The organism is Klebsiella sp. K4 (assembly GCF_014596785.2).
Classification (GTDB): Bacteria; Pseudomonadota; Gammaproteobacteria; order Enterobacterales; family Enterobacteriaceae; genus Klebsiella; species Klebsiella pneumoniae.
On record NZ_CP115021.1, the window covers coordinates 1 to 112,785 of the forward strand.

General features: G+C 58.3%; 108 protein-coding genes, 1 tRNA gene, 3 pseudogenes and 1 other annotated feature (1 of these 113 only partly in view). Of the genes and pseudogenes, 64 read left to right on the top strand and 48 right to left on the bottom strand.

Features of this window, described 5'->3' with window-relative positions; genetic code table 11:
- The 13 genes from dnaA to IB144_RS00065 all read left to right on the top strand — a co-directional run bounded on the left by dnaA (position 1) and on the right by IB144_RS00065 (position 15,881).
- Positions 1–1,404 (top strand): chromosomal replication initiator protein DnaA, encoded by a 1,404-nt coding sequence (gene dnaA, locus IB144_RS00005; protein ID WP_004151534.1) that lies wholly within the window; start codon positions 1–3, stop codon positions 1,402–1,404.
- Between the two features lie 4 nt (positions 1,405–1,408).
- Positions 1,409–2,509, top strand: coding sequence for a DNA polymerase III subunit beta (dnaN, locus tag IB144_RS00010; protein ID WP_004145090.1), 1,101 nt, complete (start codon positions 1,409–1,411; stop codon positions 2,507–2,509).
- Positions 2,510–2,655: 146 nt separating this feature from the next.
- Complete coding sequence (recF, locus tag IB144_RS00015) at positions 2,656–3,729, top strand: DNA replication/repair protein RecF (RefSeq protein ID WP_004151532.1); 1,074 nt, start codon at positions 2,656–2,658, stop codon at positions 3,727–3,729.
- Between the two features lie 28 nt (positions 3,730–3,757).
- The gene (gyrB, locus tag IB144_RS00020; RefSeq protein WP_004173845.1) at positions 3,758–6,172 is read left to right on the top strand and encodes a DNA topoisomerase (ATP-hydrolyzing) subunit B; all 2,415 of its coding nucleotides are present in this window, start codon (positions 3,758–3,760) and stop codon (positions 6,170–6,172) included.
- A gap of 201 nt (positions 6,173–6,373) precedes the next feature.
- Complete coding sequence (yidA, locus tag IB144_RS00025) at positions 6,374–7,186, top strand: sugar-phosphatase (protein ID WP_004151530.1); 813 nt, start codon at positions 6,374–6,376, stop codon at positions 7,184–7,186.
- Positions 7,187–7,335: 149 nt separating this feature from the next.
- On the top strand, positions 7,336–8,418 hold the full coding sequence (locus IB144_RS00030; RefSeq protein ID WP_074424970.1) for a hypothetical protein: 1,083 nt from the start codon (positions 7,336–7,338) through the stop codon (positions 8,416–8,418).
- Complete coding sequence (locus IB144_RS00035; protein ID WP_023280681.1) at positions 8,415–9,548, top strand: BamA/TamA family outer membrane protein; 1,134 nt, start codon at positions 8,415–8,417, stop codon at positions 9,546–9,548. The genes IB144_RS00030 and IB144_RS00035 overlap by 4 nt, the downstream gene beginning before the upstream one ends.
- A 229-nt stretch (positions 9,549–9,777) precedes the next feature.
- On the top strand, positions 9,778–10,467 hold the full coding sequence (gene dgoR, locus IB144_RS00040) for a D-galactonate utilization transcriptional regulator DgoR (RefSeq protein ID WP_004145084.1): 690 nt from the start codon (positions 9,778–9,780) through the stop codon (positions 10,465–10,467).
- The gene (locus IB144_RS00045; RefSeq protein WP_004145083.1) at positions 10,464–11,342 is read left to right on the top strand and encodes a 2-dehydro-3-deoxygalactonokinase; all 879 of its coding nucleotides are present in this window, start codon (positions 10,464–10,466) and stop codon (positions 11,340–11,342) included. Before dgoR ends, IB144_RS00045 begins: the two co-directional genes overlap by 4 nt.
- On the top strand, positions 11,326–11,943 hold the full coding sequence (locus tag IB144_RS00050; RefSeq protein WP_004181595.1) for a 2-dehydro-3-deoxy-6-phosphogalactonate aldolase: 618 nt from the start codon (positions 11,326–11,328) through the stop codon (positions 11,941–11,943). Before IB144_RS00045 ends, IB144_RS00050 begins: the two co-directional genes overlap by 17 nt.
- Entirely contained in the window at positions 11,940–13,088 is a 1,149-nt protein-coding gene (gene dgoD / locus IB144_RS00055; protein WP_004150286.1) for a galactonate dehydratase, read from the top strand. The genes IB144_RS00050 and dgoD overlap by 4 nt, the downstream gene beginning before the upstream one ends.
- 177 nt (positions 13,089–13,265) lie before the next feature.
- Positions 13,266–14,603 (top strand): MFS transporter, encoded by a 1,338-nt coding sequence (locus tag IB144_RS00060; protein ID WP_004150285.1) that lies wholly within the window; start codon positions 13,266–13,268, stop codon positions 14,601–14,603.
- Between the two features lie 51 nt (positions 14,604–14,654).
- Complete coding sequence (locus tag IB144_RS00065; protein WP_004150284.1) at positions 14,655–15,881, top strand: DUF3748 domain-containing protein; 1,227 nt, start codon at positions 14,655–14,657, stop codon at positions 15,879–15,881.
- Position 15,882: 1 nt separating this feature from the next.
- On the opposite strand, the gene IB144_RS00070 is transcribed toward IB144_RS00065, so the two are convergent.
- The gene (locus IB144_RS00070; RefSeq protein ID WP_004151524.1) at positions 15,883–16,215 is read right to left on the bottom strand and encodes a YceK/YidQ family lipoprotein; all 333 of its coding nucleotides are present in this window, start codon (positions 16,213–16,215) and stop codon (positions 15,883–15,885) included.
- Positions 16,216–16,460: 245 nt separating this feature from the next.
- Positions 16,461–16,536, top strand: a sequence feature (ROSE (Repression Of Heat Shock gene Expression) occurs in the 5'-region of heat shock genes and acts as an RNA thermometer to modulate expression.).
- Here IB144_RS00070 and ibpA point away from each other — a divergent pair.
- The 4 genes from ibpA to IB144_RS00090 all read left to right on the top strand — a co-directional run bounded on the left by ibpA (position 16,530) and on the right by IB144_RS00090 (position 20,212).
- Positions 16,530–16,943 carry a small heat shock chaperone IbpA gene (ibpA, locus tag IB144_RS00075; RefSeq protein WP_004151523.1) on the top strand — a complete coding sequence of 138 codons (414 nt, stop codon included), beginning with the start codon at positions 16,530–16,532 and terminating at the stop codon, positions 16,941–16,943. It overlaps the preceding feature by 7 nt.
- 116 nt (positions 16,944–17,059) lie before the next feature.
- Positions 17,060–17,488 (top strand): small heat shock chaperone IbpB, encoded by a 429-nt coding sequence (ibpB, locus tag IB144_RS00080; RefSeq protein ID WP_004145074.1) that lies wholly within the window; start codon positions 17,060–17,062, stop codon positions 17,486–17,488.
- Positions 17,489–17,624: 136 nt separating this feature from the next.
- On the top strand, positions 17,625–18,449 hold the full coding sequence (gene dinD / locus IB144_RS00085) for a DNA damage-inducible protein D (RefSeq protein WP_009308837.1): 825 nt from the start codon (positions 17,625–17,627) through the stop codon (positions 18,447–18,449).
- A gap of 101 nt (positions 18,450–18,550) precedes the next feature.
- Positions 18,551–20,212 (top strand): putative transporter, encoded by a 1,662-nt coding sequence (locus IB144_RS00090; RefSeq protein ID WP_009485050.1) that lies wholly within the window; start codon positions 18,551–18,553, stop codon positions 20,210–20,212.
- On the opposite strand, the gene IB144_RS00095 is transcribed toward IB144_RS00090, so the two are convergent.
- Positions 20,204–20,926 carry a GntR family transcriptional regulator gene (locus tag IB144_RS00095; RefSeq protein WP_004151520.1) on the bottom strand — a complete coding sequence of 241 codons (723 nt, stop codon included), beginning with the start codon at positions 20,924–20,926 and terminating at the stop codon, positions 20,204–20,206. The two genes, IB144_RS00090 and IB144_RS00095, sit on opposite strands and share 9 nt — an antisense overlap.
- 298 nt (positions 20,927–21,224) lie before the next feature.
- Between IB144_RS00095 and IB144_RS00100 the strand changes: the two genes are divergently transcribed.
- The 5 genes from IB144_RS00100 to IB144_RS00120 all read left to right on the top strand — a co-directional run bounded on the left by IB144_RS00100 (position 21,225) and on the right by IB144_RS00120 (position 25,464).
- Positions 21,225–22,847 (top strand): alpha-glucoside-specific PTS transporter subunit IIBC, encoded by a 1,623-nt coding sequence (locus tag IB144_RS00100; protein ID WP_065888787.1) that lies wholly within the window; start codon positions 21,225–21,227, stop codon positions 22,845–22,847.
- Positions 22,844–24,166 (top strand): 6-phospho-alpha-glucosidase, encoded by a 1,323-nt coding sequence (locus IB144_RS00105; RefSeq protein WP_002923306.1) that lies wholly within the window; start codon positions 22,844–22,846, stop codon positions 24,164–24,166. Before IB144_RS00100 ends, IB144_RS00105 begins: the two co-directional genes overlap by 4 nt.
- A gap of 101 nt (positions 24,167–24,267) precedes the next feature.
- Positions 24,268–24,615 carry a DUF202 domain-containing protein gene (locus tag IB144_RS00110; RefSeq protein ID WP_002923305.1) on the top strand — a complete coding sequence of 116 codons (348 nt, stop codon included), beginning with the start codon at positions 24,268–24,270 and terminating at the stop codon, positions 24,613–24,615.
- Positions 24,605–24,967, top strand: a complete 363-nt coding sequence (locus IB144_RS00115) for a DUF202 domain-containing protein (protein ID WP_065888786.1) — start codon at positions 24,605–24,607, stop codon at positions 24,965–24,967. The genes IB144_RS00110 and IB144_RS00115 overlap by 11 nt, the downstream gene beginning before the upstream one ends.
- A 74-nt stretch (positions 24,968–25,041) precedes the next feature.
- Positions 25,042–25,464 carry a hypothetical protein gene (locus IB144_RS00120; RefSeq protein WP_004889115.1) on the top strand — a complete coding sequence of 141 codons (423 nt, stop codon included), beginning with the start codon at positions 25,042–25,044 and terminating at the stop codon, positions 25,462–25,464.
- Positions 25,465–25,467: 3 nt separating this feature from the next.
- Here the strand turns inward: IB144_RS00120 and dsdA are convergent, their stop codons facing one another.
- Positions 25,468–26,796, bottom strand: coding sequence for a D-serine ammonia-lyase (dsdA, locus tag IB144_RS00125; protein WP_065888785.1), 1,329 nt, complete (start codon positions 26,794–26,796; stop codon positions 25,468–25,470).
- 17 nt (positions 26,797–26,813) lie between these two features.
- Complete coding sequence (gene dsdX, locus IB144_RS00130; protein ID WP_004173855.1) at positions 26,814–28,151, bottom strand: D-serine transporter DsdX; 1,338 nt, start codon at positions 28,149–28,151, stop codon at positions 26,814–26,816.
- A gap of 91 nt (positions 28,152–28,242) precedes the next feature.
- On the opposite strand from dsdX, the gene IB144_RS00135 reads away from it, so the two are divergent.
- Together IB144_RS00135 and dsdC are read left to right on the top strand one after the other, a co-directional pair.
- A complete protein-coding gene (locus IB144_RS00135; RefSeq protein WP_032414305.1) occupies positions 28,243–28,389 on the top strand; it encodes a hypothetical protein in 147 nt (48 codons plus the stop codon).
- Positions 28,377–29,300: a DNA-binding transcriptional regulator DsdC gene (gene dsdC / locus IB144_RS00140; RefSeq protein ID WP_004150274.1), complete on the top strand. Its 924-nt coding sequence runs from the start codon at positions 28,377–28,379 to the stop codon at positions 29,298–29,300. Before IB144_RS00135 ends, dsdC begins: the two co-directional genes overlap by 13 nt.
- Before the next feature lie 159 nt (positions 29,301–29,459).
- Here the strand turns inward: dsdC and emrD are convergent, their stop codons facing one another.
- The 5 genes from emrD to IB144_RS00165 all read right to left on the bottom strand — a co-directional run bounded on the left by emrD (position 29,460) and on the right by IB144_RS00165 (position 32,926).
- A complete protein-coding gene (emrD, locus tag IB144_RS00145) occupies positions 29,460–30,644 on the bottom strand; it encodes a multidrug efflux MFS transporter EmrD (protein WP_004181587.1) in 1,185 nt (394 codons plus the stop codon).
- Positions 30,645–30,819: 175 nt separating this feature from the next.
- A complete protein-coding gene (locus IB144_RS00150; RefSeq protein ID WP_040215430.1) occupies positions 30,820–31,581 on the bottom strand; it encodes a DMT family transporter in 762 nt (253 codons plus the stop codon).
- A gap of 68 nt (positions 31,582–31,649) precedes the next feature.
- The gene (locus tag IB144_RS00155; RefSeq protein ID WP_002923294.1) at positions 31,650–32,096 is read right to left on the bottom strand and encodes a GNAT family N-acetyltransferase; all 447 of its coding nucleotides are present in this window, start codon (positions 32,094–32,096) and stop codon (positions 31,650–31,652) included.
- Positions 32,097–32,186: 90 nt separating this feature from the next.
- Positions 32,187–32,306: a type I toxin-antitoxin system toxin TisB gene (gene tisB, locus IB144_RS00160; protein WP_004145059.1), complete on the bottom strand. Its 120-nt coding sequence runs from the start codon at positions 32,304–32,306 to the stop codon at positions 32,187–32,189.
- 452 nt (positions 32,307–32,758) lie between these two features.
- Entirely contained in the window at positions 32,759–32,926 is a 168-nt protein-coding gene (locus tag IB144_RS00165; protein ID WP_004150272.1) for a hypothetical protein, read from the bottom strand.
- A 12-nt stretch (positions 32,927–32,938) separates the two neighbouring features.
- Here IB144_RS00165 and ivbL point away from each other — a divergent pair, with 12 nt between their 5' ends.
- The 8 genes from ivbL to IB144_RS00205 all read left to right on the top strand — a co-directional run bounded on the left by ivbL (position 32,939) and on the right by IB144_RS00205 (position 40,827).
- Positions 32,939–33,034, top strand: a complete 96-nt coding sequence (gene ivbL / locus IB144_RS00170) for an ilvB operon leader peptide IvbL (RefSeq protein WP_002923286.1) — start codon at positions 32,939–32,941, stop codon at positions 33,032–33,034.
- 104 nt (positions 33,035–33,138) lie between these two features.
- Entirely contained in the window at positions 33,139–34,827 is a 1,689-nt protein-coding gene (gene ilvB, locus IB144_RS00175) for an acetolactate synthase large subunit (protein ID WP_004181586.1), read from the top strand.
- 3 nt (positions 34,828–34,830) lie between these two features.
- Positions 34,831–35,118 carry an acetolactate synthase small subunit gene (ilvN, locus tag IB144_RS00180; RefSeq protein WP_002923283.1) on the top strand — a complete coding sequence of 96 codons (288 nt, stop codon included), beginning with the start codon at positions 34,831–34,833 and terminating at the stop codon, positions 35,116–35,118.
- A gap of 150 nt (positions 35,119–35,268) precedes the next feature.
- Complete coding sequence (gene uhpA, locus IB144_RS00185) at positions 35,269–35,862, top strand: transcriptional regulator UhpA (RefSeq protein ID WP_002923282.1); 594 nt, start codon at positions 35,269–35,271, stop codon at positions 35,860–35,862.
- Positions 35,863–35,879: 17 nt separating this feature from the next.
- Positions 35,880–37,361 carry a signal transduction histidine-protein kinase/phosphatase UhpB gene (gene uhpB / locus IB144_RS00190; RefSeq protein WP_072198268.1) on the top strand — a complete coding sequence of 494 codons (1,482 nt, stop codon included), beginning with the start codon at positions 35,880–35,882 and terminating at the stop codon, positions 37,359–37,361.
- 11 nt (positions 37,362–37,372) lie between these two features.
- Positions 37,373–38,701: an MFS transporter gene (locus IB144_RS00195; protein WP_004145056.1), complete on the top strand. Its 1,329-nt coding sequence runs from the start codon at positions 37,373–37,375 to the stop codon at positions 38,699–38,701.
- 145 nt (positions 38,702–38,846) lie between these two features.
- Entirely contained in the window at positions 38,847–40,238 is a 1,392-nt protein-coding gene (uhpT, locus tag IB144_RS00200; protein ID WP_065888784.1) for a hexose-6-phosphate:phosphate antiporter, read from the top strand.
- A 136-nt stretch (positions 40,239–40,374) separates the two neighbouring features.
- Positions 40,375–40,827: a DUF1198 family protein gene (locus IB144_RS00205; RefSeq protein ID WP_004901545.1), complete on the top strand. Its 453-nt coding sequence runs from the start codon at positions 40,375–40,377 to the stop codon at positions 40,825–40,827.
- 128 nt (positions 40,828–40,955) lie between these two features.
- On the opposite strand, the gene IB144_RS00210 is transcribed toward IB144_RS00205, so the two are convergent.
- Positions 40,956–41,279: a DNA-binding transcriptional regulator gene (locus IB144_RS00210; RefSeq protein ID WP_004173862.1), complete on the bottom strand. Its 324-nt coding sequence runs from the start codon at positions 41,277–41,279 to the stop codon at positions 40,956–40,958.
- Positions 41,263–41,624 (bottom strand): annotated as a pseudogene (locus IB144_RS00215) (type II toxin-antitoxin system RelE/ParE family toxin). The gene IB144_RS00210 and the pseudogene IB144_RS00215 overlap by 17 nt, the downstream one beginning before the upstream one ends.
- A gap of 211 nt (positions 41,625–41,835) precedes the next feature.
- Here IB144_RS00215 and nepI point away from each other — a divergent pair.
- On the top strand, positions 41,836–43,029 hold the full coding sequence (gene nepI, locus IB144_RS00220; protein ID WP_002923205.1) for a purine ribonucleoside efflux pump NepI: 1,194 nt from the start codon (positions 41,836–41,838) through the stop codon (positions 43,027–43,029).
- Here nepI and phnX read toward each other — a convergent pair.
- Positions 43,026–43,835, bottom strand: a complete 810-nt coding sequence (gene phnX, locus IB144_RS00225) for a phosphonoacetaldehyde hydrolase (protein WP_062920368.1) — start codon at positions 43,833–43,835, stop codon at positions 43,026–43,028. The two genes, nepI and phnX, sit on opposite strands and share 4 nt — an antisense overlap.
- 9 nt (positions 43,836–43,844) lie before the next feature.
- On the bottom strand, positions 43,845–44,948 hold the full coding sequence (gene phnW / locus IB144_RS00230) for a 2-aminoethylphosphonate--pyruvate transaminase (protein WP_004181579.1): 1,104 nt from the start codon (positions 44,946–44,948) through the stop codon (positions 43,845–43,847).
- A gap of 141 nt (positions 44,949–45,089) precedes the next feature.
- On the opposite strand from phnW, the gene phnR reads away from it, so the two are divergent.
- The 5 genes from phnR (at position 45,090) to phnV (ending at position 49,779) form a co-directional block, all read left to right on the top strand.
- Positions 45,090–45,809 (top strand): phosphonate utilization transcriptional regulator PhnR, encoded by a 720-nt coding sequence (phnR, locus tag IB144_RS00235; RefSeq protein WP_004145049.1) that lies wholly within the window; start codon positions 45,090–45,092, stop codon positions 45,807–45,809.
- 178 nt (positions 45,810–45,987) lie between these two features.
- A complete protein-coding gene (gene phnS / locus IB144_RS00240; protein WP_065888783.1) occupies positions 45,988–47,001 on the top strand; it encodes a 2-aminoethylphosphonate ABC transporter substrate-binding protein in 1,014 nt (337 codons plus the stop codon).
- 5 nt (positions 47,002–47,006) lie between these two features.
- The gene (phnT, locus tag IB144_RS00245) at positions 47,007–48,119 is read left to right on the top strand and encodes a 2-aminoethylphosphonate ABC transport system ATP-binding subunit PhnT (RefSeq protein WP_065888782.1); all 1,113 of its coding nucleotides are present in this window, start codon (positions 47,007–47,009) and stop codon (positions 48,117–48,119) included.
- Positions 48,119–48,979, top strand: coding sequence for a 2-aminoethylphosphonate ABC transporter permease subunit (phnU, locus tag IB144_RS00250; protein WP_002923191.1), 861 nt, complete (start codon positions 48,119–48,121; stop codon positions 48,977–48,979). Before phnT ends, phnU begins: the two co-directional genes overlap by 1 nt.
- A 2-nt stretch (positions 48,980–48,981) precedes the next feature.
- Positions 48,982–49,779, top strand: coding sequence for a 2-aminoethylphosphonate ABC transport system, membrane component PhnV (gene phnV, locus IB144_RS00255; RefSeq protein WP_004145044.1), 798 nt, complete (start codon positions 48,982–48,984; stop codon positions 49,777–49,779).
- Between the two features lie 199 nt (positions 49,780–49,978).
- Here phnV and IB144_RS00260 read toward each other — a convergent pair whose 3' ends face one another.
- The 4 genes from IB144_RS00260 to IB144_RS00275 all read right to left on the bottom strand — a co-directional run bounded on the left by IB144_RS00260 (position 49,979) and on the right by IB144_RS00275 (position 53,551).
- Complete coding sequence (locus IB144_RS00260; RefSeq protein WP_032422633.1) at positions 49,979–51,358, bottom strand: carbohydrate porin; 1,380 nt, start codon at positions 51,356–51,358, stop codon at positions 49,979–49,981.
- A gap of 144 nt (positions 51,359–51,502) precedes the next feature.
- The gene (locus IB144_RS00265; protein ID WP_002923158.1) at positions 51,503–51,805 is read right to left on the bottom strand and encodes a PTS lactose/cellobiose transporter subunit IIA; all 303 of its coding nucleotides are present in this window, start codon (positions 51,803–51,805) and stop codon (positions 51,503–51,505) included.
- Positions 51,806–51,902: 97 nt separating this feature from the next.
- Positions 51,903–53,225: a PTS cellobiose transporter subunit IIC gene (locus tag IB144_RS00270; RefSeq protein ID WP_002923156.1), complete on the bottom strand. Its 1,323-nt coding sequence runs from the start codon at positions 53,223–53,225 to the stop codon at positions 51,903–51,905.
- A gap of 11 nt (positions 53,226–53,236) precedes the next feature.
- Positions 53,237–53,551 (bottom strand): PTS sugar transporter subunit IIB, encoded by a 315-nt coding sequence (locus tag IB144_RS00275; RefSeq protein WP_004145041.1) that lies wholly within the window; start codon positions 53,549–53,551, stop codon positions 53,237–53,239.
- Positions 53,552–53,844: 293 nt separating this feature from the next.
- Between IB144_RS00275 and IB144_RS00280 the strand changes: the two genes are divergently transcribed.
- The 3 genes from IB144_RS00280 to IB144_RS00290 all read left to right on the top strand — a co-directional run bounded on the left by IB144_RS00280 (position 53,845) and on the right by IB144_RS00290 (position 57,644).
- Complete coding sequence (locus tag IB144_RS00280) at positions 53,845–54,786, top strand: LacI family DNA-binding transcriptional regulator (RefSeq protein ID WP_002923154.1); 942 nt, start codon at positions 53,845–53,847, stop codon at positions 54,784–54,786.
- Between the two features lie 211 nt (positions 54,787–54,997).
- Entirely contained in the window at positions 54,998–56,368 is a 1,371-nt protein-coding gene (locus IB144_RS00285) for an aromatic acid/H+ symport family MFS transporter (protein WP_065888728.1), read from the top strand.
- 13 nt (positions 56,369–56,381) lie between these two features.
- On the top strand, positions 56,382–57,644 hold the full coding sequence (locus IB144_RS00290) for a gallate dioxygenase (protein WP_065888727.1): 1,263 nt from the start codon (positions 56,382–56,384) through the stop codon (positions 57,642–57,644).
- Here IB144_RS00290 and IB144_RS00295 read toward each other — a convergent pair.
- A complete protein-coding gene (locus tag IB144_RS00295) occupies positions 57,641–58,867 on the bottom strand; it encodes a LysR family transcriptional regulator (protein ID WP_065888726.1) in 1,227 nt (408 codons plus the stop codon). The two genes, IB144_RS00290 and IB144_RS00295, sit on opposite strands and share 4 nt — an antisense overlap.
- Before the next feature lie 127 nt (positions 58,868–58,994).
- Here IB144_RS00295 and galB point away from each other — a divergent pair, with 127 nt between their 5' ends.
- The 4 genes from galB to IB144_RS00315 are packed head-to-tail and all read left to right on the top strand — an operon-like array spanning position 58,995 to position 62,397.
- Entirely contained in the window at positions 58,995–59,735 is a 741-nt protein-coding gene (gene galB, locus IB144_RS00300; RefSeq protein WP_002923146.1) for a 4-oxalmesaconate hydratase, read from the top strand.
- Positions 59,732–60,445, top strand: coding sequence for a 4-carboxy-4-hydroxy-2-oxoadipate aldolase/oxaloacetate decarboxylase (locus tag IB144_RS00305; protein WP_004145036.1), 714 nt, complete (start codon positions 59,732–59,734; stop codon positions 60,443–60,445). Before galB ends, IB144_RS00305 begins: the two co-directional genes overlap by 4 nt.
- Positions 60,446–61,531 carry a 4-oxalomesaconate tautomerase gene (locus IB144_RS00310; RefSeq protein WP_004186236.1) on the top strand — a complete coding sequence of 362 codons (1,086 nt, stop codon included), beginning with the start codon at positions 60,446–60,448 and terminating at the stop codon, positions 61,529–61,531.
- A 2-nt stretch (positions 61,532–61,533) separates the two neighbouring features.
- Complete coding sequence (locus tag IB144_RS00315; protein WP_029602569.1) at positions 61,534–62,397, top strand: NAD(P)-dependent oxidoreductase; 864 nt, start codon at positions 61,534–61,536, stop codon at positions 62,395–62,397.
- A gap of 3 nt (positions 62,398–62,400) precedes the next feature.
- Here the strand turns inward: IB144_RS00315 and IB144_RS00320 are convergent, their stop codons facing one another.
- The 8 genes from IB144_RS00320 to eefA all read right to left on the bottom strand — a co-directional run bounded on the left by IB144_RS00320 (position 62,401) and on the right by eefA (position 73,183).
- Complete coding sequence (locus tag IB144_RS00320) at positions 62,401–62,691, bottom strand: YicS family protein (protein WP_002923120.1); 291 nt, start codon at positions 62,689–62,691, stop codon at positions 62,401–62,403.
- A gap of 106 nt (positions 62,692–62,797) precedes the next feature.
- A complete protein-coding gene (locus tag IB144_RS00325) occupies positions 62,798–63,700 on the bottom strand; it encodes a DMT family transporter (protein WP_002923118.1) in 903 nt (300 codons plus the stop codon).
- Between the two features lie 151 nt (positions 63,701–63,851).
- Positions 63,852–65,285, bottom strand: a complete 1,434-nt coding sequence (murP, locus tag IB144_RS00330) for a PTS N-acetylmuramic acid transporter subunit IIBC (RefSeq protein ID WP_004150245.1) — start codon at positions 65,283–65,285, stop codon at positions 63,852–63,854.
- Between the two features lie 24 nt (positions 65,286–65,309).
- The gene (gene murQ / locus IB144_RS00335) at positions 65,310–66,212 is read right to left on the bottom strand and encodes an N-acetylmuramic acid 6-phosphate etherase (protein ID WP_002923109.1); all 903 of its coding nucleotides are present in this window, start codon (positions 66,210–66,212) and stop codon (positions 65,310–65,312) included.
- 162 nt (positions 66,213–66,374) lie between these two features.
- Positions 66,375–67,538 (bottom strand): multidrug effflux MFS transporter, encoded by a 1,164-nt coding sequence (locus IB144_RS00340; protein ID WP_065888724.1) that lies wholly within the window; start codon positions 67,536–67,538, stop codon positions 66,375–66,377.
- Between the two features lie 45 nt (positions 67,539–67,583).
- Entirely contained in the window at positions 67,584–68,948 is a 1,365-nt protein-coding gene (gene eefC / locus IB144_RS00345) for a multidrug efflux RND transporter outer membrane subunit EefC (RefSeq protein WP_004186228.1), read from the bottom strand.
- 3 nt (positions 68,949–68,951) lie between these two features.
- Complete coding sequence (gene eefB, locus IB144_RS00350) at positions 68,952–72,059, bottom strand: multidrug efflux RND transporter permease subunit EefB (protein WP_023283082.1); 3,108 nt, start codon at positions 72,057–72,059, stop codon at positions 68,952–68,954.
- Positions 72,059–73,183, bottom strand: a complete 1,125-nt coding sequence (gene eefA / locus IB144_RS00355) for a multidrug efflux RND transporter periplasmic adaptor subunit EefA (RefSeq protein WP_065888723.1) — start codon at positions 73,181–73,183, stop codon at positions 72,059–72,061. The genes eefB and eefA overlap by 1 nt, the downstream gene beginning before the upstream one ends.
- A gap of 206 nt (positions 73,184–73,389) precedes the next feature.
- Between eefA and IB144_RS00360 the strand changes: the two genes are divergently transcribed.
- Positions 73,390–73,512, top strand: coding sequence for a hypothetical protein (locus IB144_RS00360; protein ID WP_004150240.1), 123 nt, complete (start codon positions 73,390–73,392; stop codon positions 73,510–73,512).
- On the opposite strand, the gene IB144_RS00365 is transcribed toward IB144_RS00360, so the two are convergent.
- Positions 73,472–73,588, bottom strand: coding sequence for a hypothetical protein (locus tag IB144_RS00365; protein ID WP_014343452.1), 117 nt, complete (start codon positions 73,586–73,588; stop codon positions 73,472–73,474). The genes IB144_RS00360 and IB144_RS00365 overlap by 41 nt on opposite strands.
- Here IB144_RS00365 and IB144_RS00370 point away from each other — a divergent pair.
- Positions 73,563–73,979 (top strand): GNAT family N-acetyltransferase, encoded by a 417-nt coding sequence (locus IB144_RS00370; RefSeq protein ID WP_009485154.1) that lies wholly within the window; start codon positions 73,563–73,565, stop codon positions 73,977–73,979. The two genes, IB144_RS00365 and IB144_RS00370, sit on opposite strands and share 26 nt — an antisense overlap.
- A 378-nt stretch (positions 73,980–74,357) precedes the next feature.
- On the opposite strand, the gene IB144_RS00375 is transcribed toward IB144_RS00370, so the two are convergent.
- Positions 74,358–75,005, bottom strand: a complete 648-nt coding sequence (locus tag IB144_RS00375; protein WP_004186218.1) for a TetR/AcrR family transcriptional regulator — start codon at positions 75,003–75,005, stop codon at positions 74,358–74,360.
- Positions 75,006–75,085: 80 nt separating this feature from the next.
- Here IB144_RS00375 and IB144_RS00380 point away from each other — a divergent pair, with 80 nt between their 5' ends.
- The gene (locus IB144_RS00380; RefSeq protein WP_032432367.1) at positions 75,086–76,579 is read left to right on the top strand and encodes an MDR family MFS transporter; all 1,494 of its coding nucleotides are present in this window, start codon (positions 75,086–75,088) and stop codon (positions 76,577–76,579) included.
- On the opposite strand, the gene IB144_RS00385 is transcribed toward IB144_RS00380, so the two are convergent.
- A complete protein-coding gene (locus IB144_RS00385) occupies positions 76,576–77,547 on the bottom strand; it encodes a LysR family transcriptional regulator (protein WP_074440780.1) in 972 nt (323 codons plus the stop codon). The genes IB144_RS00380 and IB144_RS00385 overlap by 4 nt on opposite strands.
- Before the next feature lie 38 nt (positions 77,548–77,585).
- Between IB144_RS00385 and IB144_RS00390 the strand changes: the two genes are divergently transcribed.
- Both IB144_RS00390 and IB144_RS00395 read left to right on the top strand, forming a co-directional pair.
- Positions 77,586–78,212: a pyridoxamine 5'-phosphate oxidase family protein gene (locus IB144_RS00390; RefSeq protein WP_032417681.1), complete on the top strand. Its 627-nt coding sequence runs from the start codon at positions 77,586–77,588 to the stop codon at positions 78,210–78,212.
- 2 nt (positions 78,213–78,214) lie between these two features.
- Positions 78,215–78,685 (top strand): nuclear transport factor 2 family protein, encoded by a 471-nt coding sequence (locus tag IB144_RS00395; RefSeq protein WP_002923016.1) that lies wholly within the window; start codon positions 78,215–78,217, stop codon positions 78,683–78,685.
- Between the two features lie 20 nt (positions 78,686–78,705).
- Here IB144_RS00395 and IB144_RS00400 read toward each other — a convergent pair whose 3' ends face one another.
- Positions 78,706–79,242, bottom strand: coding sequence for a peroxidase-related enzyme (locus IB144_RS00400; protein WP_065888721.1), 537 nt, complete (start codon positions 79,240–79,242; stop codon positions 78,706–78,708).
- 116 nt (positions 79,243–79,358) lie between these two features.
- On the opposite strand from IB144_RS00400, the gene IB144_RS00405 reads away from it, so the two are divergent.
- The 3 genes from IB144_RS00405 to IB144_RS00415 all read left to right on the top strand — a co-directional run bounded on the left by IB144_RS00405 (position 79,359) and on the right by IB144_RS00415 (position 82,082).
- The gene (locus IB144_RS00405; RefSeq protein ID WP_038432403.1) at positions 79,359–80,264 is read left to right on the top strand and encodes an AraC family transcriptional regulator; all 906 of its coding nucleotides are present in this window, start codon (positions 79,359–79,361) and stop codon (positions 80,262–80,264) included.
- Between the two features lie 129 nt (positions 80,265–80,393).
- On the top strand, positions 80,394–81,203 hold the full coding sequence (gene nlpA, locus IB144_RS00410) for a lipoprotein NlpA (RefSeq protein WP_040211260.1): 810 nt from the start codon (positions 80,394–80,396) through the stop codon (positions 81,201–81,203).
- A gap of 24 nt (positions 81,204–81,227) precedes the next feature.
- Entirely contained in the window at positions 81,228–82,082 is an 855-nt protein-coding gene (locus IB144_RS00415) for a DMT family transporter (protein WP_002922972.1), read from the top strand.
- Here IB144_RS00415 and IB144_RS00420 read toward each other — a convergent pair.
- Positions 82,072–82,632, bottom strand: coding sequence for an NUDIX hydrolase (locus tag IB144_RS00420; RefSeq protein WP_002922970.1), 561 nt, complete (start codon positions 82,630–82,632; stop codon positions 82,072–82,074). The genes IB144_RS00415 and IB144_RS00420 overlap by 11 nt on opposite strands.
- Positions 82,633–82,797: 165 nt before the next feature.
- Here IB144_RS00420 and IB144_RS00425 point away from each other — a divergent pair, with 165 nt between their 5' ends.
- Positions 82,798–83,577, top strand: coding sequence for an MBL fold metallo-hydrolase (locus tag IB144_RS00425; RefSeq protein WP_014906753.1), 780 nt, complete (start codon positions 82,798–82,800; stop codon positions 83,575–83,577).
- A 21-nt stretch (positions 83,578–83,598) separates the two neighbouring features.
- The gene (locus IB144_RS00430) at positions 83,599–84,552 is read left to right on the top strand and encodes a helix-turn-helix domain-containing protein (protein WP_014906754.1); all 954 of its coding nucleotides are present in this window, start codon (positions 83,599–83,601) and stop codon (positions 84,550–84,552) included.
- Here IB144_RS00430 and IB144_RS00435 read toward each other — a convergent pair.
- On the bottom strand, positions 84,549–85,598 hold the full coding sequence (locus IB144_RS00435) for an NAD(P)-dependent alcohol dehydrogenase (protein ID WP_004901462.1): 1,050 nt from the start codon (positions 85,596–85,598) through the stop codon (positions 84,549–84,551). The two genes, IB144_RS00430 and IB144_RS00435, sit on opposite strands and share 4 nt — an antisense overlap.
- Positions 85,599–85,970: 372 nt before the next feature.
- Between IB144_RS00435 and IB144_RS00440 the strand changes: the two genes are divergently transcribed.
- The gene (locus IB144_RS00440) at positions 85,971–86,669 is read left to right on the top strand and encodes a winged helix-turn-helix transcriptional regulator (RefSeq protein WP_065888720.1); all 699 of its coding nucleotides are present in this window, start codon (positions 85,971–85,973) and stop codon (positions 86,667–86,669) included.
- Between the two features lie 50 nt (positions 86,670–86,719).
- Here the strand turns inward: IB144_RS00440 and IB144_RS00445 are convergent, their stop codons facing one another.
- The 9 genes and pseudogenes from IB144_RS00445 to IB144_RS00485 all read right to left on the bottom strand — a co-directional run bounded on the left by IB144_RS00445 (position 86,720) and on the right by IB144_RS00485 (position 93,135).
- Positions 86,720–87,010 carry a putative quinol monooxygenase gene (locus tag IB144_RS00445; RefSeq protein WP_002922965.1) on the bottom strand — a complete coding sequence of 97 codons (291 nt, stop codon included), beginning with the start codon at positions 87,008–87,010 and terminating at the stop codon, positions 86,720–86,722.
- 1 nt (position 87,011) lies between these two features.
- Positions 87,012–88,019: a zinc-binding alcohol dehydrogenase family protein gene (locus tag IB144_RS00450; protein WP_032440427.1), complete on the bottom strand. Its 1,008-nt coding sequence runs from the start codon at positions 88,017–88,019 to the stop codon at positions 87,012–87,014.
- Positions 88,020–88,131: 112 nt separating this feature from the next.
- On the bottom strand, positions 88,132–88,599 hold the full coding sequence (locus tag IB144_RS00455; protein WP_002922963.1) for a DUF3237 domain-containing protein: 468 nt from the start codon (positions 88,597–88,599) through the stop codon (positions 88,132–88,134).
- A 254-nt stretch (positions 88,600–88,853) separates the two neighbouring features.
- Positions 88,854–89,108: pseudogene (locus tag IB144_RS00460) on the bottom strand (DNA-binding protein); the annotation flags it as partial.
- Between the two features lie 241 nt (positions 89,109–89,349).
- Positions 89,350–89,637 (bottom strand): SymE family type I addiction module toxin, encoded by a 288-nt coding sequence (locus tag IB144_RS00465; RefSeq protein WP_032412610.1) that lies wholly within the window; start codon positions 89,635–89,637, stop codon positions 89,350–89,352.
- 313 nt (positions 89,638–89,950) lie between these two features.
- On the bottom strand, positions 89,951–90,409 hold the full coding sequence (locus tag IB144_RS00470) for a hypothetical protein (protein WP_016161981.1): 459 nt from the start codon (positions 90,407–90,409) through the stop codon (positions 89,951–89,953).
- Positions 90,410–90,644: 235 nt separating this feature from the next.
- Entirely contained in the window at positions 90,645–91,595 is a 951-nt protein-coding gene (locus IB144_RS00475) for a retron St85 family RNA-directed DNA polymerase (RefSeq protein ID WP_016161980.1), read from the bottom strand.
- Positions 91,582–92,532 carry a retron St85 family effector protein gene (locus tag IB144_RS00480; RefSeq protein WP_023319350.1) on the bottom strand — a complete coding sequence of 317 codons (951 nt, stop codon included), beginning with the start codon at positions 92,530–92,532 and terminating at the stop codon, positions 91,582–91,584. Before IB144_RS00480 ends, IB144_RS00475 begins: the two co-directional genes overlap by 14 nt.
- Positions 92,533–93,040: 508 nt before the next feature.
- A tRNA-Sec gene (locus IB144_RS00485) sits at positions 93,041–93,135 on the bottom strand.
- 292 nt (positions 93,136–93,427) lie between these two features.
- Here IB144_RS00485 and IB144_RS00490 point away from each other — a divergent pair.
- From IB144_RS00490 to IB144_RS00500, 3 genes are all read left to right on the top strand, one after another.
- Positions 93,428–94,822, top strand: a complete 1,395-nt coding sequence (locus IB144_RS00490; RefSeq protein WP_149358929.1) for a glycoside-pentoside-hexuronide family transporter — start codon at positions 93,428–93,430, stop codon at positions 94,820–94,822.
- A 12-nt stretch (positions 94,823–94,834) separates the two neighbouring features.
- Complete coding sequence (yicI, locus tag IB144_RS00495) at positions 94,835–97,153, top strand: alpha-xylosidase (RefSeq protein WP_062920390.1); 2,319 nt, start codon at positions 94,835–94,837, stop codon at positions 97,151–97,153.
- A 155-nt stretch (positions 97,154–97,308) separates the two neighbouring features.
- Entirely contained in the window at positions 97,309–98,031 is a 723-nt protein-coding gene (locus tag IB144_RS00500; protein WP_004173889.1) for an SIS domain-containing protein, read from the top strand.
- A gap of 46 nt (positions 98,032–98,077) precedes the next feature.
- Here the strand turns inward: IB144_RS00500 and IB144_RS00505 are convergent, their stop codons facing one another.
- The 4 genes and pseudogenes from IB144_RS00505 to IB144_RS00520 form a co-directional block, all read right to left on the bottom strand.
- Complete coding sequence (locus tag IB144_RS00505) at positions 98,078–99,457, bottom strand: glycoside hydrolase (protein WP_002922956.1); 1,380 nt, start codon at positions 99,455–99,457, stop codon at positions 98,078–98,080.
- 12 nt (positions 99,458–99,469) lie between these two features.
- Positions 99,470–101,030 (bottom strand): annotated as a pseudogene (locus IB144_RS00510) (PTS transporter subunit EIIC).
- 245 nt (positions 101,031–101,275) lie between these two features.
- Positions 101,276–102,991: an AsmA family protein gene (locus IB144_RS00515; RefSeq protein WP_004186173.1), complete on the bottom strand. Its 1,716-nt coding sequence runs from the start codon at positions 102,989–102,991 to the stop codon at positions 101,276–101,278.
- A gap of 140 nt (positions 102,992–103,131) precedes the next feature.
- The gene (locus IB144_RS00520) at positions 103,132–104,523 is read right to left on the bottom strand and encodes a uracil-xanthine permease family protein (protein WP_002922950.1); all 1,392 of its coding nucleotides are present in this window, start codon (positions 104,521–104,523) and stop codon (positions 103,132–103,134) included.
- A gap of 284 nt (positions 104,524–104,807) precedes the next feature.
- Between IB144_RS00520 and gltS the strand changes: the two genes are divergently transcribed.
- Entirely contained in the window at positions 104,808–106,010 is a 1,203-nt protein-coding gene (gene gltS, locus IB144_RS00525; RefSeq protein ID WP_002922948.1) for a sodium/glutamate symporter, read from the top strand.
- Positions 106,011–106,124: 114 nt separating this feature from the next.
- Here the strand turns inward: gltS and glpK are convergent, their stop codons facing one another.
- Entirely contained in the window at positions 106,125–107,636 is a 1,512-nt protein-coding gene (glpK, locus tag IB144_RS00530; protein WP_002922944.1) for a glycerol kinase GlpK, read from the bottom strand.
- Positions 107,637–107,657: 21 nt separating this feature from the next.
- Entirely contained in the window at positions 107,658–108,509 is an 852-nt protein-coding gene (locus tag IB144_RS00535) for an MIP/aquaporin family protein (protein WP_002922941.1), read from the bottom strand.
- A gap of 442 nt (positions 108,510–108,951) precedes the next feature.
- Here IB144_RS00535 and zapB point away from each other — a divergent pair, with 442 nt between their 5' ends.
- The 4 genes from zapB (at position 108,952) to IB144_RS00555 (ending at position 112,640) form a co-directional block, all read left to right on the top strand.
- Positions 108,952–109,197 carry a septal ring assembly protein ZapB gene (gene zapB / locus IB144_RS00540; protein ID WP_004150222.1) on the top strand — a complete coding sequence of 82 codons (246 nt, stop codon included), beginning with the start codon at positions 108,952–108,954 and terminating at the stop codon, positions 109,195–109,197.
- Between the two features lie 151 nt (positions 109,198–109,348).
- A complete protein-coding gene (locus IB144_RS00545) occupies positions 109,349–110,338 on the top strand; it encodes a sulfate ABC transporter substrate-binding protein (protein WP_002922936.1) in 990 nt (329 codons plus the stop codon).
- A gap of 162 nt (positions 110,339–110,500) precedes the next feature.
- Positions 110,501–111,271, top strand: coding sequence for a CDP-diacylglycerol diphosphatase (locus tag IB144_RS00550; RefSeq protein WP_072159806.1), 771 nt, complete (start codon positions 110,501–110,503; stop codon positions 111,269–111,271).
- Positions 111,272–111,335: 64 nt separating this feature from the next.
- Complete coding sequence (locus IB144_RS00555; protein WP_032437403.1) at positions 111,336–112,640, top strand: SLC13 family permease; 1,305 nt, start codon at positions 111,336–111,338, stop codon at positions 112,638–112,640.
- A gap of 92 nt (positions 112,641–112,732) precedes the next feature.
- Here IB144_RS00555 and tpiA read toward each other — a convergent pair whose 3' ends face one another.
- Positions 112,733–112,785: the final stretch of a triose-phosphate isomerase gene (gene tpiA, locus IB144_RS00560; protein ID WP_002922909.1), read on the bottom strand. It continues 715 nt past the right edge of the window; the window shows 53 of its 768 coding nt (coding positions 716–768); the start codon falls outside the window, past its right edge; it ends in the stop codon at positions 112,733–112,735.

Consider the following 112,785-nt stretch of genomic DNA (forward strand, 5'->3'; position numbering starts at 1 on the left):
GTGTCACTTTCGCTTTGGCAGCAGTGTCTTGCCCGATTGCAGGATGAGTTACCAGCCACAGAATTCAGCATGTGGATCCGCCCATTGCAGGCGGAACTGAGCGATAACACGCTGGCACTGTATGCGCCAAACCGTTTTGTGCTCGACTGGGTAAGGGACAAATACCTCAATAATATCAATGGACTCCTCAATGATTTTTGCGGTGCGGACGCCCCGCAGCTGCGTTTTGAGGTGGGCGCTAAGCCCGCCAGCTCGCTGCAGAAAGGGGCGGTAAGCCCGGCTGCGGCGGCCATTCCGGCGGCGCAGGTGCAGACCGCGCGCGCGGCGCCGACGATCGTGCGCCCTGGCTGGGATAATGTCCCGGCGCCGGCGGAGCCGACCTACCGCTCTAACGTTAACGTGAAACACACGTTTGATAACTTCGTCGAAGGTAAATCTAACCAGCTGGCCCGCGCGGCGGCGCGTCAGGTGGCGGATAACCCGGGCGGCGCCTACAACCCCCTGTTCCTCTATGGCGGGACGGGTCTGGGTAAAACTCACCTGCTGCACGCGGTGGGCAACGGCATTGTGGCGCGTAAGCCGAACGCGAAAGTGGTCTATATGCACTCCGAGCGTTTCGTTCAGGACATGGTTAAAGCGCTGCAGAACAACGCCATCGAAGAGTTTAAGCGTTACTACCGCTCCGTTGACGCCCTGCTGATCGATGACATTCAGTTCTTTGCCAATAAAGAACGATCCCAGGAAGAGTTTTTCCACACCTTCAATGCGCTTCTGGAAGGTAATCAGCAGATCATCCTGACGTCGGATCGTTATCCAAAAGAGATCAACGGCGTTGAGGATCGTCTAAAATCCCGCTTCGGCTGGGGGCTGACGGTGGCGATCGAGCCGCCGGAGCTGGAAACCCGCGTCGCGATCCTGATGAAAAAAGCCGACGAGAACGACATCCGCCTGCCGGGCGAAGTGGCGTTCTTTATTGCCAAGCGTCTGCGCTCGAACGTGCGTGAGCTGGAGGGGGCGCTGAACCGCGTTATCGCCAACGCCAACTTCACCGGCCGGGCGATCACCATCGATTTCGTGCGCGAAGCGCTGCGCGATCTGCTGGCGCTGCAGGAAAAACTGGTCACCATCGACAATATTCAAAAGACGGTGGCGGAGTACTACAAGATTAAGGTAGCGGATCTGCTGTCCAAACGCCGCTCCCGTTCGGTGGCGCGTCCTCGCCAGATGGCGATGGCGCTGGCCAAAGAGCTGACCAACCACAGCCTGCCGGAAATCGGCGATGCGTTTGGCGGTCGCGACCATACCACCGTGCTGCACGCCTGCCGTAAGATTGAGCAGCTGCGTGAAGAAAGCCACGACATTAAAGAAGATTTTTCCAATTTAATCAGAACATTATCCTCGTGACGCTATGAAATTTACCGTAGAACGTGAACATTTATTAAAACCGCTGCAACAGGTGAGCGGTCCGTTAGGTGGTCGTCCGACGCTGCCCATTCTCGGTAACCTGCTGCTTCAGGTCGCGGACGGCGCGCTGTCGCTGACCGGTACCGATCTTGAAATGGAGATGGTGGCGCGCGTGGCGCTGGTTCAGCCGCACGAAGCGGGCGCAACGACCGTTCCGGCACGGAAATTCTTTGATATCTGCCGCGGCCTGCCGGAAGGCGCGGAGATCGCGGTTCAGTTGGAAGGCGATCGCATGCTGGTGCGTTCCGGCCGCAGCCGCTTCTCGCTGTCGACCCTGCCCGCCGCCGATTTCCCGAATCTGGATGATTGGCAGAGTGAAGTGGAGTTTACCCTGCCGCAGGCGACCATGAAGCGTCTGATCGAAGCCACCCAGTTCTCGATGGCGCACCAGGATGTTCGTTACTACTTAAACGGCATGCTGTTTGAAACCGAAGGCAGCGAACTGCGCACGGTGGCCACCGATGGTCACCGCCTGGCGGTCTGTTCGATGCCGCTGGAAGCGTCGCTGCCGAACCATTCGGTGATCGTGCCGCGTAAAGGAGTAATTGAGCTGATGCGGATGCTCGACGGCGGGGATACCCCGCTGCGCGTGCAGATTGGCAGCAACAATATCCGCGCCCACGTTGGCGATTTTATCTTCACCTCTAAGCTGGTTGATGGCCGTTTCCCGGATTATCGCCGCGTATTGCCGAAAAATCCGGATAAACACCTCGAAGCGGGCTGCGATATTCTGAAGCAGGCTTTTGCGCGCGCGGCGATTCTCTCCAACGAGAAATTCCGCGGCGTGCGGCTGTACGTTAGCGAAAACCAGCTGAAAATCACCGCCAATAACCCGGAACAGGAAGAAGCGGAAGAGATTCTGGATGTGACCTACGCCGGAACGGAGATGGAGATTGGCTTCAACGTTAGCTATGTGCTGGATGTGCTGAATGCGCTGAAGTGCGAGAATGTACGCATTCTGCTGACGGATTCGGTGTCGAGCGTGCAGATTGAGGATGCGGCCTCTCAATCCGCAGCCTATGTCGTCATGCCTATGAGATTGTAGTGGAAAATATCGGGCTATCTTACTTGCCATTTTCAACCTGGGCTGTGCTCGCCCCTGTCACGTACTTTGTGTACGCTCCAGGGTCTGCGCGCAGTCCGCGTTGAAACTGGCTGCGCCGATAACGCCCTGGCCCAAAGAACGCTGATATGTCACTGACGCGCTTGCTCATCAAAGACTTCCGCAATATTGAAAGCGCGGATCTCGCTTTATCTCCCGGCTTTAACTTCCTGGTTGGCGCGAACGGCAGCGGCAAAACCAGCGTGCTGGAAGCTATCTACACGCTTGGCCACGGCCGGGCATTTCGCAGTTTGCAAATTGGCCGGGTGATCCGACACGAGCAGGATGCGTTTGTTCTGCATGGCCGTCTGCAGGGCGAAGAGCGGGAAACCGCCATCGGCCTGACCAAAGACAAACAGGGCGACAGCAAGGTGCGTATCGACGGCACCGACGGCCACAAAGTGGCGGAGCTGGCGCACCTGATGCCGATGCAGCTGATTACGCCGGAGGGGTTTACTTTACTCAACGGCGGCCCCAAATACAGAAGAGCATTCCTTGACTGGGGATGCTTTCATAACGAAGCCGGATTCTTCACCGCCTGGAGCAACCTGAAGCGCCTGGTCAAGCAGCGCAACGCCGCGCTGCGTCAGGTCAGCCGCTATGCCCAGCTGCGGCCTTGGGATCTGGAATTAATCCCGCTGGCGGAGCAGATCAGCCGCTGGCGTGCCGAATACAGCGCCGCTATCGTCGAAGACATGGCGGATACCTGTCAGCAATTTTTACCGGAATTCACGCTCACCTTCTCTTTCCAGCGCGGCTGGGAAAAAGAGACCGACTACGCGGAGGTGTTGGAGCGGAATTTCGAGCGCGACAGAATGTTAACCTACACCGCCCACGGCCCGCATAAAGCGGATTTTCGCATTCGCGCCGACGGAGCGCCGGTGGAAGATACCTTGTCGCGCGGGCAGCTTAAGCTGCTGATGTGCGCCCTGCGTCTGGCGCAAGGAGAGTTCCTCACCCGCGTCAGCGGGCGGCGCTGCCTGTACCTGATAGATGATTTTGCCTCGGAACTTGATGATGCCCGCCGCGGTCTGTTATCCAGCCGCCTGAAAGCGACGCAGTCGCAGGTTTTCGTCAGCGCGATCAGCGCTGAACACGTTATGGACATGTCGGACAAAAATTCGAAGATGTTCCGCGTGGAAAAAGGTAAAATAACGGATTAACCCAAGATTAAATGAGCGAGAAACGTTGATGTCGAATTCTTATGACTCCTCCAGTATCAAAGTCCTGAAAGGGCTGGATGCGGTGCGTAAGCGCCCGGGTATGTATATCGGCGACACGGATGACGGCACCGGTCTGCACCACATGGTATTCGAGGTTGTGGATAACGCTATCGACGAAGCGCTCGCGGGTTACTGCAAAGATATCGTTGTCACCATCCACAGCGATAACTCCGTCTCCGTCCAGGATGACGGCCGCGGCATCCCGACCGGCATTCACCCGGAAGAGGGCGTCTCCGCAGCGGAAGTTATCATGACCGTCCTGCACGCTGGCGGTAAATTCGATGATAACTCCTATAAAGTTTCCGGCGGTCTGCACGGCGTAGGCGTCTCGGTGGTTAACGCCCTGTCGCAGAAGCTGGAGCTGGTTATCCAGCGCGATAACAAAGTTCACAAGCAGATGTACGAACACGGTGTGCCGCAGGCACCGCTGGCCGTGACTGGCGAAACCGACAAAACCGGCACCATGGTGCGTTTCTGGCCAAGCCTGGAAACCTTCACCAATGTCACCGAATTTGAATATGACATCCTGGCGAAACGCCTGCGCGAGCTGTCGTTCCTGAACTCCGGCGTCTCTATCCGCCTGCGCGATAAGCGCGACGGCAAAGAAGACCATTTCCACTACGAAGGCGGCATCAAGGCGTTCGTTGAGTATCTCAACAAGAACAAAACGCCGATCCACCCGAATATTTTCTATTTCTCCACCGAAAAAGACGGTATCGGCGTGGAAGTGGCCCTGCAGTGGAACGACGGCTTCCAGGAAAATATCTACTGCTTTACCAACAACATTCCGCAGCGTGACGGCGGTACTCACCTCGCCGGCTTCCGCGCGGCGATGACCCGTACCCTTAACGCCTATATGGACAAAGAGGGCTACAGCAAAAAAGCGAAAGTCAGCGCCACCGGCGACGATGCGCGTGAAGGCCTGATTGCCGTGGTATCCGTGAAGGTGCCGGATCCGAAATTCTCCTCGCAGACCAAAGACAAGCTGGTCTCCTCCGAGGTGAAATCGGCGGTGGAGCAGCAGATGAACGAACTGCTGAGCGAATACCTGCTGGAAAACCCATCCGATGCGAAAATCGTGGTCGGCAAAATTATTGACGCCGCGCGCGCCCGTGAGGCCGCACGTCGCGCTCGTGAGATGACTCGTCGTAAAGGCGCGCTGGATCTGGCAGGCCTGCCGGGCAAACTGGCGGATTGCCAGGAGCGCGACCCGGCGCTGTCCGAACTGTACCTGGTGGAAGGGGACTCCGCGGGCGGCTCTGCTAAACAGGGTCGTAACCGCAAGAACCAGGCGATCCTGCCGCTGAAGGGTAAAATCCTTAACGTTGAGAAAGCCCGCTTCGATAAAATGCTCTCTTCCCAGGAAGTGGCGACGCTGATCACCGCGCTGGGCTGCGGCATCGGTCGCGATGAGTACAATCCGGATAAACTGCGCTACCACAGCATCATCATCATGACCGATGCGGACGTCGACGGCTCGCACATTCGTACCCTGCTGTTGACCTTCTTCTATCGTCAGATGCCGGAGATCGTTGAGCGCGGCCACGTCTACATTGCCCAGCCGCCGCTGTACAAAGTGAAGAAAGGCAAGCAGGAACAGTACATTAAAGACGACGAAGCGATGGATCAGTATCAGATCTCCATCGCGCTCGACGGTGCGACCCTGCACACCAACGCCAATGCGCCGGCGCTGGCGGGCGAACCGCTGGAAAAACTGGTTGCCGAGTTCAATGCCACCCAGAAAATGATTGGCCGCATGGAGCGCCGCTTCCCGAAAGCGCTGCTGAAAGAGCTTATCTATCAGCCGACCCTGACCGAGGCCGACCTGGCGGACGAGCAGAAGGTGACCCGCTGGGTGAACACCCTGGTCTCCGAGCTGAACGAGAAAGAACAGCACGGCAGCCAGTGGAAATTCGATCTCCACGAGAACAAAGAACTGCAGCATTTTGAGCCGGTTATTCGCGTACGTACCCACGGCGTGGATACCGACTATCCGCTGGATAACGAGTTCATTATGGGGCCGGAATATCGTCGTATCTGTGCCCTGGGCGAGAAACTGCGCGGCCTGATGGAAGAAGATGCTTACATCGAGCGCGGCGAACGTCGTCAGCCGGTAGCCAGCTTCGAGCAGGCCCTGGACTGGCTGGTGAAAGAGTCCCGTCGCGGTCTCTCCATCCAGCGCTATAAAGGTCTGGGCGAGATGAACCCGGATCAGCTGTGGGAAACCACCATGGATCCGGACAGCCGTCGCATGCTGCGCGTGACCGTCAAGGATGCCATCGCTGCCGATCAGCTGTTCACCACCCTGATGGGTGATGCCGTTGAGCCGCGTCGCGCGTTTATCGAAGAGAATGCCCTGAAAGCGGCGAATATCGATATTTAAGCCGCATGTTTCCCGGTAACGAGTTTTACCGGGGCAACAGGATGTATAAGCCCGGTCGCATCGCGCGATCGGGCTTTTCTTTTGCCGCTAAAAGAGGAATCCGCTGCTGCGGTTCCATCCCCCTTTCTGGCCGACACTTTTACTGTTTTTTGAGCGGAATCGCGTTAGCATGAGGGGAGACTCATCTTACCCGGGGACCCTATGGCTATTAAACTGATTGCAATCGATATGGACGGCACGCTGCTGCTGCCCGACCATACCATCTCTCCAGCGGTGAAAGCCGCCATCGCCGCGGCGCGCGAGCGCGGTGTTAACGTGGTGCTGACCACCGGTCGCCCTTACGCTGGCGTCCACAGCTATTTGAAAGAGCTGCATATGGAGCAGCCGGGTGATTACTGCATTACCTACAATGGCGCGCTGGTGCAGAAGGCTGGTGACGGAAGCACCGTCGCGCAAACCGCGCTGAGCTATGACGACTATCGCTTCCTTGAGCAGCTCTCCCGCGAGGTCGGCTCCCACTTCCATGCGCTGGATCGCAATACGCTGTATACCGCGAACCGCGATATCAGCTACTACACCGTCCACGAATCCTATGTGGCAACCATTCCGCTGGTGTTCTGCGAAGCGGAGAAAATGGATCCTGAGATCCAGCTGCTGAAAGTGATGATGATTGATGAGCCGGCAATCCTCGACCAGGCCATCGCCCGTATTCCGGCGGAAGTGAAAGAGAAGTACACCGTGCTGAAAAGTGCGCCTTACTTCCTCGAAATACTGGATAAACGCGTCAATAAAGGCACTGGCGTGAAGTCGCTGGCCGATGCGCTGGGCATCAAGCCGGAAGAGATTATGGCGATTGGCGATCAGGAAAATGATATCGCGATGATTGAATTTGCCGGCGTCGGCGTGGCAATGGATAACGCCATTCCTGCGGTCAAAGAAGCGGCGAACTTCATCACCAAATCGAACCTTGAAGATGGCGTTGCCTTCGCCATTGAAAAATACGTTTTAGCGTAAACTTCTTTCCGGCCCGGCGTTCGCCGGGTCTGTCTTCTCTTTTTTCATGAACAGATGTTAATCCGCATTTAAATCCCTCAATCCTTGCAGGGGATTCTATAAGCTACCCGCCCTCTTTTTAGCAACTCAGAACTAACATCATACTTTTCATGAATATATACCACCGTTTGATGTTGGTTACGCTGCCATTCGCCTCTGTTCAGATTTGCGCGGCCGCGGAACCAACGGCGCCGCTCGAACCGGCGTATGCCTATCACGGCGCAGAGCCCGCGGATCTGCCGGTGCCAGAAAGTCGCCAGCCTGCGGCCGCAGCATCGTCCTCGCTACTCCCTTTGCTAGGCGATGAGGCCAGAAAGCGCGGCTACGTCCTGCCGCTGCCGTTTGGCGTCAGCATTAACTATATGGATATGCGGCAGAATATTAATGTCGACAGCATTAACTTCACCGGGCTGTCGCTGGATGGCCGCAATATCGATTGCGGTAAGGATCCTGTCTGCAAGCACGCCGTGAAGAATATTTTCGCTAATGGGCCGGTCTCGCTGGATAACGCTTTCCAGATTGGCGTTGGTCATACGCGGGAAAGCAGCAAAACCGAGACGCTCAAGCTGGATGCCTGGCTGCTGCCGTTTATGAACGTTTATGGCCTGGTGGGGCACACCGAAGGGCATTCAATTTCGCAGATAGCTGTCGGCCTGAAGGGACCGAACGGTAAAGTGGTGCCCCTGCCGGGGATGCAGGATCTCGACTTTCGTCTCGATTTTAAAGGTACTACCTACGGGATGGGCACCACCCTGGTGGGCGGCGTCGGCAATTGGTTTACCGTGCTGGACGCCAACTACACGCAAACGCGCTTTGATATCCTCGACGGCAGCATCGATGCGCTTACCTTTTCGCCGCGCGTTGGCTATCGTTTCAGTACGCCATCGGTCGATGCGCTGCATCTCCCCGCCGGAAAGCTAAATCTGTGGGTTGGCAGCATGTATCAGGATGTGCAGCAGGAGTTTAAAGGCAGCCTCAGCGATCTCTCGATGCCGTCGCCGATGCTGCAGAATATGGTTAATCTGGCCAACCAGGACAATAACGGTCGCTTCGATGTGAAGCAGCATCTTCAGTCGCCATGGAACGTTCTGGTGGGCGCGCAATACGAGCTGACGCAGAATTTTAATATTACTACCGAGTTTGGCTTTGCCGAACGTAACAGTTTCTTTATTGCCGGCGAGTATCGCTTTTGAGCCGACTGTTTATCACTTTTCTGCTGCTGATGGCCTGCCCGACAGGCAGCCAGGCCGAGGCGCTCAGCCGCGAGAAAATCGACGGCTGGCTGCAGCATCTCGGCGCCAGCGATAAGTTCGACGCCAGCAAAGGCATCGACTGGGGCGTGATGCCCGGTCCGTTCTATACGCCGGAACTAGGGTTGGGCATTGGCACCGCTGTCGTCGGCCTGTATCGTCCCGACCCGCAGGATACCACCAGCCAGAACTCGACCCTGACGCTCAGCGGCTACGCCAGCTCTACCGGCGCCTTTGGCCTCAGCGTGAAAAACTACACCTTTTTCGATCGTGATCTGTGGCGCGTTTTTGTCGACGGGTCGATAGCCAATACGCCCACTTATTATTGGGGGCAGGGTTTTCATGCCGGGGATAAAGACAATGAAAAAGAGAAGTATACCGCCCAGGTACTGACTCTGCGACCCACCCTTTATCGGCAGCTTATCGATCATGTTTATCTCGGGGCGGGATGGTCGCTGGCGGCGCAGAATGCCTATGAGATGAACCATGACGATCGGCCGAAGATAGAAAACACTCCGCAGGGACCGTCGGTATTCAGCTCCGGCGCCAGCATCGATATCAACTGGGACGATCGCGACTTTGTCCCTAACCCGCGCCGGGGTCAGTATGCCAACCTCCGCTATACCCACTATGCGCCCGGATTAGGTAGCGATACCCGCTTTGAGGAATTTCAGCTGCACTATAGCCATTATCATGCCCTGAGCGAGAAAAGCGTGCTCGCCTGGGAGGCCGATGGCGCCTTCACCCAGGGCGAGGTACCGTGGAGCATGATGCCGCTGCTCGGCAGCGATGAACGGATGCGCGGCTACTACCAGGGGCGCTACCGGGATAAAAACGTCGTCAGCGGCCAGCTGGAATATCGCCGGCAGCTCACCTGGCGGCACGGGATTGTCGCCTGGGCAGGAGCGGGAACCATGGGGCCCTCACTGTCGTCGCTGAATAATGGCCGCTGGCTGCCTTCGGCGGGCGTTGGCTACCGCTTTGAATTCAAACCTCGCGTTAATGTTCGCCTCGACTACGGTATCGGCAATGGCAGCAGCGGCTTTTACTTCCAGGTCGGCGAAGCGTTTTAACGCCTCCTCCCCTTAATTTTCTCTCTTATCGCCTCTTGTCAGGGCCGCTGCGCTTTAGTTTTCATGAATTGTTCTTTTTGTGATCCAAATTGTAGTACAACACAATAATGTTGTACTACATTACGCTCATGTTGATAACGTACAGCATCACGTTAGTAGTACAAACATGAGGCGAAATTCAGCAGCGACGGTAAAGTAGAGCAGTACACATAGAGCACAAGGACTCTCCATGACTCTCAATAAGACCGATCGCATTGTGATCTCGCTGGGCAAACAGATCGTCAGCGGTAAATACGTCCCGGGTTCGGCGCTTCCGGCCGAAGCGGAACTCTGTGAGGAGTTTGAAACCTCGCGCAACATCATCCGCGAAGTGTTTCGTTCCCTGATGGCGAAGCGGCTGATTGAAATGAAGCGCTATCGCGGCGCGTTTGTCGCTCCCAGAAACCAGTGGAACTATCTCGACACCGAGGTGCTGCAGTGGGTACTGGAAAATGACTATGACCCGCGTCTTATCAGCGCGATGAGTGAAGTGCGCAACCTGGTTGAACCCGCCATTGCCCGTTGGGCGGCGGAACGCGCCACCTCAAGCGATCTGGCGGAAATCGAGTCGGCGCTCAATGACATGATCGCCAACAACCAAAACCGGGATGCCTTTAACGAAGCGGATATTCGCTACCACGAGGCGGTGCTGCAGTCAGTACATAACCCGGTTTTGCAGCAGCTTAGCGTGGCGATCAGTTCGCTGCAGCGGGCGGTATTTGAACGGACCTGGATGGGCGATGAAGGCAACATGCCGAAAACCCTCCAGGAACATAAAGCGCTATTTGACGCCATTCGGCATCAGGATAGCGACGCGGCGGAGCAGGCGGCGTTGACGATGATCGCCAGCTCGACACGAAGGCTTAAGGAAATCACATGACGGCTCGCTACATCGCAATAGATTGGGGATCGACGAATTTACGCGCCTGGCTTTATCAGGGCGAAGAATGCCTGGAAAGCAGGCAATCTGAAGCAGGCGTAACGCGCCTGAATGGTCGCTCTCCCGCTGCGGTGTTAGCGGAAATCACACAGCACTGGCGCGATGGCGCCACACCGGTGGTGATGGCAGGGATGGTCGGCAGCAACGTGGGCTGGAAAATCGCCCCTTATTTGCCGCTTCCTGCCGCTTTCTCGGATATTGGCCAGCAGTTAACTGCCGTTGGCGACAATATCTGGATAATTCCCGGCCTTTGCGTTTCCCGTGACGATAACCATAACGTCATGCGTGGGGAAGAAACGCAGCTGCTGGGCGCTCGCGCCTTAGCCCCTTCGTCTGTCTACGTGATGCCGGGAACCCACTGCAAGTGGGTACTGGCCGATCGCCGGCAAATTCACGATTTTCGTACCGTTTTGACCGGTGAATTGCATCATCTGTTGCTTCAGCACTCGCTGGTGGGCGCCGGCTTACCGCCGCAGGAAACGTCCGCTGCCGCATTCGCGGCAGGTCTGCAGCGCGGTATCAACAACCCCGCCGTCCTGCCGCAGCTGTTTGAAGTTCGCGCTTCGCACGTGCTGGGCGCGCTGCCTCGCGAGCAGGTTAGCGAATTTCTTTCCGGCCTGCTGATTGGCGCTGAAGTTGCCACCCTCAGCGACACATTCGCCGGACAGCAGGCGATCAGTCTCGTCGCTGGGTCATCGTTAACATCCCGCTATCAGCAGGCATTCGCCGCCATTGGCCGCGAAGTCAGCGCGGTTGCGGGCGATACGGCATTTCAGACAGGAATAAGGAGCATCGCTTATGCAGTGGCAAACTAACCTTCCACTTATCGCTATCCTGCGCGGTATTACGCCAGACGAGGCGCTGGCTCACGTTGGCGCCGTTATCGACGCCGGTTTCGACGCGGTCGAAATCCCGCTGAACTCGCCGCAGTGGGAGAAAAGTATTCCGCAGGTCGTCGACGCTTACGGCGAGCAGGCGCTTATCGGCGCGGGCACCGTGCTGCAACCGGAGCAGGTCGACAGGCTGGCGGCCATGGGCTGTCGGCTGATTGTGACGCCAAACATTCAACCGGAAGTGATCCGGCGAGCGGTGGGTTACGGCATGACCGTGTGTCCAGGCTGCGCCACCGCCAGCGAAGCCTTTAGCGCGCTCGATGCCGGCGCGCAGGCTCTGAAAATCTTCCCGTCATCGGCTTTTGGCCCGGATTACATCAAAGCGTTGAAAGCCGTGCTTCCGCCCGAGGTTCCGGTCTTTGCCGTTGGCGGCGTGACGCCGGAAAACCTGGCGCAGTGGATTAATGCCGGCTGTGTTGGGGCAGGATTGGGTAGCGATCTCTATCGTGCCGGCCAGCCGGTTGAACGTACCGCGCAGCAGGCAGCCGCATTCGTAAAAGCGTATCGAGAGGCAGTGAAATGAAAATAACCAATATCACCACGTACCGTTTACCTCCGCGTTGGATGTTCCTGAAGATTGAAACCGATGAAGGCATCGTCGGCTGGGGCGAACCGGTGATTGAAGGGCGCGCCCGTACGGTGGAGGCAGCCGTTCATGAATTTGGCGATTACCTGATTGGTCAGGATCCGGCGCGGATTAATGACCTGTGGCAGGTAATGTACCGCGGCGGCTTTTATCGCGGCGGCCCGATTATGATGAGCGCCATCGCCGGTATTGATCAGGCGCTATGGGATATTAAAGGTAAGGTCCTGAATGCCCCAGTGTGGCAACTGATGGGCGGGCTGGTGCGCGACAAAATTAAAGCCTACAGCTGGGTGGGCGGCGACCGCCCCGCCGAAGTGATTGACGGGATTAAGAAGCTGCGCGGCATTGGTTTTGACACCTTTAAATTAAACGGCTGCGAAGAGATGGGTATCATTGATAATTCCCGCGCGGTTGATGCCGCGGTGAATACCGTGGCGCAAATCCGCGAAGCGTTTGGCAATGAAATTGAGTTTGGTCTCGATTTTCACGGCCGCGTTAGCGCGCCGATGGCTAAGGTATTAATTAAAGAGCTGGAGCCATATCGCCCATTATTTATTGAGGAGCCGGTATTAGCCGAGCAGGCGGAATATTATCCGCGGCTGGCGGCGCAAACCCATATTCCCATTGCCGCCGGCGAACGTATGTTTTCGCGCTTTGAATTTAAACGGGTCCTGGAAGCGGGCGGGGTGGCTATTTTACAACCCGATCTGTCGCACGCAGGCGGTATTACCGAATGCTATAAAATTGCCGGCATGGCGGAAGCCTATGACGTTGGGCTGGCGCCGCACTGTCCGCTGGGGCCGATCGCGCTGGCAGCCTGTCTGCACGTTGATTTCGTTTCGCATAACGCGGTCTTCCAGGAGCAGAGCATGGGGATCCATTACAACAAAGGCGCCGAACTGCTTGATTTTGTGAAAAACAAAGAAGATTTCAATATGGAAGGCGGCTTCTTTAAACCTCTGATGAAGCCGGGGCTGGGCGTGGAAATTGATGAGGCCCGCGTGATTGAGTTAAGTAAAAACGCGCCGGACTGGCGAAATCCGTTGTGGCGGTATGAGGATGGATCTGTCGCCGAATGGTAAATGCGCGTCATACTTCGCACTGGTGATGCGTTGGCTGCATTTTCTTACCCTGGTCACATACTATTGTATGCTCCCAGGGATGCGAAAATTTGCCGCCTTTCCCCAGCACGAATTATTTAGCGCATCGCAACATAGTTATTAATAAAAAACAAAAACACCCTCTGTAAATTACCGGGCATGGTGAGCGGTTTCGCTATGCCCAAAATCTGGAGACAGATTGCGATGGATATTTCAGTTACCGCTGTAAAAACCGGGCGTCGCCGTTATTTGACGCTCATCATGATCTTTATTACCGTGGTTATTTGTTATGTTGACCGCGCCAACCTCGCCGTCGCCTCGGCGCATATTCAGGAGGAGTTTGGTATTAGCAAAGCGGAAATGGGCTACGTATTTTCCGCCTTTGCCTGGCTGTATACCCTCTGCCAGATCCCTGGCGGTTGGTTCCTTGACCGCGTGGGATCCAGGCTTACCTACTTTATCGCTATATTTGGCTGGTCGGTGGCGACGTTGCTACAAGGCTTCGCCACCGGCTTAATGTCGCTTATCGGTTTACGCGCCATTACCGGCATCTTCGAAGCGCCAGCCTTCCCGACCAACAACCGCATGGTGACCAGCTGGTTCCCGGAGCACGAGCGCGCTTCCGCCGTCGGGTTTTATACCTCGGGGCAATTTGTTGGCCTGGCTTTCCTCACGCCGCTGCTGATCTGGATCCAGGAGCTATTGAGCTGGCACTGGGTGTTTATCGTTACCGGCGGTATCGGCATTATCTGGTCGCTGATCTGGTTCAAGGTTTATCAACCGCCGCGCCTGACTAAAAGCATCAGTAAAGCCGAACTCGACTATATCCGCGACGGCGGCGGCCTGGTGGATGGCGATGCGCCGGTGAAGAAAGAGGCGCGGCAACCGTTATCGAAAGCGGACTGGAAGCTGGTTTTTCACCGCAAGCTGGTTGGCGTTTACCTTGGACAGTTCGCGGTAACCTCGACGCTGTGGTTCTTCCTGACCTGGTTTCCGAACTACTTAACCCAGGAAAAAGGCATCACCGCGCTGAAGGCCGGCTTTATGACCACGGTGCCCTTCCTCGCCGCGTTTTTTGGCGTCCTGCTGTCTGGTTGGCTGGCGGATAAGCTGGTGAAAAAAGGCTACTCGCTGGGCGTGGCGCGCAAAACGCCGATCATCTGTGGACTGTTGATCTCCACCTGCATCATGGGGGCAAACTACACCAACGACCCCATCTGGATCATGGCGCTGATGGCGCTGGCGTTCTTCGGTAACGGTTTTGCGTCTATCACCTGGTCGCTGGTCTCCTCCCTGGCGCCGATGCGCCTGATCGGCCTGACCGGCGGGGTGTTTAACTTTGTTGGCGGCCTGGGCGGCATCACCGTCCCGCTGGTGATTGGCTATCTGGCGCAGGATTACGGCTTTGGCCCGGCGCTGGTTTATATCTCCGTGGTGGCGTTGATAGGCGCGCTGTCTTATATCCTGCTGGTCGGCGATGTGAAACGTGTAGGCTAATTTTTTGCGATACGCTACCCTGATGCGTAAGTCTCGCATCAGGGTATCGTCATGAAACAAGTCACTTTTGCTCCCCGTCATCACCAGCTTACCAATATTAATACCTGGACTCCCGACAGCCAGTGGCTGGTATTCGACGTTCGTCCGTCCGGCGCATCGTTTACCGGCGAAACCATTGAGCGAGTGAACGTAAACAGCGGTACTGTGGAGACCATTTATCGTGCCACGCAGGGCGCGCACGTGGGCGTGGTAACCGTGCATCCAACCCAGGAGCGCTATGTGTTTATTCATGGCCCCGAGCGGCCGGATGCGCAGTGGCAGTATGATTTTCATCATCGCCGCGGGGTGGTGGCCTTTCAGGGGGCTGTCGAGAATCTGGACGCCATGGACATTACCCCCCCCTACACGCCCGGCGCGCTGCGCGGCGGCAGCCACGTCCATGTCTATAGCCCCAACGGTCAGTTTGTCAGTTTTACCTATAACGATCACGTGCTGCACGAGCGCGATCCGGCGCTGGATCTGCGCAACGTCGGCGTGGCGGCGCCCTATGGACCGGTGACGCCGCAGGGACAGCATCCGCGCGAATATGGCGGCAGCCACTGGTGCGTGCTGGTAAGCCGCACGACGCCGGCACCCGCGCCGGGCAGCGATGAGATTAATCGCGCCTATGAGGAGGGCTGGGTCGGGAACCATACTCTGGCGTTTATTGGCGATACGCTGGCGGAAAATGGCGATAAAGTGCCTGAGCTGTTTATTGTCGATCTGCCGCAGGATGAAGCCGGCTGGAAGCAGCCTGGCGGGGCGCCGCTGGCCGGTACCGCAACCACAATGCCGGCGCCGCCGGCGGGCGTCAGCCAGCGTCGTTTGACCTTCACCCACCATCGCCGCTACCCGGGACTGGTGAACGTCCCGCGCCACTGGGTGCGCGCCAATCCCCAGGCGACGGCGATAGCCTTTCTGATGCGCGACGACGCCGGCGTAGTGCAGCTGTGGCTTATTTCCCCGCAGGGGGGCGAGCCGCGGCAGTTGACGCATCACGCGTCGGGTATCCAGTCGGCGTTTAACTGGCATCCGTCGGGAGAGTGGCTGGGTTTTGCGCTGGAGGATCGGATTGCCTGCTGCCATGCCGGTACGGGAGATATCACCTTTTTAACCGATACGCATGCGCATGCGCCCTCGGCGGACGCGATCGTCTTTTCGCCAGACGGTAAACAGATTGCCTGGATGGAGGAGGTGGACGGTTATCGTCAGCTGTGGGTTACGCAGACCGGACGATAACTTACTGGGCAGGCATCGGCGCTGGCGGGATCACCGAGTTGGTCGCCAGCGTAGCCTTCTCGCTCTTTTCGACCCGAGATTTGATTGAGCTGTCGGTGCGGAACATATCCCACGGCAGCAGCAGGGTATCCATGACGGCGGTGAACGGCATGTCCAGCGCCACCAGCGATTTCACACCCCAGTTGGTATCGCTGTCCCCCAGCGTTTGCGCACTGGATCGCGTGCCCGGATAGGTTCCCTCTTTGCCACCGGTATGTGACATTACGCTGGAGCAACCGCTCAGGCTTATTATCCCGCTGAACAGGACCAGCTTTAACAGTCGTCTGCTTTTCATTGTTCTTCCATTGTCGTTTCGGGCGTTGAGATAACCTTTCAGCGGTTATATCGGGCCATCCCGTGAATGCATAGTGTTATTGCGCCGCACTGTGGCGGGCATCGCACTTTGCTTTTTGTGCTCCTCCACCCAGTCTAAGCAATCATCGATAAACTGCAAAAAAAATTGCCCTCAATCCCTTGAAAAGCACGGGGAGAAACCCATTTTATAGGTGTAACCCACTGAGAATACGCCTGAGGGGTATTCCGGATTACCGCGGCCTGTCCACGATGGAAGGTCATTTGATTCTCGCTGATTTTCAGGAGCTATTTACTATGCGTAACTTCGATCTTTCCCCGCTATATCGTTCAGCCATTGGTTTCGACCGCCTGTTCAACCTGCTGGAAAACAATCAAAGCCAGAGCAACGGCGGCTACCCTCCGTATAACGTCGAGCTGGTAGACGAAAACCACTATCGCATCGCTATCGCGGTGGCTGGCTTTGCTGAAAGCGAGCTGGAGATCACTGCCCAGGACAATCTGCTGATCGTCAAAGGCGCCCACGCCGCCGAGCAGAAAGAGCGGACCTACCTGTATCAGGGGATCGCCGAGCGCAACTTCGAGCGTAAATTCCAGCTGGCGGAAAACATTCACGTCCGCGGCGCCAATCTGGTGAACGGCCTGCTGTATATCGATCTGGAACGGGTGATCCCGGAAGCGAACAAGCCGCGCCGCATCGAAATCAACTAATTGTCCGTTTCAGGCCGCGTGGCGGCCTGATGTAACAACCTGCTCGCCGTCAGGGAGCAGATGCGAATTTACAGAATTCGCAGGTATTCACTCGCTTCTTAGAAGGAGAAAACAGTATGCGTAACTACGATTTATCCCCCCTGCTGCGTCAATGGATCGGTTTTGACAAACTGGCCAGCGCCCTGCAAACCGCCGGTGAAAGCCAAAGCTTCCCGCCCTATAACATCGAAAAAAGCGACGATAACCACTACCGCATTACCCTTGCGCTGGCCGGTTTCCGTCAGGAAGATCTGGATATTCAACTGGAAGGCACCCGTCTGGTGGTGAAAGGCACGCCGCAGCAGCCGGAAAAAGAGACCACATGGCTGCACCAGGGGTTGGTGAGCCAGGCCTTCAGCCTGAGCTTCACCCTCGCCGACAACATGGAGGTCTCTGGCGCGACCTTCACCAATGGCCTGCTGCATATCGATCTGACCCGCAATGAGCCTGAGCAGATCGCCCCGCAGCGTATCGCCATCAGCGAACGACCAGCGTTAAATAGTTAATTAAGCGAATAACTTATAAGGCCCCGATTTTCGGGGCTTTTTTGTGTGCGAGAGCACAATAAACTTCCTTGCTGCAACGGGTGTTTCAGTTTAAAAAACAATCATACTTTGGGACTCACTCAAACAAGGATACGTTATGAACGAACAGCAGCCATTTGAAGCGATTAGAAAGAGCGATGAGGCGGGGCGGGAGTATTGGTCTGCCCGCAACCTTGGTCCCCTGCTTGACTATAAAGAGTGGCGGAATTTTTATAAGGTCATTGCAAAAGCGATAATTTCATGTGAGGCGAGTGGTCATCCCTCGGCAGACCATTTTGTTGAAACCAACAAAATGGTCGAATTAGGTTCTGGCGCCAGCAGGAATCTTGAAGATTTCCACCTCTCACGCTACGCCTGCTATCTGGTAGTGCAAAATGGCGATCCGTCGAAACCGGTGATTGCTGCGGGGCAAACGTACTTTGCCTTGCAAACCCGGCGCCAGGAATTGCAAGATGATCAAATATTTAAGTCTCTACGAGAGGATGAAAAGCGACTGTTCCTGCGCAATGAGCTCAAAGAGCATAATAAACATCTGGTTGAAACGGCCCAACGTGCTGGTGTTGAGACGACTCTTGATTTTGCTGTCTTTCAAAACCATGGTTATAAAGGTCTCTATGGTGGTCTTGACCAAAAAGCAATCCATGAGCGTAAGGGCCTAAAGAAAAGCCAAAAAATACTCGACTATATGGGATCGACTGAGCTCGCGGCCAACCTGTTTCGTGCTACCCAAACGGAAGAAAAACTACGTCGGGACGCGGTTGATTCGAAGCAACTCGCCAACAAAACGCATTATGACGTAGGGCAAAAAGTACGCCAGACTATTAAAGACCTGGGTGGCACTATGCCTGAAGCACTTCCTTCCCCGGAGAAAAGTATTCAGCAACTCACTATCGCAGCGAAAAATAAGAACGCGCCTGAGTAGCGTATCTTACTCCATGATTATTGTGCGCCAGGCAGCATACAATCCGCCTGGCCGCGGTCATAATCCCTGTTAATAATAATGTTATTCACAGGGACGGTACCATGAGTGAGATAGCATTGACGGTCAGCGTGCTGGCGCTGGTGGCGGTGGTTGGGTTGTGGATCGGCAATGTCAAAATCCGCGGCGTTGGCTTTGGTATTGGCGGCGTGTTATTTGGCGGCATTATCGTCGGCCACTTTGTCGATCAGGCGGGCGTCGCCCTCAGCAGCCCGATGCTGCATTTTATTCAGGAATTCGGCTTGATCCTGTTCGTCTACACCATCGGCATCCAGGTGGGGCCGGGCTTTTTCGCCTCGCTGCGGGTCTCTGGCCTGCGGCTCAATCTGTTCGCTATTCTTATCGTTATCCTCGGCGGCCTGGTGACCGCGGTGCTGCATAAACTGTTCAATATTCCTCTCCCGGTGGTGCTCGGCATCTTTTCCGGCGCGGTGACCAACACGCCGGCGCTGGGGGCCGGGCAGCAAATTCTGCGCGATCTGGGGGTGCCGTTCGAGGTGGTTGATCAGATGGGGATGAGCTACGCGATGGCGTATCCGTTCGGCATCTGCGGCATTCTGCTGACCATGTGGCTGGTGCGTCTGTTCTTTCGCATCAATGTCGAGAAAGAGGCCCAGCGGTTTGAGGAGAGCAGCGGTAACGGCCACGCCCATTTGCACACCATTAACGTGCGGGTGGAGAACCCCAACCTCAACCAGATGGCGATTCAGGATGTGCCGATGCTCAATAGCGACAACATCGTCTGTTCGCGGCTGAAACGCGGTGAGCTGTTGATGGTGCCTGCGCCGGGCACCCTTATCCAGGCTGGCGACCTGCTGCACCTGGTGGGGCGACCTGAGGATTTGCACAATGCGCAGCTGGTGATAGGCCAGGAGGTGGCGACCTCGCTGTCGACGCGCGGCACCGATCTGAAAGTGGAGCGGGTGGTGGTCACTAACGAAAAAGTGCTGGGGAAGAAAATACGCGATCTGCACGTCAAACAGCGCTATGACGTAGTGATCTCCCGGCTTAACCGGGCAGGCGTCGAGCTGGTAGCCAGCAGCAGCGCCAGCCTGCAGTTTGGTGACATCCTCAACCTGGTCGGCCGTCCGGAGGCAATTGACGCCGTGGCCGCCGAACTGGGTAACGCTCAGCAGAAGCTGCAGCAGGTCCAGATGCTGCCGGTGTTTATCGGCATCGGACTCGGGGTACTGCTGGGATCTATCCCGTTGTTTATTCCCGGCTTCCCTGCCGCACTGAAGCTGGGACTGGCCGGTGGGCCGCTGATTATGGCGCTGATCCTTGGGCGTATCGGCAGCATCGGCAAGCTGTACTGGTTTATGCCGCCGAGCGCCAACCTGGCGCTGCGCGAGCTGGGGATAGTGCTGTTTCTGGCGGTGGTCGGGCTAAAATCGGGGGGTGACTTTGTCGCCACCCTGACCCAGGGCGATGGTCTGAGCTGGATCGCTTACGGCATTTTCATCACCGCCATCCCGCTGCTGACGGTGGGCATCCTCGCGCGCATGCTGGCGAAAATGAACTATCTGACGCTGTGCGGCATGCTGGCCGGCTCCATGACCGACCCGCCGGCGCTGGCCTTCGCCAACAACCTGCACGCCACCAGCGGCGCAGCGGCGCTCTCGTATGCCACCGTCTATCCGCTGGTGATGTTCCTGCGCATTATCACCCCGCAGCTACTCGCCGTGCTGTTCTGGGGGCTAAGCTAGCGGGCTTTGCGCCTGGACGCGGCGCAGGTGATAGTCCACCTGATACTCGCTGGCGTTGCGGAACATGACCGAATAGTTAAGAAACTCGCCGCTGTCGCTGTAGGAAAGGGAGGTAATACGCAGCAGCGGCGTCTGCTCCGGGACGTTCATTGAGCGCGCCAGCTGCTTGTCCGCCAGCACCGGCGTCAGCGTTTCATAGTTCCCGCTGATGATGATCCCGCACTCTTTCTCAATATAATCAAATTTCGACCCTTCCAGATGACTCAGCGACAGGTTGCGGAACAGCTTCACCGGCATATAGCTATCCTCCAGCATCAGCGGCTTGCCGTCGACGTAGCGCACCCGCCGTGAGAAGTAGATCCGTTCATCAATTTTAATCCGCAGCAGACTGGCGATGGCCGGCGGGGCGGGCATCACCTCGAAGGCCAGCACCTGACTCACCACCTCTTTACCCTGCTTGCGCAGCACTTCCGCCAGGCCGGTCAGATTGCTGGTTTCATGATGGACGTCTTTACGCGCCACGTAAGTTCCCGAGCCGTGGCGACGCACAACCAATCCCCAGTCCACCAGCAGATCGATGGCTTTGCGAATAGTCATGCGCGCCACTCCGAACTCCTCGGCCAGTTTTTTCTCTCCTGGTAGCGGGCTGCCGATGGCGAAGTCGGCGGAATTCAGCCGCAGCCGCAGGCGGTCAGCAATGGATTTGTAGATCACCAGTAGTCCTCTTGTTCATGAAAAGGGGATGTCGCTTTGTGCTCTTTTTTCTAAAAAAGTAGTTTAATTACAATCAATTAAGACTAATTCATTAAGTTAATTTCGCTGCCTGACTTATCGATGTCTAACTTTTGTTATCGAAGTAGACAACTTTGGCCAAATTAAAACCATGAATGGGATCACGAATCGCAACGGCGCGGCATGTTGTCGGACGGGCAAATTTTTATTCTCCAGTCAGGCCGGTAATCAAGAAAAAGAAGGCCACTCACCCTACGAGTTGTTACATGAGGATTTCCCAATGCTCAGTCAAATACAACGCTTTGGCGGCGCCATGTTTACCCCGGTTTTATTGTTTCCTTTTGCCGGGATCGTGGTCGGTATCGCCATCATGCTGCGCAACCCGATGTTCGTCGGCGAAGCGCTGACCGCACCCGACAGCCTGTTTGCCCAGATCGTTCACATCATTGAGGAGGGCGGCTGGACCGTCTTTCGTAATATGCCGCTGATTTTCGCCGTCGGTCTGCCGATCGGCCTGGCGAAACAGGCCCAGGGCCGGGCCTGTCTGGCGGTGCTGGTGAGCTTTCTCACCTGGAACTATTTTATCAACGCCATGGGGGTGACCTGGGGCCACTTCTTCGGCGTCGATTTTTCCGCTGAACCCACGGCCGGCAGCGGCCTGACGATGATTGCCGGGATTAAAACCCTCGACACCAGCATTATCGGCGCCATCGTCATCTCCGGTCTGGTGACGGCCCTGCACAATCGCTATTTCGATAAACCCCTGCCGGTATTCCTCGGCATCTTTCAGGGTTCATCGTTTGTGGTCATTGTCGCCTTCCTCGCGATGATCCCTTGCGCCTGGCTGACCCTGCTCGGCTGGCCAAAGGTCCAGCTGGGTATTGAATCGCTGCAGGCCTTTCTGCGCTCAGCCGGGGCGCTTGGGGTGTGGGTTTACATCTTCCTTGAGCGCATCCTGATCCCCACCGGCCTGCACCACTTCGTCTATGGCCCGTTCATCTTTGGCCCTGCGGTGGTGGAGGGCGGACTGCAGGTCTACTGGGCAGAGCATCTGCAGGCGTTCAGTCAGAGTACGGAACCGCTGAAGACGCTGTTCCCGGAGGGCGGCTTTGCCCTGCACGGTAACTCGAAAGTGTTTGGGTCGGTGGGGATTGCGCTGGCGCTCTATTTCACCGCCGCGCCGGAAAACCGCGTCAAGGTCGCCGGCCTGCTGATCCCCGCCACCCTGACCGCGATGCTGGTCGGGATCACTGAGCCGCTGGAGTTCACCTTCCTCTTCATCTCGCCGCTGCTGTTCGCCGTTCACGCGGTGCTGGCGGCGACTATGGCGACGGTGATGTACATCTGCGGGGTAGTAGGCAACTTCGGCGGCGGCCTGCTCGATCAATTCTTGCCGCAAAACTGGATCCCAATGTTCCATCACCACGCTTCGATGATGTTCATTCAGATAGGCATCGGCCTCTGTTTCACCGCCCTCTACTTCGTAGTCTTCCGTACCCTGATCCTGCGTCTGAACCTGAAGACGCCTGGCAGGGAAGAGAGCGAAATCAAGCTCTACAGCAAGGCCGATTACCAGGCGGCACGAGGTAAAACCACGGCCGCCGCCGCGCCAGAGACCCGGCTGGGTCAGGCCGCTGGCTTCCTGCAGGCCCTCGGCGGCGCCGACAACATTGAAAGCATCAACAACTGCGCCACCCGACTGCGCATCGCGCTGGTCGATATGGCGAAAACGCAAAGTGACGATGTCTTTAAAGCGCTGGGCGCCCACGGGGTAGTACGCCGCGGCAACGGGATTCAGGTCATCGTCGGCCTGCACGTTCCCCAGGTGCGCGACCAGCTGGAAAACCTGATGAAAGATTCTCTTTCGACCGAACATACCACCATGACGGAGGCAGTATCATGAAAAAATTCTCAGTTGTTATCGCAGGCGGCGGCAGCACCTTCACCCCGGGCATTGTCCTGATGCTGCTGGCAAACCAGGATCGTTTTCCGCTGCGGTCGCTGAAATTTTACGACAACGACGGCGCGCGCCAGGAGACCATCGCCGAGGCGTGCAAAGTGATCCTCAAAGAGCAGGCGCCGGAGATTGAGTTCAGCTATACCACCGATCCGCAGGCGGCGTTTACTGATGTTGATTTTGTCATGGCGCATATCCGCGTCGGGAAATATCCGATGCGTGAACAGGATGAGAAAATCCCGCTACGCCACGGCGTGCTGGGCCAGGAGACCTGCGGACCGGGCGGGATCGCCTACGGTATGCGCTCTATCGGCGGCGTGCTGGAGTTGGTGGATTATATGGAAAAATATTCGCCGAACGCCTGGATGCTTAACTACTCCAACCCGGCGGCGATTGTGGCGGAAGCCACTCGTCGTCTGCGGCCGAACGCCAAAATCCTCAACATCTGCGATATGCCGATCGGCATTGAAGGGCGGATGGCGCAGATTGTCGGCCTCAAAGACCGTAAACAGATGCGCGTGCGCTACTACGGCCTCAACCATTTCGGCTGGTGGACCTCGATTGAGGACCTCGACGGCAATGATTTGATGCCGAAACTGCGCGAATATGTGGCGAAATACGGCTATGTGCCGCCCTCGAACGATCCGCACACCGAGGCCAGCTGGAACGACACCTTTGCCAAAGCGAAAGATGTGCAGGCGCTGGATCCGCAGACCATGCCGAACACCTACCTGAAATATTATCTGTTCCCGGACTATGTGGTAGCCCACTCCAACCCGGAACGCACCCGCGCCAATGAGGTGATGGATCATCGGGAGAAAAACGTCTTCAGCGCCTGCCGGGCGATCATCGCCGCCGGGAAATCCACCGCCGGCGATCTGGAGATTGACGAGCATGCCTCCTATATCGTCGATCTGGCGACGGCTATCGCCTTTAACACGCAGGAAAGGATGCTGCTGATTGTGCCGAACAATGGCGCGATCCATAACTTTGACGCCGACGCGATGGTGGAGATCCCTTGTCTGGTAGGCCACAACGGACCGGAGCCGCTGACGGTAGGCGACATCCCGCATTTCCAGAAAGGGCTGATGAGCCAGCAGGTGGCAGTGGAAAAACTGGTGGTCGATGCCTGGGAACAGCGCTCTTACCACAAGCTGTGGCAGGCGATTACCCTGTCGAAAACCGTGCCGAGCGCCTCGGTGGCGAAAGCGATCCTCGACGACCTCATTGCCGCCAACAAAGATTACTGGCCTGAGCTGCATTAATCCCCGTTATAATACCGGCGCCCTGCGGGGCGCCGGTTCTTCTCCCCGGTTCCTGATTTACGCTATGCTGAAGCCTGCAGCGCGATGAACAAGGAACTGTAATGAAAATCTCCCGCCTCGGCGAAGCGCCGGATTACCGCTTTTCGCTGGCTAACGAACGCACCTTTCTGGCATGGATCCGCACGGCGCTCGGTTTTCTCGCCGCCGGCGTCGGCCTTGACCAGTTAGCGCCGGACTTTGCCACGCCGCTGATCCGTGAAATTCTCGCCCTGCTGCTGTGTCTCTTTGCCGGCGGCATGGCCATCTATGGCTATCTGCGCTGGCTGAATAACGAGAAGGCGATGCGCCTCAAGCAGGACCTTCCCTATACCCGCACGCTGCTGGTGATTAGCATTCTGCTGCTGGCGGTGGTGGCCGCGGTGATGCTGCTGGTGGTGTATGGCGGATAAACGCCGGGCGCGGCGGGAAAGCGATCCCGGTCTTCAGCCAGAGCGCACCTCGCTGGCCTGGTTTCGCACCCTGTTGGGCTACGGCGCGCTGATGGCGCTGGCGATTAAGCACAGCTGGCACCGCGCCGGCCTGCCGTTCTGGCTGTCGATCGGCGTGCTGGCGATTGTGGCGGTGATCCTCTGGGGCTATACCCGCCGTCGTCATCTGATGGACGTCGACGATAGCGATTTTTTACAGCCGCGGGCGGTTCGTGACAAATTTTTGATCGCACTCGCAGTACTTTCTCTGGCATTCCTGTTTGCTGTTACTCACCTTCAACCGATCGCTTTATTCATTAGGGATATGTCATGACAGGATGTCCGGCGAATTTGCCTCTCACTCATGCCCCCGGCCAGCAACATGACACTCCCTTTCAGGCTGTCGTGGTGGAGGCGCATCATTGCCATCAACCGCAGGCGTTCTATGCACAGCTTCGTCAACAGGGGCTCACCGCTATCCATTTTATTCCGCAGCTGGCGGCCGGCGACGCCGCGCTTTGGGGAGAGTTTCTCTGCGCAGTCTTTCACCGCTGGGTGCGGGAAGATATTGGGCGCATCAATATTTTACTTTTTAGCGAGACGCTGAGCGCCTGGTGCGGGGAGACGCTGACCCAGCCAGGCGCGCCGGCGGCCAACAGCGCCTGCTACGGCTGCCCGTGGCTGCGCCTGTGCCGCTGTGGCGAACAGGAAGACCCGCTGTGCGCGGGTTACCGGCAGTTCTACGATTTTAGCGGGCCCTATATGCGAGTGATGCGGGACCTGCGGCGACAGCAGCGGCCGCCAGAGGCGCTGATGCCGCTGCTGCGCTAAAGATTAGCGCCCCTTCGCCAGGTACTGCGCCATCTCCTCTTCCGGCACCATTCCGCCGCCGGTGGCCCACACCAGGTGGGTGGCCTGCTGCAGCTGTTGCTCACTCAGCCCCTGCAGCTGATGGTACGCTTTGCTGGCGCAGACGCGCTGCGGTCCGGCCATCCCGGCCAGCGCGGAGGGTTCAAGACGGATATTTTCCGCTGCCGCCAGCCAGCCCAGCATGTCATACATCGTCTGGTCGTCAAGGGTATAGAACCCGTCGAGCAGGCGCTCCATTGCCCGGCCAACGAACCCGGACGCCCTGCCGACCGCCAGACCGTCGGCCGCGGTCAGGTTATCAATGCCTAAATCCTGCACCGCTATCTGGTCGTGGAGCCCGGTATAGACGCCGAGCAGCATGCATGGCGAATGGGTCGGTTCGGCGAACAGGCAGTGAACGTGGTCGCCGAAGGCCAGCTTCAGGCCAAATGCCACGCCGCCGGGGCCGCCGCCGACGCCGCACGGCAGATAGACGAACAGCGGATGATCGGCATCGACCACGCGCCCTGCTTTGGCAAACTGCGCTTTCAGGCGCTCGCCGGCTACGGCATAGCCGAGGAACAGCGTGCGCGAGTTTTCATCATCGATAAAAAAGCAGTTCGGGTCGGATTCCGCTGCCTTGCGCCCCTGTTCGACCGCCACGCCATAGTCCTCTTCATACTCAACCACCGTTACGCCGTGGCTGCGCAGTTTGGCTTTTTTCCACGCCCTGGCATCGGCGGACATATGCACCGTGACTTTAAAACCAATGCGCGCGCTCATGATGCCGATCGACATCCCAAGGTTGCCGGTGGAGCCGACGGCGATGCTGAACTGGCTAAAGAACTGTTTAAACTCCGGCGTCAGCAATTTGCGATAATCGTCTGCGGTCGTCAGCAGCCCGGCTTCCAGCGCCAGCTTTTCCGCATGGGTCAGCACTTCATAAATCCCACCGCGCGCTTTGATTGATCCGGAGATCGGCAGATGGCTGTCTTTTTTCAGCAGCAGTTCGCCGCTAATTGGCTGGCCGAATTTTTGCTCAAGGCTGCGTTTCATTGTCGGAATGGCAACCACTTCTGATTCGATAATCCCGCCGCTCGCGGCGGTTTCCGGGAAGGCTGCCGCCAGATAGGGCGCGAAGCGCTGAAGGCGGGCATGGGCGTCTTGCACATCGTCGGCGGTCAGACCGACGTAAGGCAACCCCTCCGCCAGGGTGGTGGTTGCCGGGTTAAACCAGGTGGTTTCTTTCAGGGCGATCAGATCCTGCACAAGCGGGAAGGTCGCGGTTAAGGTGGTCAGGTCAGCGTTTTTCATATTACGTCTCTTTGCGCTCAGATAATGAAAGAAAGCAGGAAGGTGGCGGCCAGTGCAAGTAGCGACGCGATAAATGTCGCTGTCGTGTAGTACTTGAACGTTTCACTGAGGCTGGCGCCGCAGTACTGTTTTACCAGCCAGAACAGGGAATCGGTGACGATCGTGCAGCCAATGGCGCCGGAACCGATGGCAATGGCGATGATCTCCGGGCTTACGCCGGGATAAAGCGGCAGCATCGGCGCAACGATGGCGGTAGCGCCCATCATCGCCACGGTGGCGGAGCCAACGGCGGCGTGCAGGATAAGCGCCACCAGCCAGGCCAGCAAAATCGGGTGCATATCAAGGTTCGACAGGATCACCGCGAGGCTATCGGCCAGGCCGCTGGATTTCAAAATTGCGTTGAATGCGCCGCCGGCGCCGATAATCAGCAGGATGTTGGCGATGGACCCAAAGCCGTTTTCGGTATGAGTCAGCAGAACGCCCATCCCCATTTGCCGACGGATGCCGAGCATGTAATAGGCGACAAAGACGGCGATAAACATCGCGGTGATGGGGTTGCCGATAAATTCCAGCACTGTATACAGCGTGCCGCCTTTCGCCATATTCAGTTCAGCGACGGTTTTCACCAGCATCAGGCCAATCGGTAACAGCACGGTAAACAGCGTGGCGCCGAGCGACGGCAGCGTCGATTCTTCGCGAACGTCGAGGTTGGAAAACTCGGCTGGCACTGGTTTAAACGGCAGGCGGTTGCCGAGCAGCCTGAGGAACAGCGGGCCGCCGACCAGGGAGGCGATCAGACCGACCAGCAGGCCATAGACGATAACCGTCCCGATATCAGCCCCCAGTTTATTCGCCACGAACAGCGCGGCCGGATGCGGCGGTACCACGCAGTGCACCGCCATCAGCGCGGTACACAGCGGAATAGCCAGCTTCAGCAGCGAAGTATTGGTTTTTTTGGCGATGGAGAATGCCAGCGGGATCAGCAGCACCACCCCGACTTCGACAAACAGGGTAATGCCGCAGATCAGGCCGACCAGCACCATAATCACATCCGCCGACAGCCAGCGGCAGCGCTGGAGCGTCAGGCCGATGCGCTCCGCCGCGCCGGAGACCTCCATCATCTTGCCGAGAATGGTGCCGAGACCGATCACCGCCGCCAGGAAGCCCAGCGTACCGCCGATCCCGCTCTCAATGGCGTTGACCATCTCCAGCGGGCCCATCCCCATCATCGCCCCGACGAAAAAGCTCGCCAGCAGCAGCGCCAGAAACGGATGAAACTTCAGTTTGACGATGGTTAATACAATTAACACGATGCTAATCAGCAATGTGCTCACAACCCAAATTTGCGATTCCATACCCCACCTCGCCGTAAGTAACGTGTGGTTATTGAACAGAAACTCGGCATGGGCTGACAAACGATATAAATGACCTTTCAGGTGAGCCAAATTGAATCAAAAAGGTGATTTAGCTCTAAAAGTGACCTCTAAATATGCTATGGGTCAAATTAACTCATCCTTTAGCGGAAGTTCCGGCGTTATTTTTTTATCATCCAGACTCCCTTTTATCGCCAGGAGCGCAGAATGGATGTGCTAAAAACCTTAGGTACCCGGTTGCTGAACGGCTGGCAACTCTCCAGGCTGTCGACGTTTGAGGTGGCGGCGCGGCACGAGTCGTTCGCCCTTGCCGCCGACGAGCTGGCGCTCACCCCAAGCGCCGTCAGTCACCGGATTAATCAGCTGGAAGAGGAGCTGGGGATCCAGCTCTTTGTCCGCTCGCACCGCAAAGTGGAGCTGACGCGTGAAGGGAAGCGCGTTTACTGGGCGCTGAAGGCGTCGCTGGATGGTCTCAATCAGGAGATTCTGGACATCAAAAACCAGGAGCTCTCCGGCAGTCTGACGGTCTACTCGCGGCCCTCTATCGCCCAGTGCTGGCTGGTGCCGGCGCTGGGGGATTTCAGTCGCCGCTACCCGGCCATCTCGCTGACCGTGCTGACCGGCAACGATAACGTCAACCTGCAGCGGGCGGGTATCGATCTGGCAATCTATTTTGATGACGCGCCGTCGTCGCAGCTAAGCCACCATTTTCTGATGGATGAGGCGATCGTGCCGGTATGTACGCCGTATTACGCCCGCCAGCTGCAGTTAACGTCAAATCCTGCCAGTCTGCGCCACTGTACGCTGCTTCACGATCGCCAGGCATGGAGCAATGATTCCGGCACCGATGAATGGTTCAGTTGGGCACAACAATTTGGGATTGAACTGCCGCAATCGTCGGGCATCGGCTTCGATCGTTCTGATTTAGCGGTGATTGCGGCGATGAATCATGTGGGGGTAGCGATGGGGCGTAAACGGCTGGTGCAGAAGCGGCTGGAGAGTGGGGAGTTGATCGCCCCGTTCGGCGATATGACGCTGAAATGCCATCAGCATTATTACGTGACCACCCTGCCGGGCCGTCAGTGGCCGAAAATCGACGCCTTTATCGAGTGGCTGCATAGCCTGACCTGAAAAAGAGCCGGGCTATCCCTCGGTGTTGTTAGGGAGGCCGGGTAAGGCGTGCGCCGCCACCCGGCAAAATGACGGCACTGCGCTTGCGCGGGCCGGCAGACGACCAGTCCGGTAGCCCGGATAAGGCGTCAGCCGCCATCCGGGGAACCACTGCCGCGCTTATACCGGCTGCTGATGGTGGGTGAAGCGCGAGGCCAGCGGCAGCCAGCACAGCAGAATCAACAGGCCCATCAGCATCATCAGCAGGCCGAGGCTGCCCTGACCGGTTTGCGGCATCATCGCCGACAGCCAGGCCAGCACGCCGGAGCCGATATTCTGCAAGCCGCCCACCAGCGCCCCGGCGGTTCCGGCGAGGAACGGGAACGGCTCCATCGCGCCGCTGGTGGCCAGCGGGAACAACATCCCGGCGCCGAAGAAGAACAGCGCCGCAGGCACCAGCAGGGTCCAGACGGTCATGATGCCCAGCAGCCCTGGGATCCACATCATCAGACCTGCCAGCAGGCAGCAGATCACCGACTGCCACATCAGGGTCGGGAAACGCTTGTTCGGCCGGCCGGCAAACCACGCCCCGAAGAACGCCGCCGGGATCGGCAGAATAAACAGAATACTCACCGCCATGCTGCTCAGGCCGAGCACCGCGCCCATCAGCACCCCGGAGCAGGCTTCGAATACCGCAATCCCCGCCAGGCCGCCGATCAGCATCAGCAGATAGCAGTTAAAGGCGCCGGTGCCGAACAGCGTTTTGTAGCTGGCCAGAAGTTTGGTGCGCGGCGCCCCTTCCGGGCGCGTTTCCGGCATCCACTTCGCCATGCTGAAGGTCACCCCGGCGCACAGGACCAGCAGGAAAGCGTAGCAGGCGCGCCAGCTCCACAGGGTGTCGAGGATGCCGCCGAGCAGCGGGGCAATCAGCGGGCTGACCAGAATACCCATATTTAACAGGCTATTGGCATGACGCAGCTGAGCGCCTTCGTACAGGTCGCGGGGCAGGGTACGCGCCATCACGCCGCCGACCCCGGTGCCCATCCCCTGCATGGCGCTGGCGGCGATCAGCACTGGCAGGCTATGGGTGGTAATAGCTACCAGCGTCGCCAGCATAAAAATCGACATCCCGACGAGGATCACCGGTCGGCGACCGACGCGGTCAGAGAGCGGGCCGTAGAACAGCTGTGAAATACCGTAGGTCAGCAGATAGGCCGCCATCACGCTTTGTACCGCCCCTTCGCGGACGTTCAGCGCGACCGCCATGTCGGCGATGGCCGGAATATAAATGGTCTGCGCCATCTGGCCGACGGCCACCAGCAGTACCAGCATCAACAACAAATTGAAGTTCTTATGCCGTTTCATGTCGATGAATACTTTGTGAGTAAAGAGAAATGAAGAATATGTGACTGGCACATCCCGTAAACGATGGAGGAATCTACCATATTAAAATGACAGAACAACTGCAAAGTGCCGATTGTTGAGGGAATTCCAGGCAGATTATGTAAACAGGAACGGCAACTAATGTTGCCATCTCAGGCTACGCCAGGCGCAGGAGGATCGCCCCGGCGGCAATCCCGCAGGCGGCCACGATGCGCAGCGGCATCAGTTGCTCTTTCAGGACGATAAAGGCGATCAGCGCGCCAAAGAGAATGGAGGTTTCACGCAGCGCGGCGACCACCGCCAGCGGGGCCTGGGTCATCGCCCATAGCGCCAGGCCGTAGGAGCCCATGGTGCCGATCCCGCCGAGGATGCCTTTTTTCCAGTGCTGACGTAAATAACGACTGGCCTCACGCCGTCGCGCCACCATCGCCCAGCACAGCAGGCAGAAGCCGTTCATAAAAAAGGTCCACAGGGTGTAGCCCAGCGCCGAGCCCGCCAGCCGGACGCCGGTGCCGTCCACCAGCGTATAACCGGCGATAAAGCAGGCGTTGATCAGCGCCAGCACGATGCCTTTGCGCGAGCTGGCGCGGCCGTTAAAGGCCATCGCCAGAATCGCGAGGCAGATGACGCCGATACCCAGCCAGGCCAGCGGCGACAGACGATCGCCGAGGAACAGCACGCTTATCGCCGCCACCAGCACCGTATACACCACCTGTAACGCGCACGACGCCAGCAGATAGGGGGCGCTGGCAAGCGCGGGCTGCGGGGCAAAGGGGAGCATCACCAGGGCGATCAGCGCGGCCGAGCCGCTGACGCCGATCGCCGCGTACATTTTATCGCCGCTGGCTTTGACGATAGCGTTCCAGCTGGCGTGCAGCAGGGCGGCGAACAGCAAAATGCAGAATACGGTGAGGGTCATCGCAGACAGGTTCAACAGTGAAGGTCACCGGAATGTAACACGCGCCCGCGCTGCCTGCCAGCGGGGGGTTAAAGCGAACAAAACAGGCGATGCGTCACCCGCGGTTCATCGTACACCGGGCGAAAACCAAGCCTTTCATAAAAGGGCCAGGCCTGCGCCGGGGCATGGGTGTTGAGAAAGTCGAACCAGGCGCTGGAGTGGGTGATAACCGAGACCAGCAGCTGCTGGCCGATGCCCCGGCGACGGTAGCGTTCGCTGATGTAGAGGTGGCGAATGCGCCCGGCCCGCGGCTGCGGACTGAAGGGATCGCTATTGATGCCGCATACCCCTACCAGCTGGTGGTTGACGAAGGCGCCCAGCAGCGTTTCGCCCGGCGCGTTAAAGCGGTTTTTGCCGCTCTGCCAGTTTTCCGCCAGGCGGCGCAGCATATTGAAATGCTGTTCAAGGCTTTCAATTCGTAGCGCCGCGAACCCCGGGGCATCCGGCGTCGTGGCAGCAATTAACAGGGGTGGCATAGCTTCCTCCATCAAGTCATCCCGGGACGCCCGGCGGGCGCCTGCAGGGGGGCGGTTTCCCGCCCCCCTCAGGTGCGACTTGAACCTGAATCAGCGGAACTGTTTCAGGACTGCATCAAGTAGTTGCAACACAGCAACCATGAGTTTCAGGATCAAAATAATAATATCCATTCCGCCCATACGCGCGTCTCCTGTGGTTAAGGAGCACAATAAGCTGACGTACCTTTCCGCTGCCCGTTGCCAGCTTATCCCTGCCTGTCGCCGGCGGCGTCTGCCCTGGCCGATAGTTCGTCCTTTCCATGAACGGCTTCCCGGCCCGCCGCCTGCAACGACAGGGGTGCGCAGCGCTGAGCCACGCGTTGCCGCGCGGGCCAGTGACTGCACGTTGTTGACGTAACACAGTGTGCTCTCTCGGGGTTAAGGCACTGACGGCACCACCCGTTTCAGCCAGGACTTCGTTGCGCCGGTCAAACTTGCGGCCCCCGAATGGCACAAAGTGAACACACCCAGTATAGATAAATACTGTATGGATGAACAGTATTTTTTGGACAAATCCGCCCCTCTCATCCATACTCTATGACAGAGAAAAACCGACCTTAAATTGCGCGAACTGCAGCGATCGCGTATACTTTTGGCGTTGACGTAATACAGTGTGCTTGCGGCTACCACCTGTAACCATGCTGATAAAAACCTCGCTCCGGCGGGGTTTTTTGTTTTCTGTCCTTTTGCGCCGAACTGTGATCTTTCGCGCAAATTTTCGTGGATGAAAATAAATCCATTGTGAAAACGTAAAACCTGTGTTTGTATAAATTCAGCTTATTTTTCGACACAACAGGTCCCTAATGAACGCAACCCTGATCGCTTCGACCCTACTAAAAACCGCGCCAGCCGCGGTGGTCGTCGTGTCTGTGGTGGTCGTCGTCGGCAATGCGCCGTAGGGTCCGGAACAACACGAATTCCAAACCCCGCCGGCGCAAACCGAGCGGGGTTTTTTGTTGGCGAGCCCCCCGGTAAAGTCGGCCCAGAAGAAAAGGACTGGAGCATGGCAAGTTCGGGCACCACATCAAACACAATGCGCTTTACCGGCGCGCAGCTGGTTGTTCATTTACTGGAGCGCCAGGGTATCACTATGGTCAGCGGCATTCCGGGCGGCTCCATCCTGCCTATCTACGATGCCTTAAGCCAGAGCACGCAGATCCGCCACATCCTGGCGCGCCACGAGCAGGGCGCGGGCTTTATCGCCCAGGGGATGGCGCGTACCGAAGGCAAGCCGGCGGTCTGTATGGCCTGCAGCGGCCCGGGGGCGACGAACCTGGTGACGGCGATCGCCGATGCCCGCCTGGATTCGATTCCGCTGGTCTGCATCACCGGCCAGGTACCGGCCTCGATGATCGGTACCGACGCCTTCCAGGAAGTGGACACCTACGGCATCTCTATCCCCATCACCAAACATAACTATCTGGTGCGCGACATTGCCGAGCTGCCGCAGGTGATCAGCGACGCCTTCCGTATTGCCCAGTCCGGGCGTCCCGGGCCGGTGTGGATAGACATTCCTAAGGACGTGCAGTCGGCGACCATTGAGCTGGAAGCGCTGCCTGAGCCTGGCGAGCGCGCCCCGGCACCGGCATTCGCGCCTGAAAGCGTGCGTGAAGCGGCGGCAATGATCAACGCGGCGAAACGCCCGGTACTGTATCTGGGCGGCGGGGTGATTAACGCGCCGCAGGCGATCCGTGAGCTGGCGGAAAAAGCCAACCTGCCGACCACCATGACCTTAATGGCGCTGGGCATGCTGCCGAAGGCGCATCCTTTGTCGCTGGGCATGCTGGGGATGCACGGCGCGCGCAGCACCAACTTCATTCTGCAGGAGGCGGATTTACTGATTGTTTTAGGCGCCCGTTTTGATGACCGGGCGATTGGCAAGACCGAGCAGTTCTGCCCGAACGCGAAGATTATCCACGTCGATATCGACCGCGCCGAACTGGGCAAAATTAAGCAACCGCACGTGGCGATTCAGGGCGATGTGGCGGAAGTCTTAGCCCAGCTGAACCCGCAGATTGAGGCGCAGCCGCGCGAGGAATGGCGCCAGCTGGTGGCCGACTTGCAGCGCGAATTCCCCTGCGCCATCCCGCAGGAAAGCGACCCGCTCTCCCATTACGGCCTGATTAACGCCGTGGCCGCCTGCGTGGATGATGAAGCGATCATCACTACCGACGTTGGCCAGCACCAGATGTGGACGGCGCAGGCCTACCCGCTCAATCGTCCGCGCCAGTGGCTGACCTCCGGCGGCCTCGGCACCATGGGCTTCGGCCTGCCGGCGGCGATCGGCGCGGCGCTGGCCAATCCGCAGCGCAAGGTTATCTGCTTCTCCGGCGACGGCAGCCTGATGATGAATATTCAGGAGATGGCCACCGCCGCCGAAAATCAGCTGGATGTAAAAATTATCCTGCTGAACAACGAAGCGCTGGGGCTGGTGCATCAGCAGCAGAGCCTGTTCTATCAGCAGGGCGTTTTTGCCGCCACCTATCCGGGGATGATTAACTTTATGCAGATTGCCGCCGGTTTTGGCCTGCAAACCTGTGATTTAAATAATGAATTCGATCCGCAGGCGGCGCTGCAGGCGATCATCGACCGTCCGGGGCCGGCGCTGATCCACGTGCGCATCGACGCACAGCAGAAAGTGTATCCGATGGTACCGCCGGGTGCGGCCAATACTGAAATGGTGGGGGAATAAGCCATGCAAAAACAATGTGATAACGTCATTCTGGAACTCACCGTCCGCAACCATCCCGGCGTCATGACCCACGTGTGCGGGCTTTTTGCCCGTCGCGCGTTTAACGTCGAAGGCATTCTCTGTCTGCCAATTCAGGGCAGCGAACACAGCCGCATCTGGCTGCTGGTAAATGATGACCAGCGACTGGGGCAGATGATTAGCCAGATTGAAAAGCTGGAAGATGTCACCAAAGTGGCGCGTAACCAGTCCGATCCCACCATGTTTAACAAAATTGCGGTGTTCTTCGAATAGCGCTCAAGGCTTGAACAGCCACGCGCTTATCGCTAAGGTAAGCGCCTTTACCGGATGACGCTGCGCTTATCCGGCCTACAAGCAGTGAATCCGTAGGCCGGATAAGGCGTTTACGCCGCCATCCGGCGTTTTCAGGCACCAGGACACACCATGACCACCATCGCCCTTATTGACGATCATTTGATTGTCCGCTCCGGCTTTGCTCAGCTGCTGGGGCTGGAAGCTGATTTTCAGGTTGTCGCCGAATTTGGTAGCGGCCGCGAGGCGCTGACGGGGCTACCGGGGCGCGGCGTGCAGGTCTGTATCTGCGATATCTCAATGCCGGATATTTCCGGGCTGGAGCTGCTCAGCCAGCTGCCGAAGGGGATGGCGACCATCATGCTGTCGGTACACGATAGCCCGGCGCTGATCGAGCAGGCGTTGAACGCCGGCGCGCGCGGCTTCCTGTCGAAACGCTGCAGCCCCGATGAACTTATCGCCGCGGTACGCACGGTGGCGGCGGGCGGTTGCTATCTCACGCCGGATATCGCCATGAAGCTGGCCGCCGGGCGCCAGGATCCGCTCACCAAACGCGAGCGTCAGGTGGCGGAAAAGCTGGCGCAGGGCATGGCGGTGAAAGAGATTGCCGCCGAGCTCGGTCTGTCGCCGAAAACCGTCCACGTACACCGCGCCAACCTGCTGGAAAAGCTGGGCGTCAGCAACGACGTTGAGCTGGCGCGCCGCATGTTCGATAGCTGGCAATGAAGGCCGTCGTCTCACGATTGCTGTCGGTCATCGGCTGCGCCTTTATCTTCGCGGCCGCCTGGTTCTGCCTGTGGAGCATCAGTCTGCATCTGGTGGAACGCGCGGATTTAGCGGTGCTGCTGTTTCCCTTTGGCCTGCGGCTGGGGTTAATGCTGCAATGCCCCCGCGGCTACTGGCCAGTGCTGCTGGGAACCGAATGGCTGCTTATCTTCTGGCTGGCGCAGGAGGTGGCGCTGGCGCACCCGATGATTTTGATGACCGGAAGCCTGCTGACTCTGCTGCCGGTGGCGTTGATCTCGCGCTACCGGCAGCAGCGCGACTGGCTGACGCTGCTGCGTCAGGGCGGGGCGTTAATGGCCGCCGCGCTGCTGCAATCGCTGCCGTGGCTGGCGGAGGGGGACGAGGGGCTTAACGCCCTGCTGTTGACGCTGACCGGCGGCCTGACGCTGGCGCCGACCTGCCTGGTTTTCTGGCACTATCTTACCAGCACCGTCTGGCGGCCGCTGGGGCCGGCGCTGGTGGCGCAGCCGGTTAACTGGCGCGGGCGGCATCTGATCTGGTATCTGCTGTTATTCACCATTAGCCTGTGGCTGCAGCTTGGCCTGCCCGCCGAGCTCTCCCGCTTTACCCCGTTTTGTCTGGCGCTGCCGATTATCGCCCTCGCCTGGCACTACGGCTGGCAGGGAGCGCTGATCGCCACCCTGATGAACGCTATCGCCTTGATTGCCAGCCAGACCTGGCACGATCACCCGGTCGATTTATTGCTTTCCCTGCTGGCACAGAGCCTCACCGGGCTGCTGTTGGGGGCGGGGATCCAGCGGCTACGCGAGCTGAATCAGTCATTACAAAGCGAGCTGGCGCGTAATCGTCGGCTGGCGGAACGCCTGCTGGAGACCGAAGAGAGCGTGCGGCGAGACGTCGCCCGCGAGCTCCATGATGATATCGGCCAGACCATCACCGCGATCCGCACCCAGGCCGGGATCGTACAGCGGCTGGCGCCGGACAACGCCAGCGTGCGCCAGAGCGGTCAGCTGATAGAACAGCTGTCGCTGGGAGTTTACGACTCGGTGCGTAGACTGCTAGGCCGTCTGCGTCCGCGTCAGCTCGACGACCTGCCGCTGGAGCAGGCGGTACGTTCGTTGATGCGCGAGATGGAGCTGGAGGACCGCGGCATTGTCAGCCATCTCGACTGGCGGATTAACGAGGCGGGACTGAGCGAGAACCAGCGCGTGACGCTGTTTCGCGTTTGCCAGGAGGGGCTGAATAATATCGTCAAGCACGCCAGCGCCAGCGCTGTCACTCTGCAGGGCTGGCAGCAGGATGAGCGACTAATGCTGGTGCTGGAAGATGACGGTTGCGGCCTGCCGCCGGGGTCGAATCTGCAGGGGTTCGGCCTGACCGGCATGCGCGAGCGCGTGACCGCCCTGGGCGGCACACTGACGATCTCCTGCACCCACGGTACCCGGGTGTGCGTCAATCTACCGCTGCGTTACGCCTGAGAGGATCGCCGATGTTCGCCTTTTTAAAAGCCCCGCCGGACGCTGCGCCGATTAGCGATAAACGCGAGCTTGATGCGCGTTATCGCTACTGGCGTCGCCATATCCTGTTGACCATCTGGCTGGGCTACGCGCTGTTCTATTTCACCCGCAAAAGCTTTAACGCCGCGGTCCCGGAAATTCTCGCCAGCAACGTCCTGACCCGCAGCGATATTGGCCTGCTGGCCACGCTGTTCTATATCACCTACGGACTGTCGAAATTTTTCTCTGGTATCGTCAGCGACCGCTCCGACGCCCGCTATTTTATGGGGCTTGGGCTTATCGCCACCGGGGTGGTGAATATTCTGTTCGGTTTTTCTTCCTCACTATGGGCTTTCGCGCTGCTGTGGGCGCTGAATGCCTTCTTCCAGGGCTGGGGCTCGCCGGTCTGCGCCCGACTGCTGACGGCCTGGTATTCGCGGACCGAGCGCGGCGGCTGGTGGGCGCTATGGAATACGGCGCATAACGTCGGCGGCGCGCTGATCCCGATGGTGGTGGGAGCGGCGGCGTTGCACTACGGCTGGCGTGCCGGGATGACCATTGCCGGCTGTCTGGCGATCCTCGCCGGACTGTATCTGTGCTGGCGGCTGCGCGATCGCCCGCAGGCGGTGGGGTTACCCGCCGTGGGCGACTGGCGTCACGATGCGCTGGAAATCGCCCAGCAGCAGGAAGGCGCTGGGATGTCTCGTAAAGCGATCCTCACCCGCTACGTGCTGGCCAATCCCTACATCTGGCTGCTGTCGTTGTGCTATGTGCTGGTGTACGTGGTGCGGGCGGCGATTAACGACTGGGGCAATCTGTATATGTCGGAGACGCTCGGCGTCGATCTGGTGACCGCTAACTCGGCGGTGACCATGTTTGAGCTGGGCGGTTTTATCGGCGCGCTGGTGGCGGGGTGGGGCTCGGATAAGCTGTTTAACGGCAACCGTGGGCCGATGAACCTGATTTTCGCCGCCGGAATTTTGCTGTCGGTTGGCGGCCTGTGGCTGATGCCGTTCGCCAGCTATGTCATGCAGGCGGCCTGCTTCTTCACTACCGGTTTCTTCGTTTTCGGCCCGCAGATGCTGATCGGCATGGCGGCGGCGGAATGTTCGCATAAAGAAGCCGCCGGGGCGGCAACCGGGTTTGTCGGCCTGTTCGCTTATCTTGGCGCCTCGCTTTCCGGCTGGCCGCTGGCGCAGGTGATGGATATCTGGCACTGGACCGGATTCTTCGTGGTGATTGCGATTGCCGCCGGCATTTCCGCGCTGCTGCTGCTGCCGTTTTTAAACGCGCAGGCGCCGCGTACCGCCAGCGAAGCGTGATGTAGCTCACCCTTTCGCCGCGAACGGGGCAAAACTAAGAAATTTTCCCGGTTTTACCTGGACGCCGTCTCAGGCCAGACGGCGCGCTGGTTTTTACAATGCCTGGTTATTACGCAGGCATAAAAAATCAGCTCAGGAGATACCCATGCTGGCCTTTCTGAATCAGGTGCGCAAGCCGACCCTGGATCTGCCGCTCGATGTGCGGCGCAAAATGTGGTTCAAACCTTTCATGCAGTCCTATCTGGTGGTTTTCATCGGCTACCTGACCATGTACCTGATCCGCAAGAACTTTAACATCGCGCAGAACGACATGATCTCCACCTACGGGCTGAGCATGACCCAGCTGGGGATGATTGGCCTGGGCTTCTCCATCACCTACGGCGTGGGCAAGACGCTGGTCTCTTATTATGCCGACGGCAAAAACACCAAGCAGTTCCTGCCGTTTATGCTGATCCTCTCCGCCATCTGTATGCTGGGCTTTAGCGCCAGCATGGGGGCGGGTTCTACCAACCTGTTCCTGATGATCGCCTTCTATGCGCTGAGCGGTTTCTTCCAGAGCACCGGCGGCTCGTGCAGCTATTCCACCATCACCAAGTGGACGCCCAGACGCAAACGCGGCACTTTCCTCGGCTTCTGGAATATCTCCCACAACCTCGGCGGCGCGGGCGCGGCGGGCGTGGCGCTGTTTGGCGCCAACTATCTGTTCGACGGCCATGTGATCGGCATGTTTATCTTCCCGTCGATTATTGCGCTGATCGTTGGCTTTATCGGCCTGCGCTACGGTAGCGACTCTCCGGAATCCTACGGCCTCGGCACGGCGGAAGAGCTGTTTGGCGAAGCGATCAGCGAAGAGGACAAAGAGACCGAAGAAAATGCGATGACCAAGTGGCAGATCTTTGTTGAGTACGTGCTGAAAAACAAAGTGATCTGGCTGCTGTGCTTCTCCAACATCTTCCTCTACGTGGTGCGTATCGGTATCGATCAGTGGTCCACCGTGTACGCCTTCCAGGAGCTGAAGCTGTCTAAAGAGGTGGCGATTCAGGGCTTTACCCTGTTTGAGGTCGGCGCGCTGGTTGGCACGCTACTGTGGGGCTGGCTGTCGGATCTGGCCAACGGCCGCCGCGCGCTGGTGGCCTGCATCGCGCTGGCGCTAATTATCGCCACCCTTGGGGTTTACCAACACGCCAGCAACCAGTACGTCTATCTGGCCTCGTTATTTGCGCTGGGCTTCCTGGTGTTTGGTCCGCAGCTGTTGATCGGCGTCGCCGCCGTCGGTTTCGTACCGAAAAAAGCGATCGGCGCCGCCGATGGGATCAAGGGCACCTTCGCCTATCTGATCGGCGATAGCTTCGCCAAACTGGGTCTCGGGATGATCGCCGACGGCACCCCGGTCTTCGGCCTGACCGGCTGGGCCGGCACCTTTGCGGCGCTGGACGCCGCCGCCGTCGGCTGTATCTGCCTGATGGCCATCGTGGCTATCTTTGAAGAGCGTAAAATTCGCCGCGAGAAAAAGAACCGTATTTTGCAGACCGCCTGATTCACCAGGTATTTGGTAACCTTGCCCGGCCTTCGCGCCGGGCTTTTTTATTTCTTGCGCATTATGCCAGGTCCGACAGTCGACAGCAGGCAAATTCCCATTATGATAGTCAGGCTGCGATTGGATGAGAGGATGCATGATCTGGATAGGACTGGCCACCCTGGTAGTGGTGTTTGTTGTGGGATTTCGGGTGCTTACCTCTGATTCACGCCGCGCGATCCGCCGCCTGAGCGAACGCCTCGGCATCACGCCTGTCCCGCTGGAATCGATGATCGATCAGCTGGGAAAAACCGCCGGTAATGAGTATTTGCGTTACCTGGAGCGGCCGAATGAAGCACATCTGCAGAACGCCGCCCAGGTGCTGCTGATCTGGCAGGTCGCGATTGTCGACGCCAGCGAAAAAAACCTGCATTACTGGTATCGCCTGATGCAAAAAGCACGTTTAGCGGCGCCGATTACCGACGCGCAGATCCGCCTGGCGCAAGGTTTTCTGCGCGAGCTGGACCCGGATGTGAGCGATTTACATAACCTACAGCAGCGCTACAACGACCTGTTTCTCCCGGAAGACGGCGTGCACTGGCTGCACTGATCTCATAGTTATTCGGCCTGGGGTTCATCGCTTTTTGTGCCGGATGGCGGCTGCGCCTTATCCGGCCTACGGTTTCCGCACTCGTCACTTGTAGGCCGGATAAGCGTAAGCGCCATCCGGCAGGATAACTACAGTAGGATTTTCAGGCCGTGTTTTTGTACGACGCTAAGCAATTTTAATGACATTCCGCTCGGTCGTTTAGCGCCAGTCTCCCATTTTTGCACGGTAGACACGCTGGTATTCAGATAACGAGCGAACACGGGTTGGCTAACATTGAGTTGTTCACGTAGCGCTTTAATTTCAATGGGTTGAAGTGCGGCTACGCTACCGAGACATGATTCATCAAAATGGCGCATTGTTTCCTGTGGGATTGCGCCAACGCTGAATAGCCCCGACGCAGCGCTATGGATCGCTTCGAAAGCCGGGCTTTTGTATTTATTTTTTGCTGTCATCGCAAATCTCCACTAATTCTTTACTTTTAACTAAGGCCGTCGTTTTCTCTTCAGAGAGATTGGCATAGTGTTTTGCTAACTCACGAAACCCCATTAATTCGCGATGGTTGATATTGGCCATATCCTGTTTGGCATATAGAAAGGTATAAAACCAATACTCTGCGCTTTTTTGGTAAGGATGATTGCGCGATCGCGATTCTTGTTGAGTCGCTTTTTATAAACCCCTCCTCCTAAATCAACCACCTTGCCCTGAAGCGCAGATTGAATTGCCTGATAGAGCTCGTCGTCGGAAATGCCATGAGAGCTAGCCTCTCTGGCGAACCATTTGGTTTTAAAGATACGCATTGCTGACATCCTGTCGTTAAAAGTATAGCACATAGTGCTATATTAAATTCTCCTGAGATTTGTTAAAGCGATAGCAAGCATCGTTTTTTTAAACATGCGAGCAGCTACGCATCCTCTTATGAAAAGCGAGAAGAGTTGCGAAAACGTTAAGTACGTCACATACAAAATGTTACACTGCGCAGCTTTCCGCCACTTTCTTCGCAGGTCACTCATGAGTCATTCAAATGAAACCAAACCCCATGCACGCGATCTCGCGCGGCCAAACTGGTCGGCGGTTTTCGCGGTTGCTTTCTGCGTCGCCTGCCTGATTACCGTTGAGTTTTTGCCGGTCAGCCTGCTGACGCCGATGGCGCTGGATTTAGGCATCTCCGAAGGGATGGCCGGGCAGTCGGTGACGACGACGGCATTCGTCGCGATGTTTTCCAGCCTGTTTATCACCACGGTGATAGGTAAAACCGATCGCCGCTACGTGGTTATCCTGTTTTCACTGCTGCTGACCCTTTCTTGCCTGCTGGTATCTTTCGCTGATAGCTTCACCCTGCTACTGCTGGGGCGCGCCTGTCTGGGCCTGGCGCTCGGCGGTTTCTGGGCGATGTCCGCATCGCTGACCATGCGTCTGGTGCCGATGCGCGTGGTGCCGAAAGCGCTATCGATTATCTTCGGCGCGGTATCAATCGCGCTGGTGATCGCCGCCCCGTTGGGCAGTTTCCTTGGCGGGCTTATCGGCTGGCGCAACGTCTTTAACGGCGCGGCGGTAATGGGCGTGCTGTGTACGCTCTGGGTGCTGAAAGCGCTGCCGTCGCTGCCCGGTGAATCGGCTTCTCAGCAGCAAAATATGTTTGGTCTGCTGAAGCGTCCGGGGGTGATGGCCGGAATGTGCGCCATTTTCATGGCCTTTGCCGGACAGTTCGCCTTCTTTACCTATATTCGCCCGGTTTACATGACCCTCGCCGGTTTTGACGTCGACGGCCTGACGCTGGTGCTGCTGAGCTTTGGTATCGCCAGCTTTATCGGCACCTCGCTCTCCTCGGTGCTGCTCAAGCGTTCGGTGAAAGCGGCGCTGGCGATTGCGCCGCTGGTGCTGACCGCCTGCGCGGTGGCGCTGGTGCTGTGGGGAGAGAGCAAAATCATCGCCTCGACGGTGGCGATTATCTGGGGCTTCGCGTTTGCGCTGATCCCGGTGGGGTGGTCAACGTGGATCACCCGTTCCCTCTCCGATCAGGCGGAAAAAGCCGGGTCGATTCAGGTGGCGGTGATCCAGCTGGCCAACACCTGCGGCGCCGCGGTCGGCGGCATTGCGCTTGACCACTTAGGGCTGCTGTCGCCGCTGGTGTTGTCAGGGATATTGATGCTGTTTACCGGCCTGCTGGTGGCGGCCAAAGTGAAGGTGAATTCACCCGCTTAAGGCCGCTCGCCTTTTGCCAGCCGGGCATTGATGTCGGCAATCACTTCCGGCAGGTCCGCCAGGGTATCAACCACATAATGCGCCCCGGCGGCATACAGTTTGTCTGCCGCCCGCTCGCGGCGGGTGGCGATTTCCGCTTTCGACATCGCCTGGTACTCCTCCCAGGTAGCGCCGAATTCGTTACCGGACACCGCCAGCCCGACGCTCCACATCCCGGCATGTAACCCTTCGCTGATGCCCGGCGCGGCGTCGTCGACCTTCACGCAGTGGGCCACATCGTCTATGCCCAGGGTAATCACGTTCTGCAGCGCCATCCACGGGCCCGGACGACCGCCGGCGGCAAGGTCATCGGTGGCGACCCAGTGGTCCGGGGCGTAGCCCTGGGCGGCGGCGGCCGGTACCAGCTTTTCCATCACCGGGCGCGGATAACCCGAGCAGGAGCCGATCTTCAGGCCCTCGGCGCGCAGCGCGGCGATGGTGTCGACCACGCCGGCAATCGGTGCGGAAAAATCGACAACCTTAGCGATTTGCAGCGGCATAAACGCGGCGTAGATCGCATCGATATCGGCGGCCGTCATCGCGCGGCCGAATTTGGCCTGCCAGCGGCTATCGACAGCAGGGAGTTTGCCCAGCGCCTCAATGTGCTGCCACTTGCCAAGCCCCATCGGCACGCGGGCCTCTTCAAGGGTGATCTCAATATCGAAGGCCTGGCGGAAGGCCTCGACGAAGATTTGCGTCGGGGCGAAAGAGCCGAAGTCTACGGTGGTGCCTGCCCAGTCAAGGATCAGTGCGCTAATACGGTTCATGGCGGTTCCTTATTGTTTCCAGTACATGGCGTTGTCGATAGCCGCCAGCAGGGCGGTGATATCGGCGTCGTAGACTTCGCCAATGTTGCCGATGCGGAAGCAGTCGCTTTGCGATACTTTGCCCGGATAGATAACGAAGCCCTGATCTTTCAGCTTCTGGTAGAAGGTGTGAAAGCGATACTGCGGCGCATCCGGTGAATAAAAGGCGGTAATGATCGGCGAGTGCAGGCTATCGTCGAGCAGCGGCCGGAAGCCGAGCGCGCGCATCCCTGCCACCAGACGGCGCTGATTGTTGCGGTAGCGCTGATGGCGAGCGCTGACGCCGCCCTCCTGCGCCAGCTCTTTCAGCGCCTGGGCGAAGGCAAGCACGGTATGGGTCGGCGAGGTGAAGCGCCACTTGCCGTGGTTGTCCTCCATGCAGCGCCACTGGGCGTACAGATCCAGCGACAGCGAGCGCGAACGGCCTTTGCAGGCGGCCAGCTCCGCTTCGCGGGCAATCACGAAGGCAAAGCCCGGCACGCCCTGAATGCATTTGTTGGCGGAGCTTATCAGGTAATCAATATTCAGCGCGGCGATATCCAGTGGAATGCCGCCGAAGCTGCTCATCGCATCGACGATATAGCGTTTATCGTACCGTTTCGCCAGTTCGGCCACCTCTTCGATCGGATTCAGCATACCGGTGGTGGTTTCGCTGTGTACCATCGCGATATGGGTGATCGCCGGGTCGTTCTGCAGGATCTGTTCGATCGCGGCCGCGTCCGGACGGGAGACTTCGCCACAGTCGTAAGGGTGGCAGGCGATGCCCATCAGCTGCGCCATCTCAATCATACGCGCGCCATAGGCGCCATTGCTGACGATCAACACTTTGCCCTGTTCGCCGATGACGCTGCCGAGCACCGCTTCGACCGCGTAGCTGCCGCTACCCTGCAGTAGCACCGCCGTATAACCGTCGGCCGGGGTAGCCAACTGCACCAGCTGCTGGCGAATGGTCTGTACCACGCCGAGATTGTAATCATCATCCCAGGTACAGCTATCGAACAACATCGCCTCTTTTACCGTACGGGAGGTGGTTAGCGGGCCGGGGGTCAGCAGCAGGTAGTTCCGTGAAGTCATTTGTCTCACCATTTGGTCTATACCAGATTTATAGTTATCATGGAGACAAAGCCGGGACAGGGTCAAAGGAAATGTGGCGCTGCAACAAAAAATTCATCTGGCTATGTATAATGAGCGCACGAAAAGTGGCAGTGAGTAAACATGAAATCACCCTCTGGCGAGATGCCGCAATACCTGATGATTAAGGCGCAGCTGCAGGCGCGTATTCAAAACGGCGCCCTCAAAAGCGGCGACAAGCTGCCTTCCGAGCGCGAGCTGTGCGCGCTGTTCAACACGACGCGGATTACGGTGCGTGAGAGCCTGGCGCAGCTGGAGGCCAGCGGCGTGATTTACCGCGCCGACCGCCGCGGCTGGTTTGTGACGCCGGAGCGTCTATGGCTGGATCCGACGCAAAATACCAACTTCCACAAGCTGTGTCTCGAGCAGGGTCGCGAACCGAAAACGGTGCTGCTTGATGGCCGCCTGGCTGCCGTGCCGCTGGATGTGATGGCGCCGCTGGCGCTGCAGCCCTTCGATCAGGTCTACCTGCTGACCCGGCTGCGCTATGCCGACGGGCGTCCGGTGTGCTACTGCGAAAACCACTGTCTGCCCGCGCGGGTGCCTGAGCTGCTGCGCCACGATCTCAACGGCAGTCTGACCGAGATTTATCAAACTCACTACGACCTGATCTATACCAGTATGCATCTGTCGTTTTATCCCACCTCAATGCCGCCGCAGGCCGCCGAGGCGCTGGGGGTGATGGAGGGGCGCCCGGCGCTGCTGTTGCGCAGGCTGAATTACGATCAGCACGGGCGTATTCTCGACTACGATATCGAATACTGGCGGCATGATAGCCTGCGGATCGAAGTCGATACCCATTGATTTTATTAGTTAAATTTTTTGATCTCCCCGGTGGCGCTAGCGCGTGCCGGGGCTACGCATCCCGCTCGTTTTAACTCCTTCGACACACTTCTTTCATCGTTTTGTCATAAACCCCCGGTAGCGTGAAGCTAAATCTGGTCTACACCAGAATAACTGACTATCCGATGAGGCTTACACGATGAAACTCTCCCGACTTGCTCTGCTGTCCCTGTTCGCGCTGACCAGCTCTCCGGTTTGGGCGGACGGCGTCGTCACGGTTTACTCCGCCGACGGCCTGCATGACGGCGATAACAGCTGGTATCAGAGCCAGTTTGACGCCTTCACCAAAGCGACGGGCATCAAAGTGCAGTATGTGGAAGGCGGCTCTGGCGCGATCGTCGAGCGTCTGGCGAAGGAGCGCACCAATCCGCAGGCCGATGTGCTGGTCACGGTGCCGCCGTTTATCCAGCGCGCCGCGAAAGAGCAATTGCTGGCAACCTTTACCCCGCAAGGTAGCGCGCAGATCCCCGGCGCTAACGACCGCTACGCGCCGCTGGTGAATAACTATCTGACCTTCATCTATAACAGTCAGTTGCTGAAAAGCGCGCCGGCCAGCTGGCAGGATCTGCTGGATAGCCGCTTTAAGAACAAGTTGCAGTACTCCACGCCGGGTCAGGCGGGCGACGGTACCGCGGTGATGCTGCAGGCGTTCCACAGCCTCGGCGGCAAAGACGCCGGCTTCGAGTATCTGGGCAAGCTGCAGGCCAATAACGTTGGCCCATCGGCCTCGACCGGTAAGCTGACGGCGCTGGTCAATAAAGGCGAGCTGTACGTCGCCAACGGCGATCTGCAGATGAACCTGTCGCAGATGGCGCGTAACCCGAACGTTAAAATTTTCTGGCCGGCGGATGACAAAGGCGAGCGCAGCGCGCTGGCGCTGCCCTACACCATCGGGCTGGTGCAGAACGGACCGAACAGCGAAAACGGCAAAAAGCTGATCAATTTCCTGCTGGATAAACCGGCGCAATCCAGCGTCAGCGCGCGCTCCTGGGGCCTGCCGGTACGCAGCGATGTAGCGCCGGATGATGCTAACTTTAAGGCGGCGAAAGCGGCGCTCGACGGCGTGAAGAGCTGGGAACCTAACTGGGACGATGTCGCGGTATCGCTGTCGGCTGACATTGCCCGCTGGCATAAAGTGACCGATAGCGAGTAAGCCTGATGTTGATGAAAACCACCGTCACTTCTTCCCCGTCGCTGGCGGGGACGTCCGGGATCACCCTGGACTCGCTGCGCGTTTCATACCACGGCAACGTGGTCTTAAAACCGCTGTCATTGACCATTGAGCCCGGTGAGGTGCTGGCGCTGATTGGCCCTTCCGGTTCCGGGAAAACCACGGTGCTGCGGGCGATTGCCGGTTTTGTGCAACCGGCTGGCGGGCGGATCCTGATCGGCGATACGGACGTCACCCAGCTGCCGCCGTACAAACGCGAGCTGGCGATGGTGGTGCAGAACTACGCGCTGTTTCCGCATATGAAGGTGGAAGATAACGTTGCTTTCGGCCTGCGGGCGCAAAAGCAGCCCAGGGGGCTTATCGCCGAGCGGGTGACTGAAGCCTTAAAAATCGTCGGCATGGCGGATTACGCCACCCGCTACCCGCATCAGCTTTCTGGCGGCCAGCAGCAGCGCGTGGCGATAGCCCGCGCGATTGCCGTGCGTCCTCGGGTGCTATTGCTTGATGAACCGCTGTCGGCGCTGGATGCGCAAATTCGCCATAACATGGTGGAAGAGATTGCCCGCCTGCATCGCGAACTGCCGGAGCTCACCATCCTCTACGTCACCCACGATCAGACCGAAGCGCTGACCCTGGCGGACAAAATCGGCATCATGAAAGACGGGTCGCTGATCGCCCACGGTGAAACGCACGAGCTGTACCACTATCCGCCGAACCGCTTTAGCGCCGAATTCCTCGGCCGCGCCAATATCCTGCAGGCGACGGCGCTGAAAGACAGCCCCGAGCCGGGGCTGGTTAGCGTAAGCTGCGGCGGCGGCCTGATTAACGCCTTCAGCCGGGGCGGCCTGCATGGCAACAAAAAGCTGTTATGCATTCGCCCGCAGCACATGAGCCTGGCGCCGCGATCGGCAACCAGTAATCGTCTCAATGCTACCCTGACCTCGGTACACTGGCAGGGCGATCTGACGCATCTGCTGTGCGATGTTGCCGGCGAAGCGGTGCGGATCGTCATGACTCAGGTCAACCCACTGCCGCGCGCGGGGGACAAGCTGGCGCTCTACTTCGAACCTGGCGATGCGGTTCTGATCGAGGTGCAATGATGGCGCAAACCCTCACGCTTGCGCGTCCGGCGCGAAACCTACGCCCTTACCTGTGGCTGGCGTTGCCGCTGCTGGTGCTGGCGACGCTGTTTTTCTATCCGCTGCTGCTGATCGCCGAACAGGCGCTGCGCGACGCCAGCGGCAACCTGAGCCTCGAGACCTTCTGGCAAGTGATTGACTCAAAACGCTTTATTGGCGCGTTGCTCAATACCTTACAGATTGCGGTGTTCGCTACCCTTGGCTGTCTGGTGCTCGGCAGCGTGCTGGCGCTGATTCTGGTGTTTATTCCGTTTCCCGGCAGCCAACTGGTGAGCCGGGTCATTGATACTTTTATTGCGCTGCCGACCTTTCTTATCACTCTCGCGTTCACCTTTATTTACGGCTCGGCGGGGCTGCTCAACGGCACCCTGATGGCGCTGTTTGCTTTTGAACTGCCGCCGGTAGACTTCCTCTATTCGATTAACGGCGTGATTCTGGCGGAGATTACCGTCTTTACGCCGCTGGTGATGCGTCCGCTGATGGCGGGATTGCGGCAGATAGATAAGAGCCAGCTGGAAGCGGCGAGTATTCTCGGCGCTCATCCGTTACGGGTGATTACCCAGGTTATCTTCCCGGCGGCGCTCCCGGCGCTGATGGCGGGCGGCAGCCTGTGCCTGCTATTGACCACTAACGAGTTCGGGATCGTGCTGTTTATTGGCGCCAAAGGGGTTAATACCCTGCCGATGATGGTCTACAGCAAGGCGATTCTGGAGTCGGATTACAGCGTGGCCTGCATGATTGCGCTGATCAATATTCTGCTGTCGCTGGGGCTGTTTATGCTCTATCGGCTGGCGGCGGCGCGCACTGGCGTAAGGAGTTAACGATGTTGATTTGGTCGCGTAAAGGCCGCGCGGCGGCGGGCGCGCTGGCGGTGACGCTTTTTGCCGGCGTTTTCCTGCTGCCGCTGGCGGTGATTTTACTCTCCAGCCTGAGTAAACAATGGAATGGCCTGCTGCCCACCGGCTTTACCTTTGCCCACTTTGTTAACGCCTTTCGCGGCGCGGCGTGGGATTCGCTGTTTTCGAGCCTGATGGTGGGCTTCTGCGCCAGCCTGCTGGCGCTGCTGTGCGGGATGTGGGCGGCGCTGGCGCTGCGCCAGTATGGCGCGACGCTACAGAAATATCTTGGCCTGGCGTTTTATCTGCCCAGCGCCATCCCCTCGGTTTCCGTCGGGCTGGGCATTCTGGTGGCGTTTAGCCAGGGGCCGCTGCAGATGAACGGCACCTTCTTTATCGTTCTGGCGGCGCACTTCGTGCTGATCTCCGCCTTTACCTTCAGCAACGTAACGACCGGGCTGGCGCGTATTTCCGCTGATATTGAAAACGTCGCCTCCAGCCTGGGCGCTTCGCCGTGGTATCGCCTGCGCCATGTGACACTGCCGCTGATGACGCCGTGGATGATCTCGGCGCTGGCGCTGAGCTTATCGCTGTCGATGGGAGAGCTAGGGGCGACGGTGATGATCTATCCGCCGGGCTGGACGACGCTGCCGGTGACCATTTTCAGCCTCACCGATCGCGGCAATATCGCCGATGGCTCGGCGCTGACCATTGTGCTGGTGGGCGTCACGCTGCTGTTGATGATGAAGCTTGAGCGTATCGCCCGCCGATTAAGCCAGAGATAAAGAATTGATGACGTCACCAGGGCACGGGTCTGACTGCCCGGCGGCGCTGCGCTTGCCGGTCCTGGGGGGGGAGCCCGCAGGAAGGAACGTAGGCCGGATAAGGCATTTATGCCGCCATCCGGCATAAATGGAGCGCACCCGTTGTAGCCCGGCTAAGCGTAGCGCCAGCCGGGAACGCTCCTTCGGCAACGCTATCGCATCAGAACCACGCCTCAAACATCCCGCCGACGTTCAGCGAATCCAGCTGCTGGTCCTGGGTGCCGTTCACCTTCGCGGTATGCTCATTGTCCACCTGGCCGCCGGTGACGTAGAAGCGCAGCATCGGACGGAACTCCGGCCCCATGCCGATGGCGATGTTCTGCGACAGCGTCAGCTTCCAGCCGTGGTTATCCCCGCCCTGGTCGTAATCCACGCGCTGGTAGCCCGCTTCCAGCCAGGTGGAGTGCACGTCGTTCCAGAAGTACATCGGCCGCACGATGGCGCCGTAGTTTTTGCGGTTGTCGGTATTATCTTTGCCGTTGTCGTAGTCATGGAAAGCCAGCAGGTATTCGATCTGCGCCTGCTGGGTGAACTTATGGCTGCCCTCGAAGCTGGCGTAGACCGTGGTCAGGTCGTCGGTTTTGTTGTAGACGCTGTTATCCGAGTTGTCGGAGTAGCGCAGGATCACCTTGTTTACCCCGCTGTCGTTGGTGTGGCTCAGCACCAGCCCGCCCTGCCAGGCTTCGAGACGCGCGTCGCTGTCCACCGCCTTCGAATCAAAGCCGTAGTTGGCGTACACCTCGACGTCGATCGGCCCGGCCTTGATGTTGTGGGTTTTGGTGGTCAGCGCGTAGTGGCCGTTGTCGCCGGTGTCGGAGCTGCCGGTACAGGTGATGCGCGACGGGTTGGTCTCGTCGGCCATCACTTCCGGACTACAGGATTTCACCTGCGAGACCGCCGCCACGTCGAACTGCACGCCGCCGATATCAAAGTTCTTCACCCCGGCGCCCTGGCCGTCGTGGTTCATCCAGAAGTAGTCGTTGATCCCCTGTTGCGGACGCTGGTGGAAGTCGCGGCCGGCCCAGATATAGGCGTTGGGGTTGGATTCCAGCACGTTGGTGACCCCGACGTAGGCCTTCTTCAGGTTAACTTCGTCGCTCCAGTGGTCGAACATCACGTTAAGATCCCAGATAGCCCCCTGCGCGCTTTTGAAGGCCTTGCTGATCTGGAATTCGCCGCCGTTGCTTTCGTTGCCCAGACGGCCGATCGCCGAGGCGCCGTTATAGGAGCCGTCGACGCCGACATATTTCTGGTCGCCGGTCTGGAAGTGGGCGCCATAGCGGGCGTAGCCGCTGAACTTGAGGCCGAACGGAATGGCCATATCCGGCGAGGCGGCGGTGGTTTCCGGGTTAGTAATCACGTCGACCTTTTTGTTGGCCGCGGCGTCGATTTTTGCCTGGCGGTCGGCCAGCGCTTTATCAACGGCTTTGGCGACGATGGCGTCGATCTGTTCCTGCGTAAATTCTTGCGCCATGACAGAAATTGGGCACAGCGCGGCGACCACTGCCATGGCTAAAGGCAGTTTTTTTACAGTATTCATGGTTATCTCGCTTTAATAATTAATATATTTCAGATAATAACCATCCCATTCTGGCTAGAATAAATAGCCAAAATAAGCTGATTTGTTTTTTAGGGTACAGCGACGCCGGAGAATAATATTCTCGCTAACGTTATTCCATATTAATTAACGCTGGTACAGATGGATTAATTCTTCTGAGAACTCGCGGGCCAGCAGCGAATTCATCAAATGATCCTGGGCATGTACCATAATCAGCGTCATGGGCTGACGCGCTTCACCGGCATCCTGCCCGATGAGCTGGGTCTGCATCTGATGCGCCCGGCGGGCGTAACCGTCGGCCTCGTTTAAGAGTAAGCGCGCTTCGTCGATATTTCCGGTTCGGGCCGCATGCAGCGCTTCAAAACATAATGAGCGTGACTGTCCCGCATTAACGATAATTTCCATTACCGCATCTTCTAATTCAATCATGTGTATTCCTGAGGTATTTATTATTTAATAATGCAGTGAAAGTCCATTTTCTGCATTATTACGCTGTCATCTTATTATCTCTCCGGAAGGAGAGGGATTAGCTAACGGTTTCTGCTACCGGAACGCTATTTTTGGCTTTCTCAACTTCGGTTTTCATTAAGGAACGTTCATAAGCGCGCAGGAACGGCAGGTAAATGACCGCCGACATCACCATGCAGATGAGACACATCACCACCGGGCTCAGGGTCCAATTAGCCGCCCACGACGCGCCAATTGGGGCCGGCGTAGTCCACGGCGTCAGCGACACCACCTGGCTCAGCCAGCCAAGACGCGTCGCGCCGTAAGCCAGCACCGCGTTGACCATCGGTACGCAGACGAAGGGGATAAACATCATCGGGTTCATGATGATCGGCGCTCCGAACAGAATCGGCTCGTTGATATTAAAGAAGCTCGGCACGATGCCCATCTTGCCGATGGTGCGCAGATGGGTGGCCCGGCTACGCAGCAGCAGGAAGGCCAGCGGCAGGGTAGAACCGACGCCGCCAATCAGCAGATAGTGATCCCAGAAGCCCTGCAGGTAGACGTGCGGCAGTACCGTGCCAGCCGCCAGCGCCGCCTGGTTTGCCGACAGGTTGGCCATCCAGAACGGGTTCATAATGCCGGTAACAATCAGCGAGCCGTGGATACCGGCGAACCAGAAAATCTGGCACATCAGAACAGAGAGCAAAATCGCCGGCAGCGAGTCGGAGGCGGAAACCAGCGGCTCCAGCAGATGCATGATCGCCTGCGGCAGGATCATCCCGGTCTGCGCTTCGATAAACAGATTCAGCGGATGCAGAGTCGCAATAACCACCAGCACCGGGATCAGGATTTCAAACGAACGGGCGACGCCGGTGGGGACCTCTTTCGGCAGACGAATCGTAATGTTGTTTTGCTTCAGCCACGCGTAAACGCGGGTGGAGTAGATGGCGGTGATCAGCGCGGTGAAAATGCCCTGACCGGACAGATACTGAGTGGAAATTTTGCCATCGGCATAGGGCGCGGCGACCAGCAGGAAAGCCATAAACGCCAGCAGACCGGACATCACCGGATCGAGCTGAAACTGACGACCGAGGCTGGCGCCAATGCCGACCGAGATAAAGAAGGTCATCACGCCCATGCTGAGGTTAAACGGCAGCATCAGCTGTTCGCGGTAATGCTGGGAGAAATCAAGCCAGCCGCGGGCAAAGCCGTTGGTGGTATCGGGTGAAAACGGCGGAAAGATAAATACCAGCATGAAAGAGCCGATGATCATAAACGGCAAGGCGGCAGTGAAGCCATCGCGGATAGCGATAACGTATTTCTGCTGCCCAAGGCGTCCTGCCAGCGGAGTAATAGATTGCTCGATCACGGCAATCATGGACTGATACAGAGAACTCATTTCAACACCTCTCAGTGCGCCGCTGGGATCAGCGACAGAGCATAATTCAGGACGTTGTCTCCCCGCTGCATACCGTAGTCCATCGTATCGATGGGCTGAACGGGAATGTTCAGGGAAGCCGCTTTGTCAGACAGGGTTTTCAACATGTATTTCACCTGGGGGCCAAGCAAAACCACCTGATACTGCGGAAACTGCATGTCAAATTCGGAAACGCCATAGGCGTCAATCTGCACCGGCAGGTCACGTTCATTCGCCGCCTCAACCATCTTTCTGACCAGCAGACTGGTGGACATCCCGGCAGAGCAGCACAGCATAATCTTGTACATCGACGACCATCCTCAAAATGTAAAAAGTTATTGCGTGGGTGATTTGATATCAGACGGAAACCGGTTTCCATTTATAAAAAGCAGAACTGTGATAGTGGTCAAGATCTCCTGCTTATAGGGCGGATTTATTGGATTTCGCTCACATTATTCTGTCGATTTGGCGATGTTTTGCGCTGAAATGGAAAATCGGTTTCCAAAGAAATGGCGAAATGGATATACTGCGCTGGTCACAATTGAAGCGATTCAGGTTTACAGGATTTTGGCGGGACGCGGCGCCCGCGCAGGGGAAAATGATGTCGACAATCAATGATGTTTCACGACTTGCCGGGGTTTCCAAAGCCACGGTGTCGCGAGTGTTGAGCGGCTCACGTGGCGTGAAGGAAGCCAGTCGTCAGGCGGTGCTGCAGGCGGCGGAAGCGCTCAATTACCGGCCAAACATGATAGCCCAGTCGTTGCTCAGCCAGTCCACCGGCTGCATCGGCGTCATCTGCGCCCAGGACAACATCAACCAAACCACCAGCTATCTCTACGCCCTGGAAAAACAGCTCAGCCAGCACCAGAAACACCTGCTGCTGCGCTTCGCCAACACCAGCCACGGCGTGATGAACTCTCTAGAGGAGTTGACCTGCGGGCTGTGCGATAACGTGCTAATCATCGGCGCGCGTTTTCCTCTGAATATTAACCGCCCGGACGTGGTGCTGGTGGACTGCCTCGATAGCGAAGGCGACAACAGTATTCAGTTCGATCATGCTTTCGCCGCCGAAACCGCCTGTCACTATCTGATTAGCCAGGGGAGACGGCAGATTGCACTGATTCATCCGCAGAGCAGCGGCTTTGCCGACCAGGTGCTGCTGGGCTACAAGCACGCGCTGGAAAAAAACTTTTTGCCGTTTAATCGCAACCTGGTGTTTCTGGATAACACCTCGCCGTCGGTGGCGGTGCAGGAGCTGGTCAATAACGCCACGACGCTGAACTTTAACGCGCTGCTGGTGAGCGATGAACAGCAGGCGCAGCGCGTGGTGCCGCAGCTGCAGGCGTTTAACCGCGCCGTTCCGCAAAATGTCATGGTGTTTAGCCTCGCCGGATCGTTACAGCTGCCCGGTATCCCGACTATCCCGGCGATTGAATATTCCATGGACGCGATGGCGTCGCGGATCGTCAACTGGCTGACCGAGAAAACGGACAACCCGGGCGGCAGCCCGCTGCGCGGCGATTTAATTATTCCGAAGCACTAAACGCTGCTCTTGCCCTGACCCGCCGCCGTTGGCTGCGGGTTTTTTGCTGGCTGGTTTTTGTCGTATCCCTCACATTATAAATAAAACTCATATCTGACGCCGGGTTTTCGAACCGGACAGCCTGCGTGACCTGCCTTAAGTTGAGTACGAAAGTTCCACTCAAAAAACACTAACCAGAACATTCGTACCGCCTGCTTGAGGAAGTCACCCTATGAATCACACGAACGTTGTCGATGTGAAAGCGTGGATAGATGCCCGTCCGGTCTCGCGCTTTCAATGGAACGTGCTGCTACTCTGTTTCATCATCATTATGCTGGATGGTTATGACGCTGCGGTGATGGGCTTTGTCGCCCCGGCGCTCATTGAGGACTGGGGCATCAGCCGGGCTGAAATGGGGCCGATACTCGGGGCGGCCATGTTCGGCGTCGCCATCGGCGCCCTGGTGGCGGGCCCGCTTTCTGACCGCTACGGCCGAAAACGCATTTTACTCTGGTCGGTGGCGCTGTTTGCGCTGTTCAGCCTGGCCGGCGCCGTGGCGCAAAGCCCATCACAGCTGGCGCTGATGCGTTTTCTCACCGGCCTTGGACTTGGCGCCGTGATGCCCAACTGCGTCACGCTGGTGGCGGAATATATGCCGGAGCGGCGTAAAGGGGTGATGATCACCCTGATGTACAGCGGTTTTAACGTGGGTTCCGGCCTCGGCGGCTTTATCGCCGCCGGGTTGTTATCGCATTACAGCTGGCACTCGGCGCTGATTTTTGGCGGCGTGCTGCCGCTCGTGGTGCTCCCCTTTATGATCGTGATGTTGCCGGAGTCGGCGATGAACATGGTGGCGCGCCGACTACCGGGCGAGCAGATCGCCAGGGCGCTTAACCGGCTTGGGGGCCAGTTTACGGCTGAAACCGTTTTCCAGCTCAATGCACCGCCCATCACGCGGAGCAGCAAAGTGGCACAGCTGTTCCGGCATGGTTATGCCCGCGGCACGGTAGCGCTGTGGTTAACCTATTTTATGGGGCTGTTCGTGATTTACCTGCTGAACGGCTGGCTGCCAACCATTCTCCGCTCCGGTGGGCTGTCGCTGCAGCAGGCGGCGATGATGACCGGTTTGTTCCAGCTCGGCGGCCCGCTGGGCGGGATCCTTGTCGGGATGCTGATGGATCGTGCTTCGGCGAAAGCGGTGATTGCGGCAACCTATTTCCTCGGCTGCCTGTGCCTGTTGTCCCAGGGGTTGATGGATTTCGGTTCGGCGGCGCTGTCGGTGCTGATTTTCATCAGCGGGATGTGCATTAACGGCGCGCAGAACGGTCTGCAGGCCTATTCGCCAGCCTATTATCAAACCGAGATCCGCGCTACCGGTGTCAGCTGGATGCATGGTATCGGCCGTACCGGGGCTATTCTCAGCTCCACGCTGGGCGGGATGCTGATGCTGGCTGTGCCGGGACACTCGTCGATCTTTTTGGTGCTTGCGCTGCCGGCCTGCCTGGCGGGGATTTGTATTTTGTTGCACCGTATGAATCACGCTAAGCCTCGACTCACAGAGGCAGAACTGGACGCTTTGTCATCCCCCCTGGAACACCGATAAGTGGAGTTATCTGATGGCTAACATTCTCGGCGGTATCGCCGTCTCTCATACCCCGACTATCGGCTTCGCGGTCGATCATCATAAACAGCAGGACCCGGCGTGGGCGCCGATCTTCCAGAGCTTCGAACCGCTGCAGCGCTGGCTGGAGGAGAAAAAACCGGATGCGCTGGTGTACATCTTTAATGACCATGTGACCGCCTTTTTCTTCGATCACTATTCGACTTTTACGCTGGGAATCGACAGTCACTATGACGTTGCCGATGAGGGCGGCGGACCGCGCTGCCTGCCGCCGGTCCAGGGCAACGCGGCGCTCTCAAGGCACATTGGCGCCAGCCTGATGGCCGATGAGTTTGATATGTCGTTCTTTATGGATAAAAAGCTCGACCACGGCCTTTTCTCGCCGCTTTCGGCGCTGTTGCCCTGGGATGAAGCGCAGGGATGGCCGACGGCGGTGATCCCGTTACAGATCGGCGTGCTGCAATTTCCGGTACCGAGCGCGCGCCGTTGTTACAAACTCGGCCAGGCGCTGCGCCGGGCGATTGAAAGTTTCCCGGAAGATATCAATGTGGCGATTGTCGCGACCGGCGGCCTTTCGCATCAGGTTCATGGCGAGCGCTGCGGATTTAATAATCCCGACTGGGATGCCCAGTTTGTTGACATGCTGGTTAATGATCCGGAAAAGCTCACCGAAATGACCCTTGGCGAATATGCCGAGCTGGGGGGGATGGAGGGGTCCGAAGTGATCATGTGGCTGGTGATGCGCGGCGCGCTATCAGCCAATGTCACCGAAACCTGGCGCGACTATTACCTGCCGTCGATGACCGGTATCGCCACGCTGATCCTTGAGAACAATGCGCGCCTGCCCCCCGTCGATACCCTGACGCGCCATCGCCAGCATATGGCGCAGCAGCTGGCCGGGGTGGAGAAACTGCCGGGAACCTATCCTTTTACCCACGAGCGCAGCCTGAATGGGCTGCGGCTTAACCGTTTCCTGCATCGGCTGATTGAGCCTGCCTGGCGCGAACGTTTTCTGCAGTCGCCTCAGTCGCTTTATACCGAAGCCGGACTGAGTGAGGAGGAACAGCAACTGCTTAACGCGCGCGACTGGCGGGGATTGATTCAGTATGGCGCCAGCTTCTTCCTGCTGGAGAAAATGGGCGCGGTGGTCGGCGTATCCAACCTGCATATTTACGCCGCGATGCGCGGGCAGACGCTGGAAGCATTTCAGCAAACGCGCAATCAGCAGGTAACCTACTCGGTGGCGGGTAAACGTTAAGCGGTTCTGTCCTGAACCTGCTGATAAATAAAACGCAACAGCGCTTGCGTCGCCGGGGAGGGCAGGCTGCCGGCGCGAAACGTCAGCCCGATACGCCGGGTGGTATCGGGCAGGGGGACCGGCAACACGCTGAGCAGCCCATTGTCTGTCTCAAAACGCATCTGGCTGGCGGAGACCGCCGCCAGCATGTCGGAGTCCTGCAGCAATCCTCGCACCATCGCCGCATCCCCGGTCTCCACCGTCGGCTGGGGCAGCGGCAGCCCCAGGGTGACAAACGCCTTATCCAGCAAATGGCGCGCCGGCGCGTTGGCGCGCGGCAGCACCCATTGCGCGGTCGCCAGCTGGCTGCGCGGATCCGGATGGCGCAGCAGCGGGTGGTTATTACGCAGTAAAATCAACATATCCTCTTCGAATAACGCTTCGCTACAGAGGTCCGGGAGATCTTCATCCTGGCGCAGGGCGCCGATAATAAAATCGATATTACCTGCCCGCATATCGGCGACCAGCGACTCATACGGGCTTTCATTGGTCATGAGGGTGATGCCCGGGTGCTGGGCCAGAAAGGCGGCGATGGCGGAGGGCAGTAGCCGGGTCCGGCTCAGCGGCAGGGCGCCAATGCGCACGCTACCCTCCAGCACCCCGCGACGGGCGGCGAGATCGCTCCAGATGTTTTCCAGCTCGTTGAGCGCTCTGCTCACCGGGGGATAGAGTAGCTCTGCGGCAGGCGTGGGACGCACCCCCTCTGGCGTCCGGCGAAATAGCGCCGAATCCGCTCCTTTTTCCAGGACCTTCAGCGCGGCACTGACCGCCGGCTGAGTGATCCCCAACTGTTGCGCGACGGTTTGGGTATGGTTGACGTGATAGAGCTGAATAAAAATGGCTAAGCGGCGGGTATTGAACAGCCAGCCGGCGTCCGCCAGCGGGCCGCTGCTGCGGGTATGGTGCTTCTGCAGCAGCGCCGGGATGGCCTGCAGGTCGTCAATCGCCCGCCGGGCGCGCGGCAGGATGCACTTGCCATACTCGGTGGGCACCATGCCGCTGTAATGGCGTTCGAACAGCGTGACGTTCAACGCGGCTTCAAGATCGCGAATAGCCCGGGTTATCGCTGACTGCGTGCGGAATAAGTCATCGGCCGCGCGTGAGACGCTACCGCGCAGCGCGACCTGACAGAAAAAGCGCAGCTGCATGATATTTATAATTTTATCGTGCTTTCTCTTTAGCATTGTTCGTCAGGCCTGAAAAAGTGAGTGAGACGACAACATAAATAAAAATCATAGCCTTCGCAAGTTAACGAATTACCTCCCCACGACGGGACATGACAAGCTGAAAAAAACAACAGAGGAAGCCATCATGTCTCATCCGGTTAGCGAAAAAAGTGCCCTTGTCGTCAGCGCCCACTCGGCCGATTTCGTCTGGCGCGCGGGCGGTGCGATAGCGCTGCATGCCCTGCAGGGCTATCAGGTCCATGTGGTCTGTTTATCCTTTGGCGAGCGCGGCGAGTCCGCCAAACTGTGGCGTAAAGGCAACATGACCGAGGAGGCGGTGAAGCAGGTGCGTCGCGAAGAGGCCCAGGCCGCCGCCGCGATCCTGGGCGCCAGCGTCGAATTCTTTGATATCGGCGATTATCCGCTGCGCGCCGATAAAGAGACGCTATTTCGTCTGGCGGATGTGTATCGCCGTATCCAGCCCCACTTTGTCCTGACGCACTCCCTGCACGATCCCTATAACTACGATCACCCCCTGGCCTCCCATCTGGCGCAGGAAGCGCGGATTATCGCCCAGGCAGAGGGCTATCGCCCCGGTGAGAAAATTGTCGCTGCTCCCCCGGTTTACTGTTTCGAACCGCACCAGCCGGAGCAGTGCAACTGGAAACCCGATGTGTTGCTGGACATCACCGCTGTCTGGGAGAAAAAGTATCAGGCCATTCAGTGCATGCAGGGTCAGGAGCATCTGTGGGAATACTACACCCGCGTGGCGCTGCAGCGCGGGGTGCAGGCCAAGCGCAATATCGGCATCACGGCCGCGCGCGATATCGTTCACGGCGAAGCCTTCCAGAGCATCTTCCCCCGCGTAACGGAGAACCTGGCATGAACCTGTTAAATAAAAAAGGCCTTGTGATCCGCCACCTGCCGCGCCATGACGAGGCGGTTTTGCGCCGCTGTGAGGCGGCCGGGGTGGCGACGCTCCATGAAGCCTGGGATCGTCAGGGGCTGATGGGGCCGGCAATCCGTCCGATTCAGCAGGGCGTCAGCCGGGCGGGCAACGCGGTAACCGTGCTGGTGACGCCTGGCGACAACTGGATGTTTCATGTGGCGGTCGAGCAGTGCCGCGCCGGCGATATTCTGGTGGTGGCCCCGACCTCGCCGTGCGGCGATGGCTTCTTCGGCGATCTACTGGCGACGTCTCTCCAATCGCGCGGCGTGGTCGGGCTGGTGGGCGATATCGGCATTCGTGATTCGCAAACGTTGCGGGAAATGGGATTCGCCGTCTGGTCCCGTCAGGTTTATGCCCAGGGGACGGTGAAAGAGAGCCTCGGTTCGGTTAACGTCCCGGTGATATGCGCAGGTCAGCTTGTACAGCCGGGCGATGTCGTAGTGGCCGACGACGATGGCGTCGTGGTGCTGCCTCACGCCCGGGTCCGTGATGTGCTCCATAAAGCGGAAGCCCGCATGAGCAATGAGCTTGCGAAGCGTGAGCGGATGCGCAATGGCGAGCTGGGGCTGGATATTTACGCTATGCGTCCGCGTCTGGCGGAAAAGGGGCTGCGGTATTACGACCGCGCAGACGAGGTGGAGGAATAAATGGCGCAACGCGGAATCCCCTGTCTATGGATGCGCGGCGGCACCTCTAAAGCGGCCTGTTTTCTGGCCGACGATCTGCCTGCCGATCCGGTGCGACGTGATGCGGTGCTGCTGGCGGTGATGGGCTCGCCTGATCCCCGGCAAATTGACGGGATCGGCGGCGCCGATCCGCTGACCAGCAAAGTGGCGATTATCCGCCGCTCCGCACGGCCTGACGCCGATGTGGACTATCTGTTTGCCCAGGTGAACGTGGCGGCGGCTACCGTGGATTATGGCCAAAACTGCGGCAATATTCTCGCCGCCGTTGGCCCTTTCGCCATCGAGCGCGGTCTGGTTCGCCACGATGCGCCGCTCACTCGGGTGCGTATTTTTATGGAGAACACGGGGCAACTGGCGGTGGCAGAGATCCCCTGCGATGCCGACGGGGTTGACTACGTCGGCGAGAGTCGTATCGATGGCGTGCCGGGCAGCGCCAGCCCGATCCTGCTCCATTTTCTTGATGTCGCAGGCTCCAGCTGCGGGGCCCTGCTGCCGACCGGCCGGGTTCGTGACCGTTTTGACGGCGTCGAGGTGACCTGCATCGATAACGGAATGCCGGTGATCCTGCTGCGCGCGTGCGACCTCGGTTGCACCGGCTATGAGACGCGCGAACAGCTGGATAATGACGACGCGCTTAAACGTCGCCTGGAGTCGATTCGCCTGCAGGCCGGGCCGCTGATGCAGCTTGGCGACGTCAGCCAGCGCACGGTGCCCAAGATGACCCTGATCGCCGAGCCGCGACACGGCGGCGCCATCAGCAGCCGCACCTTTATCCCCCACCGCTGCCACGCGTCGATCGGCGTATTTGGCGCGGTGAGCGTGGCCAGCGCTTGTCTGCTCCCCGGCTCTGTCGCGCAGGGCCTGGCGCAGGTAGCGCCAGGCGATACGCCGCTGCTCAGCGTCGAGCATCCGACAGGCGAATTTAGCGTGACGCTTCAGCTTGATGCTGACGGCGCCCTGGCTGGCTGCGGCCTGTTACGCACAGCGCGACTGCTGTTTGCTGGCGAGGTTTTTATTCCGGCCCGCGTCTGGCCGCGTGAGGAGTGATGATGACAATCGCGTTTATTGGTTTTGGCGAGGCGGGTGGCATTCTGGCGGCGGATCTGGCCCGTGAGCATGCGGTGACCATGTGGGATTGCAAGCTCAATGGCCCGGAGCGAGAGGCGATGGGCAAAAAAGCCCGTGATTCGCGCGTTCAGGTGGGAAATTCGCTGGCGCAGGCGCTGGAGGGGGCCACGCTGGTTTTTTCTACTGTGACCGCCGGTGAGGCGCTAAAGGTGGCGCAGCAGGCGGCCGCGCTGCTGCAGCCGGGACAATATTTCCTCGATCTCAACTCCGTGGCGCCGGAGACGAAACGGCAGGCGGCTGAACATTTTCTGCCGGGCGCCTACATTGATGTCGCGGTGATGGCGCCGGTACCGCCGGCCCGATTGCAGACACCGTTATTGATCGGCGGGCCGCAGGCGGAGGCGATCGCGCCGCGTCTGCAGGGGCTGGGGCTGAATGCCCGCTATGGCGCCAGTACGGTGGGCCAGGTGTCGGCGATAAAAATGTGCCGTAGCGTGATGATCAAAGGTCTTGAAGCGCTTACCACAGAATGCCTGTTCGCGGCTCGTGAATACGGCGTTGAGGAGGAGGTGCTTAGCTCCTTGCATCATAGTTTCCCCTCTCTGGGCTGGACAGGCGCGTTCCCCGACTATCTGATCAGCCGGGTGGCGGAACATGGCATTCGGCGCAGCGAAGAGATGGAAGAGGTGGTGAAAACCCTGCGTGACGTGGGGAGCGCCGGGATAATGAGCGAGGCGATCGCGAAAAGCCAGCGCCAGCTGCCGGAGCAGATGGCCGCCCGTAGCCTGAGCTACAGGCAGCTTACGCCGTTTGACTGGAAAACGCTGGTCGCGAGGCTGAAATAACCGCTATTTGGCCGGACAGACGATTTTGTCGATTGCGGCCTGGTAGCTTTTCTGGTTATTGCGTTCCTTCGCCAGCGTTGCTTCGCGGACCGCGTTCTTGTTACCGTCGGTCGCCAGCACTTTATTGGCAAAATCGTTGTCGCTGAGGTGGCTTGCTGGCGCGCATTTTTCCTTCACCGCTTTGAGCACCTGCTGTTTTTGCTGCTCGAACTGCAGGCTTTGCAGCGGTGATTCGGCCCACGCCGACGTGGCGCTCAGGGCGGTGACCAGGCATACCATCCAACATGCTTTCATCAGGCTTCTCCTTCCGTAATCGCTTCCGTCAACTATATGCGCAGGCGGGAAAACACGCAAATAGTGGTCAGTTTAACTTATTGAAAATGCGCTTTTTCTCGCCTGCTCAGGCGGCTCTCACCCGCCGCCGCGAGTCGATGGCGATCAGCACCACCGACGCGAGGATCAGCAGAGTGCCCAGCCAGTCCGGCAGCGTGAAGGTGATCCCCAGCAGCAGGAGCGATAGCAGGGCGCTGCTCAGCGGTTCGGCGCAGCTGAGGATCCCGGCCTTTGCGCCGCCAATCTTCTGCGCGCCGTTGAGATAGAGGCTGAAGGTCAGCGAAGTACCGATCACCACCAGGTAGAAAAAAGCTAACAGCAGGCTGCCGTTAACCACAAAATCGGTGCCCTGGCCGCCGTAAAACGGCAATAGCATCGCGCCGCCGAACAGCATGCTCCAGCCGACGATGGGCAACGTCCCGTAGCGGGCAATCAGCGTTGAAGGATAGGTGGTATAAAAGGCGGCGGCAAACGCCGAGGCGATCCCCCAGAACAGCGCCGCCGGCGAAATCGACAGCGTCGTTGGGTTGCCGTGGGTCACCAGCAGAAAGGTGCCCGCCAGCGAGGTGCAGATAGCCCCCAGCACCAGCGGTGTGGGACGCGCTTTGCGGGCGAGGGCGAACCAGGCGACGATGATCGTCGGCGACAGAAACTGCAGCACCGTGGCCGTGGCGGCATTGGACTTTTCAATGGTCATCAGAAAGGTGAACTGCACGGTTAGCGCGCCAAACAGCGAGAAAAACAGCAGGCTTAGGGCGTCGCGGCGGTTTTGCAGCACGCGGAAAATGCGGTCGCCGTGAACAAAGCCGAGCATCAGCAGGATCAGCCCGGCGAACAGCAGACGCGTCATGGTCAGAAACGGCGACGACATCTGGCTTTCCTGCATAATAAATTGCGCACACACCCCGGAACTGCCCCACAGCACGGCGGCAATCAGTACGTTCAGCATCCCTTTTTTGCTGGAGCCCATCTTTTCCTCAAGCGAAATATGACAAAGGGGAATCATAGCATGCGCGCGCCCGGGCGGCGGGGCAGGAAATGGTAGTCGGGCGCGGCGGCGTAACTATTTTGCAGGCCCGGTAAGGCGAACCCGCCGCCGGGCATTAACCGATAGTCGCGTTCTAGCTTAAATCGACATTTTTACTGCCGAACAGCCAGGTGAGGACAAAGCCGCACAGGTAGGAGACCGCCAGCCCGCCGGCGTAGACCGCCATCCCGGCGTAAATTCCGCTGCCGGAGGTCATCAGCGGCAGCGCCACCAGACCGGACGGGCCGAACACCGTGTTCAGGCCGACCGGCAGCCCCAGCCAGGCGATCAGTCCGACGAAGAACCCGCCGCAGGCGCCGCCGAGGCAGGCGGTGACAAACGGCTTCATCCGCGGCAGGGTGACGCCGTAGATCAGTGGCTCGCCAATCCCGAGGAAGCCCGGAATAATCGCCCCTTTAATCTGGGTTCGCAGCAGCGAATCGCGCTTCGCCCGCCAGAACAGCGCCAGCGCCGCCCCCACCTGCCCGGCCCCGGCCATCGCCAGGATCGGGAACAGCGAGTTAAAGCCCTGGGCGTCCACCAGCGCAAAATAGACCGGGACAAACCCCTGATGGACGCCGAACATCACCGCCAGCAGGAACAGGCCGGCCAGCACCGCCGAGCCAAACGGGTTGCCGTTAAGATGCAAGAACAGCCACGACATGCCGGTAAACAACCAGCCGCCAATCGGCATGATCACCGTAAAGGTCACCGCGCCCATGATCAGCAGCGTCACCGCCGAAGTGAGGATCATATCGAGGTTGGCCGGCATCACCCGCCGCACCTGGCGTTCAACCCACGCGCCAAGGATAGCGGCGATCAGTACGCCGATGATATTGCCGCGCGGATCGATGCCATGGCCGAAGAAGGTGGAAATGCCGGCGTAGAAGCCGCTGGTTGCCTCCGGGTTGTAGCCCAGCACGAACAGCGAGGCGATAATCGCGCCGTTCACGCCGGAGCCGCCGAACGCCTTCTGCGCGTTATAGCCAATCAGGATACTCAGAAAGGTGAACATCCCTTTGCTGAAGACCTTCATATAGCCAATCAGCGCCACCAGGCTGGCGTTCGGATGGGCGTTCTCCAGTACGAAAACCTGTTCCGCCAGGGTGGCGAAGCCCAGCAGCAGCCCGACGGCGATAAAGCCGGGGATCAGCGGCGTAAAGATGGTGGCGAATTTGGCGAGAAACTTCTGCACCGCGCTGGTCTGCCTGCCCTTCAGCGCCTGCTTTTTCTCCGCCGCGACGTCGGCCAGCGTCGGCGCGGCGGCGGGCGCCGCCTCCAGCAGGCCGTTCATCATTTCGGCGGCGGTTTGCGCCTTGCCGGGGCCGAGCACCACCTGGAACTGCTCGTCGCTGACGATCACCCCCATCACGCCGTCAATCTGGCGGATGGCGGCGCTGTCGGCCAGACTTTCATCGCGCAGGGTCAAGCGCAGGCGCGTCATGCAGTTGCCCGCCTGCGCGACGTTTGCGGCGCCGCCCACGTGGGCGAGGATCCGCGCTATCATCTCTTTCGTTATTTTTGCCATTGCCCGTTACCTGTCTGTCGGCGCTCAGGTGTTGCTGAGCGCCTTGCGGATATAGCCGTTGTTTTTCGCCAGCAGCGACTGCGCCTCTGCGGCGCTTAAGTCCGCCAGCACCATCACGATCGCCGTTTTACAGTGGCGGCCGCAGGCCTCCAGCGCCTTCTGGGCGGTGGCGCGATCGCAGTCGGTGGCCTCCATCACGATAGAGACCTGGCGCTCAATCAGCTTGGCGTTGGTCGCTTCGACGTCGACCATCAGGTTGCTGTACACCTTGCCGACGCGGATCATCGCCCCGGTGGAGATCATGTTCAGCACCAGCTTCTGCGCGGTGCCGGCTTTCAGGCGGGTAGAGCCAGTGACCACTTCCGGGCCGACCACCGGGGTGATCGCCACGTCCGCCAGCTGGGCCATTTCGCCATGCGGGTTACAGCTGACGATGGCGACAAAGGCATTCTGACTATGGGCGTATTCCATGGCGCCAATGACGTACGGCGTGCGTCCGCTGGCCGCCAGCCCCACCAGCACATCGCGGTTGCTGAAGTTCAGGTTCTGCAGATCCATCGCCCCCTGCGCTTTGTTGTCTTCCACGTTTTCCACGGCGCTGAGAATCGCTTTATGTCCGCCGGCGATGATCCCCACCACCTGCTCCGGGCGGGTGCCGAAGGTCGGTGGGCATTCACTGGCATCGAGGATCCCCAGACGCCCTGAGGTACCCGCGCCAATGTAAATCAAGCGGCCACCGGCCTGCAGCGCCGCCGCGACCTTATCCACCACCTCGGCAATCTGCGGCAGATAGGGCGTTATCGCCTGGGCTACCTGCTGGTCTTCCTGGTTTATCACCGTCAGCATCTCGAGGGTGGAGAGGGTGTCAATGTTGGCGCTGTTGGCGTTACGTCGCTCGGTCAGCAGTTTGCTCAGGTCGATACTCATAGAAACCTCGTTATTCTCAGTGGCGCGCAGTATAAGGAATTATTTATTCCTTGCCTGTGAAGAGTATCACGATTAGTACGCGGAAAATAATAGGAGAATGGTAGATATGGCGGGAAATAGTGCGGTAATAAATCTGGAATATTTTATTACCGCAGCAGGAGATTAGCGTGCGTCGCGCGGTTTGCTGAAGCCCAGCAGCAGCGCCAGCAGGTAGCAGATGGCCATCGCGAGGCTCATTTTCAGCATCGTTTCGCCGCCGAGACCCGCCAGCGGCGCGGCGATGCCGCCGAAGACAAACATCAGGGTGCCCATCAGCGCGGACGCGGTCCCGGACTGCGCGGCGTCGACGGCGCTCATCGCCTCCGCGCCGGCGACGGTGCTGATGCCGCTCATCAGCGACACGGTAAAGAACAGGCCGACCAGCGCCAGCACCGGCAGATGCAGCCAGGCAAACAGCAGCATGATCGCCGCACAGCTCACGGCCAGCGTCAGGCCGCCGCGCAGCAGGCTTTCGGCGCTAAAGCGGCGCGCCAGACGGGAAAAGATCATCGCGGCGATGATCAGCCCGATACCGTTCAGACCGAACAGCAGACTGAACTGCATGGCGCTCATGCCGTATTCGCTCTGCATCACGAAGGAAGAAGAGCCGATGTAGGAGAACAGCCCGGCCATCATAAAGGCCTGGATCAGGCAGAAGCGCAGAAAGCGGCGATTTTTCAGCACCGGCTGGCCGGGCCGTTGGCGGCTGGCATGCGCCGCTGTGGCCGGCCGCGTTTCCCGCAGGATCGCCAGGCTCATCACCAGCAGCACGCCGCCAATGGCGGCCATCGTCCAGAAGAGAATTCGCCAGTCGAAGGCGGTGATAACGTAGCCGCCCAGCACCGGGGACAGCACCGGCGCAATGCCGTTCACGGTCATCAGCAGGGCGAAAAACTGGGTCAGCAGGGTGCCCTGGTATTTATCGCGGGCGATGGATCGCGACAGCACCGAGCCGCCGGCGCCGGCAAAGCCTTGTAAAAAGCGCCAGACAATCAGCATGTTGATATCGCGGGTCAGGGCGCACATCGCCGAAGAGAAGATAAACAGCAGCAGCGACAGCGCCAGCGGTTTCAGGCGGCCAATGCGGTCGCTCAGCGGGCCGAAAAACAGCTGACCCAGGCCGAGACCAATCAGCGCGGCGGTCAACGACAGCTGGGTCTGGGTGCTGGTGGCCTGCAGCTGCTGAGTGATCTCCGGCAGCGCCGGTAGATAAAAATCCGTGCACAGCGGGCCGATACCCGACAGCAGGCCGAGGATCAGCGCCCAGGAGAGGGAAACACGTGCCATAACGATTCCTTGTAGAGGCCGGGCTCGGTCGCCCGGCGGGTAAGTTTAACTGGCGCCGCCGCCCAGCGACTGCCAGAGGGTGATCCGGTTATTGAGGTCGGTCTGCTGCAGGGACAGCAGCGTCGTTTTCGCCGACCACAGCGTGCGCTGAGCGGTGAGCACCGACAGATAATCGCCGACCCCGGCCTGATAGCTCTTCATGGCGATATCCAGCGATGTCTGCTCGGCGGCGACATACTGCCGCTGAGCATCAAGCTCTTCGCTCAGCGTTTCCCGGCGCGCCAGCGCATCGGCAACGTCCTTAAATGCGCTCTGAATCGATTTCTCGTAGGTGGCGATCAGCCCCTTTTTCTCCGCTTCCGCATAGCGCAGCTGCGCCAGGTTGCTGCCGCCGGTGAACAGCGGCAGGCTGATGGAGGGGGCGAACGACCACACCTGCATCCCGTGGCTGAACAGCGACGACAGCGAGTCGCTGCCGACCCCGGCGCTGGCGGTCAGGGAAATCGACGGGAAGAAGTTCGCCCGCGCCGCGCCGATATCGGCATTGGCGCTCTTCAGATTGTGCTCCGCTTCCTGAATGTCCGGCCGACGCAGCAGCACCGACGACGACACGCCCGCCGGCACCAGCGCGATGCTGTTATCCCCGAGACTCTCGAGAGTGCCGGGCAGCAGGCTCTCCGGCACGGTTTCCCCCGCCAGCAGGTTAATGGCGTTTTTATCCTGCGCCACCAGCGTGCGATAGCTGGCGACGCTGGCGCGCGCCTGCTGATAGACGCTTTCCGCCGAGCTTAAATCACCCGCGGAGGCGGTGCCAACCGCCATCTGGCGGGCGACGATGTTGCGCGAGTTTGCCGCGCTGTCCATCGTCTGCTGCGCCAGCGCCAGATTGCTGTTATCCGTCGCCAGCGTCACCCAGGCGGTGGTCAAATCGGCAATCATCGTCAGCCGGGTATTCTGCGCGGTGAATTCGCTGGCAAGCCAGGTTTCGCGCGCCGCGCGCGACAGGCTCTGGTTCTTGCCGAACAAGTCCAGTTCGAAGCTGGAGACCGCGCCGTCGGCCTGCGAAGCGGAACTCAGGCCGCTGGCCACCGTTTTGCTACGGGTGTGGCTCAGTTCGGCATCAACGGTGGGAAACAGCGATGCCCGCGTTTCGCCATACTGGGCGCGCGCGGCCTCGATATCGGCCAGCGCCTTTTGCACATCGCGGTTGCTGTTAAGCGCGATGCTGACCACTTTTTTCAGCCGGGCGTCATTGACCACTTTCTGCCAGTCGCCGACCACCGCCGTCGATTCGCCGTGCGCCCCGGGCAGGGTGGCCGGCACCGGCGCGGCCGGGCGATCATAATGCGGGTCAAGCGAGACGCAGCCCGCGGTCAGGAGCGCGATAAACATAAAACTTAAACGAAACATACCTTACTCCTGAGAAGGACGTTGGCGGGTGAAGAGACGTTTCACCAGCACGAAGAACAGCGGTACGAAGAACACCGCCAGCAGGGTGGCCGTCAGGGTGCCGCCGATAATCCCGGTGCCGATCGCCACGCGGCTGTTGGCTCCGGCGCCGGTGGCGATGGCCAGCGGCAGCACCCCGGCGATAAACGCCAGCGAGGTCATGACAATCGGGCGCAGACGAGTCTGCGCGGCGCGGATCGCCGCCCGGGAGAGCGAATACCCCTCATCCACGGCGGATTCAGCGAACTCCACGATCAGGATGGCGTTTTTCGACGACAGGCCGATGGTGGTCAGCAGCGCCACCTGGAAGTAGACGTCGTTGCTTAAGCCGCGTAGCGTCGCCGCCAGCGCCGCGCCAAGCAGGCCGAGCGGGATGACCATGATCACCGAGAACGGCACTGACCAGCTCTCATACAGCGCCGCCAGGCACAGGAACACCACCAGAATCGAGATGGCGTACAGGCTCATCGCCTGGCCGCTGGCCAGCTTTTCCTGCAGCGAAATGCCGCTCCACGCCCAGGTGGAGCCCGCCGGCAGGCTGTCGGCCAGCTTTTCCATCTTGTCCATCGCCGCGCCGGAGCTGAAGCCGGCGGCGTTTTCGCCCTGGATCTCAAAGGCGGCGGAGCCGTTGTAGCGCACCAGGCTTTCCGGGCCGTATTGCCAGTGGGTGGTGGCGAAGGCGGAGAACGGCGTCATGCTGTTATCGCTGCCGCGAACGAACCATTTGCCGAGGTCCGACGGCACCGCGCGCGCGTCGCTTTCGCCCTGGATATAGACCTTCTTCACCCGGCCGCGATCGATAAAGTCATTCACGTAGGTACCGCCCCAGGCGCTGGAGAGCGTATCGGTCACGTCGCTCAGCGACAGCCCCAGCGAGACGGCTTTGTTGTTATCGATATCCACCTGCAGCTGCGGCATCTGCGGCAGATCGTTAGCGCGCACCGACTGCAGCTCGCTGCTCTGGTTGGCCGCCGCCAGCAGCTGGCTGCGCAGCTTCATCAGGCTGTCGCGGTCGGTACCGCCGCTGGCCATCAGCTCGAAGGTGAAGCCGTTGCTCTGTCCGAGGCCGTCCACCGACGGCGGGGTCATGGCGAAGAGGGTGGCGTCGCGGATCGTCCCCAGCTCTTTGGTGGCGCGCAGGGCAATGGCCTGGGCGGTGTTGTCGTCCCCTTTGCGCTGCGACCAGTTTTTCAGCGACACGAAGGCCATCCCGGCGTTCTGCCCGCTGCCGCTAAAGCTGAAGCCGTCGACGGTGAAAATGACATCGGTATTGGCTTTCTCTTTGGTGAGGAACCAGTCGGTCACCTGGCGGCGCACCTCGGCGGTACGCACCGCCGTCGCCCCGGCGGGCAGGGTGTACTGGACCATGATCTCCCCCTGGTCCTCCACCGGCAGGAAGCTGCCCGGCAGCTTCCACATCGCCAGCGCCATCGCCCCGCAAATCAGCACGTAAGCGCCCATCATCACTGCGCCCCGGCGCAGGCCGCCGAGCACCCGGCGCTGGTAGCCTGCCTCCGTGCGCCCCCACAGGCGGTTAAAGGCGCCGAAGAACCCTTTGGTGTGCGGTTTGGAGTGGCTGAGCAGCGCGCCGCACAGCGCCGGGGTGAGGGTCAGCGCTACCACCACCGACAGCATCATCGCCGAGATAATGGTTACCGAGAACTGGCGATAGATGACCCCGGTCGAACCGCCGAAGAAGGCCATCGGCAGGAACACCGCCGACAGCACCAGGGCAATCGCCACCAGCGCGCCGGAGATTTCGCCCATCGATTTTTCGGTGGCTTCGCGAGCGGGGAGCCCTTCGTCGCGCATAATGCGCTCCACGTTCTCCACCACCACGATGGCGTCATCCACCAGCAGGCCGATCGCCAGCACCATGGCGAACAGCGTCAGGGTGTTAATCGAGTAGCCGAACAGCGCCAGCACGCCGAAGGTGCCAAGCAGCACCACCGGCACCGCCACCGCCGGAATGAGCGTCGCGCGGAAGTTCTGCAGGAACAGATACATCACGCAGACTACGAGGATAATCGCTTCGAACAGGGTCTGAATCACGTCCTCGACCGAGATTTTGATGAACTCGGTGCTGTCCTTCGGATAGGCAATATCGTAACCCTGCGGCATCTGACGCTGGAATTCGGCGATTTTGCTTTTCACCAGCGTCGCGGTGTCCAGCGCGTTGGCGCCGGGGGCCATCATCACCGCGATCCCGGCGGCCGGGTGGCCGTTCAGATTGGCGGTGGCGGTGTAATCCTCGCTACCCATCTCCACCCGCGCGACATCGCTCAGGCGCACTACCGAGCCGTCGGCCTGGCTTTTCACGATGATCGCTTTGAACTGGTCAGGGGTTTGCAGCCGGGACTGCGCGCGCACGGTGGCGGTTAATTGCTGGGCATTGGACGATGGCAGGGCGCCGATTTTACCGGCGGAAACCTGCACGTTCTGCGCCTCAATCGCCGACTGGACGTCGGAAGGCATCAGCGAGTAGGAGGCGAGTTTGGTCGGGTCCATCCAGACGCGCATCGCGTATTCGGCGCCGAATACCTGCAGGCTGCCGACGCCCTCCACGCGCGCCAGCGGGTCCTGCATATTGCTGACCAGCCAGTCGGAGATATCGGAGCTGGTGGCGCGGTTGGTTTTGTCATACACCGCAAGGATCAGCAGAAAGCTGCTCTGCGATTTTTCCACCGTTACGCCGGACTGCTGGACTTCGCTCGGCAGCCGCGATTCCGCCTGCTGGACTTTGTTTTGCACCTGCACCTGGGCGGTGTCCGGGTCGGTCCCCTGCTCAAAGGTGACGGTGATGCTGACCGAGCCGTCGGAGCTGCTGGTGGAGCTGAAGTAGAGCAGATGGTCGAGGCCGGTGAGCTGCTGCTCGATGACCTGGGTGACGCTGTTCTCCAGGGTTTCGGCGGACGCCCCGGTATAGGTGGCGGAGATTTTCACCGCCGGCGGGGCGACGTCCGGGTACTGGCCTACCGGCAGGGTGCGGATCGCCAGCACCCCGGCGAGCATAATCAGAATGGCGATCACCCAGGCAAAGACCGGGCGACGCACGAAGAAACGGGAGAACATCAGGCGTTGCCTCCGTTATTGTTGACGGCGACGGCCTTCACTGTCTGTCCGGGGGCCACTTTACCGGTGCCTTCGACAATCAGCTTGTCGCCCGCTTTCAGGCCGCTCAGCACCAGCCATTTATCGCCGTAGGTGTCGCCGGTTTCCACGGTACGCTGCTCAACTTTGTTGGCGGCATCGACCACCAGCGCCGTGGCGTCGCCTTTGGCATCGCGGGTGATCCCCTGTTGCGGGGCGAGGATCGCGTCGTTCATGATGCCTTCATCGATGCGCGCGCGGACGAACATCCCCGGCAGCAGGACGTGCTGCGGGTTGGGGAAGATAGCGCGCAGGGTCACCGAGCCGGTAGATTCATCGACGGCGACTTCGGTGAGCGCCAGACGCCCTTTTTCGGGATAGGTACTGCCATCTTCCAGGGTTAACGTCACGCTGAGGGTGTCGCTGTTGCTGGCCAGGCTTTGCTTGCGTAAACGCAGGAGATCGACGCTGGATCGCGTCAGATCAACATACATGGTGTCGAGCCCGCGGATCGTCGCCAGCGCGGTATCCTGATCGGCGGAGACCAGCGCCCCCGGCGTAACCGACGAGATGCCGATGCGCCCGGCAATCGGCGCGGTGACGGTGGTCCAGTTCAGGTTAATGCGCGCGCTCTCCAGCGCCGCTTTCTTCGATTCCACGCTGGCCTTGTCCTGGGCGCAGGTGGAGGCGGCGTCGTCAGCATCCTGGCGGGAAACGCCGTTATCCCTGACCAGCGACGCGTAGCGCTGGGCCTTCTGGCAATCGGAGGCCACCAGCGCCTGGGCCTGTTTCAGCGCCGCCGCCGCTTCGTTCCAGGTCGCGCGATAGCTGGAGGGATCGATCTGGTAAAGGGCCTGCCCGGCCTTCACCATATCGCCTTCGGTAAACAGGCGTTTCTGGATGATGCCGCCCACCTGCGGGCGAACTTCGGCGCTGAGCGAGGCGGTGGTGCGGCCGGTGAGCTGGCTGACTACCGGCACCGGCTGGCTTTGCAGGGTGACCACGCCCACTTCCGGCGTGGGTTGCTGCGGAGCAGATGTCTGCGCATTATCGCATCCGCTAAGGAGAAATAATGCTGTCGCGATGGGAGCTAGGATGTATTTCATTATATTTTCTCAAGATATAAGACGTCCGCCCCGTTTATTTAAAAACGAGGGAATAGGTTGGGCGCTGAGGCATTTTCGGGTGAGCGAAAATGACAAAAAAGGAACACAGATGTTCCTGAACGTGATTGTTATTGTGTCTCCGTTGAAGCCAACCTCTTCGGTCTTCAGGAGGTGAAAAGCGCATCTCCTCTGGTTTTGTGGTGAGAATGATCATTCTCATTTTTCCCCATTATACGATCCGTCGCGATAATGGAAAGGTTTTTTTGCTTACTTTTAGAACGCAAAAAATTAAGGCAAATAATCATGGAGAAAATAAGAATATTTTGTGAAAGTGGAGAGGGAAAATAACCATTCGGCAGCGCGATACTGGAGATAGTTAATGACACTAATCATTACAAAAAGCATTAATCCCGACGATCAACAAGAATTGTTTGCCGGTCTACGGCAGTATAATCAGCAGTATCTCGATGCGGCGCAGTTTGGCGATCTGGGGGTTTACTCCCGCGATGGGCAAGGGGTGATGCAGGGCGGGCTGATTGCCAAACGCAAGGGCAACTGGCTGTGCATTGAGTATCTGTGGGTTAGCGAGGCGACGCGCGGGCGCGGGCTGGGGAGCGAGCTGATGCAGGAGGCGGAACAGCAGGCGCAGGCGCAAGGCTGCAGCCATCTGCTGGTGGATACCTTTAGCTTCCAGGCGCTGCCGTTTTATCAGAAATTAGGCTATCAGCTGCAGATGTCGCTGCCCGACTTCCCGCACGCAGGCATGCAGCGCCACTATTTGTCGAAGGCGCTGTAACGATCCTGGTATCCCCGGGCGGTCAGGTACCGTACCTGTGGTTGTGCCGGATGGCGGCATAAATGCCTTATACGGCCTACACAGTCCTCCCGTAGTTTCGCCCCACCCAGGACCGGCAAGCGCAGCGCCGCCGGGCAGGATATCAGGCACGGCACCTGTATTCTTGCCGGGTGGCGGCTGTTGCCTTACCCGTCCTACGGTTCGTGCTGTGCGCTCCCTGCGGCATAAGAGACATAACGCAGAAGATCAACCGGGAGCGCAATCTGCCCGGACATAACACGGGAGTGGTAGCCCTGCTAAGCGCAGTGCGAGCAGGGAAAATCCCGGATGGCGGCGCGTGGTGTCTTATCCGGACTACAAAAGCGTCAAAACCACGCCTTAACCTCCAACGCCGTGGCCCATTAACGCCAGCGCGTGGCTGACGATGGTCTGACGGTTGACCGCCTGTAAACGCGGATCGCTGTGAATGCGTGAAAATGGCACCAGCACCAGGCTAATCACCGTGGTAAACAGCAGCTCCGGCGCCAGCGCCGGGTTAATTTTCCCCTCCTGCTGCCAGCGACGCACCGTCCCCAGCATCACCTGAAAACGCTCCTCGCCGAAGCGGGCATCCATATGCTGGCGCAGAATCGGCATCTCGCCGATGATCTCCTGCATCCACAGCGGCGCGAACCAGGCGTTTTTCTCCGCCATATGCCCCAGCGTTTCGACCATCATCGTCAGCGCCAGCACCGGGTCCTGTGGATGATCGACAAAGATGCGGCTGATGTGATTGCGCAGCGGCATAAAGCGCTCCTCAATCAACTGGGTCACCAGCGCATCCCGCGAACTGAAATAGTAATGCAGCATCGCCGGCGTTACCCCGGCCTCTTTGGCGATGGCGTTCAACGACACGCGGGCCGCACCGTCGCGGGCAAACAGCGTCAGGGCGATGTCCATCAGCTGTTCGCGGTTGGCAGTACCCGGTTTTTTACCGCGTGGCCGCCCTGGGCGGCGGGGGGCATCCTGATCCTTTTGTGCTGTCATGATATGGCGATCTCTTGACCCGACTCATTCTTTCACTAAATATTAATTATGCATTTAATTAATTTCAAGCGAGCGTTGTGATGACTACTGAAGTCGCTAACCCACCGGTGCAGTCGATACGCCTGCTATTCAGCGCATTGCTGCTGGTGATGCTGCTTTCAGCGCTGGATCAGACCATTGTCTCCACCGCGCTGCCGACGATTGTCGGCGAACTGGGCGGGCTGGACAAGCTTTCCTGGGTGGTCACCGCCTATATCCTCAGCTCCACCATCGCGGTGCCGCTGTACGGTAAATTTGGCGATCTGTTCGGCCGCAAAATTGTGCTGCAGGTGGCGATTGGGCTGTTTCTCGTCGGCTCCGCGCTCTGCGGGCTGGCGCAGAATATGACCCAACTGGTGCTGATGCGCGGCCTGCAGGGGCTCGGCGGCGGCGGCCTGATGGTGATCAGCATGGCGGCGGTCGCCGACGTCATCCCGCCCGCCAACCGCGGCCGCTATCAGGGGCTGTTCGGCGGCGTTTTCGGCCTGGCGACGGTGATCGGCCCGCTGATCGGCGGTTTTCTGGTGCAGCACGCCTCCTGGCGCTGGATCTTCTATATCAACCTGCCGCTCGGCCTGTTCGCGCTGCTGGTGATCGGCGCGGTATTCCACAGCAGCAATAAACGCAGCCAGCATCAGATTGACTGGCTGGGGGCGATTTATCTCAGCATGGCGCTGCTGTGCATCATCCTGTTTACCTCGGAAGGGGGCAGCGTCCATGCGTGGAATGACCCGCAGCTGTGGTGCATTCTGGCCTTCGGCATCGTGGGGATCATCGGCTTTATTTACGAAGAACGGATGGCCGCCGAGCCGATTATTCCGCTGGCGCTGTTCCGCAACCGCAGCTTCCTGCTGTGCAGCCTGATCGGCTTCGTCATCGGCATGTCGCTGTTCGGGTCAGTCACCTTCCTGCCGCTCTATCTGCAGGTGGTGAAGGAGGCGACGCCCACCGAAGCCGGGCTGCAGCTGATCCCTCTGATGGGCGGCCTGCTGCTGACCTCGATTATCAGCGGGCGGATTATCAGCCGTACCGGTAAATATCGCCTGTTTCCGATCCTCGGCACCCTGCTCGGCGTGACCGGCATGGTACTGCTGACCCGCATCACCATTCACTCGCCGCTGTGGCAGCTGTACCTGTTTACCGGCGTGCTGGGAGCGGGTCTGGGGCTGGTGATGCAGGTGCTGGTCCTGGCGGTGCAGAATGCGATGCCGGCGCAGATGTACGGCGTCGCCACCTCCGGCGTGACCCTGTTCCGCTCGATTGGCGGCTCCATCGGCGTGGCGCTGTTTGGCGCGGTGTTCACGCACGTGCTGCAGAGCAACCTGCAACAACTGCTGCCGGAAGGCGCGGTGCTGCCGCCGGGAATGAATCCGGTGGCGGTCCAGCACCTGCCCGCGGATATCCGCCTCGACTACCTCGACGCCTTCGGCGCGGCGATCCACGCGGCGTTTCTGATGGCGGCCGGCATTATGGCGGTGGCGTTTGTCCTCTCATGGCTGTTAAAGGAGGCGCCGCTGAAGACCGCGACGCATTAAGCGGCCCCGGCGATGCGCAGCAGTGCCTGACGCAGCGCCGGTGCGGCAAAATCGATAAATTTGCGCAGCTTAAGCGGCGCCAGATCCCGAGCGGTATACAGCAAATGGACCGGCGCCGGATCCGGCTCGACGTTTTCCAGCAGCAGACGGAGCTCCCCGTGGCGCAGGCCATCCAGCGCCTGATAATGCAGTAAGCGGGCCACCCCCACCCCCAGCCGCGCGGCATCGGCGGCGCTCTCTGGCGTGGTGACGGATAGCACCGGCGGCAGGTTAATCAGCTGGTCCTCGCGCTCAGCGGCGCGAAAGCGCCAGCCGCGATAGGGCATCGGCGATTCAATGCGGATGATCGGCAGCGCCGCCAGATCGCGCGGCCGCTGCGGCTCGCCGTATTTCGCCAGCAGCGCCGGATGGGCGCAGGCCACAATCCGCATGGTGCCGAGGCGGGTGGCCACCATGCTGCTGTCCGCCAGGTCGCCAATCCGCACCGCCAGATCGACATGGTCGCTCACCAGGTCGGCATTGCGATCGCTGAGCAGCAAACGGACGCGAATTAGCGGGTAGCGGGCGATAAATTCACTGATTACCGGAAGAACGTGCTGGCGTCCAAACATCGTCGGCGCGGAGATCACCAGCTCGCCCTTCGGTTCCTGATATTCGCCCGTCGCCTGGCGTTCGGCGTTTTCCACCTCCTCAAGGATCCGCCGCGCGGCGGCGACATAATCGCCCCCGGCGTCGGTGAGCGTCAGTTTGCGGGTGGTTCGCGCCAGCAGGCGTACGCCCAGCGCGCTCTCCAGTTCGCCAATATGGCGGCTGACGGTGGTCAACGGCATATTCAGCGCCCGCGCCGCCGCCGACATGCTCCCCAGCTCGGTCACTTTCACCAGCAGCGCCATCGTGCTTAATCGATCCATTATTCTCCCGTTTTGCGGAAAGATGATTGCCACTTTACCCGTATTATCATTCTTCACAGTACAGTCCATGATGGCGCCAGACAACAGGAGGCGCTATGGCAGCAACCTTTCTCGATATCGCCATCACCCCGGACGTGATGGATGTGCAGCATGAAATGGGCAGCGACTCGCTGTGGCAAACGCCGCACAGTCGCCGCCAGGCCGACCGCTTCGGCGACAGCGAAGCGGGGATGATCGCCACCCGCGACAGCTTTTATCTGGCGACGGTGTCGCAGAGCGGCTGGCCCTACATGCAGCATCGCGGCGGCCCGCCGGGGTTTCTGCATCTGCTGGATGACACCACCCTGGCGATGGCCGATTTCGGCGGTAACCGCCAGTACATCACTACCGGCAATCTGCGCGGCAGCGACCGGGCCTGCCTGTTTTTGATGGATTATCCGCGCCGTGCCAGGCTGAAAATCTACGCCACCGTCGAGGTCCTGGCGGCAGAGGACCACCCGCAGCTGCTGGCGCAGGTGGCGCCGGCCAACTATCGCGCCCGCATTGAACGTCTGTTTCTTTTTCATTTGCAGGCGTTTGACTGGAACTGCCCGCAGCACATTACGCCGCGCTACAGCGCGCAGCAGGTGGCGGAGTACAGCCAGAACCTGCAGCAACGTATTCATGACCTGGAGCAGGAGAATCAGCGCCTGCAGCAGCAATTAGCCCGTAGAGGAGAGTAAGCATGACCGAACAACGTCCCCCGTTACCGCCGTTTACCCGCGACAGCGCTATCCAGAAGGTCCGCGCCGCGGAAGATGGCTGGAACAGCCGCGATGCGGAAAAAGTCGCCTTGGCCTACACCGTGGATAGCGAATGGCGCAACCGCAGCGAATTCGTCCACGGTCGGGGGCAAATTGTTGAGTTCCTGCAGCGAAAATGGCGCAAGGAGCAGCAATACCGGCTGATTAAGGAGCTGTGGGCATGGCAGGAGAATCGCATTGCCGTGCGCTTCGCCTATGAGTGGTGCGACGACAGCGGCAACTGGTTTCGCTCGTATGGCAATGAGAACTGGGAGTTTGATAAGCATGGACTGATGCAGACGCGCTACGCCTGCATCAACGATCTGCCAATTAGCGAAAGCGAGCGCCTGTTCCACTGGCCGCAGGGGCGCCGCCCGGACGATCATCCGGGGCTCAGCGATCTGGGGCTGTAAAACCGGCGCTGCGCGACGGATTAATCGGCTTTCGGGAAGTCGACTACCGTGTCGTTAACCCGGTTCACCATGTTGGTGAACAGGATGGCGCTGATGGCGCTGATAATCTCAATCACCTGCTGGTCGCTAAAACCGGCGTTGCGCAGCGCGGCGACGTTGGCTTCCGGCAGCGTACCGGTGGTGGTCACCAGGGTCTGCGCGAATTTCACCAGCGCATCAAGCTGCGCCTCTTCCGCATACTCCCCGCGGCGCAGGGCGTGGATCTGCTCGCTGCTGAAGCCGGCTTTTTTCGCCATCAGGGTATGCGCGGCCAGGCAGTAGTCACAGCCGGTCGCTTCGCTGACCGATAAATTAATCGCTTCCAGCTGCTGCGCGCTGAGGCTGCTTTTATGCAGCATCGCATTGTGCGCCAGCGCCTGCTGCAGCGCCGCCGGCGAGTGGCCGCCGATGGTCAGGTAGGCGTTCGGCACTTTGCCCATCGCTTTTTTGATCCCGGCGAAAATATCGGCGGCTTTGCCGGTGGCGTCTTGTTCACGGATATCTGCTAAACGGCTCATGGTTAACTCCTGTTGTTATCGAGGGTGTGTTGGCAATGGGGTCATCTTAGGCGCTTGCCGCATGCTAGACTGGCGGTCTTCGTCTCACCTTTTTGTCTTATCGTCTCAGGAGAAGCATGGACAGTCTCAGTCATCTGCTGGCGCTGCTGGCGCCGCGCTGCGAAGTGAACCTGCACTGTCGCTTCGGCGGTCGCTGGCAGGCCGGGCACCAGCAAATGCGCAGCGGCGTGGTGCCCTGGCACGTGGTGCTGCGCGGCGAGGGGCGGCTCAACGTCGGCAGCCAGACCCATCACCTGCGCGCGGGGGATGTCGTCCTCCTGCCCCACGGTTCGCCGCACCTGATGGAGAGCCTGGTGGAGTGGGGCCAGGTGCTGCCGGTGGCGCACCGGTTTAACGGTACGGTGACGGAAATGCGCGCCGGCCCGGCGGAGGGGGCGCTGGAGATGCTGTGCGGCGAATTTTATTTTGGCCCGCACGTCAGCTGGCTGTTCACTGAAGAATCGACGCTGATCCATCTCCATACCGATACGCGTGAAGACTGTCCGGAGCTGGATGCGCTGCTTAATATACTGGTACGCGAGAGCCTGGCGCAGCGTCCCGGCGGCAGCGCTATCGTGCGCAGCCTCGGCGATACGCTGCTGGTGCTCCTGCTGCGCATGCTGCTTGGCGAGCAGCAACCGCCCGGCGGTCTGCTGCGCCTGATGAGCGATGAACGCCTGATGCCGGCGGTGCTGGCGGTGATGGCGACCCCGGAGCAGCGGTGGACGCTGGAAACCATGGCCGCCCGTGCCTTTCTGTCGCGGGCCACCTTTGCCCGCCATTTTGCCCGCGTCTATCACCTGACGCCGCAGGCGTGGCTGTCGCAGCTGCGAATGGCGCTGGCCGCCCGGCTGCTGCGCCTGGAGCGGCAGACCAACCTCGAGGTCATTGCCGAACGCTGCGGCTTTCAGTCGCTGGCGTCATTCTCGAAGCGCTTCAAAATGCGCTATGGCGTGACGCCGGGCGAGTGGCGCCGGGGCTAGCGCGTCGCATTCCGCGAAGATGATTTTATTTCCAGTTGCGTGGTTTGCTGTTTATTACCCGACCCGAAAGTCGCTATAGTTTTGCACGGAAAAAAACAATGACAGTCAGGACGGACAGGGGTGATGAGGATGAAATTACGTTTACGGGCCGCCGCCGCAGTGATGCTGGCGGGTCTGGTACTGGTCGGCTGCGACCAAAAGGGGAATGACGCAAAGCACATTAAGGTCGGCGTGATTAACGGCGCCGAGCAGGATGTGGCGGAAGTGGCGAAGAAGGTGGCCAAAGAGAAGTACGGTCTGGAGGTCGAGCTGGTGGGGTTCAGCGGCTCGCTGCTGCCTAACGAATCAACCAACGCCGGGGATCTGGACGCCAACGTCTTCCAGCATCGGCCTTTCCTTGAGCAGGACAACAAAGCGCATAATTATCATCTGGTGGCGGTCGGGAATACCTTCGTCTTCCCGATGGCCGGCTATTCGCGCAAGATCAAGTCAGTCGCCGAACTGAAAGACGGCGCGACGATCGCTATCCCCAACGATCCGACCAACCTCGGGCGGGCGCTACTGCTGCTGCAAAAAGAGAAGCTGATTACCCTCAAAGCCGGGACCGGCCTGCTGCCGACGGCGGTGGATATCACCGACAACCCGCATAACCTGAAGATCATGGAGCTGGAAGGGGCGCAACTGCCGCGTGTACTCGACGATCCCAAAGTCGACGTGGCTATCATCAGCACCACGTACCTGCAGCAAACCGGGCTGTCGCCGGTTCGTGACGGCATCTTTATCGAAGATAAAAACTCGCCCTACGTGAACATCATCGTGACCCGGGAAGACAATAAAGACGCGGAAAACGTGAAGGAGTTTATGCAGTCGTACCAGTCGCCGGAGGTGGCGAAGGCGGCAGAGACTATCTTCAACGGCGGCGCGGTGCCTGGCTGGTAAGCCAACACACAGGGAGAGGTGCGTATGGTACGCCAACGGCAGGCTGACCTGCTGCTGATTGCCGCGACGGTGATTGCCGCCTGCGGCTGGATATTTTCCCGCGAGGCGATCGCCGGCATGCCGGTGTTCGCGTTTCTTGGGCTGCGTTTTTTCTTCGCCGCGCTGCTTCTGCTGCCGTTCTGCCGCGGTTTTCGCCCGCAAAAGCAGCACTGGCCAAAACTCATCATCAGCGGACTCTGGTTTGCGCTCAACCTCTGCCTGTGGATCTATTCGGTCTCCACGACGGCGTCGCTCGGCGAAGGGGCGTTTATCATGAGCCTGTCGATGATGTTCGTCCCGCTGACCGCATGGGTGATGATGAAGGTGCGCCCGCCTCGCGCCTGGTGGGAGTGCCTGCCGATCGCGGTGGTAGGCCTGGGGCTGCTCAGTCTGCATATGCCGATAGCCTTCCACCCCAGCCAGGGCTGGTTTTTGCTGACGGCGCTGGTGCAGTCGATCTGGTTCTGTTACACCAGCCGCTGCGCGCGTGAAGTACCGCTGATCCCCCTGACCACCGTGCAGCTGGCGATCACCGGTATCGTCGGGTTGACCATCTCCGCTGCCGTTGAACGCTGGGACCAGCCGATGACCCTGCCGACTCTCGGCTGGCTGGTGGCCAGCATTGTCATCGCCACCAGCCTGCGCTTCGGTCTGCAGATGAAGGGGCAGAAGTACGCGGCGGTGGCCAGCGCGGCGATCATCATGGTGCTCGAACCGCTGCTGACGGTCATTGCCGCCGCGCTGTGGTACGGCGAACAGCTGCCGCTGCAGAAGATTATCGGCGGCGTGCTGATCCTCGTGGCCCAGCTGTGGTTCCGCTGGCGGATGCTTAAGCCGTAAGCGAGCCGCTTCGCCGCTGCGCCATCAGCTGCAGCAGCGGCACCAGCGACAGCCCGTCCGGCATCTCGCCGCGGGCGATCAGCTGGTTTATCTCGTCGAAGGTAAACCAGCCGGTCTCCATCACCTCATCCTGATCTGCATCCATCCCCACCCAGCGTAAACCGGTGGCCAGCCAGGTGATAAATAGCTGATCGCTGCTGCCGTAGGAGGGGTTAAAGCGAATGATCTCCTCAACGCGTTGCGCCTGCCAGCCGGTCTCTTCCCGCAGCTCGCGCAGCGCGGCGACCGCCGGGTCTTCCTCTTCATCGACGCCGCCAGAAGGGATCGCCCACACCACCTTATCGATCAGGTAGCGGTAGTGGCGAATCAGCAGCACCTTCTCATCCTGGATGGCCACAATCCCCACCGCTGGGCGCGGGTAATGAATGGAATAAAAGTCGCGGCGCTCGCCGGGGGCGACATCAATACCCACCTTACGCATGCTGAACCACGGCGTCTCGGCGATGACCTGCGGGTCGTGCATATCGGCGGCGGTCAGTTTCTTTTTCATCCTGCCACTCCTGTCAAAAATTGAGCCTTAAGAACAACATAGCCGGAGGCGGATGGCAACCGCCGCAGGTTGGCCCGATTTCATCGATCATTGCCCAAACGCCCCTGTTGAGCCAGGCGGGGACTCAGTACGATGTTCGTCAGATGACCCCAGAGGAACGCCAACATGAACATCACCCACATCCGTAATGCGACCCAGATTATTGACTACGCCGGGAAAAGATTTCTCATCGATCCGATGCTGGCGGACAAAGGCGCCTGGCCGGGTTTTCCGGGCACCGCGCGCAGCGAATTGCGCAATCCGCTGGTTGAGCTGCCGTTTTCCCGCGATAAAATTATCGACGTTGATGCGGTGATCGTCACCCATACCCATGACGATCACTGGGACGCGGCGGCGATCGCCGCGATCCCGAAAACCCTGCCGGTGTTCGTCCAGCATGAGGCCGACGCCGCGCTGCTGCGCAGCCAGGGATTTCAGGATCTGCGCCTGCTGTCGGCAGACAGCGAATTTGCCGGCGTGCGTCTGCTGAAAACCACCTCCGGCCAACACGGCAGCGACCGCACCTACGCGGTGCCGGCGATGGCTGAACGCCTGGGCGAGGCCTGCGGCGTGGTGTTTCGCCATCCGCAGGAGAAGACGCTGTGGCTGATGGGGGATACCATCTGGCGCGATGACATTGCAGCCGACCTGCTGAAGCTGCGCCCGGACGTGGTGGTGTTGAACGCCGGCTACGCCCACGTCATCGGCTTTGGCCCGATTATCATGGGCAAGGAAGATCTCCTGAACGTGCACTTCACCCTGCCGGAAGCGAAAATCATGGCTATCCACCTCGAGGCGGTCAACCACTGTCTGGTGAGCCGGGAAGAGATGCGCCAGTATGCGCTGGATAATCAGATTGCCGATGTGGTGAGTATCCCGCAGGATGGGGAAACCGTGGTTTATTAACATGCGCAAGGGGAAAGGACGATGAAACTCACCGACGTGGCGATTGTCGCTGTAGAGGGCTTTAGCCCGTTTCACTACGCCGTCCCCTGCATGCTGTTTGGCGATTCGGTTTCGGAAATCAAACGCTTTAATCTGCACATTTGCGCCGAGCGGCCGGGGCTGCTGCGCGCCCGCGATGGTTTTGCGCTGTACGCCACCGGCGATTTCGCCGCGCTGGAACAGGCGGATATCGTGGTGGTGCCTTACTGGGGCGAGGTCGATCGGCGTCCGCCGCAGGCGCTGCTTGATAGCCTGGTGCGGGCCCGGGATAACGGCGCGGAGATTGTCGGCCTGTGTCTCGGCGCGTTTGTCCTCGGCTACGCCGGGCTGCTGGATGGCAGGCGAGCGGCGACTCACTGGGAGTTCGAGCAGGATTTCCAGCGCCGGTTTCCGCAGGTGCAGCTGGATATCAACGCCCTGTACGTCGACGACCAGCGGATCATTACTTCGGCGGGCACCGCGGCGGCGCTGGACTGTTGCCTCTACATCATCCGCCAGCGTTTCGGCAGCCTCGCGGCCAACCAGATCGCCCGGCGGATGATTGTTTCGCCGCACCGCGAGGGCGGCCAGGCGCAGTTTATCGCCCAGCCGGTGCCGAAAAACACCCGCGATGCGCGAATCAACTGCCTGCTGGATTATCTGCAGCAGCATATTGCCGAGCCGCACAGTCTCGATTCGCTGGCCCGGGTGGTGGCGATGAGCCGCCGTACCCTGACCCGCCACTTCGCCCGGGCAACCGGGATGAGCATTACCGACTGGCTGACCGCCGAACGTCTGCGCCGCAGCCAAACTCTGCTTGAGGCGGGCGATCTGCCGGTCGAGCAGGTGGCGGAGGCGGTGGGCTATCTTTCAGCGGTCACCTGGCGCCAGCAGTTTAAAGCGCGCTTTGGCGTCAGCCCGACGGAATGGCGGCGTACCTTTCGTCGCGGCGCTTAGCCGGCGAGGGTCGCACTGTCGATCACGAAGCGGTATTTCACGTCACCCTTGACCATTCTTTCCCAGGCTTCGTTGATCTCATCGCCGCGGATCAGTTCGATATCGGCGACGATGCCGTGTTCGGCGCAGAAGTCGAGCATCTCCTGAGTTTCCGGAATACCGCCGATCATCGAGCCGGCAATCGACCGGCGGCGGAAGATCAGATTGAACACTTCCGGCGACGGATGCGGCGTGGCCGGGGCGCCAACCAGCGTCATGGTGCCATCACGTTTCAGCAGCGTGGTGAAGGCATCGAGATTGTGCGGCGCCGCCACGGTGTTGAGGATGAAGTCGAAGCTTTTGACGTGGGCCGCCATTTCGTCGTCGTTGCGCGACACCACCACGTCATCGGCGCCCAGCGCTCTGGCCGCATTACGCTTGGATTCGGAGGTGGTAAAGGCCACCACGTGGGCCCCCATGGCATGGGCCAACTTGATCCCCATATGCCCCAGGCCGCCGATGCCGACCACGCCGACTTTTTTACCCGGCCCGACGTGCCAGTGGCGCAGCGGCGAGTATGTCGTGATCCCAGCGCACAGCAGCGGCGCGACGGCGGCCAGCTGCGCTTCGGGATGGGTTATCCGCAGCACGTAGCGTTCATTGACCACTATCTGCTGTGAATAACCGCCAAGCGTGTGTCCCGGCGCGTCCTGGGTCGGCCCGTTATAGGTCAGCACCATGTGGTCGCAGTAGTTTTCCAGCCCCTCGGCGCACTCTTCGCACTGTTGACAGCTATCGACCATACAGCCGACGCCCACCAGATCGCCGACGGCGTAGCGCGAGACGGCGTTGCCGACCGCGGTCACCCGACCCACAATTTCATGCCCCGGCACGCAGGGATACAGCGTTCCTGCCCATTCCGATCGCGCCTGGTGGAGATCGGAGTGGCAGACGCCGCAGTAAGCGATGGCGATCTGTACATCCTGCGGCCCCGGGTCGCGGCGGGTGATGGCCATTGATTCCAGCGGCTGGCTGGCGGAGTAGGTACCAATAGCGTTGATCAGCATAGCGAAACCTCTTCTTGATGAATGGACTCAATAGAACGGGAGGGGAATGCGGGTGGTCAGTGGCATCGATAAGCGTAGCCTGGACTGGCCGAGATGCGAGGGGGAAAGCGGTAGAGAAACCCTCAGGCGCGGCGTTAGCCAGCGCAGTAAATAATAAGGTGGCCTTATCTTTATCGCCGCTAAGCCTTATAGGTAATTAAGGCTCATCGTATTTTTTATTCCTGTAAAATAGAGATAAATAGTTATTGCAGATAATGATGCTTACACTCTTTTTATCCTCGTAACGTCTTGTCTTTTATTCGTTAATTCACCTGTTGATACTATGATTCTCAACGAATCACTTTTTCAACCTGACCTGATGGCATAAAAACCATGTCGATCCCTGCAGCCAGCCTCTCTACTGACCAGGCGTTACCGTCTTTTTATTACGGAAGACAGACAAAGCCGTTATTCGCGGTGGAATCCCTGTTATCTGCGTTCCTGCCCGCCAGCTCACCCTTTGCGCTGCCGCGATCGACCTATTATCGTTTTCCGCCGACCCAGGCTGAATCCGGATTAATTCTGCTCGAAGAGGGGATTGCCTCGCTATGCCATGCGGAAAACAACATGGTGATATCAACGATATTTGCCCCTTCGCTATTGGGATTAATCGATGGTTACGGCGTCTTTAACGGTATTCCGGAAAAACACCACTGCTCTCTGTTTGCTGAGACAGATTTGCGCGGACGCTGTATAGGACACCAGGCCGCGGTCGAGATCCTCAATGCGCAAAACCTGTGGCAGGAGATGGCCCATGTTCTGGCGCAGCGGCTGATGGTGTTGAGCATGCGTTCGCAGGAGATGGTGGGGGTGGATTCTTATCTGATGGTGCGAACCCTGCTAACAGAGCTGGCGGACTATCCGGAGGCATATCGTCGCCAAATCAACGTCCTGAGCTTTATTCAGCGCCGTACCAACCTGTCGCGTAGCCGCATTATGTCGATTCTGTCGGAGCTGCGTAAAGGTGACTATATTACGATCCATCGCGGTGTGCTGAGGACCATCGCCCACCCGCTTCCCGCCCACTTTTAAACCCGCGCGGCGGAGGGGCGTGATTTTCCCACCCCTCGTCAGCCGGTGGGCTAAGGCTCAACCGGCGTCAGAAAGTCCAGCCGCAGCGGCTCAGCCAGCAGAGACTCCATCTGCGTCATAAACGCCTGAAAATAGGGCATCGCGACATGGGCATCGAGGGCGTCCTGTCCCTGCCACGCCTCGCGCATATAGAAGGTGTCCGGCGCGTCGCGCAGCTGAAACAGGGCATAGTCGAGGTTGCCCGGCTCCTGTCTCGTCGGCAGGAGCAGCGCCTGCAGGGCCTGACGCAGGGCGTCCGTTTGGCCCGGTTTCGCCTTGAGCACGGCGATAAGCGATATCATCTTAAAACCCCTCCAGCACGATCTTGCCGACGGCGCGTCCGGTTTCCAGCTGGCGATGCGCTTTCTGCAGATTGGCGGCGGTGATGGCGCCGTAGTGTTCGCCAAGGGTGGTTTTGATAGTGTGGTTGTCGATCAGCGCCGCCACGCGGGTGAGCAGCTGATGCTGGGCGATCATATCATCCGTCTCAAACATTGAACGGGTGAACATAAATTCCCAGTGCAGGGACAGGCTTTTCGCTTTCAGCGGCACCACGTCCAGGGTCTCCGGGTCATCAATCAGCGCCAGCTTGCCCTGCGGGGCGAGGGCGTCGATCAGCGCGTTGAAGTGCTGCTCGGTATTGGTCAAGCTGGCGACATGGGTTACCGACGTGATACCAATGCGCGCCAGCTCGTCGGCGAGCGGCTTGCTGTGATCGATCACATGGTGCGCGCCCGCCTCGCGGACCCACTGCTGGCTCTCCGGACGCGAGGCGGTGCCGATCACCGTCATGGCGGTCAGTTTACTGGCCAGCTGGGTCAGGATAGACCCCACGCCGCCCGCCGCGCCGACGATTAGCAGCGTGTCGCCCGCATTGCCGCCTTCCTCAACGCCGAGACGGTGAAACAGCAGCTCCCAGGCGGTGATCGCCGTCAGCGGCAGCGCGGCGGCGGAGGCATTATCGAGGATGCGCGGTTTGTGCGCCACCAGGCGCTCATCCACCAGCTGATATTCACTGTTGCTGCCGGCCCGGCCCAGCGCGCCGGCGTACCAGACCTCGTCCCCGGGCGCGAACAGCGTCACTTCCTCACCGACGGACTGCACCACGCCAACGGCGTCCCAGCCCAGCACCCGCGGCGTGTCGCCCTGAAAGCCGGCGCGCACTTTGGTGTCTACCGGATTGACCGAGATAGCCTTCACAGCGACCAGCAGATCACGCCCGTGGGCGGTGGGGATCGGCAGGTCGATCTCGGTTAAAGAAGGGATGTTGTTGCCGTCAGCGGCGGCTTGAGTAATGGCGATAGCTTTCATAACTGCTCCGGTCTGTGATTCGGGTGAATGAAAAGATGGAGCCATCGTAGACCGCTGCCGGGAGGGGAAAAACGGGCTAACGGCAATAACAGTTATATGCAGAAAGTGAAAATCAGCCCACCTGATAGAAGTCGAGCATCACCCCATCCTGGGTCCGGCCACCGGCGCAGATAAACAGCGAGGTGGTTAGCCAGCTGAGCGCGGGAGCATCCACCTCAAAGGTGGGCACGGTGCGAAAATAGATGGCTTCTGGCGGAATATCGCTAAAAAAGCGCATATCGTCGGCGAAAAGCTGGTCATGATACTGGGCCGGCACCCGGCGGATGCCATTGTTTTCCACATAGACCGTGCCTTCCGCCACCTGCAGGGCATAGCGGGCGGACAGCCTGCAGGTGCCGTCGGGTTCGATTATCTGGCTGTCGACGCCGCCGGGCAGCACGTGGCCGCGAAGTTGACCCGAGACGCTGCCGCCGACAATCGGGATCAGCTGACGCTTGCCGGTTTGCGGACTGCGGGAAACGATTATCGGTTTATCAACCTGGATGGTAATGGAAAAACAGTGTCTCAGTTCGGGGGTCATCATGGCTCTCCTGTTTCGGTTGGCAACGGCACGCGGCCTTTGCGCCAGTGTAACGGGTTTGCGAGAGACAAAATAACGCAGGGTTTGGATGAAAATGATTGGCTGGGATGATGAGTTTGGGGGGCTCAGGTTGGTAGGGAGTGGCTGTGGGGTATCCTAGGCTACTTTTTAGGTGCTGTTTCATCGGCCATTTTTTACTGACTTTACCTGCGCCTTGCAAAACATCACGGTCGTTAAATTGCCGGAACTGATCCCTGACGGCTATCTTCTTGTTGAACTTGTAAGTAAGACTCACAGGTTGCGTTTTGCTCAAGCTCGCCTTCCTCATAGATCGCTTTAATATGCCGTGTAACGGCTTGGGGGGTGACTTGATTAAGGCTGGCGATAGTTGCCTGAGGGAGCCATAGTGTTTCTTGCTCAAAGCGGCATTCAACGCGCACTTCCCCATCACTACTGGCAAACATAATGAATTCACCTGCTGGGGACGACGTTATAGTTTCCTTTGCCATATGGTCTCCGGGTCAACCTGTTCACAACGGTAGAGTATGTCAGGAGCGGGGCATAAATTTCATTAGACGAACGATTAATCTGGCGCGTTTGCGGGGGGCGATCCGGAAAGTGAAGTTATTAAGACTTCAGCCGCAATCCGGTGGATATCCCTGCTCGCGCTGCGCTTAGCAGGGCTACGTTTCTGCGCCGTTCGGTAGCCCGGGTAAGGCGTCAGCCGCCACCCGGGGCTTGTTCGCGCTATCAGGCATGTTGCAGTGTGCTGTTGACGCTTTTCAAAGATTGTTGAATATGCCGTAATTCGGCTGTTAGCTTCTCTTCTTTATCGCTGAGCGGTAACAACACAATGCAGCCATCCATCACCTTAACCGTGACCGGCTTCCCGGTACCGAATCCCGCTTCGCGTAGCCACTTGCCAGAAAGGGGAAGACTTGGTGTACTGATATCCCGGCCATTGGGTCGATAGCCAACCAGCAACCGACGCTCGGTTCCGCTAACGGTGATATCTGGGGTAGAATGCAAATCAGCCATAATCAACTCCTTGATTGTTGGTGAGGTTAGACGCTCCGGTTGTATTCCCGCACATCGGAGCGTTGCTTGCACAAGATGCATTTAGATGGCCCCATGTCAACCATATCGCGCGAGAAAAACAAAAGGTGGCGGACTGTCTCCACAGTTCAAAATGCGCATGGACCCAGCATTAAAGCGACAACTTGATACCGTGGCGGCAGAGGGAGGGGTAAGTCTCGCCAGTTGGTTAAAGGAACTGGCGAGGGAGTCTCAAAAAAAGAAACATTGAACCAAAGGGATAACTGAAGGTAAAAGGAATTTCGGCAGTCAAATATTAATCGACTTCTTTTGATATGTTATTTTTAAGATTGTTTATGTTTTCTGAGAAAATAATTTCTCTTTCACGAATAACTTTATTGATTCGTTCTATTTCATTGAGATACTGACTCCTGGTACTCTCTAGTAACGAGACTTTTAAATTGTCTACAGTACTTTTTAAAGCAAGCTGTAAAGGGAGCATATCGTCTTCATGTTTTTTAGTGATGTTACGTATGTGTGTATCTAAAACTGATGCAGTGGTCGCTTTTTTTGCCGCAACCTCGAGTTCCTTTGAGGCCCAAATGTATCCCATAAAACCACTTAAGAAATTAATTAAAGAAAAAGCAAGTAAAATATAAATGACTCTTGATGTTTTATGGTTTTTATTATTGCCATTTATAATTATTCTATAAGAAAGTACTATTATAATAGCTAAAAGACCAAGGTACCCATATTTTAAAAATTCCGGCAGCATAAAATATAATCTCTTATCGAACACTCTAATATAAGAATGAAGTTGAACATTTTGGTGGAGATTTAGGAGTGGTAAATTTCCGCCAATGGGATGATTTTATCGCATTCTATCTTAGATTGAGAATAAATTATACGTTTATATATACACATTCTCAAGATTGTAGTTCATTCTAGAAACCCTATGTTGTTCGCGCTTTATTCCATATTCTTGCTAGGTTGCAACCAAAATAATAGGGTTATTCAACTTTGTTGTGAATATTTTGAATCATTTTTATTTCTTGAAAGTATTTTCTGTTCAGTTTTGTATAAAAATGGGGGTCTATATCTTTTGCATAAGCAATATAACCGGAAAGTTTATTGTGGTCTTCATCTTTTAATACCCCTTTTGATAAAAGAGAAAGATGCAATCTTATTTTATCTTTCATTGACTTATGTAATGTAATATGAAAGTCATGGCAAACTTTTAAGCCGGTAACTACTATGCTTCCTCCCGAAGCACTACAGATCTTAATTTTTTTAATGTTTATTTGAAAGTCAGGCCTAATCTCTTTTATTGTGTTTTTAAAACAATTAAGTATTAATTTACTAGCCCCTTTCATATTTGTAGAAACAATAATATCATCTGCATATCGTGTATAAGTAGCATTAAGTTTATCAATTGCATTTAGTTTTTGCGTAAGTTTTTCATCAAGTTCTCTTGCCACAAAGTTTGCAATTATTGGAGATGTAGGAAACCCGATAGGGAGGGTGCCATCTGATATGAAGCATATTGTTTTTATAAGTTGTAGTAACTCTTTATCATATTCGGGTGTAAATTCAATGCGATCTCGATAACGAGTGAATGCATACTCAAAATCACTAAATTTTATTGAAGGAAAAAAATCTTTGAGATCTATTTTTACATAGTATCTATTTTTTGATGCGGCATGTAATAAAGCATTGCTTTTTATTGAACGGTTTTTAACAAATGCATATGCAGCATTATGCATTGACAGTTTTGAAAAAATATTATTCATTAACCAATATTGAATTAGTTTAACTTTTGATGATGGGTGATAAATTGTTCTCATACCTCCTTTTTTCTTAGCTATATCCCATTTTTTTGGTGGCTCAGGTGATCGCATTACTTCAGCAGCAAATCCCTTTGTCATCAATGTCTGTGAGTCAATTAGGCTATATATTCTCATATACCCTCGTCCTTTCTGGCTTGTTCTTGAGGAAAAAAACTTTAAACATTGATGATATGTTGTCAATGTCAAAGTCATATTTAAAATAATATTCTTTATACAAAGAATAATAAATCCCATTTGTGCATGATATTATTCTAATTGCCATTAGCATACCAAGATGCTTTAGAAGATTTTTTTTGTAATGGCTTTTTGTACCAAAAATTTTTGTGATTATTTCGATAAGTTCATTGAGTTGCAAAGGACCACATACAAAAATCACGTCATGAATAAAGCGTACTGAGTCTTTATTAAAGTTACTGGAGGGATCTAACTCTTCCTTTTTTAAAGTTCTTGAAATTGCTCTGTCGTTCTTTGAAAGAATATCATATAATGGATCGAAAATTTCACCAATCCCATCAGAGCGCTCTATGCTTTCAACCCCTTCTTTCATCTTATAATGCAAGAAATGACCAGATTGTTGAGATTGCTGAGTAATAGCTTTTATTGGTCCCATGTTTATAAAAGATTTCTCATTTATAAATTTTGTATTGTTAACTATTATTAATTTCTTGCGTAATTGCTTGCTGTATGCGAATGCACCAAGTTCCGTAAAGGAAGAATAACTTTCTAAAACAATGATAATATGGTCGGCTAATTTTGATAAATCAGCTTCGATATCTAATAAATTATCAGATAATGATTCCTCATCTGTGCTTAACTCTTTGAAAACTAGTTCAGCAAGAAAAAAATGGCAATTACTTAAATACCGTTCAGAAAAATTTATTAATTCCAGTCGCCTCGCTGATGGCTCTCCATTTTTTTTATTAGCACCACACAGAAAGATGAATTTTTTTACATTACCAGGGCATTTTACTTTGTTCTTGTCAACGAATGATGAAAATAACGTGGTTGCTCTGGATACCTCAGTACCATTTTTTTTTAACTGAGTCAGCATCGAGAATATCCTTATGCGCCTAGATGGTTGAGGGCTAGAAGAGCCAAACCTACTTGAGCACGTCGATCAGTTCGCTGATCGGTGGCCCCCAGCCGCCGCTCAGCGAACTGATCGACGGGCATAGCTAAAATACTAGGCGAAACCATGACTCATGGCCCGATGGGCTATTAACCCATAAAATGCTAGGTTTGGCTCTGTAACGCTCTCATAAATCTGAAGAGGATTCAAGAGGAAGGCCATTGATGTGAAGTGATTTTCTTTTATCCCAGCGCTGGAGTAGAAAAAGTTTGAATACCAAAATTCTTTACTCGGGAGGCGCCAGGTCAGGTGACAGAAGGTAAAACGTTTATTTGGTTTTTACTTTTCACTCTGTTCAGCTTTCATTTTTATATAATAATTTCATTGCGTTAAGAGGTGATCAAATGGTGAAGAGTGCCCAGTCGATTGTTCACCCTGTGCTGAAAATTAGGGTTTCAAATGACTTTTTCGGACGTGATGAGATGATAATTGGCGGAAGATCACAGGAGTTGAACCTGCCCGGGACCGCTGGCGGCCCCAACTGGATTTGAAGTCCAGCCACCTCACCGGAGATGACGATCTTCCGCGCCTCGATTGCTACATGGAGGCGGGGCGCATTATAGCTACTTTCAGCCGTTTACCACATACCTAAACGCACTTTTTTACTGTTAAAACTGGACTTTACAGAACAGTCCTGGACAAATCCTCACAAAATCCGTGAGTTACACTTTTTCATTCCCTGATTCCCTACCGCGATCACAGAAAACAAGAAACGTAATCTGATAACGAGATATCGCAATTCATCTTAGTGCGGCAAAGGTTTACAAAAACCGTAACCGGTACCAACCCTCGGTGCCGCTAAGGGAATAGTGCGCATATGAAAGATCACATTTTGTCCGTCAAAGAGAAAATTGGTTACGGCATGGGTGATGCCGCCAGCCACATTATTTTTGATAACGTCATGTTGTATATGATGTTTTTCTACACTGATATTTTTGGTATCCCCGCCGGCTTTGTCGGCACCATGTTCCTGCTGGCGCGCGCGCTGGACGCGATTTCCGACCCGTGTATGGGTCTGCTTGCCGACCGTACCCGCAGCCGCTGGGGTAAGTTCCGCCCATGGATCCTCTTCGGCGCTATCCCGTTCGGCCTCGTCTGCGTGCTGGCCTACAGCTCGCCGGATTTAAGCCACAACGGCAAGCTGATCTACGCCGCCGTGACCTACACGCTGCTGACCCTGCTCTACACCGTGGTGAATATCCCTTACTGCGCGCTGGGCGGCGTGATCACCGACAACCCGACGCAGCGCATTTCGCTGCAGTCCTGGCGCTTCGTGCTGGCGACGGCGGGGGGCATGCTCTCCACCGTGCTGATGATGCCGCTGGTCAACTTTATCGACGGCGAAGATAAAGCGCTCGGCTTCCAGGGGGGCATCGCGGTGCTGTCGGTAATTGCCTTCCTGATGCTGGCCTTCTGCTTCTTTACCACCAAAGAGCGTGTCGAAGCGCCGCCGAGCAGTACCTCGATGCGTGAAGACCTGCGCGATATCTGGCGCAATGACCAGTGGCGGGTGGTCGGCGTGCTCACCATCCTCAATATCCTCGCGGTCTGCGTTCGCGGCGGCGCGATGATGTACTACACCACCTGGATCATGGGCTCGGCGGCGCTGTTCACCGTCTTCCTCACGACCTACTGCGTCGGCAACCTGATTGGCTCGGCGCTGGCGAAACCGCTGACCGACTGGAAATGCAAAGTCAGCGTCTTCTGGTGGACCAACGCCCTCCTGGCGGTGCTCAGCGTGGCGATGTTCTTCGTACCGATGGACGCCGAAATCACCATGTTCGTCTTTATCTTCATCATTGGCGTACTGCACCAGCTGGTGACGCCAATCCAGTGGGTGATGATGTCCGACACCGTCGACTACGGCGAATGGTGCAACGGCAAACGCCTGACCGGCATCAGCTTCGCCGGCACCCTGTTTGTGCTCAAGCTGGGGCTGGCGCTGGGCGGCGCGCTGATCGGCTGGATGCTGGCCGGCGGCGGCTATGACGCCGCCGCTAAAACCCAGAACAGCGCCACCCTCACCATCATTATCGCCTTGTTCACCCTCGTTCCGGCGGTGTGCTACCTGCTGAGCGCGGTGATCGCCAAACGCTACTACACGCTGAAAACGCCGTTCCTGAAAAAAATGATGGCCGAGCTGGCCGAGGGCGCGCGTCGCAACGAACAAGATTTCACCGCCGCCCCGATCGACAAAGAATGGCAAAACTAAGAGGACGTTTTAATGAAAATCAGTGATGGAAACTGGCTCATTCAACCAGGGCTCAACCTGATCCAACCCGTACAGGTTTACGAGGTGGAGCAGCAGGGGAATGAAATGGTGGTCTATGCCGCGCCGCGCGATGTCCGCGAACGCGCCTGGCAGCTGGATACGCCATTGTTCACCCTGCGCTTTTTCTCGCCGCAGGAAGGGATAATCGGCGTGCGCATGGAGCACTTTCAGGGCGCGCTGGATAACGGTCCGCACTATCCGCTGAACGTGCAGAAAGACGTCCATGTCGAAATAGAAAATACGGCCGGGTTCGCCGAGCTGAAAAGCGGCAGCCTCAGCGTGCGGGTGACTAAAGGCGAATTCTGGGGGCTGGATTTTCTGCGCGACGGCCTGCGTATCACCGGTAGCCAGCTAAAAAACAACGGCTACGTGCAGGATAGTAAGACCCAGCGCAACTACATGTTTGAGCGCCTCGACCTCGGCGTCGGCGAAACCGTCTACGGCCTCGGCGAGCGCTTTACCGCCCTGGTGCGCAACGGCCAGACGGTAGAAACCTGGAACGAAGACGGCGGCACCAGCACCGAGCAATCCTACAAAAATATCCCGTTCTATCTGACCAACCGCGGCTACGGCGTGCTGGTCAACCATCCGCAGCGCGTCTCCTTCGAGGTGGGCTCGGAGAAAGTCTCTAAAGTCCAGTTCAGCGTTGAAGGCGAATACCTCGAGTACTTCGTCATCGACGGCCCGACGCCGAAAGCGGTGCTTAACCGCTATACGCAGTTCACCGGCCGCCCGGCGCTGCCGCCGGCATGGTCGTTTGGTCTGTGGCTGACGACCTCGTTCACCACCAACTATGACGAAGCGACGGTGAATAGTTTTATCGACGGTATGGCTGAGCGCCATCTGCCGCTGCACGTCTTCCACTTCGACTGCTTCTGGATGAAGGCCTTCCAGTGGTGCGATTTTGAATGGGATCCGCAGACCTTCCCGGACCCGGAAGGGATGATCAAGCGCCTGAAGGCGAAAGGGCTGAAGGTCTGCGTGTGGATCAACCCGTACATCGGTCAGCGCTCGCCGGTGTTCAATGAGCTGAAAGAGAAGGGTTATCTGCTGAAGCGTCCGGACGGTTCGCTGTGGCAGTGGGATAAGTGGCAGCCGGGGCTGGCGATTTATGACTTCACCAATCCGGAAGCCCGCCAGTGGTACGCTGACAAACTAAAAGGCCTGGTGGCGATGGGGGTCGATTGCTTCAAGACCGACTTTGGCGAGCGTATCCCGACCGACGTCCAGTGGTTTGATGGTTCCGATCCGCAGAAAATGCACAACCACTACGCCTTCATCTATAACGAGCTGGTGTGGAAGGTGCTGAAAGAGACCGTCGGCGAGCAGGAGGCGGTGCTGTTCGCCCGCTCCGCCTCGGTGGGCGCGCAGCAGTTCCCGGTGCACTGGGGCGGCGACTGCTACGCCAACTACGAATCGATGGCGGAAAGCCTGCGCGGCGGGCTGTCGATCGGCATGTCCGGCTTTGGTTTCTGGAGTCACGATATCGGCGGGTTCGAAAACACCGCGCCGGCCCACGTCTACAAGCGCTGGTGCGCCTTCGGCCTGCTCTCCAGCCACAGCCGGCTGCACGGCAGCAAATCCTATCGGGTGCCATGGGCCTACGATGACGAGTCCTGCGACGTGGTGCGCCACTTCACGCAGCTGAAATGCCGCATGATGCCGTATCTCTATCGTCAGGCGGCGCTGGCCAACGAGTGCGGCACGCCGATGCTGCGCGCGATGATGCTCGAGTTTCCGGACGATCCGGCCTGCGACTATCTCGACCGCCAGTATATGCTGGGCGATTCGGTCCTGGTGGCGCCGGTGTTCTCCGAGGCCTGCGAAGTGCAGTTTTATCTGCCGGAAGGGCACTGGACGCATCTGTGGCATAACGATGAATTGCCGGGTAGCCGCTGGCATAAGCAGCGTCACGATGCGCTGAGCCTGCCGGTCTACGTTCGCGACAACACCCTGCTGGCGCTGGGCAACAATGACCAGAAGCCGGATTACGCCTGGCATGAGGGCACCGCCTTCCAGCTGTTCCACCTTGAGGATGGACGCGAGGCACGCTGTGACGTTCCGGCGGCAGACGGCTCGACGATCTTCACCCTGAAGGCCAGGCGCCAGGGCAACGCCATCGCTGTGAGCGGCGAAGGCGAGGCCCGCGGCTGGACGTTATGTCTGCGCAATATCCCGCAGGTCGCGGGCGTGCAGGGCGGTACGCAGACCGGTAGCGAATGGGGCGTGGTGGTGAGCGCCGAGGGCAATACGCTGACGATTACGTTGTAAATAGGTTAACAGCAGCAGCCCTCTTCGCCAGGCGGAGAGGGTTTTTTTATTCCATTTTTGTACAAAAAGTAACGTTCATTTCATTGTGGTGACTCAGGCCGCAGACGCGGTTGTCGAACGGTGTTAGCGTATTCTGCCGCTGAGAGGAGCCCGCCATGGACGTAGAAAATATCTTTCGTGACGTGAAGCTAAGCAAAACGGAAATGACCGTGCTGCGCTTTATTCAGAACGACCCGGAGCAGTGTATCCGCCAGGGAGTTCGCGCTGTGGCCGAACAGTGCTACAGCAACCCCTCTTCCCTGGTCCGGCTGGCAAAGAAACTGAAGTTCAGCGGCTGGCTGGAGCTGGTCTATTTCATCAAGTTCAATATCACCATGCCGAAGCTCGATGTCACCAACGATATCGACTACATGAGCGTTCAGCCGGAAGAAGCGCTGACGCCGCTGCTGGCAAGCCTTAAACAGCAGCGCATCCTGATCCACGGCAGCGGCTTTTCACAGCTGATCGCCCAGTATATTTACAACAAGTTTCTCGTCACCGGCGTGAATGCCAGCCTGGCGCTGTGGCCCGATTACGAAATCCTCGAACAGAAAAACGCCGCCTGCTTCGACTCCATCTGGATCATTTCTAAATCCGGGCGCAGCAGCTCGGCGCTCAACTGGGTTAAGGCCCTGGAGGGGAAGGAGATTAATCTGGTCTGCTTTACCGGCGACTACCAAAGCCCGCTGGCGCAGGCCGCGGATACGGCGTTTATTATTCACGACCCGCAGAAGTTCGATGATGATATTTACTGGAGCAACCCGTTTTTCGGCTACTGCATCTTAGGCTTTGAGCGACTATTGAAGATGTGGTTTACCAGTCTACGTAGCAATAGTTAGCCCCCGCTAAGCGCGGTGCGAGCGGGGGAATCCCATCGGCAGCGGATTACCGCCAGGCGGCGAACTGCTCATCGTCGAGGTAGGCTTCGACCAGGGTTTTCGCCAGCGAATAGGAACCGATCAGCGGGTGCGCCATCAGCGCCCGCACCGCCAGCGATTTATCCTGCTGCAGGATCGCCGCCACCGCCAGCCGCTCATACTCTTTCACGCAGGCAATCATATTCTTCTGCGCCGTCGGTACCTTCACCGGCGTCACCGGCTTGAGGCCATCCCGGCTCAGGTCGCAGCTGATCTCGATCACGTCGTCAGGGCGCAAAAAGTCGAGCGTGTCGTGATTCTGGATCGACACCACGATCCGCTTGGTGGTGGTGCTGTTCACCGCTTCCAGGATATCCAGCGCCACTCCGGCATAGCCGCCGGTGTCCGGCTCTTCGATAAACTGGCGCAGCGTCAGCGGTTCGCGGGTGTGGAATTTCTCCTGCCGGGATTCGTTCTGCATATAGCTGTTTTCCCGGCGTAGGTAATGCTGCATCCAGATGGTGAAGGCGGCCTCCGGTTGCGTTCTGGCATCCACGGTGCGCAGCGCCTCGCGCATCTCCTGATTGATGCGGGCGATCTGCTCTCCGCGCGTTTCGCCGGCCCCCTGAATCGCCTTCAGCGCCTCGTCGCGATAGTAGTAATAATAGAGATATTCATTGAGGAGCTGATTATCGCAAAGCCGTACCAGCTCTGGGGAGAAGTACTGCATCGCCGTCTTCTGGTACAGTTCCGGGCTGGCGATCAGCCGTTCGGTCACCTCTTCCCCACGGACGGTGAAGTGGGTAAACCAGGAGAAATGGTTCAGCCCATAGCATTCCACGCTGAGGTCGCGCTCCTCACAGCCAAGGATCGCCGGCAGTTCACGAATCAGCTCGGAGGGGGCATCGCAGATCCCATAGACCCGGCGCTTAAAGCCGGACTTAATAATCGCTTCCGTCACCAGACCTGACGGGTTGGTAAAGTTAAACAGAATAGCGTCTTCGGCGGCATGTTCTTCGATCAGCCGGCAATAGCGAAGGATCGCCGGGATCGAGCGCATGGCCATCGCGAAACCGCCGGCGCCGGTGGTCTCCTGGCCGAGAGTGTTATGCTCAAGCGCAATACGTTCGTCGCGAATGCGGCTTTCATCGCCGCCAACCCGCAGGGTGGTAATGATATAGTTGGCGTCCTGCAGCGCTGCGACCGGGTCGGTGGTGGTACTAAACTGAATATCCGGGCGAATGGTATTAAATACATAGCGGGCAATTTCGCCAAATATCGCCAGATTATCAGCAGAGTTATCGAGAAAAACGACTTCTGTTAAACCAATGCGGTGAGCGTTATAGGCCAGAGATTTCGCTAAAAATGCAGAGCGAACGCCGCCCCCGCCTAATACGGTTAATTTCATAAATACTCCTCATTAATTTTCTGCTAACCAGTTATCAACCCGGGAACGTACCTGTCCCACTTTGACGCCATAAATAACCTGAACTTCATTTCGATTGCGTACGATGCCGTTGGCGCCGGTATTTTTTAATTGCGTGTCATCAACCCGCGCCATATCGCGCACGGCCACGCGCAGGCGAGTAAAACAATTATCGACGGAGAGAATAATTCTCCTTGCCCCCGAGGCCGCGGATAATGTCATCGGTGACCGACTGCGGTTGCGCGACTTTCTGGCGGTACTCTGCTTTGCTGTAGAGCTTCACGTTCTCGTCATCTTCCCGGCCCGGCGTTTTCAGGTTCAGCTTCACCACCAGGGTGCGGAAAATCACGTAGTAGACGGCGAACTGGCCGATACCGATAAGGACATAGCCCGGCCAGCGCGTTAAGGAGACCGGCAGCGGCAGGTTATAGATCAGAAACTCGATCAGGCCTGATGCTCCCCAGGGACGTACGGTGAAGATGTCGCAAATGGCCTGCGAGGCGGCGGTTAACGTCGCGTGGATCACCCACAGCAGCGGTGAGACAAATAAGAAGGTGAACTCAATCGGCTCGGTGATGCCGGTCAGCATCGAGGTGATAATCGCCGGCAGCAGAATCGCTTTCGCCATCGCTTTCTTCTCCGGTTTCGCGGTGTGGTAGAACGCCAGCGAGGCGCCCGCCAGGCCAAAGATAGTGGTCATCCCTTGCTGCGAAAAACGTAATGCGTCGTTCATGACCGGCGTCAGGTCGGGATGGCGCATATAGGCGAGGAAAATGGCCTGGGTGCCGGAGACCACCTGACCATCCACGTTCAGCGTGCCGCCAATCTGGGTGAGCTGGAAGGGGGACCAGACGAAATGGTGCAGGCCGGTGGGGATAAGGAATTTTTCAAAGAAACCATAGACGAAGACCCCGGCGACCCCGGCATTTTTCATAAAACCGGTGAGGGCGGAGATGCCGTGGGTCATAAAGGGCCAAATCCAGGTAAAGGCGATGGCGTAGAAGATAACCACCGGCGTCATCGCCACCAGCGTCAGCTTGGCGCCGCCGTACATCGACAGCGCGCCAGGCAGCTCAATGGCAGAGACTTTATTGTGCACCCACGCAATCGTGCAGCCGAGAATAATGCCCAGGAAAACGCCCATATCCACCACCACAAAGCCCAGCAGCTGGGTTTGCCCGGTGCCATAATATTCACCGTTAATTTTTTCGGCGAGTCCATGGGTGTGTTCCAGCCAGGAGTGGTTGGCGCCAAGAAACATAATAAAGCACATCACTGAAACCAGTGCGACTTCGGTTTTTTTATCCTTTGCCAGGCCATAGCTGATGCCGACGCAAAATAATAAGCCGAGGTTGCCAAATAAAGGCCAAAAGGTGTCGCCGAGCATTTGCCCAAGCTGATGTAAGAAACTGGTTTCAGCAATTAATGTCGGATTAGTTAATACTGAACTGAGGGCCAGAATTAAGCCAATGACCGGCAAGAACAATACGGCGCCGATCATGGCCCGGGAGAATTTTTGCATATTCTCCAGAATACGCTGACGTATTTCAGGCATGATTGATCCTTTTATATTTTTGTAGGTACAGGGAGCGGTTTTTTATCGACTTCCAGTGATTTGGTTATAGCAACTCTGATATTTGAAAGGAACCTGTTGCGCTAAATAGGTACAGATAGCCGCGTATTGCGCACAGGTTTCAGGACTCGCACCCCAACTCTCTCCCTGAAAGGGAGAGAGTAGTCAGAGTGGAGTTTTGCCGGGAAGCAATCCCTCTCCCCATAGAGGAGAGGGAATGGGCATCGCTATGGGGTGACGGGAGCGGGCGCTGGCGCGGCGGGGGCGGGGCTGACCTCGCCGTTGCGCATGATTTGCGCCACCTGCTGTTTCTCCATATTCACGGCGCTGAGCTGCCCGTTGATCGTCGGTTTGAGCGGGGCATCGGCCTGCACGCTGCCGCTGGCGGTCAGCTGGAGATTGCCATCCCCGCTTATAGGTAGCGACGGCCAGCCCCAGGCCTGCAGAATATTCAGCGGCACGCCGCGGCCGCTGAAGCTCAGATTGACCTGGCGCTGCGGCAGCTGGGATACCGCGGCGGTGGCCTGCAAAATGCCGCGCTCGGTGAAGGCGCTAAGCTCAGTGATATTGACCGTCGAGGCTGTGGCGTTCAGTTTGAGTGATGGGCGGCGCACGTCGATCCGGTTGAAAGTCGCCGCCGCGGCGTTCAGCGTCGCGCTGCCGTTCCATACTCCCCAGCTGCCGTTTTTCACCAGCTGTAGCTCGCCGCCATAGCCATCGAGGGCGGTAATTTGCCACGGGAAAGCAGGGTCCACATCGATGATCAGATTGCGGCTGGCGCTGAATTTTTTCAGCGTCAGGCTTTGCAGCCAGGCTGGCAGCGGCGTCATCCACAGCTGTTTCCAGTTCGCCGGCAGCGTGTACTCCAGTCCGGCGAAAGCGGTATCGTCGAGCACCAGGGCGTTCCCGGCGCGCAGCCAGTTGCCGGAGGTGCGCACCATGCCGCCCTCCCAGCGCGAGGAGAACTGGCGCAGCGCAATGCCCTGGGGAGAGAATTCGGCATTGAGGATCGGGTCGAAAAGATGCAGCGAGCCGTAGATAAATTCGCTGGCGTTCATCGACAGCGTGCCGTCCTCACTCTGCCAGCCGCCGTGGCTAAGGGTCAGGTTGCGCAGGCTCAGGTCGAGGTCGGTTACCGCCCAGTCCGGTCCCTGCAGGCGGGCGTCGGTGATGTCCAGGCGGCCAATCTGCAGAGAGGGGACCGTGGTTAACGGCGCGAAAAACTCGGCCAGCGAGGCGGGGCTCTGCAGTCGAATCTCGTTGAGCTGGAGGTTATCCACCCGCCAGCTGCCATCGGCGCTGCGTTTGGCATTGCCGGTTAAGGTGCCGCGGGCGACATCGGCGCCGAGGGTGGAGAGGGTGACCTCGCCCTGATCAATCTTACCCTGAATCAGAACGTTGCTGGCTTCGACGCCATTGAGCGTCATCGAGCCCGCGCTCATCTGGATCTGCGCCGTTTTCCCCAGCACATTGCCCGCCTCCGGCGTCCATGGGCTGACGCCGCCGGTGACGCGCTGCGCGCTGAGCGCCCAGCCGGTTTCCGGGCTGTTGAAAGCCATATTGCGCAACATCAGCCGGTCGGCAGCGAACGGCAGGTCTGCAGAGTGGGGTGACAGATTCAGAGTGCCGTCGTTAAGGACTATCTCATCCGCATGCAGCGGATCGCTAAACTGGCGGGTGCTGAAGCCAATATCGACCGTTTTTGCCACCAAAGTGGCAGGCTTGCCTTCCCGACCAAAGGTGACGTTTCGCAACTGCACATGAAGGGGGGAGGAGAAATCGTGCTCCATCTCATCGAAGGAGACCTGCCAGCCGGTGCCATTGCTGAGCCAGGCGCTGGCCTGGCGGGCGCCCCAGTGGGTTTGCAGCAGGAACCACGCGCCAATAATGACGAGCAGCAGAGCGACTAGCAGCCAGAGAATCAGCTTTCCAAGAAATTTCATGGTCTTCCATTCTGTGAGATGCACATCACCGTGTTATGCCCGATTTAGGCGCACTTCTCAAGGCAGGCGTGGTTTATTTCCGTGATGGGGCAGGTGGTTGGAGGACGTCCCGGCCGATGCGCGACCGGGAACGCATGAGATCACGCCTTTTCTGGCGGGAAAATTAAATTCAGAACAATCGCCGTGATACCGCCGGCGGCAATTCCGGAGGAAAGCAGGTTTTTCAGCCAGTCCGGGGCGAACTGCAGGATCAGCGGCTGCTGCGACACGCCGAGGCCTACCGCCAGCGACAGAGCGATAATCAGGATCGCCCGACGGTTCAGCGGTTCACGGGAGACGATGCGCACGCCGGACGCGGCGATGGTGCCGAACATCACCAGCGTGGCGCCGCCGAGCACTGGCTCAGGGATATGCTGGACAAAGCCGCTCACCGCCGGGAACAGGCCGAGGACGATCAGCATCAGGGCAACCACAAAGCCGACGTAGCGGCTGGCGACCCCGGTCAGCTGGATCACGCCGTTGTTCTGGCCGAAGCAGGAGTTCGGGAAGGTGTTGAAGACCGCGGAAACGAAGGAGTTCAGGCCGTTAGCCAGCACGCCGCCTTTCAGGCGCTTCATATACAGCGGACCCGAGACCGGCTGTTCGGAGACGTCGGAGGTGGCGGTGATATCGCCGATGGTTTCCAGGGAGGTGATCATAAACACCAGCATCAGGGGCAGCAGCAGACTCCAGTCGATGCCGAGGCCATAATAGAGCGGCGTCGGGACGGTGATGAGGCTGCTGTTGGTCGGGGCGGTGTTGGCTGGCAGCATATCGAGGAACCACGCCGCCAGATAACCGGCAGCCATGGCAATCACTAGCGAGGCGATGCGCAGGTACGGGTTGCGCTGGCGGTTGAGGATAATAATCAGCGCCAGCACGATACCCGCCAGCAGCAGATTTTTCGGCGCACCAAAGGTGTGGTCGGCCATCGCCGCGTAGCCGCCGCCGATGGAGGTCAGTCCGACCTGAATCAGCGACAGGCCGATAATCATCACCACCACGCCGGAAACCAGCGGGGTAATGATACGGCGCGCCAGGTGCAGGATCCGGGAGAGGACCATTTCGGTGCAGCTGGCCAGCATCAGGGTGCCGAAGAGGGCGGCCATCATGGTGGGGACGTCGGCGCCGCCGGTTTTCAAGGCGGTACCGCCCATGATCAGCGGGGCGACAAAGTTGAAGCTGGTGCCCTGGATGGAGAGCAGTCCGGAGCCGACCGGGCCCCAGGCTTTGATCTGAATAATAGAGGCGACGCCGGAGGCGAACAGCGACATGCTGATGATATGTTGGGTATCTTGCGCCGGGAGACCGAGAGCCTGGCAGATTAACAGCGCCGGGGTGATCACCGCGACAAACATCGCCAGCAGGTGCTGGAAGGCGGCGAACAGGGTTTGCGGTAGCGGCGGGCGATCTTCGAGGCGGTAGATTAATTCGCTGGCTGGTTTATGCGCAACCGGTTGCGCATTTTCTGACTCTGCGGTGTTAACGGACATCACAAGCAATCCCAAGGTGGCAAAGCGGGAATTTTATCGGACTGTAGACCAAAAGCAAACGTTTGCCAGCGTTTGCTCATAAAAATTTATACCGTGAATATGCGCAACGAGGTAATTAACATTTTGTATGCTAAATCGCATCATTCAGGATACAAAATATCTTTTTCTGTCAATTTTTCCGCCGTTCTGCGTAAAATCCCCCTCTGACTCCTCATGATGAGAAGCTAAAGACACCAGGAATATCGTCGCGTGTGAATGGATCATGCGCCCATAAGGAGCTTTTTATGTTTCATCTCGATACCTTATCGACGCTCGTTGCCGCAACGCTCGTGCTGTTACTCGGTAGAAAACTCGTACAAACCGTTCCCTTCCTTAAGAAATACACTATTCCTGAACCCGTTGCCGGCGGTCTGCTGGTGGCGCTGGCGCTGCTGGCGCTGAAAAAAAGCATGGATATCGAAATTGATTTCGATATGAGTCTGAAAGATCCGCTGATGCTGGCGTTCTTCGCCACCATCGGTCTTAACGCCAACCTCGCCAGCCTGCGGGCCGGCGGCAAGGTGCTGGGCACTTTCCTGATCGTGGTGGTTGGCCTGCTGCTGCTGCAGAACGCCCTCGGTATCGGCATGGCGACGCTGCTGGGGCTGGATCCGCTAATGGGTCTGCTGGCCGGGTCGATTACCTTATCCGGCGGCCACGGCACCGGGGCGGCGTGGAGTAAGCTGTTCGTTGAGCGCTACGGTTTTGCCAACGCCACCGAGGTGGCGATGGCCTGCGCGACTTTCGGCCTGGTGCTGGGCGGCCTGATCGGCGGCCCGGTGGCGCGTTATCTGGTGAAGCACTCTTCCTCACCGGACGGGACACCGGACGATCAGGTGGCGCCAACCGCCTTTGAAAAGCCGGACGTGGGGCGGGTGATCACCTCGCTGGTGCTGATCGAAAGTATCGCCCTGATCGCCATCTGTCTGACGCTGGGCAAGGTGGTTGCGCAACTGCTGGCGGGGAGCGTCTTCGAGCTGCCGACCTTCGTCTGCGTGCTGTTTATCGGCGTGATCCTCAGCAACAGCCTGGCGCTGGCGGGGTTGTATCGGGTGTTCGATCGCGCGGTATCGGTGTTGGGCAACGTCAGCCTGTCGCTGTTCCTCGCCATGGCGCTGATGAGCCTCAAGCTGTGGGAGTTGGCCTCGCTGGCGCTGCCGATGATTATTATCCTGGCGGTGCAGGCGCTGGCGATGGCGCTGTATGCGGTGTTCGTCACCTATCGGATGATGGGCAAAAACTACGATGCCGCGGTGCTGGCAGCCGGGCATTGCGGATTTGGCCTGGGGGCAACGCCGACGGCGATCGCCAATATGCAGGCGATTACCGACCGTTTCGGGCCATCGCATATGGCCTTCCTGGTAGTGCCGATGGTGGGGGCGTTCTTTATCGATATCGTCAACGCGCTGGTGATTAAGCTGTACCTGCTGCTGCCGATGTTTGGTTGATAAAAAACCCGGAGGCGGTGCTGCGCACCTGTCCGGGCTACAAGATCGTGCTGTTTGGGGTTTTGTAGCCCGGCTCAGGCGTTTACGCCGCAAGCCGGGAATAACTTCACAATCTTACGCTTCGTCGTGCTCTTCCCACGCTAACGCGCGTTTCACCGCTTTCTTCCAGCCGCTGTAACGATAGTTACGCTCAGTAGTTTCAATCCCCGGGCGGAATTCGCGCTCAATCACCGCTTTCTCCTGCAGTTCATCCAGATTCTGCCAGAAACCGACCGCCAGACCGGCCAGATAGGCCGCGCCCAGCGCCGTCACTTCGCGTACTTCCGGACGCTCGACACGGGTGCCGAGGATATCGGACTGGAACTGCATCAGGAAGTTATTAGCCACCGCGCCGCCGTCTACGCGCAGGGCGTGCAGACGAATGCCGGAGTCAGCCTGCATCGCTTCCAGCACGTCGCGGGTCTGAAAGGCGATGGACTCCAGCGTCGCACGGATAATGTGGTTGGAGTTCACGCCGCGGGTGAGGCCGAAAATCGCGCCGCGGGCATACGGGTCCCAGTACGGTGCGCCAAGACCGGTGAACGCGGGTACCACGTACACGCCGTTGGTATCCTTCACTTTGGTGGCGAAGTACTCGGAGTCGAAGGCATCGCTGATGAGCTTCATCTCGTCGCGCAGCCACTGAATAGACGCGCCGGCCATAAACACCGCCCCTTCCAGAGCGTAGTTCACCTCGCCGCGCGGGCCGCAGGCGATGGTGGTCAGCAGACCGTGGGTGGAGGTGACCGCTTTTTCGCCGGTATTCATCAGCATAAAGCAGCCGGTGCCGTAGGTGTTTTTCGCCATCCCTTCCTTGACGCACAGCTGGCCGAACAGGGCCGCCTGCTGGTCACCGGCGATCCCGGCGATAGGAATACGGGTCCCGCCTTTACCACCGATGTTGGTCTGGCCGTACACTTCGGAAGACTTGCGCACTTCCGGCAGCATGGCGCGCGGAATGTCCAGCGCGTCGAGCATCTTGTCGTCCCAGTCGAGGTCGTGAATGTTGAACAGCATGGTACGTGAGGCGTTGGTGTAGTCGGTGACGTGCACGCGGCCCTGGGTCATCTTCCAGATAAGCCAGGTGTCAACGGTGCCGAACAGCAGCTCGCCGCGCTTCGCACGCTCACGGGAACCTTCGACATGGTCGAGGATCCATTTCACCTTGGTGCCGGAGAAGTACGGGTCCACCACCAGGCCTGTGGCCTTGCGGATATACTCTTCCATCCCGTCACGCTTGAGCTGCTCGCAGATCTCCGCGGTACGGCGGCACTGCCAGACGATAGCGTTGTAGATGGGTTTACCGGTCTCTCGCTCCCACACCACCACGGTCTCACGCTGATTGGTGATGCCGATGGCCGCGATCTGATCGGAGTTGATATCCGCTTTGGCCAGCGCTTCGACCAGCGTCGAGCTTTGGGAAGCCCAGATTTCCATCGGGTCGTGTTCGACCCAGCCTGGCTTAGGATAAATCTGTTCAAATTCTCGCTGGGAGACGCTGACGATATTGGCATCATGATCCATCACAACGGCCCGGGAGCTGGTAGTGCCCTGGTCAAGCGCAACGATATATTTTTTGTCGGTCATAGTCGGTGTCCCGTAGTCAGATTACAGCGAAGCTTTATGTTGAGCGGTGGAAGAGGAGGGGCTCTGTTGCTCTTCCTCCACGCAGGTGTCGCAAGGCAGGTGACGGCCAATCAGCTTACGATAGCTGAATGCGCCCAGCGCCGCGCCGACCACCGGTGCGCACAGCGGCACCAGGAAATAAGGAATATCTTTGCCGCCGGTGAAGGCGACGTCACCCCACCCCGCCAGCCAGGCGAAGGCTTTCGGGCCGATGTCACGCGCCGGGTTCATGGCGAAGCCGGTCAGCGGTCCCATGGAGGCGCCAATCACCGCAATCAGCAGGCCAATCAGCAGAGGGGCCAGCGGGCCGCGCGGTATGCCGTTGCCATCGTCGGTCAGCGCCAGGATGACGCCCATCAGGATAGCGGTAATCACCATCTCTACCGCGAAGGCCTGCACAAAATTGATGTGCGGGTTCGGGTAAGTGGAGAAAATGCCGGCCAGATCGAGGCTTTCCACGCTGCCGCGAATCATATGGTGGGTGGTTTCATAATCGAGGAAAAGATTGTAGTAAAGCCCGTAAACTAATGCCGCAGCGCAAAAGGCGCCAGCGAATTGCGAAATAATAAAAGGAACCACTTTGCGGCCTTCGAAGCAGGCGAACAGCCACAGCGCGATAGTCACCGCTGGGTTAAGGTGCGCACCGGAGACCCCGGCGGTCAGGTAGATCGCCATGGCGACGCCCAGACCCCAGATGATGCTGATTTCCCATTGTCCGAAGCTGGCTCCCGCGACCTTGAGCGCAGCCACGCACCCAACGCCGAAAAAGATCAACAACCCGGTACCGAGGAACTCTGCGATGCACTGGCCTTTTAAGGTTGATGTTTGGCTCATAATCGAATCCTGAAGCGTGGTGATGATTATTGTATGTAGGGTGGTCACAGACGACCATATTGCCATGTAGGCATAGTGTTAATTTATCGTTAACGAGCAAAAACGAGAAATATCGAACTTCAAATGTGTGTGCCTCGTCAAGAAAATGAGCGTTTTCGCGCCATTTGCGCGCATCGAGAGCGCTGCCGGAGCGTTTCACCACGCATTTTGTTAACCATAAAATTAACATTGACCCATGAACTACGAGCGAACTGCGCTGAAAGCACCAGGTAAAGACTGAAAAGTGTTGCAAACCGCAATCTACGCGGCTTGCCGCTGGACAGGGGCGGCGGGGATTCATACAATCGACGATAACACCGCTATGTGCGCTAATTTTCGTTAAGGCGGGACCGCGTATACGAAACACGAGTTTCTATCAACGCCTTGCAAGTTCAGGAGAGGTATGACGATGTCATTAGAAGTGTTTGAGAAATTAGAATCTAAGGTTCAGCAGGCGATTGATACCATCACTCTGTTGCAGATGGAAATCGAAGAGCTGAAAGAAAAGAACAACACCCTGGTGCAGGAAGTTCAGAGCGCGCAGCATGGTCGTGAAGAGCTGGAGCGCGAAAACAGCCAACTGAAAGAGCAGCAGCAGGGCTGGCAGGAACGTCTGCAGGCGCTGCTGGGTCGCATGGAAGAAGTCTAATCGCTTCGCGCCCTCTCCCGCCCGGGAGGGGGTCATCCTTACTCGCGTCTTTATACCCGCAAGTTATAGCCAATCTTTTTTTATTCTTTAATCATTGAATCGCTTTCTGGCACGCTTAACCCATCACAACACACATAAAGAGAGCGGTGCGATGAATAAGTGGGGCGTAGGGTTAACTCTGTTGCTGGCATCCGCCAGCGTTCTGGCAAAAGATATTCAGCTATTAAACGTATCTTATGATCCAACGCGCGAGCTGTACGAACAGTACAACAAAGCGTTTAGCGCACACTGGAAGCAGGAGACCGGCGACAACGTGGTGATCCGCCAGTCGCATGGTGGCTCTGGCAAACAGGCGACCTCGGTGATTAACGGTATTGAAGCGGATGTGGTCACGCTGGCGCTGGCCTACGATGTCGACGCTATTGCCGAACGCGGCCGCATCGATAAAAACTGGCTGAAACGCCTGCCGGATAACTCCGCGCCGTATACCTCCACCATCGTGTTCCTCGTCCGCAAGGGCAATCCGAAACAGATCCATGACTGGAACGATCTGATCAAACCGGGCGTGTCGGTCATTACCCCGAATCCGAAAAGCTCCGGCGGCGCCCGCTGGAACTACCTGGCGGCCTGGGGCTATGCTCTGCATCAGAATCACGGCGACCAGGCGAAAGCCCAGGAATTCGTCAAGGCGCTGTATAAAAACGTGGAAGTGCTGGACTCCGGCGCGCGCGGTTCGACCAATACCTTCGTAGAACGCGGCATCGGCGACGTACTGATCGCCTGGGAAAACGAAGCGCTGCTGGCGACCAACGAACTGGGCAAAGACAAGTTTGAAATCGTGACCCCGAGTGAGTCGATTCTGGCTGAGCCGACCGTCTCGGTGGTCGACAAAGTGGTGGATAAAAAAGGCACGCGCCAGGTGGCGGAAGCGTACCTGAAGTATCTCTACTCGCCGGAAGGCCAGGAGATTGCGGCGAAGAACTTCTACCGCCCGCGCGATCCGAATGTGGCGAAGAAATATGCTAACGAATTCCCGAAACTGAAGCTGTTTACCATCGATCAGGAGTTCGGCGGCTGGACGAAAGCGCAGAAAGAGCACTTCTCCAACGGCGGCACCTTCGACCAGATTAGCCAGCGTTAATTCTCTTGTCCCTGCTTGCGCTACGCTTAGCAGGGCTACAGTTTTGCGCGGTGCGTAGCCCGGGTAAGGCGTCAGCCGCTACCCGGGATAACGCCCCGTCCACCATCTGTTTTCATTTAGTCATCAAATTACGCTACTCTTCCGCTTCAGGCTTAACAGGGAATGAAAATGAGAAGAGTAAGATACTTTTTGCTGGCGCTGCTGGTGGCGATCCTCGCGGCGCTGGCGGGCGGCTACTACTGGCTGCACTCTGGCAATCCGGACGCATTACGCAAGATTGTCCTGCAGCAGTGCGTACCCCATCAGCAACAGCAGCAAAACCCGTCGCCGTGCGCGGAAGTGAACCTCAAGGGCGGCTATGTGCTGTTTAAAGACCGTAACGGCCCGCTGCAATATTTGCTGATGCCGACCTACCGCATCAACGGCACCGAAAGCCCGCTGCTGCTGGATCCGTTGACGCCGAACTTTTTCTGGCAGGCCTGGCAGGGGCGTGAAATCATGAGCCAGCGCCACGGCGCGCCGGTTCCTGATAACGCGGTATCGCTGGCGATCAACTCGCGCAGTGGACGTACGCAAAACCATTTCCATATTCATATCTCCTGCCTGCGCCCCGATGTGCGCGCGCAGTTAGATAAGAATGCCGCAGCGATCAGCAGCCGCTGGCTGCCGCTACCGGGCGGGCTTCAGGGCCACGAATACCTGGCGCGCCGGGTGACGGAGGCGGAGCTGGCCCAGCGTAGCCCGTTCCTGATGCTGGCGGAAGAGGTGCCGGAGGCGCGCCAGCATATGGGACGCTTCGCGCTGGCAATGGCGCAACAGAGCGACGGCTCGCTGGTGCTGCTGGCGACGGAGCGTAACCTGCTGACCCTGAACCGGGCTTCAGCGGAAGAAATTCAGGATCATCGCTGCGCCATCCTTAACGCAAACCACTAGTTCTGGCGTTTACCTGTCTTACCTGTCGTCGTATTCTTGCTGAAAAAAACGACAGGAGACAGGCATGTCGCTCTGGCTTACCCACCCGCTGTTCCTTCCTTCATTGATTGTCGGCGTCACCATCGTGCTGTGGGCGACGTCGCTGCTGCCGGAATTTATCACCGCGCTGCTGTTCTTCGCAGCGGCGATGATGGCGAAAATCGCTCCGCCGGAGGTGATCTTCGGCGGCTTTGCCTCTTCGGCGTTCTGGCTGGTGTTCAGCGGCTTTGTGCTCGGCATCGCCATCCGTAAAACCGGACTGGCGGACCGGGCGGCGCAGGCGCTGTCGGCCAGGCTCACCGACTCCTGGCCGCGGATGGTCGCCAGCGTGGTACTCCTGAGCTACGCCCTGGCGTTCGTGATGCCCTCCAACATGGGGCGCATCGCGCTCCTGATGCCGATCGTGGCGGCGATGGCCCGCCGCGCGGGCATTGCCGACGGCAGCCGCGGCTGGTTCGGCCTGGCGCTGGCGGTGGGGTTCGGCACCTTTCAGCTGTCGGCGACGATTTTGCCCGCCAACGTGCCGAATCTGGTGATGAGTGGCGCGGCGGAAGGCTCGTACGGTATCCATCTGAATTATGTTCCCTATTTACTGCTGCATACGCCGGTGCTTGGCTGGCTGAAAGGGGCGGTGCTGGTGGCGCTGATTTGCTGGCTGTTTCCCGGCAAGCCGCATCCACCGCGCGACCTGGTGCCGCTGCCGCCGATGAGCCGCGACGAGAAACGTCTGGCGTGGCTGCTGGCGGTGGTCCTCTCGCTATGGGTGACCGAGAGCTGGCACGGCGTCGGCCCGGCGTGGACCGGCCTGGCGGCGGCTGTGATCACGCTGCTGCCGCGGGTGGGCTTTATCAATGGCGAGGAGTTTGCCAGCGGGGTGAATATGCGCACCTGCATTTACGTCGCCGGGATTCTGGGGCTAGCGATCGCCGTCACCCAAACCGGGATTGGCGGCGCGGTGGGCAATGCGCTGCTGCAGGTGATGCCCCTGGATAAAGACAATCCTTTCACCAGCTTTCTCGCCCTGACCGGGATAACCAGCGCGCTGAACTTTATTATGACCGCCAACGGCGTGCCGGCGCTGTATACCACTTTTGCCCAGAGCTTTGCCGACGCCACCGGCTTCCCGCTGCTAAGCGTGATTATGATTCAGGTGCTGGGCTATTCCACGCCGCTGCTGCCCTATCAGGCGTCGCCGATCGTGGTGGCGATGGGGTTAGGCAAGGTCCCGGCGAGGGCGGGGATGCAACTGTGTCTGGCGCTGGCGGCGGTGAGTTATCTGATTTTACTGCCGCTGGACTACGCCTGGTATCAGCTGTTGGGGAAACTGTAACGGCAAAAGAAAGCCCGGCTTGCGCTGTGCTAAGCCGGGCTCCCACGTTTTGTCAGTCAACCCGGTCGCGTGTCGCCACCGGGAAAAGCGAATTACGCTTTTTTCGCTGCTTCTGCTGCTTTAACGATCACCGCGAAAGCGTCAG

Coding starts and splice junctions, on each gene's coding strand:
- dnaN (WP_004145090.1), top strand. CDS start 1,409: ATGAAATTTACCGTAGAACGTGAACATTTATTAAAACCGCTGCAACAG.
- recF (WP_004151532.1), top strand. CDS start 2,656: ATGTCACTGACGCGCTTGCTCATCAAAGACTTCCGCAATATTGAAAGC.
- gyrB (WP_004173845.1), top strand. CDS start 3,758: ATGTCGAATTCTTATGACTCCTCCAGTATCAAAGTCCTGAAAGGGCTG.
- yidA (WP_004151530.1), top strand. CDS start 6,374: ATGGCTATTAAACTGATTGCAATCGATATGGACGGCACGCTGCTGCTG.
- IB144_RS00030 (WP_074424970.1), top strand. CDS start 7,336: ATGAATATATACCACCGTTTGATGTTGGTTACGCTGCCATTCGCCTCT.
- dgoR (WP_004145084.1), top strand. CDS start 9,778: ATGACTCTCAATAAGACCGATCGCATTGTGATCTCGCTGGGCAAACAG.
- IB144_RS00045 (WP_004145083.1), top strand. CDS start 10,464: ATGACGGCTCGCTACATCGCAATAGATTGGGGATCGACGAATTTACGC.
- IB144_RS00050 (WP_004181595.1), top strand. CDS start 11,326: ATGCAGTGGCAAACTAACCTTCCACTTATCGCTATCCTGCGCGGTATT.
- dgoD (WP_004150286.1), top strand. CDS start 11,940: ATGAAAATAACCAATATCACCACGTACCGTTTACCTCCGCGTTGGATG.
- IB144_RS00060 (WP_004150285.1), top strand. CDS start 13,266: ATGGTGAGCGGTTTCGCTATGCCCAAAATCTGGAGACAGATTGCGATG.
- IB144_RS00065 (WP_004150284.1), top strand. CDS start 14,655: ATGAAACAAGTCACTTTTGCTCCCCGTCATCACCAGCTTACCAATATT.
- IB144_RS00070 (WP_004151524.1), bottom strand. CDS start 16,215: ATGAAAAGCAGACGACTGTTAAAGCTGGTCCTGTTCAGCGGGATAATA.
- ibpA (WP_004151523.1), top strand. CDS start 16,530: ATGCGTAACTTCGATCTTTCCCCGCTATATCGTTCAGCCATTGGTTTC.
- ibpB (WP_004145074.1), top strand. CDS start 17,060: ATGCGTAACTACGATTTATCCCCCCTGCTGCGTCAATGGATCGGTTTT.
- dinD (WP_009308837.1), top strand. CDS start 17,625: ATGAACGAACAGCAGCCATTTGAAGCGATTAGAAAGAGCGATGAGGCG.
- IB144_RS00090 (WP_009485050.1), top strand. CDS start 18,551: ATGAGTGAGATAGCATTGACGGTCAGCGTGCTGGCGCTGGTGGCGGTG.
- IB144_RS00100 (WP_065888787.1), top strand. CDS start 21,225: ATGCTCAGTCAAATACAACGCTTTGGCGGCGCCATGTTTACCCCGGTT.
- IB144_RS00105 (WP_002923306.1), top strand. CDS start 22,844: ATGAAAAAATTCTCAGTTGTTATCGCAGGCGGCGGCAGCACCTTCACC.
- IB144_RS00110 (WP_002923305.1), top strand. CDS start 24,268: ATGAAAATCTCCCGCCTCGGCGAAGCGCCGGATTACCGCTTTTCGCTG.
- IB144_RS00115 (WP_065888786.1), top strand. CDS start 24,605: ATGGCGGATAAACGCCGGGCGCGGCGGGAAAGCGATCCCGGTCTTCAG.
- dsdA (WP_065888785.1), bottom strand. CDS start 26,796: ATGAAAAACGCTGACCTGACCACCTTAACCGCGACCTTCCCGCTTGTG.
- dsdX (WP_004173855.1), bottom strand. CDS start 28,151: ATGGAATCGCAAATTTGGGTTGTGAGCACATTGCTGATTAGCATCGTG.
- dsdC (WP_004150274.1), top strand. CDS start 28,377: ATGGATGTGCTAAAAACCTTAGGTACCCGGTTGCTGAACGGCTGGCAA.
- emrD (WP_004181587.1), bottom strand. CDS start 30,644: ATGAAACGGCATAAGAACTTCAATTTGTTGTTGATGCTGGTACTGCTG.
- IB144_RS00150 (WP_040215430.1), bottom strand. CDS start 31,581: ATGACCCTCACCGTATTCTGCATTTTGCTGTTCGCCGCCCTGCTGCAC.
- IB144_RS00155 (WP_002923294.1), bottom strand. CDS start 32,096: ATGCCACCCCTGTTAATTGCTGCCACGACGCCGGATGCCCCGGGGTTC.
- ivbL (WP_002923286.1), top strand. CDS start 32,939: ATGAACGCAACCCTGATCGCTTCGACCCTACTAAAAACCGCGCCAGCC.
- ilvB (WP_004181586.1), top strand. CDS start 33,139: ATGGCAAGTTCGGGCACCACATCAAACACAATGCGCTTTACCGGCGCG.
- ilvN (WP_002923283.1), top strand. CDS start 34,831: ATGCAAAAACAATGTGATAACGTCATTCTGGAACTCACCGTCCGCAAC.
- uhpA (WP_002923282.1), top strand. CDS start 35,269: ATGACCACCATCGCCCTTATTGACGATCATTTGATTGTCCGCTCCGGC.
- IB144_RS00195 (WP_004145056.1), top strand. CDS start 37,373: ATGTTCGCCTTTTTAAAAGCCCCGCCGGACGCTGCGCCGATTAGCGAT.
- uhpT (WP_065888784.1), top strand. CDS start 38,847: ATGCTGGCCTTTCTGAATCAGGTGCGCAAGCCGACCCTGGATCTGCCG.
- IB144_RS00205 (WP_004901545.1), top strand. CDS start 40,375: ATGATCTGGATAGGACTGGCCACCCTGGTAGTGGTGTTTGTTGTGGGA.
- IB144_RS00210 (WP_004173862.1), bottom strand. CDS start 41,279: ATGACAGCAAAAAATAAATACAAAAGCCCGGCTTTCGAAGCGATCCAT.
- nepI (WP_002923205.1), top strand. CDS start 41,836: ATGAGTCATTCAAATGAAACCAAACCCCATGCACGCGATCTCGCGCGG.
- phnX (WP_062920368.1), bottom strand. CDS start 43,835: ATGAACCGTATTAGCGCACTGATCCTTGACTGGGCAGGCACCACCGTA.
- phnW (WP_004181579.1), bottom strand. CDS start 44,948: ATGACTTCACGGAACTACCTGCTGCTGACCCCCGGCCCGCTAACCACC.
- phnR (WP_004145049.1), top strand. CDS start 45,090: ATGAAATCACCCTCTGGCGAGATGCCGCAATACCTGATGATTAAGGCG.
- phnS (WP_065888783.1), top strand. CDS start 45,988: ATGAAACTCTCCCGACTTGCTCTGCTGTCCCTGTTCGCGCTGACCAGC.
- phnT (WP_065888782.1), top strand. CDS start 47,007: ATGTTGATGAAAACCACCGTCACTTCTTCCCCGTCGCTGGCGGGGACG.
- phnU (WP_002923191.1), top strand. CDS start 48,119: ATGGCGCAAACCCTCACGCTTGCGCGTCCGGCGCGAAACCTACGCCCT.
- phnV (WP_004145044.1), top strand. CDS start 48,982: ATGTTGATTTGGTCGCGTAAAGGCCGCGCGGCGGCGGGCGCGCTGGCG.
- IB144_RS00260 (WP_032422633.1), bottom strand. CDS start 51,358: ATGAATACTGTAAAAAAACTGCCTTTAGCCATGGCAGTGGTCGCCGCG.
- IB144_RS00265 (WP_002923158.1), bottom strand. CDS start 51,805: ATGATTGAATTAGAAGATGCGGTAATGGAAATTATCGTTAATGCGGGA.
- IB144_RS00270 (WP_002923156.1), bottom strand. CDS start 53,225: ATGAGTTCTCTGTATCAGTCCATGATTGCCGTGATCGAGCAATCTATT.
- IB144_RS00275 (WP_004145041.1), bottom strand. CDS start 53,551: ATGTACAAGATTATGCTGTGCTGCTCTGCCGGGATGTCCACCAGTCTG.
- IB144_RS00280 (WP_002923154.1), top strand. CDS start 53,845: ATGTCGACAATCAATGATGTTTCACGACTTGCCGGGGTTTCCAAAGCC.
- IB144_RS00285 (WP_065888728.1), top strand. CDS start 54,998: ATGAATCACACGAACGTTGTCGATGTGAAAGCGTGGATAGATGCCCGT.
- IB144_RS00290 (WP_065888727.1), top strand. CDS start 56,382: ATGGCTAACATTCTCGGCGGTATCGCCGTCTCTCATACCCCGACTATC.
- IB144_RS00295 (WP_065888726.1), bottom strand. CDS start 58,867: ATGCTAAAGAGAAAGCACGATAAAATTATAAATATCATGCAGCTGCGC.
- galB (WP_002923146.1), top strand. CDS start 58,995: ATGTCTCATCCGGTTAGCGAAAAAAGTGCCCTTGTCGTCAGCGCCCAC.
- IB144_RS00305 (WP_004145036.1), top strand. CDS start 59,732: ATGAACCTGTTAAATAAAAAAGGCCTTGTGATCCGCCACCTGCCGCGC.
- IB144_RS00310 (WP_004186236.1), top strand. CDS start 60,446: ATGGCGCAACGCGGAATCCCCTGTCTATGGATGCGCGGCGGCACCTCT.
- IB144_RS00315 (WP_029602569.1), top strand. CDS start 61,534: ATGACAATCGCGTTTATTGGTTTTGGCGAGGCGGGTGGCATTCTGGCG.
- IB144_RS00320 (WP_002923120.1), bottom strand. CDS start 62,691: ATGAAAGCATGTTGGATGGTATGCCTGGTCACCGCCCTGAGCGCCACG.
- IB144_RS00325 (WP_002923118.1), bottom strand. CDS start 63,700: ATGGGCTCCAGCAAAAAAGGGATGCTGAACGTACTGATTGCCGCCGTG.
- murP (WP_004150245.1), bottom strand. CDS start 65,285: ATGGCAAAAATAACGAAAGAGATGATAGCGCGGATCCTCGCCCACGTG.
- murQ (WP_002923109.1), bottom strand. CDS start 66,212: ATGAGTATCGACCTGAGCAAACTGCTGACCGAGCGACGTAACGCCAAC.
- IB144_RS00340 (WP_065888724.1), bottom strand. CDS start 67,538: ATGGCACGTGTTTCCCTCTCCTGGGCGCTGATCCTCGGCCTGCTGTCG.
- eefC (WP_004186228.1), bottom strand. CDS start 68,948: ATGTTTCGTTTAAGTTTTATGTTTATCGCGCTCCTGACCGCGGGCTGC.
- eefB (WP_023283082.1), bottom strand. CDS start 72,059: ATGTTCTCCCGTTTCTTCGTGCGTCGCCCGGTCTTTGCCTGGGTGATC.
- eefA (WP_065888723.1), bottom strand. CDS start 73,183: ATGAAATACATCCTAGCTCCCATCGCGACAGCATTATTTCTCCTTAGC.
- IB144_RS00360 (WP_004150240.1), top strand. CDS start 73,390: ATGATCATTCTCATTTTTCCCCATTATACGATCCGTCGCGATAATGGA.
- IB144_RS00370 (WP_009485154.1), top strand. CDS start 73,563: ATGACACTAATCATTACAAAAAGCATTAATCCCGACGATCAACAAGAA.
- IB144_RS00365 (WP_014343452.1), bottom strand. CDS start 73,588: ATGCTTTTTGTAATGATTAGTGTCATTAACTATCTCCAGTATCGCGCT.
- IB144_RS00375 (WP_004186218.1), bottom strand. CDS start 75,005: ATGACAGCACAAAAGGATCAGGATGCCCCCCGCCGCCCAGGGCGGCCA.
- IB144_RS00380 (WP_032432367.1), top strand. CDS start 75,086: ATGACTACTGAAGTCGCTAACCCACCGGTGCAGTCGATACGCCTGCTA.
- IB144_RS00390 (WP_032417681.1), top strand. CDS start 77,586: ATGGCAGCAACCTTTCTCGATATCGCCATCACCCCGGACGTGATGGAT.
- IB144_RS00395 (WP_002923016.1), top strand. CDS start 78,215: ATGACCGAACAACGTCCCCCGTTACCGCCGTTTACCCGCGACAGCGCT.
- IB144_RS00400 (WP_065888721.1), bottom strand. CDS start 79,242: ATGAGCCGTTTAGCAGATATCCGTGAACAAGACGCCACCGGCAAAGCC.
- IB144_RS00405 (WP_038432403.1), top strand. CDS start 79,359: ATGGACAGTCTCAGTCATCTGCTGGCGCTGCTGGCGCCGCGCTGCGAA.
- nlpA (WP_040211260.1), top strand. CDS start 80,394: ATGAAATTACGTTTACGGGCCGCCGCCGCAGTGATGCTGGCGGGTCTG.
- IB144_RS00415 (WP_002922972.1), top strand. CDS start 81,228: ATGGTACGCCAACGGCAGGCTGACCTGCTGCTGATTGCCGCGACGGTG.
- IB144_RS00420 (WP_002922970.1), bottom strand. CDS start 82,632: ATGAAAAAGAAACTGACCGCCGCCGATATGCACGACCCGCAGGTCATC.
- IB144_RS00425 (WP_014906753.1), top strand. CDS start 82,798: ATGAACATCACCCACATCCGTAATGCGACCCAGATTATTGACTACGCC.
- IB144_RS00430 (WP_014906754.1), top strand. CDS start 83,599: ATGAAACTCACCGACGTGGCGATTGTCGCTGTAGAGGGCTTTAGCCCG.
- IB144_RS00435 (WP_004901462.1), bottom strand. CDS start 85,598: ATGCTGATCAACGCTATTGGTACCTACTCCGCCAGCCAGCCGCTGGAA.
- IB144_RS00440 (WP_065888720.1), top strand. CDS start 85,971: ATGTCGATCCCTGCAGCCAGCCTCTCTACTGACCAGGCGTTACCGTCT.
- IB144_RS00445 (WP_002922965.1), bottom strand. CDS start 87,010: ATGATATCGCTTATCGCCGTGCTCAAGGCGAAACCGGGCCAAACGGAC.
- IB144_RS00450 (WP_032440427.1), bottom strand. CDS start 88,019: ATGAAAGCTATCGCCATTACTCAAGCCGCCGCTGACGGCAACAACATC.
- IB144_RS00455 (WP_002922963.1), bottom strand. CDS start 88,599: ATGACCCCCGAACTGAGACACTGTTTTTCCATTACCATCCAGGTTGAT.
- IB144_RS00465 (WP_032412610.1), bottom strand. CDS start 89,637: ATGGCTGATTTGCATTCTACCCCAGATATCACCGTTAGCGGAACCGAG.
- IB144_RS00470 (WP_016161981.1), bottom strand. CDS start 90,409: ATGCTGCCGGAATTTTTAAAATATGGGTACCTTGGTCTTTTAGCTATT.
- IB144_RS00475 (WP_016161980.1), bottom strand. CDS start 91,595: ATGAGAATATATAGCCTAATTGACTCACAGACATTGATGACAAAGGGA.
- IB144_RS00480 (WP_023319350.1), bottom strand. CDS start 92,532: ATGCTGACTCAGTTAAAAAAAAATGGTACTGAGGTATCCAGAGCAACC.
- IB144_RS00490 (WP_149358929.1), top strand. CDS start 93,428: ATGAAAGATCACATTTTGTCCGTCAAAGAGAAAATTGGTTACGGCATG.
- yicI (WP_062920390.1), top strand. CDS start 94,835: ATGAAAATCAGTGATGGAAACTGGCTCATTCAACCAGGGCTCAACCTG.
- IB144_RS00500 (WP_004173889.1), top strand. CDS start 97,309: ATGGACGTAGAAAATATCTTTCGTGACGTGAAGCTAAGCAAAACGGAA.
- IB144_RS00505 (WP_002922956.1), bottom strand. CDS start 99,457: ATGAAATTAACCGTATTAGGCGGGGGCGGCGTTCGCTCTGCATTTTTA.
- IB144_RS00515 (WP_004186173.1), bottom strand. CDS start 102,991: ATGAAATTTCTTGGAAAGCTGATTCTCTGGCTGCTAGTCGCTCTGCTG.
- IB144_RS00520 (WP_002922950.1), bottom strand. CDS start 104,523: ATGTCCGTTAACACCGCAGAGTCAGAAAATGCGCAACCGGTTGCGCAT.
- gltS (WP_002922948.1), top strand. CDS start 104,808: ATGTTTCATCTCGATACCTTATCGACGCTCGTTGCCGCAACGCTCGTG.
- glpK (WP_002922944.1), bottom strand. CDS start 107,636: ATGACCGACAAAAAATATATCGTTGCGCTTGACCAGGGCACTACCAGC.
- IB144_RS00535 (WP_002922941.1), bottom strand. CDS start 108,509: ATGAGCCAAACATCAACCTTAAAAGGCCAGTGCATCGCAGAGTTCCTC.
- zapB (WP_004150222.1), top strand. CDS start 108,952: ATGACGATGTCATTAGAAGTGTTTGAGAAATTAGAATCTAAGGTTCAG.
- IB144_RS00545 (WP_002922936.1), top strand. CDS start 109,349: ATGAATAAGTGGGGCGTAGGGTTAACTCTGTTGCTGGCATCCGCCAGC.
- IB144_RS00550 (WP_072159806.1), top strand. CDS start 110,501: ATGAAAATGAGAAGAGTAAGATACTTTTTGCTGGCGCTGCTGGTGGCG.
- IB144_RS00555 (WP_032437403.1), top strand. CDS start 111,336: ATGTCGCTCTGGCTTACCCACCCGCTGTTCCTTCCTTCATTGATTGTC.